We start from the raw sequence: 110,030 nt of genomic DNA, 5'->3' as shown, positions 1-110,030 counted from the left end.
GTGGACGGGATTCGGATTGCCGAGGCGGTGGCGCGGGATATCCTGGGGCTCGAGGGCTGACAGAGGTCTGCTTATGGAAGTGATGCTGTTCACTTAAAGTCCTGAGTAACAGCATTACCCTGTGGGAGCGGGCTTGCTCGCGAATGCGGTACATCCTTCACCGATAAGTTGACTGACCCACCGCCTTCGCGAGCAAGCCCGCTCCCACAAGACGTCAGTGTCTCGGGATCAGATATTCGCCCGCAACACACTCACCGGCAGTGCCTCGCCCCGCTCCACACTCGCCGCCACGATGTCCATCAGCCCATTCAACTCATAGCCCTGGGCCTTGAGCCACGCCGGGTCGTAATAGGTCGTGGCGTAGCGCTCGCCACCGTCACACAAGATCGCCACGATCGATCCCGATTCCCCGGCATCTGCCATCTGCCTGGCCGCCATGAGTGCGCCGATCAGGTTGGTGCCGCTGGACCCACCGACCCGTCGTCCCAAGCGCTCGGCCAGGTAGTGCATGGCCGCCAGTGACAAGGCATCCGGAACCTTGACCATCGCATCGATGACTTTCGGCAGGAACGACGCCTCGACCCGCGGCCGGCCGATGCCCTCGATGCGTGAACCGCAGTCCAGGCGCAGGCTCGCGTCGCCACTGCGGTAGTAGTCGAAGAACACGGAACGCTCGGCGTCGGCGCATAACACGCGGGTGCCGTGCTGGCGGTAACGGACATACCGTCCCAGGGTCGCCGTGGTGCCGCCGGTGCCAGGGCTGGAAATCAGCCAAGCGGGCTCCGGATGCCGCTCGAAGCGCATCTGCTGGAAGATCGATTCGGCAATGTTGTTATTGGCCCGCCAGTCCGTGGCGCGCTCGGCGTAGGTGAACTGGTCGATGAAGTGCCCATCATGCTCGCGGGCCAAGCGTTCGGATTCGGCGTAGATCTGCGTAGGGTCGTCCACCAGGTGGCTCTGGCCGCCATAGAACGCAATCTGTGCGATTTTTTCCTTGGAGGTGGTCGCCGGCATCACCGCAATGAACGGCAGGCCCAGCAACCTGGCGAAGTAAGCCTCGGAAATCGCCGTCGAGCCGCTGGAGGCCTCGATCACTGGCGCCCCGGGCTTGAGCCAGCCGTTACACAACGCATAGAGAAACAGCGAGCGCGCCAGCCGATGCTTGAGGCTGCCGGTGGGATGGCTGGACTCGTCCTTGAAATACAGTTCGATGCCCGGCAGGCCAGGCAGCGGCAGCGGAATCAGGTGGGTATCGGCGCTGCGCTGGAAGTCAGCCTCAATGATGCGGATCGCTTCGCGGGCCCACTGGCGATGGTCGTTCATGGTGTTTTCTCACTGATCGGTTCGACGCGGGGAAATCACGCGGTCGTGCAGGCAAGGGCTGGCGTTCGGAAAAACCAGACGCCAGCTTAGGAAAAAACCGACATCGCGCACAGGTACAGCTAAGGTCCAATATGGCCCGTAACTGCCGACTGCGTGGCGCAGGCCTTGTAACGACATATAACAAAAAAGAATATAACTTTTGTTTTAACAACTAACAGTACGGGTTAGGGTGTGCCATCTTTTTGATTCAATGAATGGAGAGCGATCGTGGCTCTACGCAATTCTCTGACACGTTTTTTTCAACTGGAGGCTGCCAGCGGCCTGCTGCTGATCGCTGCCGCCGTGCTGGCCCTGGTCATCAACAATTCGCCGCTGTCCTGGCTGTACAACGGCCTGCTCGACACACCGGTGGTCGCCCAAGTCGGCGCGCTGAAGATCGCCAAACCGTTGCTGCTGTGGATCAACGACGGCCTGATGGCGATGTTCTTCCTGCTCATCGGTCTCGAGGTCAAGCGTGAGGTCCTCGATGGGCAGTTGTCGAAACCTTCGCAAATCGTCCTGCCAGGGGCGGCGGCGATTGGCGGTATGGTGGTGCCCGCCCTGATCTATTGGTTTCTCAACCGCGACAATCCTCCCGCCCTCGCTGGCTGGGCGATTCCCACCGCCACCGACATCGCGTTCGCCCTCGGTGTACTGGCCTTGCTCGGCAAGCGGGTGCCGGTGTCGCTCAAGCTGTTCCTGATGACCCTGGCGATCATCGACGACCTGGGCGCCATTATCATCATCGCCATCTTCTACTCCGGCGCCCTGTCCACCTTGTCGCTCATGCTGGCGGCCGCCTGCATCGCCGCGCTGGTGGCGATGAACCGGATGGGGGTGGTCAAGCTCGGGCCCTACATGGTCGTGGGCCTGATCCTCTGGATCTGCGTACTCAAGAGCGGTGTCCATGCCACGCTGGCCGGGGTAACCCTGGCGTTCTGCATCCCGCTGCGCACGAAAAACGCCGAGACCTCGCCGCTGCTGACCCTGGAACATGCCCTGCATCCCTGGGTGGCCTACGGCATCCTGCCGCTGTTCGCTTTCGCCAATGCTGGCCTGTCCCTGAACGGCGTCACCGTCGAGAGCTTCACCCATCACGTACCGATGGGGATTGCCATCGGCCTGTTGCTGGGCAAGACCGTCGGCGTCTTCGGCCTGACCTGGCTGGCGGTTAAAATCGGCATCGCCAGCCTGCCCGCCGGGGCCAATTGGGGGCAGATCCTGGGGGTGGCGATCCTTTGCGGGATCGGCTTTACCATGAGCCTGTTCGTTGGCTCCCTCGCGTTCGAGCCGGGTGTGAGTGACTACGCCGGCATGGATCGGATGGGGATTCTTACGGGTTCGATTCTGGCGGCGTTGTTGGGGTATGCGGTGACGGCGGCGGCCAGTCGTAAGCAGACCGTATTGCCTGGCTGATTCCTGGCTGCCAGGTGGATCAGGAAGGTGTGTATATCCATTGCTGCGGTAACGGCTACTTATGGTTCCGCTCTTACAGCGGGTCACTTTTGAAGAGCGCAAAAGTAACCAAAACGCTCTTGCCCCACCACTCGGCACCTCGCCTAGGCTCGGTGTGCCCTCACTCCGGCATTGCTCCGTGGGCCCGCCGCGAAGGGCCATCCATGGCCCAGCGCGGCTATCCCGGCATCCATGCCGGGATGCCCACTCCACAATACCTGCGTTCGGCCAGCGTGGTTTAACGGGGCGCCCAGATCAAGATCAAGATCCAAAGCAAGAGCAAGAGCAAGCGGGGCATAGGCCGGCACTTATTTGGCTGAGCCACCGCTATCGCGAGCAAGCTCGCTCCCACACTGCGTCTCCGGTGAACACAAAATTTATGTCCGACACAGAACCACTGTGGGAGCGAGCTTGCTCGCGAAGAGGCCAGCCCATCCAACATCTTCATCGACTGTGACATCGTCTTCGCGAGCAGGCTCGCTCCCACAATAAGCCTGCAGCCAAACACGAGACTCATGGGCACCTGGATCACCTGTGGGAGCGAGCCTGCTCGCGATTACACCGGCACCTCCAACATCACTGCAAACTGACACACCGCCTTCGCGAGCAAGCCCGCTCCCACAGGAGGAACGCGGTCCCCAGCATGAGCCAGGTCGGCTATAAGGCCGCCTCGCTCGGCTTTTGATTTCGATCTGGGGCGCCCCGTTAACCACGCTGCCTTCGTGGCGCCTGAAAAAAGTGACCCGCCGTAAGGGCTGAACCATAAGCCGCCGTTACCGCAGCAACGGATATACACCCCGCAACCCGAAACAAAATCCATAAAAAAACGGCGCTTTCCCTCCCAGGAACAAGCGCCGTTTTTCTGACCTGATTCCAGCTTAGTGCGATACGCGACTCGTGCCACCCACAGTGGAAATACGAACCCGCTCACCCACACGGAACACCTCGTTCTCCTGAACCTGCTGCACATAGGCACGCATACTGCCGTCATCTTCACGCACAGTGATTTCCACACCCTGGGTACGGGTCAGGCCTTCTTCAGTGGCGGAACCGATCAGGCCACCGGCCACCGCACCGATCACAGCAGCGACGATGCTGCCACGGCCACCGCCGATGGCGCTGCCGCCTACACCACCGACCACTGCACCCGCCGCACCGCCGATCGGGGTCTTGGTGCCTTCGATCTTGACCGGACGCAGGGATTCGATGGTCCCCATGCGAATCGTCTGCACGCGACGCGCTTCGTCACGGGAGTAGGAGTCACCGGTCAGGCTCGACTGACAGCCAGTGAGCAACATCGCCATCGTGGAAAAGGAAGCAACCAGCAAAACAGACTTACGCATAGCATCAACTCCAAAAGACAGGGATTCATTAAACTCCCCAGCTTGACGCCTGTCACGGCCTTGCCGGGATAAAATTGTTTTCATTCAGGTGGGATACAGGCGCACCGGAAAAATTCACCAAACAGTAGCGCCAATTTACGAAACCTGCGTCATCAACCCAGGGATTTTTTCATGGACTATTTCATTATCGTCGTCACCACCGTGGCCGGCCTGTACTTCCACGGGTGGCTGTACGTGCGGATCAAACGCTGGATGGACCGCGACCTGGCACTGTCGTTGGCGGGGCAGGATGAGCTGAAAAAGACCTACATGCTGCAACAATTGACCCGCGCCCGAGAACAAGGCATCAAGCGCAGGGACCTGCCGCAATGGTTGCAAACCGCTGCGGCAGATTATCCGCCTAAGGCGCCAGGCGCTCGCGAGTCCAGTTCGCCCCTTGCAGGCGGTAGTTGAGGCGATCATGCAGGCGGCTTGGGCGGCCCTGCCAGAACTCGATGCGCTCGGGCAGCAAGCGGTAACCGCCCCAATGCTCCGGGCAATGGGGTTGGCTGTCACTGAAACGTTGCTCGGTGGCCTTGAGCAAATCGTCCAACTCCGCGCGCCCTGAAATCACCCGGCTCTGGGGTGAAGCCCAGGCGCCGAGACGGCTGCCCAGCGGGCGAACCTGGTAATAGGCGTCCGACTCTTGCGCCGTGACCTTGACCACTTTGCCTTCGATGCGCACCTGGCGTTCCAGGGCCGGCCAGAAAAACGTCATGGCCGCGAATGGATTCGCGGCCAGTTGTTGGCCCTTGGCGCTGTCGTAGTTGGTGAAGAACGTAAAGCCCAGGGCATCCAGGCCCTTGAGCAGCAGGATCCGGCAATGCGGGCGCCCCTCTGCATCCACCGTCGCCAGGGTCATGGCGTTGGCCTCCACCGGGGCCTGTTCGGTTTTCACCGCGTCGGCGAACCATTGGTGGAACAATGCAAACGGCTCGGCCGGGGCTTGTGCCTCGGTCAAGCCGTCGCGGGTGTAGTCGCGGCGCATATCAGCCAGCGGTTGGGTCATGGCGCATTCCTTATGGTTAGCCCATCACTGCTTCGGAGTCTCGGCGGCCGCGACTTTCTTGGTATCGGTGGCGGCTTTGGCCGGTTGGGGTTTCTTCGCCGGGGTGGCGGGCTTGGCCGGGGCTTTTTTTGCAGGCGCCTTGGTCGCGGCTTTTTTGGCCGGCGCTTTCTTGGCCGAGGCTTTCTTGGTCGAAGCCACCGCTTTTTTAGCCGCAGGCGCAGGGGCCGGGGCAGCAGGCTTCACATCCTGGGCGGCAACCATGGTCACCGGGGCCGGCGCCGGCATGTTGTACTTGCTCAGCAGCGCAACCATGGTGTTGGCGGGCGTGACCAGCAGTTCCACACGACGGTTCAAGGCGCGACCCTCGACGCTATCGTTGGCCGCACGTGGCGCCACTGCGCCCATGCCGCGCAGCATCAGGCGATCGCGTTGCAGGCCGCTGAGGCGGAAAATCGCCGCCACGGACTGGGCACGCTCCTGGCTGAGCTTGAGGTTGGCCGGGGCGGCGCCCGAGGTATCGGCATGGCCGAGAATCAGCACGGCGGTCTTCGGATCGGCCTCGAGGATCTTCGCCACGCGGGTGAACGGGCCGAGCGTCACAGGCAACAGCATGGCCGGGCGGTCCGGGTTGAACGAGCCGTCCACGGGCGCGGTGACCACCAGCACGTTGTCGCGGCGCTCGAGTTCGAGCTTGCTGTCCTTGATGGCGGTGCGCAGCTTCGGCTCGTAGTCGTCGAGCCAGGCCTGGGTAACTTTCGGATCGGGCATCGGCACCGCCTTGGCGGTTTCCTGATCCTTGCCGCCGAACGGCCACCACCACTTGCCGTTGCTTTCGGCTTCGGCCTTGGCAACTGCTGCCTGCGCCTTGGCCTCAGGCTTGGCTTCAGCTTTTGCTTCGGCTTTTCTGGCAGCGTCTGCGGCGGTTTCCTCGGAAGAGAACGGCCACCACCAATGGCTGGCGCCCTCGGTCTTGGCTTGCGGTGCGACGGCGGCTGGCTTCAGGGGCGCCACTGGCGCCGTATCCTTGGCCGCTACCTTGTCGGAAGAACCGAACGGCCACCAGCCACTGCCGCCCTCGGCATCATTTTGTGGGGTTTGTGCGCAACCGGTGATAGCGAAGCACAGCGCCAGAGCGAGGGTTTTATTCGATGACATTGGATATCCACAAAATGATCTAGATGAAAAAACAAGGCCATGTTTTGGCCGCATAAACAGACGATTGGAAACTGAAAAGGACACGAGGTTCCTGTGTCCATGGCCTTCAATGGCGTTTTATAGACAAGTGGCAAGCACCCGCGCAAGGTTCTGCGCGCGCGGGTCCATCAACACGTAAGGCCCAAGCGTGTTGGTCACGAAGCCGAACGCGACATCATGTTCGGGATCGGCAAACCCGATCGAGCCTCCTGCCCCCGGATGACCGAACGCCCGTGGGCCGAGGCCATAGGTCGCATTCGGCACATCCGGCTGGTCAAGCATGCAGCCCAGGCCAAAACGGGTCTGGGTCAACAACGTCTTATCCTCGCCGAGGCTGTGTTGGCGAGTCAGTTCGTCGAGCATTTCACCTTCCAGCAGGCTGCCATCGAGCAGTCCCGCGTAGAACCCAGCCAGGCTACGGGCATTGCCGTGGCCGTTGGCCGCCGGTTGCTGCATGCGTCGCCATTCCGGTTTGTTGGTGCTGGTCATGATCGACGGCGGATTGATAAAGGCCCGGGTGGTCATGGCCGTGGGCTCGCGCATCGTCACCTGCAACAGGCGCTGGGCCGCCGCATCGCCGACGTTGCCTTTGCCACGGGCGATGTGGGCCACGCGATAAAACTCCTCGTCGGCCAGGCCCACGTGAAAATCCAGGCCCAACGGCTTGGCGACGCGGGCCACGATGGACTCCCCCGGGCCTCGCCCGTCGGCCCGGCGCAACAACTCGCCCACCAGCCAGCCGTAAGTGATCGCGGCATAACCGTGACCCTCGCCCGGCGTCCACCAAGGCGTTTCGGCCGCCAGGGCGTCGACCATGGTTTGCCAGTCATACAGCGCTTCGGGCGGCAACAGCTCACGCAACGCCGGAAGTCCGGCCTGATGGCAGAGCAGATGGCGCAGGGTAATGCCAGCTTTGCCCGCCGCCGCAAACTCAGGCCAATAGCGGGCCACCGGGGCGTCCAGTTGCAACTTGCCTTCGGCCACCAGTTGCAAGGCGGTGACGGCGGTGAACGTCTTGGTGCAGGAGAACAGGTTAGCGATGGTGTCGCTGTGCCAGGCTTCATGGCCATCCTTGTCGGCGGTACCGGCCCACAGGTCGATGACCGTGCGCCCCCCCACCTGGATGCACAACGCCGCGCCGCGCTTCTGGGGGTCATCGAACAATGCCGCGAACGCTTCACGCACCGCTTCGAACTGAAGCTCGTAATGACCTTGAATTTGCACCCGTAACTCCCTTGAAACAAACACTTTTAAGGTGGCTGGCATTGTTTCAGCCATTCAGGCTTTTGGGAACCGCCGCAAGACGGCTGACCGGACTGGTTCTGGCCTTCGTGGCGAGGGAGCTTGCTCCCGCTGGGGTGCGCAGCAGCCCTGTTCAGACCGCACGCCATAGGCCTGGCACACCGCTGTGCCAGGTTTGGGGCTGCTTCGCAGCCCAGCGGGAGCAAGCTCCCTCGCCACAAAAGCTCCCACTTGCTACAAAAGCGCCCTTGCCACAGCAGGTCATTGCACGTATCAGGAAATCTCCCGCCGAAACGGCGGCAATGCATTGAGGATCGCCTTGCCATAGCGCTGGGTCACCAGCCTGCGGTCGAGCAAGGTGATGGTGCCGCGGTCTTCTTCGGTGCGCAGCAAGCGGCCACATGCCTGGACCAGCTTCAGCGAAGCGTCCGGCACGGAGATTTCCATGAACGGATTGCCTCCGCGGGCTTCAATCCACTCGGCCAGCGCCGCCTCTACCGGATCGTCGGGAACCGAGAAGGGGATCTTGGCGATCACCACGTGCTCGCAATAGGCACCGGGCAAGTCCACGCCTTCAGCGAAACTCGCCAGGCCGAACAACACGCTGGAATCACCACCGTCGACCCGTGCCTTGTGCTTGTTCAGGGTTTCCTGCTTCGACAGGTTGCCCTGGATGAACACCTGCTTGCGCCAATCACGGTCCAAGCCATCGAACACGTCCTGCATCTGCTTGCGCGAGGAAAACAGCACCAGCGTGCCCCGTGAGCCTTCCACCAGTTCCGGCAGGTCGCGGATGATCGCCGCCGTATGGCCGGCGGCGTCCCGGGGGTCGGCCTTGAGGTCCGGCACCCGCAGCACACCGGCGTCGGCGTGATGGAAGGGGCTTGGCACCACGGCGGTCACGGCCTTCTTCGGCAGGCCGGCGCGCATGCGGAAGCGGTCGAACGTGCCGAGGGCGGTCAGGGTGGCGGAGGTCACCAGCGCGCCGTAGGCCACGTTCCACAGGTTGCGCCGCAGCATTTCCGCCGCCAGGATCGGGCTGGCATTGACCTCGATGTCGAACAGCGAACCGCTTTCGGCCAGGGTCAGCCATCGCGCCATCGGCGGGTTGTCTTCCGGGTCTTCGGCGGTGAAGGCCGTCCACAGTTCCCAGTTGCCTTGGGAGCGGGACAGCAGGCTGCCGAACAGCGGATACCACTCCTCGGCCTGGTTGCTGGCGATACCAATGTTGACCTCGCCATCCATGCCCTCCTTGAGCAGGTCGGTCAGCCGCGTGAACAGATCCGTCAGGCGCGCGAAACCTTTCTTGAGCTCGATGCCCATTTCGCGCATGTGTTCAGGAATCACCCCGCCGACAAACCGGTGGCGTGGCCGCTCGCGGCCCTCGACGTCTTCGCCGGGCTTGAAATCGGCCACTTGCTCGCACGCGGTGAACATGAACTGCTGGTTCGTCTTGATTTCCCGCGCCAGCTCCGGCACTTGCTCGATGAACTTGCCCAGGTCGCCCGGCAACGGATGCTGGGCCAAGAGCTTGGTGAGGTTCTTGGCGGTGGTTTCCAGCCAATCGGCGGTGGAGCGCAGCCGGGTGTAATGGGCGAAATGGCCGATGGCCTTGTCCGGCAGGTGATGGCCTTCGTCGAACACGTAGATCGTGTCGCGCGGGTCCGGCAGCACCGCACCGCCGCCCAGGGCCAGGTCGGCCAGGACCATGTCGTGGTTGGTGACAATGACGTCGACCTTGCCCATGCCTTCCCGGGCCTTGTAGAAGGCGCACTGGCCGAAGTTAGGGCAATGGCGGTTGGTGCACTGGCTATGGTCGGTCGTCAGGCGAGACCAGTCGGCGTCTTCCAGGGCCGTGGACCAGCTGTCGCGGTCGCCGTCCCATTTATTGCCGGCCAGCTTTTCGATCATGCTGGTAAACAGCTTCTGGCTGGCTTCATCGACCTCGATCTTGAAGCCTTCTTCTTCGAACAACTGGGCCGTGGCGGTCTGGGCGTGGCCTTCCTGGAGCAACATGTCGAGCTTGGACAGGCACATGTAGCGCCCGCGGCCCTTGGCCAGGGCGAACGTGAAGTTCAGCCCGCTGTTGCGCATCAGGTCGGGCAGGTCCTTGTAGACAATCTGCTCCTGCAGGGCGACGGTGGCCGTGGCGATCACCAGGCGTTTGCCAGCGGCCTTGGCAGTCGGAATCGCTGCCAGGCTGTAGGCCACGGTCTTGCCGGTACCGGTGCCGGCCTCCACCGCCACGATGGCAGGCTCGCCGCTGCGCCGGCCTTCGTCGTCGGTGTCGATGTCACCCAGGACTTTTGCCACTTCGGCAATCATCAGGCGCTGGCCATATCGCGGCTTGAGGCTCTTGGCTTCGAGAAAACGCGAATAGGCGCCCTGGATCGTGGTTTTGAGTTCGGTGCTGATCATGAATGGTCGGGCGCTAAAAACGCTGGATAAATTTTCAGTGGTTCGGATCGGCGGCTATCATACCCCGCTAATGAATCCTGCGCAGAACGGAGTAACCCAATGACACCCTTTGCCCTCGTCTACACCCTGCATTTACTGGCGGCCCTGATCTGGGTCGGCGGCATGTTCTTCGCCTGGATGATCCTGCGACCCGCCGCAATGACGGCGCTAGAGGGCCCTGCCCGGCTCAAGTTATGGGTAGAAGTGTTTCAGCGTTTTTTCGTCTGGGTCTGGGTGGCCGTGGTGCTTTTACCGATCAGCGGCGTCGGCCTGATCCATCTGCGCTTCGCCGGCTTCGAAACCGCGCCGCGTTATGTGCAGATCATGATGGGGCTGTACATAGTGATGACAGCACTGTTTATCCGCATCCAGGGCTTGCAACTGCCCGTTTTGCGTAACGCCGTAACGGCGCAGGACTGGCCGGCGGGTGCGGCGGTGCTCGGGAAAATCCGGCGGTTGGTGGGGATCAATTTGTTGATCGGGTTGCTGGTGGTGGCGCTTGGCGCGGCGCGGCCGATGTTCTGAAAAAAATCGTCGATATCACACTGAACTTGTGGGAGCGGGCTTGCTCGCGAAGGCGTTGGGTCAATCAACATTGATTAACCTGACACGCCCTCTTCGCGAGCAAGCCCGCTCCCACATGAGGTTCGCCATACGTTTAGAACCGCTGCACCGTCACCGCCCCCGCCGCTCCGGCAGGCCCGGGCTGGCCGTCGGCGCCAGGGCGACCGCTCTTGCCGCCATCCGCGGTATAGACCACGCAGCCCTTGGCCTTGCCGCCCGCCCCAGGCTTGCCGCCGTGTCCCGCCGGGCCACCGGCACCGCCATCCACCGTGACCTTGATCTGCTCGGCAGGATAGGCCCGGGGCAGTTCGAGGCGCACCTGCGCGCCGGCGGCGCCCGGCTGGCCATCGCTGCCATTGCTGCCATCGGCACCGCGACCGGCCGAGCCCCAGGTGCAACCCGGCGCCTGGCCATTGGCACCGTCGAGCCCCACGTAACCCGGTGCACCGGTGCCGCCACGGGCATCCACCGACAACAACGGCCCATTCAACACCTTGAAACGCAGGTTGAGATCGCGCCCAGGCCGCGCGGCCTTGGTGTAGGTACCCGGTGCGCCGCGTGAAGTGATCTGGCTGCCCTCGGCCAATTCAGCCCGGGCCACTTTCATTTCCAATGCCTGCTGCGCCGGCACGATGGCGATCCGCGCTTCACGCCCCAGGTGCAATTGGTCGATGGACAGTTCAGCGACATTGGACGGCACCAGCAGCGTGCCGTAATCGGCCACCTCCAGACGTTCCAGGGTCAGTGTGCTGGTGGTGTTGGGCAGGCGCATCAACGAATGGCTTTCGACCTGGAGCACCTGAGCCGAAGCCCACGGGCATACGAGTGCGGCAAGCAGACACAATTTACGCATGGGAAGCCTCTGGCGCGGTCGGGAGGGTTTGCAGATGGAAGATGCCGAACAGCAGCACTCTGAGGCGGTCACGGCCAGGGGCGGCGCGGCCACGGAAACTGGCCCGGAACAACAGCAGTTCCAGCACGTGCAGCACCAGCAAAAAAGCACCGGCGAAATTGACCAGCAGATGCAGCGGATGGACGAACGGCACGACCAGGTTGACCAGCACCACCAGCCAGAACAGCAGGGTCAGCAAGCGCCCCAGCCCCCAAAACACCTTCATACGCCCCCCTGATGGAGAATTATTCTTTGCGCGCACAGTAACGGCTTGCGCGCCGGATAAGCCAGAGGGCCAGGCAAATTTAATCCAACCCGAGCCCCGGCCGACCGGATCGCCCTCCCGACGATCCGGCAGCTCTGGCTCGCTGCTCAGCGTTGGAGATGCAATTCGACCCGGCGATTCTGCGCGCGCCCTTCGTCGGTCTCATTGTCGGCCACCGGCTCGCTTTCACCCTTGCCTTCGCTGGTGAGTTTGTCGGGGGCGAGTCCCTGGGTCAGCAAATACTCCACGACGCTACTGGCGCGACGTTCGGACAGCCCTTGGTTATAGGCATCGCTGCCGACGCTGTCGGTGTGGCCCACTACCCGAATGCTGGCGACATTGACATGGCTGAGCTTGCCCATCAGCCCATCGAGCTGGCTTCGAGCCTCTGCGGTGAGATCGGATTTGTCGAAATCGAACAGCACCTTGCCCGCGTCGTTGAGGGTAATGACTTCGCTGGTCGGCGCTTGCGGTTCGACCGGTGGCGCGCTGGCGGGGTATTGCGGCACCGGGCAGCCATGATGCTCGACCGGTGTATTGGCTGGGGTATCGGGACAACGATCGCGGCGGTCGAACACGCCATCATCGTCTTCATCGCCATCCTGGGCGTAGCAGATCAAGCCACCGCCCAGCAGCCCCAAGGCGGCGCCACCAGCGGCCCAACCGCTGCTTTCAATGGCCCCCAACCCGCCGCCGACGAGGCCGCCGATCAGGCTACAGATTGGCCACGTGCGTTGATTGAGGGGTGCGCTGCCGTCGCTGTGAGTGGCGCAACCGGACAACAGACTGCTCGCCAGCAGCACCGGTAAGGCGGCCCTGATTAGAACGTTCATGTGAAGGCTCCTGTGTCACCGGCCCATACCGGTCACACAGGAGTAAAGACCCGCATCCGCAACTCTACAAGCCGCGGATGCCAAGGGTTTCAACGGTTTATCTTGATCTCCGTGCGGCGGTTCATCGCACGGCCGTCGGCGGTCTTGTTATCGGCCACCGGCTGGCTCTCACCGGCGCCGGACACCGAGACAAAACTGGACTGCGGCACGCCGTTTTCGACCAGGTATTTCACCACCGAATCGGCTCGCCGCTGCGACAGTTTCTGGTTGTACGCATCGCTGCCAACGCTGTCGGTGTGGCCGGTGACACTCAGTTGCGCGGTGGACGTTTCCTGCTTCAGGCGGGTGGCGACCGTGCTCAGTACATCCTTGTCGGCTGGGGTCAGCGTGGCTTTGTTGAATTCAAAGTGCACATCGCGGATCACGATGGTTTCTTCCTTGACCACGACCGCTTCTTCGACCACCGGCGCCGGTGCGGGCGGCGGGCAACCGTCGGCATCGACCTGCACGCCCTTCGGTGTGCCCGGGCATTTGTCACGGCTGTCCGGCACGCCATCGCCGTCTTCGTCGCCGTCGCCCTTGACCCAGCAATAAGCTGCCGCCATGCCGCCAACATACAACGCGCCGCCGCCAGCCCAGGAAGTGCTTTCTATGGCGCCCAATCCGGCGCCGATCGCTCCGCCGACGGCCGCACAGGTCGGCCAGTCGGTTTTCTGCAAACCTGCGCAACCAGTCAACACACTGGTTAGCAGAACCAGGGGTAACGCTGTCCGAACTATGCTCATCGGGTTTCTCCTTGAGGGATCGGCTTGGCGCCGATTCAGGGGAGTAAAGACCCGACTTCGAATCTACGCCAGCCTGAGCAATCGCGGGTTTTCGCCCCGTGTTTACGACGTTTGCGCACATTCCGGGACAAACCGCTCTAGGCCATGATGTCCGGGCAGGCTATCGTGGTGGTTCTGACTGAGGAACTTCGATGACCGTTGCCATTTCTTCGCGTACGCCCCAGCAAGCCCTGGCGGCCGTGCTTGACCGTTATGCCCCGCAAACCCTGCTGCTGATCGGTGCCAGCGGCTTCCCCGCACTCGAAGCCTTCCAGCAGGCCCACCCCGACACCGAAGTGGTCCACGCCGGCCCCGGCGCGCTGCCGGCGGACGTGGCGGCGCGCCGTTTTGACCTGGCCCTGGCACTCGATTGCCTGGAGCATTTGCCCAAGCGCGAGGGCCTGAACCTGCTGGGCGGCATCCGCAATCTCAACGCCAGCCGCATCGCCGTGCTGGCCGACCTCACTGCCTGCGGCTGGCAAGAGACGGACTTTTTCTCCCTGGCCCTGCAAGCCAGTGAGCGATTCCAGCGTGACGATCAGGTGCTGACCCTGTTCACCTACGATCTGCTTGAATACAAACAAGTCCCCGACTGGCTCAACTCACGTTTCTGGGCCAACCCGGAAAACTTCGGAAAATATTGGTGGTAACCGTGAACACAAGCTCCCAATCACCCATTTGCCCTTGCGGCAGTGGCAATTCACTGGACGCCTGCTGCGGCCACTATCACGACGGTCACCCGGCGCCCTGCGCCGAAGCCTTGATGCGTTCGCGCTATAGCGCCTATGTGCTGGGCCTGGTGGATTATCTGGTCGCCACCACCCTGCCCGCCCAGCAGCAAGGCCTCGATCGCCAGTCGATCAGCGAGTGGAGCGCCAACAGCACCTGGTTGGGGCTGGAGGTGGAAAGCAGCGAAGTGTTCGGCGGTAAACCGGAACACGCCTTCGTCACGTTCACGGCGCGCTGGCACGATGGCCAGGGCGAGCATAGCCACCGGGAGCAGTCCTCGTTTGTGCAGAACGACGGGCGCTGGTACTTCATCGACCCGACCGTGCCGGTGAAGACGGGACGCAACGACGATTGTCCGTGCGGCAGCGGGTACAAATTCAAGAAATGCTGCGCCGGTTACTTCAACCGCTGATTTTTCGGAAACGTCCGACGCTCGTCCATCGGCCCATAGGGCTAGACTGGGGATAAACCAGAGGCACGGACATGACCCTTCCATCCTTCTTGCTGCGCGTCACCTGCCTGCTGCTGTTCTTCGGGTTCGGCGGCTGTGCCTCCTGGCAAGGTGATGAAGCCCCTGAGCCCCAGGTGCACCTGGTCAAGGTCGAGGTGATCCGGGCCCGGCTGGTGGAACAGCGGTTCATGCTGCACTTTCGCGTCGACAACCCCGGCGACAGCGACCTGACCGTTCGTGGCCTGACCTACCGTGTCCACTTGGGCGAGCTGTTGCTGACCGAAGGTGAGCATGAACACTGGTTCACCGTGCGCCCCAGGCACAGCGCCTACTTCAAGGTGCCGGTGCGCACCAACCTGTGGCCCCAGGTGCGGGAAGTGGTGAAGCTGCTGGAGAAACCCCGGGAACAGATCCCCTATCGTCTGGAAGGTGAGCTGGAAACCGGATTATTCATCGCCCACTACGTGCACCTTGAGCGCAATGGCGTGATAATCGCCGCCGATTTAATTGCGGAGTAACCCCGATGACCCAGCAACCCCACGTTCACGGCCCTGATTGCAACCACGATCACGACCATCACCACAATCATGACCACGTCCACGGCCCGAACTGCGGCCACGCCCACCAGGAGCCAGTACGCAACGCCCTGAAGGATGTCGGTCGCAACGACCCTTGCCCGTGTGGCAATGGCAAGAAATTCAAGAAATGCCACGGGGCTTGAGGGGCTGGGCGGAGATAATCTTCGCCTGTTAAATCGCTATCGCGAGCAGGCTCGCTCCCACACTGGATTTACGGTGAGGCGATATCCAATGATCGCCGCAGAATCAATGTGGGAGCGGGCTTGCTCGCGAATGCGGTGGGTCAGTTGGCAGTGATTAACCTGACACGCCCTCTTCGCGAGCAAGCCCGCTCCCACAGGGGAATTGCGGGTGAAGCGATATCCAATGATTGCCGCAAAATCAATGTGGGAGCGAGCCTGCTCGCGATGAGGCCAGCACATTCACTGCATATGTATCAGCCCGCCTGCAGAATCCGCTCCACACCCACCACCGTCGCATACTCACCGTGCAAGTTGCCCAGGGACATCGCATGCACCTCGGCCGCCGAACGAGGATTGCCGAAGTAATCGGTCTTGTCGAAGGTATAGCAGGCGTCCTCGGCCACCCAAGTGTCGAACCCCAGGTTGCCGGCCGTGCGCGCCGTGGACTCCACCGAGTTGTGCGTCGCCACACCGACGATCACCAATTGCCCGATGCCGGCTTCGCGCAGGTCTTGCTCCAGGCCCGTGCCACTGAACGCATCCGGCACCTGTTTTTGCACCAACCGTTCCCCGGCCATCGGCTCGAACCGCGGCTGGACCTCCACCCCCGACTGCCCCGGCCAGAACACCGAGTCCGGCGAACGGGACAAGTGATGAACGTGAATCACCGGCCGCGCCGTGTGTCGCCAGAAGGCCAGTAGCTCCAGCATGCGCAGCTCGGCCTCGGGGTTGTTGCGAGGGCCGAGCCTGGGGTGAAGGATGCCTTTTTGTTGATCGATGAGGATCAGCGCCGCGTCGTGCTGTAGCTCCATGCCGGTTTTCTCTTGCTCGTTCATTGAATGTTCCACACTTGAGCATCCCCTTTTCCAACAGGCAAGCCTTCGAGCAAACACGCTGACTTGTGGCGAGGGAGCTTGCTCCCGCTCGGTTGCGCAGCAATCGTAAAAACCTGCCAGCCGTATTTTCCTGGCACACCGTGTCGAATGGTTTTGGGGCCGCTGCGCAGCCCAGCGGGAGCAAGCTCCCTCGCCACGGGTTCACAGTCGTCCTTGAGTGAACAGCAGGGCTTTCATCGCTAAATCAACAAATAACCCTCGCCCCCGCTTGCGCGGCCCCCGCCTGCTCACTAACGTAGCGCCTTTATCGGTGCCACCCCCTCCCGCAGGAGCTTTGCCATGGCCTCGCCAGCCTCTATTTCCCTTATCCCCCGGCTCGGCGTTGCCGCCGCAGTGGCCAGTGTGCTCGGTTTGAGCGGATGCCAGACCTGGAATGCCCAGGAAACTGTCCCGCCGACTTCCGGCGTGCAGCCGCTCAAGGGGCTGGCGCAGAACGTCTCGGTCCGGCGCAATGCCACGGGCATGCCGCTGATCGAAAGCAACAGCTTCCATGACGCCCTGTTCACCCTCGGCTACGTCCACGCCAGCGACCGCATTACCCAGATGGTCACCCTGCGCCTGCTGGCCCAGGGGCGGTTGGCAGAGATGTCCGGCGCCGAACGGCTGGACGTCGACCGCTACATGCGCGCCGTCAACCTGAAGAAAAACGCCGACGAGCTGTACAAGGCGTCTTCGCCACGGCTCAAGCGCTTCTTTGAAGTCTATGCCCGCGGCGTCAACGCCTACCTGTTCCGCTACCGCGACAAACTGCCGGCGGACCTGGCCGCCACTGGCTACAAGCCCGAATACTGGAAGCCGGAAGATTCAGCGTTGATGTTCTGCCTGCTGAATTTCAGCCAGTCAGCCAACCTGCCGGAAGAAGTCGCCAGCCTGGTGCTGGCCCAGACCGTCAACAACGACAAGCTCGCCTGGCTGAGCCCATCCTATCCGGACGAGCAACTGCCCGTGGCCGAGGCTGATAAGCTCCAAGGCCTGCGCCTCAACGGCCAGATCCCAGGCCTGAACGAAATCAGCAAGGCCACCGGCCAGTTGGCCGGGCTGAATCTGTTGGGCGCTGCGTCTGCAAGCAACTGGGCCATCGCGCCGCAACGCAGCCGCAGCCGCAGCGGCAAGAGCTTGTTGGCCAGCGACAGCCATGGGCCGCTGGGCATGCCGGGGCTGTGGAGTCCCGTACAGATCCGCGCGCCCAAGTACCAGGCGGCCGGGGTTTCCGTGGCGGGCATCCCAATGATCCTGGCTGGTTTCAACGGCAAGGTGGCCTGGAGCATGACCAGCGTGCTGGGAGACAACCAGGACCTGTTCCTGGAAAAAATCCGACGCCAGGGCAACAGCCTGTCCTACGAGGTCAACGGCAAATGGCAGCCAGTGATCGTGCGCAACGAAACCTACTTCATCAAAGGCCAGCGACCGATTCGTGAAGCCGTGTTCGAAACCCGCCACGGCCCGTTGCTCAACAGTGCCCAAGGGCCGGCCATGGCCAACGGCTTTGGCCTGGCCTTGCAGACCCCCAGCTTCGGCGACGACAAGACCCTGGATGCCTTCTTCGACCTGTCCCGGGCACAGAACGTCGAGAAAGCCTCAGATGCCAGCCGGGAAATCCGCGCCATGGCGGTGAACCTGGTCTTTGCCGACGCCAGCCATATCGGCTGGCAAGTCACCGGTCGCTACCCGAACCGCCGCGAAGGCGAAGGCCTGTTGCCATCGCCAGGCTGGGACGGTCGCTACGATTGGGACGGTTACGCCGACCCGATGTTGCACCCCTACGATCAAGACCCGGCCCAGGGCTGGCTCGGCACGGCCAACCAACGGGTCATTCCCCATGGTTATGGCATGCAATTGTCCAACTCCTGGGGCGCACCGGAGCGTGGCGAACGCATGGCCGAATTGGCCAGCGCGGGCAAGCACGACACCCGCAGCCTGACCGCCATGCAATACGACCAGAGCACGACGTTCGCGGCCAAGCTCAAGCGCGTCTTCGAAGCCCCGGGCATGACCCAGCCGCTCAAACAAGCGATCGACGCCCTGCCGGTGGCTGACCGGGCCAAGGCCCGCGAGGCCTATACCCGCTTGATGGCATTCGATGGCCGGCTCAGCCCGACCTCCGCCGACGCGGCGATCTATGGGCTGTTCCTGCAGGAAAGCATGAAGCAGATTTTCCTCGACGAGCTGGGCCCGGACAGCAGCGCGGCGTGGCAGGCGCTGGTCGCCAACGGCCAATTGTCCTACTCGGCCCAGGCCGATCATCTGCTGGGGCGCGAAGACAGCCCATTCTGGGACGATGTGCGCACACCGCAGAAAGAAGACAAGGCCGTCATCCTCGCCCGCAGCCTGGCCGCCACCATCAGTGCCGGTGACAGCCAGTTGGGCGGTGACCACAAGGCTTGGCAGTGGGGCCAGTTGCATCGTTATACGTGGAAAAACAGCAACGGCCAGATCGTACGTGGCCCGCTGCCGGCCGGCGGAGACAGCACCACGCTCAACACGGCGGCGTTTGCCTGGGGGCAGGATTTCGCCACCACCCTGGCGCCTTCCATGCGCTTTATCGTCGACTTCGGCCAGCCTGAACCGTTGATGATCCAGGACGGCACCGGCCAGTCCGGCAACCCGGTCAGCCCACACTATGCCAATGGCATCGATCCATGGATCAAGGGGCAGTACCAGAATTTGCCGCTGCAATCGCAGAACTTCGATCGAGCCTACGGCAAGACGCGGTTGACCCTGGTGCCAGGCAAGTAACTGCAACCCCGGGCCTGGAGACAGGATTTGTGGCGAGGGAGCTTGCTCCCGCTGGGCTGCGAAGCAGCCCCCTGCATGTCTACAAACAGACCGCATCAACCGGTTTACGACTGCTGCGCAGCCGAGCGGGAGCAAGCTCCCTCGCCACGGGTTCAGTGGATCCACCCCGAAAACCCGATAGAACTTCTCCCCTCGCCCTCGCCTCTACCTGACAAGCCCATCGCTCCGGTGACTGCATGGATCTTGTCATTGCCCGCCCCGAAGGCTTGTACTGCCCGCCCGGGGATTTCTACATCGACCCGTGGCGCGCGGTGGAACGCTCGGTCATCACCCACGCCCACGGCGACCATGCCCGCAGCGGCAACCAACACTACCTGGCGGCGGCACCCGGCGAAGGCATCCTCCGTTCCCGCCTGGGCCAGGACATCAACCTGCAAACCCTGCCCTACGGCGAACGCCTGCAACACCACGGCGTGACCTTGAGTTTTCACCCCGCCGGCCACGTCCTGGGCTCGGCCCAGGTGCGGCTGGAGTACCAAGGCGAGGTCTGGGTGGCGTCAGGGGACTACAAAGTCGAGCCTGACGGCACCTGCGCGCCGTTCGAACCGGTGAAGTGCCATACCTTCATCACCGAATCGACCTTCGGCCTGCCGATCTATCGTTGGCAACCCCAGGCGCAGATTTTCGAGGAGATCAACCAGTGGTGGCGCGCAAACATTGCCGCCGGCCGGGCCAGCGTGTTGTTCTGCTATTCCTTCGGCAAGGCCCAGCGGATTCTTCACGGCATCGATGAAAGCCTCGGACCGATCCTCGCCCACGGCGCGGTTGAACCGCTGAACCGGGTCTATCGCGAGGCAGGCGTTCACCTGCCACCGACGCTCTACGCCGGCGATTTCAAAAAGAACGATCCAATCATGGGCCAGGCGCTGGTCATCGCCCCGCCCTCTGCCGGCGGCAGCAGCTGGATGCGCCGCTTCGGCGACTACAGCGATGCCTTCGCCAGTGGTTGGATGCGCCTGCGCGGTACGCGTCGGCGACGCGGCGTGGACCGGGGTTTCGTGCTGTCCGATCACGCCGACTGGCCTGGCCTGCTCTGGGCCATTGAACAGACCGGCGCCGAGCGGGTGATGGTCACCCACGGGTCGGTCGCCGTGTTGGTGCGCCACCTCTGCGAGCAAGGCCTCGACGCCCAGGGGTTCACCACGGAGTACGGCGACGATGAAGAAGACCTCGCCACGGCGGTCGACAGCGGCGAGGCGGCGTCATGAAAGCCTTCGCCGAGCTGTACGCCGAACTGGACGCCACCACGTCCAGCAACGCCAAGCTTGCCGCCATGCAAGATTACTTCAGCAAGGCACCGCCGGAAGATGCCGCCTGGGCCGTGTATTTCCTCTCCGGTGGGCGTCCGCGGCAGTTGGTGCCGGTAAAAATCCTCCGGGATTTGGCGGTCCAGGTCTGCGGGTTGTCGCTCTGGCTGTTCGAGGAAAGTTATCAGGCCGTGGGCGACCTGGCCGAAACCATTTCGTTAGTCTTGCCTGAATCGCCCCGCAGCTCCGATGAAGGCCTGGCGCCGTGGGTCGAGGAGAAACTGCTGCCGTTGCGCGGTGAATCGCCTGAAGTCCTGGCTGAACGGCTTCCGGCGCTATGGGCGCAGCTCGACCGACCGAGCCTGATGCTCTGCATCAAACTCATCACCGGCAGTTTCCGCGTCGGCGTGTCCAAGCTCTTGGTGACCCGGGCCCTGGCGAGCATGGCCGGGCTGGACAGCAAACGGGTGGCCCAGCGACTGGTGGGCTACACCGATCTGTCCCATCGCCCCACGGCGGCCAGCTACCTCAAGCTGATCGCCGCCGAATCCGACGATGAACATGCCCAGCGCGGCGGCCAGCCTTATCCGTTTTTCCTGGCCCATGGGTTGTCCGCGCCCGTGGCGCAATTCGACGCGTTGCTGGGGCCCGCCAGTGACTGGCAGGTGGAGTGGAAATGGGATGGGATCCGCGCCCAGGTGATCAAGCGCGACGACCATTTGTGGGTCTGGTCCCGAGGCGAGGACTTGGTCACTGAACGTTTTCCGGAATTGCATTCATTGGCCCAGGCGCTGCCTGACGGCACGGTGATCGATGGTGAAATCGTGGTCTGGAAAGCCCCGCAGTCAGTCACCGAGGACGCCTTCGACCCCGACGCACCGCTGCAACCGGCAGTGCAGCCCTTCGCCCTGTTGCAGCAGCGCATCGGGCGCAAGACCCTGGGCAAGAAAATTCTCGACGACGCCCCCGTGGTGGTGATGGCCTACGACCTGCTGGAATGGCAAGGCGAGGACTGGCGCAGCCGCCCCCAAGCCGAGCGGCGCGAACAACTGGAGGCGCTGATCGCCCGTATCCACAGCCCGGTGTTGTTGCCCTCACCCATCGTCACCGGCCAGGACTGGCTCGACCTCGCCCGGCAGCGCGAAGCCTCTCGCAGCCTCGGTGTCGAAGGCATGATGCTCAAGGCCCGCAACGCGCTGTACGGCGTTGGCCGGACCAAGGACATGGGCGTGTGGTGGAAATGGAAAATCGACCCGTTCAGCGTCGACGCGGTGCTGATCTACGCCCAGCGCGGCCACGGTCGGCGCGCCAGCCTGTACAGCGACTACACCTTCGCCGTGTGGGACAACCCGCCGGGCAGTCGCGAACGCACCCTCGTGCCGTTCGCCAAGGCCTATTCAGGCCTGACCGATGCCGAGATGCGCCAGGTCGACAGCATCGTGCGCAAGACCACCGTGGAGAAGTTCGGCCCGGTGAGCAGCGTCACGCCCACCCTGGTGTTCGAACTGGGCTTCGAAGGCATCGCCCTGTCCAAGCGCCACAAGAGCGGGATCGCCGTGCGCTTTCCGCGGATGCTGCGCTGGCGCCAGGACAAGAGCGTCGACGAAGCCGACACATTGGCAACGCTCCAGGACCTGCTGAAATAACACCGCTCCCTCTGTGGCGAGGGAGCTTGCTCCCGCTGGGCCGGGCTGGCGCTCCAGCGCGAAGCGGCCCTCTGGTTCTGTATGTCACACCGCGTGGGAGGCTGCGCCTCCAGCGGGAGCAAGCTCCCTCGCCACAAAGATCGCAATCGAGACGACGCACGCTCCATCCCGGTGCGTTTTTTGATGTACGCTCAGCCTCGCGCACCATCGCGTTCCGTCTTCCGCCACCCGTGCTTTTAAAACACCTGTTCGGCACTATGGTGCGGAAATTGCTACCTTTATGCCGTCATACCGTTCAGACCTTCACCGGTAACAATCTTACGCGCCACAAGCGCTCAAATTGGTTTTAGGGACTCAATAATGAAAAAAGCACTGCTGACCCTTTCTGCACTGGCGTTGTGCATGGCCGCTGGCGTTGCCACGGCCAAGGAATACAAGGAACTGCGTTTTGGTGTCGACCCGTCCTACGCTCCGTTCGAGTCCAAGGCCGCCGACGGCAGCCTGGTGGGTTTCGACATCGACCTGGGCAATGCGATCTGCGAAGAACTGAAGGTCAAATGCAAATGGGTCGAAAGCGATTTCGACGGCATGATCCCGGGCCTGAAGGCCAATAAATTCGACGGCGTGATCTCCTCCATGACCGTGACCCCGGCCCGTGAAAAAGCCATCGACTTCTCCAGCGAGCTGTTCTCCGGCCCAACGGCCTATGTCTTCAAGAAGGGCTCGGGCCTGAGCGAAGACGTTGCCTCGCTCAAAGGCAAGACCGTTGGCTACGAGCAAGGCACCATCCAGGAAGCCTACGCCAAGGCCGTGCTGGACAAGGCCGGCGTCAAGACCCAGGCCTATCAGAACCAGGACCAGGTCTACGCCGACCTGACCTCGGGCCGCCTCGACGCCGCGATCCAGGACATGCTCCAGGCTGAGCTGGGTTTCCTGAAGTCGCCAAAAGGTGACGGCTACGAAGTCAGCAAGCCAGTGGACAGCGAACTGCTGCCATCCAAGACCGCCATCGGTATCAAGAAAGGTAACAAAGAGCTGAAGGCCCTTTTGGATAAAGGTATCAAAGCGTTACACGACGACGGCAAATACGCCGAGATCCAGAAAAAACACTTTGGCGACCTGAATCTGTACAGCGGCAAATAATGCGCGGCGCCCACCCGATCTAGGGTGGGCGTCTTTTTTCAGCCAAAGGCAACGTCCATGTTCGAACAATTCCTACAAAGTCTGGGGCTTTCGGCCTTCAGCCTGCAGGGCTTTGGCCCGCTGCTGATGCAAGGCACCTGGATGACCATCAAGCTGTCGGCCCTGTCCTTGTTGCTGAGCGTCCTGCTCGGCCTGCTGGGCGCCAGCGCCAAGCTGTCCCGCGTCAAACTGCTGCGAATCCCCGCCCAGCTCTACACCACGCTGATCCGCGGCGTGCCGGACCTGGTGCTGATGTTGCTGATCTTCTACAGCCTGCAAACCTGGCTGACCTCGTTTACCGACTTCATGGAATGGGAATACATCGAGATCAACCCATTCGGCGCCGGGGTGATTACCCTCGGCTTCATCTACGGCGCGTACTTCACCGAAACCTTTCGCGGCGCGATCCTCGCGGTCCCCCGCGGCCAGGTCGAAGCCGCCACGGCCTATGGCCTCAAGCGTGGCCAGCGCTTTCGCTACGTTGTCTTTCCACAAATGATGCGCTTTGCCTTGCCGGGTATCGGCAACAACTGGATGGTGATGCTCAAGGCCACCGCGCTGGTGTCGATCATCGGCCTGGCCGACCTGGTCAAGGCGGCCCAGGACGCGGGCAAGAGCACCTACCAGCTGTTTTACTTCCTGGTGCTGGCGGCATTGATCTACCTGCTGATCACCAGCGCGTCCAACTTCATCCTGCGCTGGCTTGAACGCCGCTACGCCGCCGGCGCCCGGGAGGCGGTGCGATGATCGAACTCCTGCAAGAATACTGGCGGCCGTTTCTCTACAGCGACGGCGTCAACATCACCGGCCTGGCGATGACCCTGTGGCTGCTCAGCGCCTCGCTGCTGATCGGCTTCGTGGTGTCGATCCCGCTGTCCATCGCCCGGGTTTCCCCCAAGTTCTACGTCCGCTGGCCCGTGCAGTTCTACACCTACCTGTTCCGGGGCACGCCGCTCTATATCCAACTGCTGATCTGCTACACCGGCATCTACAGCATCGAGGCGGTGCGCGCCCAGCCCATGCTCGACAGCTTCTTTCGCGATGCGATGAACTGCACGATCCTGGCCTTCGCCTTGAACACCTGCGCCTACACCACGGAAATTTTCGCCGGGGCGATTCGCAGCATGAACCATGGCGAAGTGGAAGCGGCCAAGGCCTACGGCCTGACCGGTTGGAAACTGTATGCCTACGTGATCATGCCGTCGGCCCTGCGCCGCTCTCTGCCGTACTACAGCAACGAAGTCATCTTGATGCTGCACTCGACGACCGTGGCATTCACCGCTACCGTTCCAGACGTGCTGAAAGTCGCCCGGGATGCCAACTCGGCGACGTTCCTGACGTTCCAGTCGTTCGGGATCGCCGCGTTGATCTACCTGACTGTCACCTTTGCGCTGGTAGGCCTCTTCCGCCTCGCCGAACGCCGATGGCTGGCCTTCCTCGGGCCGACCCACTAAGGCTTTTGCTCCAGGACACACACGCACATGCGCCATCAGATCCATGACCTGCTGGCCCCGGTACCGGGGACAGCGCGCAAGATCCACAGCTTCCACTTCGGCCCGGAAAATGCCGTCGGCAAAATCTACATCCAGGCGTCCCTGCACGCCGATGAACTGCCGGGCATGCTGGTCGCCTGGCACCTCAAGCAACGCCTGGCCGAGCTCGAGGCGTCGGGCCACCTGCGGCACGAGATCGTGCTGGTGCCCGTCGCCAACCCCATCGGCCTTGAACAAGTGCTGATGGACGTGCCCCTGGGCCGCTACGAAACCGAGAGCGGGCAGAACTTCAACCGCCGCTTCGTCGACCTGAGCGAGGAGATCGGCAACGAGATCCAGGACCTGCTCACCGACGATCCGCAGCACAACCTGATGCTGATCCGCACCAGCCTGCGCGATGCCCTCGCCCGGCAAACCCCTGGCACGCAATTGCAGTCCCTGCGCCTGGCCCTGCAGCGACTGGCTTGCGACGCCGACATGGTGCTGGACCTGCATTGCGACTTCGAAGCCGTGGCCCACCTCTACACCACGCCCGAAGCCTGGCCCCAGGTCGAGCCGCTGGCCCGCTACATCGGTGCCGAAGCCAGCCTGCTGGCAACCGATTCGGGTGGCCAGTCGTTCGATGAGTGCTTCACCCTGCTCTGGTGGCAGCTCAAGGAACGCTTCGGCGACCGCTTCGAGATTCCCTTGGGCAGTTTTTCGGTCACCGTGGAGTTGCGCGGCCAGGGCGACGTCAATCACGGCTTGGCGAGCCTCGACTGCCAGGCCTTGATCGAGTACTTGATCCGCTTCGGCGCCATCGACGGCGAACCGATGCCCATGCCCGAACTGCCCTACCCGGCCACGCCGCTGGCCGCGGTCGAGCCGGTGGCGACGCCCGTGGGCGGGTTGCTGGTCTACAGCGCCTTGCCCGGCGAATACCTGGAGGCGGGGCAACTGATCGCGGAAATCATCGACCCGGTCAACGATACCGTCACCCCCGTTCATTGCCGTAACGCCGGGCTGCTGTACGCCCGTTCGCTGCGCCGCATGGCCACGGCCGGCATGGTGATTGCCCATGTCGCCGGCACCGAGGCCTACCGCAGCGGCTACCTACTTTCGCCTTGAGGATGCATGCTCCATGTACAAACTGACCATCGAAGGCCTGCATAAAAGCTATGGCGAACATGAAGTGCTCAAGGGCGTTTCGCTCAAGGCCAAGACCGGCGACGTCATCAGTCTCATCGGTGCCAGCGGCTCGGGCAAGAGTACCTTCCTGCGCTGCATCAACTTCCTGGAACAACCCAACGATGGCGCCATGACCCTGGACGGTCAGTCAATCCAGATGATCAAGGACCGCCACGGCATGCACGTGGCCGACGCCGACGAACTGCAACGTATCCGCACGCGCCTGGCCATGGTGTTCCAGCACTTCAACCTGTGGAGCCACATGACCGTGCTGGAAAACATCACCATGGCGCCGCGCCGGGTGCTGGGGGTGAGCAAGCAGGAAGCCGACGACCGTGCCCGACGTTACCTCGACAAGGTCGGCCTGCCGGCGCGGGTCGCCGAGCAGTACCCGGCGTTCCTCTCCGGCGGCCAGCAACAGCGGGTGGCCATTGCCCGTGCGCTGGCAATGGAGCCGGAGGTGATGCTGTTCGACGAACCCACCTCGGCACTGGACCCGGAGTTGGTGGGCGAAGTGCTGAAAGTGATCCAGGGCCTGGCTGAAGAAGGCCGGACCATGATCATGGTGACCCACGAAATGAGCTTCGCCCGCAAGGTCTCGAACCAGGTGCTGTTCCTGCACCAGGGCCTGGTGGAAGAGGAAGGCGCACCGGAAGACGTGCTGGGCAATCCCACCAGCGAACGGCTCAAGCAATTTCTCAGTGGCAACCTGAAATAAACCTCGGCCTCCCCTTAAAAGGAGGCGCCAGGCGCTGCTTTTGTGGCGAGGGAGCTTGCTCCCGCTGGGCTGCGAAGCGGCCCCCTGCATCTGGAAGACGCACTGCAGGAGGCAGGCTGCGCCTCCAGCGGGAGCAAGCTCCCTCGCCACAGAAGCGCGCTCGCCACGATGTCCTGCATAAAACCTTTCATCTCCCGAGCAAGCTTTGCTCCCACAGGTTTGCTGCTTAACTGACTGGCATTCGGCGCCAGGCGCTGCTTTTGTGGCGAGGGAGCTTGCTCCCGCTGGGCTGCGAAGCGGCCCCCTGCATCTGGAAGACGTACTGCAGGAGGCAGGCTGCGCCTCCAGCGGGAGCAAGCTCCCTCGCCACAGAAGCACGCTTGCCCCGATGTCCTGGATAAAACCTTTCGCATCTCGCCGTGGTCACTGGAAGAGGACCTTCAGGGCGCACGCGGCAGGCATGGCGACATCCAACAATTTCGCGAAACAGTGGTTCGATGCCCGCGGCTGGAAGCCATTCGCCTTTCAAAAGCAAGTATGGGCCGCGGTCAAGCGTGGGGAGTCCGGGCTGTTGCATGCCAGCACCGGTGCCGGCAAGACCTACGCCGTGTGGTTTGCCGCCCTCAACCGCTTCGCCCGCTCGACACCGCCGCCGGACAAACCGCGCAAACGCAAGCCGCCAGCCGAACCGCTGACAGTCCTGTGGATCACACCGATGCGCGCTTTGGCGGCCGACACCGGCAAAGCCCTTGAAGCGCCCCTGGCAGACCTGCAACTGCCGTGGAGTGTCGGCCTGCGCACCGGCGACACGAGCCCCAGTGAACGCGCCCGCCAGGGCCGGCGCCTGCCCACCGCGCTGATCACCACGCCCGAAAGCCTGACCCTGATGCTCGCCCGAGCCGACGCGCACGCTGCCGTCTCGACCCTGCGCATGGTGGTCGTGGATGAATGGCACGAGTTGCTCGGCAACAAACGGGGCGTGCAACTGCAACTGGCCCTGGCCCGCTTGCGGCACTGGCACCCCGAACTCATCGTTTGGGGCGTGTCCGCAACCCTGGGCAACCAGGCCCACGCCGAGCAGGTGTTGATCCCGCAAGGCAACGGCGCCAGCGTTCAGGGCGCCAACGGCAAGGCGCTGCAGGTCAACACGCTGCTGCCTCCGGCCCTCGAACGTTTCCCATGGGCTGGGCACATCGGCCTGAAGATGCTGCCCAAGGTCGTCGCCGAAATCGACGCCAGTCGCAGTTGCCTGGTCTTCACCAATACCCGGGCGCAATCGGAAATCTGGTATCAGGCCATCCTCGAAGCAAGGCCCGACTGGGCCGGGCTGATCGCCCTGCACCATAGCTCGCTGTCCCGCGACACCCGGGATTGGGTGGAGCGTGCGTTGAAGGACGGCCAGCTCAAAGCGGTGGTCTGCACGTCGAGCCTGGACCTGGGGGTGGATTTCCTGCCGGTGGAACGGGTGCTGCAGATCGGCTCGGCCAAGGGTGTGGCGCGGCTGATGCAGCGGGCCGGGCGCTCCGGCCACGCACCGGGGCGGACTTCACGGGTGACGCTGGTGCCGACCCACAGCCTGGAATTGATCGAAGCCGCTGCCGCCCAGGACGCGGTGGCCCAACGGCGCATCGAACCTCGCCTGTCACCCCACAAACCGCTGGATGTCCTGGTGCAGCATTTGGTGAGCATGGCCCTGGGCGGCGGCTTCGTTCCCGACGAACTGTTCGCGGAGGTGCGGGGGGCCTGGGCCTATCGCGACCTCAACCCGGCCGAATGGGCCTGGGCCCTGGCCTTTGTACGCCATGGCGGTTTGTCACTGACCGCCTACCCCGATTACCGACGGGTCGAGCCGGACGAACACGGGATCTGGCGAGTCCCCGATGCGCGCCTGGCCCGGCGCCACCGCATGAGCATTGGCACCATCGTCAGCGATGCCAGCCTGCAATTGAAATTCTGGAGCAAGGGCGGCGGCGGCAAGACCCTGGGCAGCGTCGAGGAAGGTTTCATCGCTCGCCTGCGCCCCGGTGACGGTTTCCTGTTCGCCGGGCGGCTGCTGGAATTGGTCCGGGTCGAAGACATGACCGCCTACGTGCGGCGCAGCCAGGCCAAAAAGGCCGCCGTGCCGCGCTGGAACGGCGGGCGCATGCCACTCTCCAGCGAATTGGCGGCCGCTGTCGTGGCCCGTTTGAGCGAAGCCGCCGCCGGCCGCTTCGAGGGGCCGGAGATGCAGGCCGTGCAGCCCTTGCTGACGACGCAGGAACGCTGGTCCGGTTTGCCCACGCAACACACCCTGCTGGCCGAATCCCTCAAGTCCCGGGAAGGCTGGCACTTGTTTCTCTACCCGTTTGCCGGGCGCCAGGTTCATCTGGGCCTGGCCAGCCTGCTGGCCTGGCGCGTCAGTCGGCAACAGCCGGTGACGTTTTCCATTGCGGTCAACGACTACGGCCTGGAACTGCTCAGCGCCACGGCGGTGGATTGGTCGCACGTCCTGACCCCGGGCCTGCTGAGCGTCGATCACCTGCTGGCCGACGTGCTCGCCAGCTTGAACGCTGGGGAACTGGCCCTCAGGCGCTTTCGAGAAATCGCCCGGATCGCCGGGCTGGTCTTCGCCGGCTATCCCGGTGCGCCAAAAAGCACCCGGCAAGTCCAGGCCTCCAGTGGCTTGTTCTTCCAAGTGTTCAAGCAATACGACGCCGACAATCTCTTGCTGGCCCAGGCCGGGGAGGAAGTCTTGCGTGAGGAATTGGATATCAATCGTTTGGAGCAGACTTTGCAACGCCTCAATACCTTGAAGCTGGACCTGCACAGGATCAAGCGCCCCACCCCGCTCGGCTTCCCGCTGCTGGTGGAGCGGTTCCGGGAAAGCATGAGTTCGGAAAAACTCGCCGACCGCATCCGGCGGATGGTCAACGAGTTGGAAAAGACCGCCGATCGCGGTGACGCCTGATGCCTGCGCCTTATCCCGTCAACCTCGCTGGGGAAGAACTCTGGCTGCTCCCGGAAAAAGCCCTGTACTGGCCCGCCCAGGAAACCTTGATGGTGGCCGACGTTCATTTTGGCAAGGCCGCCGCCTATCGCAGCCTCGGGCAACCGGTGCCCCACGGCACCACCGCCAGCAACATCGCGGTGCTGGATGGGTTACTGGCCAGCCTGGCGTGTCGACAGCTGATTTTTCTCGGGGATTTTCTCCACGGCCCGGGTTCTCACGCGCCCGGCACCCTGAAGGCCCTTTCCGATTGGCGTGCGCGATATTCGCACCTGGCCATGACGCTGATTCGCGGCAACCATGACAAGCGCGCCGGCGACCCACCGCCGGAGCTGAATATTCGCGTCGTACCGGAGCCGCTGCTGCTGGGCCCGTTCGCCGTGCAACACGAGCCCACCCCGCACGCCAGCCGCCATGTGCTGGCCGGTCACGTACACCCGGTCTATCACCTGAGTGGCAAGGGCCGACAACGGCTGCGCCTGGCCTGTTTCCGCCTGGGTAGCGAGATCAGCCTGCTACCGGCCTTCGGTGCGTTCACGGGCGGCTATCGGGTCGATCAGGACAGCGATTGCAGGATTTTTGTCATTGGCGATAACGAAATATGGCCTGTGAGCTGAAAGCTTCAAGCTTCAAGCTTCAAGCTTCAAGCCAAGCTACATGCGCCAACTTGCAGCTTGCAGCTTGTAACTTGCAGCTGATTTCATGCCACCGGCGCAGGAGGCGGCTCGTCCGGCAGGGTGGGTTCGCCAGGTTCGGTAGGCTGTTCGTTAGGCGTGTCGGGATCGGGCTGGCCGGGGATGCCGCCCGCCGCTTCGGCAGGATGGGCCAGCAATGACCAAGCCATGACGCCGATCTGATTGGGCTCAAGCCTTGCCAGTTCGGCACTGATTCGCGGATCGATCTTCATAGAGCAACTCCTGAGCGAGGGCCCGCTGCGCTGACGCAAAAAAAAACGGGCAGTACACCCCATAGAGTGCCTGCCCGCCCAGGAATTCCAACAGCTCGTCAGATTCAGGTACGCGGCAGGGTCACGCCGCGCTGTCCCTGGTACTTGCCGCCACGGTCCTTGTAGGACACTTCGCATTCTTCGTCGGACTCAAGGAACAGCATTTGCGCCACGCCTTCGTTGGCGTAGATTTTTGCCGGCAGGGTCGTGGTGTTGGAGAACTCCAGGGTCACGTGGCCTTCCCACTCGGGTTCCAGCGGCGTGACGTTGACGATGATGCCGCAACGGGCGTAGGTGCTCTTGCCCAGGCAAATGGTCAGCACATTGCGCGGAATGCGGAAGTACTCGACGGTGCGGGCCAGGGCGAAGGAGTTCGGCGGGATGATGCACACGTCGCTCTTGACGTCGACGAAGCTCTTCTCGTCGAAGTTCTTCGGGTCGACCGTGGCCGAGTTGATGTTGGTGAACACCTTGAATTCATCGGCGCAGCGCACGTCGTAGCCGTAGCTGGAGACGCCGAAGGAGATCAGCCGGTCGGCGCCTTCGCCACGCATCTGGCGCTCGACGAAGGGCTCGATCATGCCGTGCTCTTGCGCCATGCGGCGAATCCACTTGTCCGATTTGATGCTCATGGCGGTTTCCTGAAATAGCGAGGTGGAAAAAATACGTCCGGCATCTTACCGGGGCGCGGGGCAGGGTTCAAAGCGCGTCACGCAAATCTCGCCGATCCACCTTGATTTCCGGGTCCTGCCGGCCATCGCCCGCGCCGTCAGTCACCAAATAAGAGAAACCTTCGCAAAGACCATTGGCACATTCTGGAAAAAGGGTTAAGGTGGCGCCACTGTGTTGCTTGTGTCACTGAGAATCTCTACACGATATGTTGAATTTCGATCCAACCATCTACAAGAATTTTTCCTGCTCTTTGCACTCAGTCTCGGCCAGGGTTCTTCCTGAGTCGCAGTTATCTTTGTTCAAGGAGTTACACCATGTCTAATCGCCAAACCGGTACCGTTAAGTGGTTCAACGATGAAAAAGGCTTCGGCTTCATCACCCCACAATCCGGTGACGACCTGTTCGTTCACTTCAAAGCTATCCAATCCGACGGCTTCAAAAGCCTGAAAGAAGGCCAACAGGTTTCTTTCATCGCTACCCGCGGTCAGAAAGGCATGCAAGCTGAAGAAGTTCAAGTTATCTAACTTGTCCTTGCTTTAGTAAAAGGCCCCGCCCTCAAAAGCGGGGCTTTTTTGTGTCCGTGTGTTTTACCAGCCCTCAGCCCCGCTTCTGCTCTATATGATTCGCACCCTGAAAATCACATGGAAGAAGCAGGATGCAGCTCATTTCCTGGAAGGCGCTCAACGCAGCACTACTCGTTTTTACCGCTCCTCTCAATGCAGAATCACGACCTGATCACCCTTCGGTCATAACAGCGATGAATCCTCGCGCCACGTACCTGGCAAAAGGTCAAGAGGTTAACGGCCACTCCGTAATGCAGTTAAGAGCCGCAGCACGCCTGACCCTCTCTACACCTCACTCCTGCGGGAGCAACGAGGTTTACCTCACCCCTGAATCCATAGGGGTGCCAGATGAATCGTTTCGGCGGGCACTTGGCGAAGTTCAGGATCTTATAGACCAGAAAACCCCTCTTCTCTTGACGCTTTCAAACTGCGAACGCAAACGCGCTTTTCTTGAAAAAGTCCGCCCCTGTACCCCCGAAGAATGCGGCGAGCTGACCGCTACGCTGGTCGACGGAAAGCTTTTTCTGGATGAGGACTATAAACCAACGGGAAAAAGTCTCGCGGCTTATTACCTGGAAATGCCTATGCCTTACGACAGCAAACGCCAGGCATGGCGGGCGGAAGTTTTTTACGTCAACTCCCGAGCTCTGCGCTACGACTACTTCGTAAATGCGGAAGATTTCGCTTCAAGCCGCCCCGTATTCGAAGCCAAAGCCTATTATCCAACCGGGCAGCTACACCATCGCTACCAAAATGATCGAGATGGCCTACGCCAGGGAGAATCGCTGACCTACTCCCGAGACGGCGTGATCATCCAACGAGAAAATCACCTAAACAATGAGCTGGACGGTTGGCAAACCACCTATCACGACAACGGCAAAATCGCCGAATCCTTCAAATGGCGTCAAGGTACGCTGGAGGATGGTGAGTATCTTGAATATGACGAAAATCAGAGAGTGATTGGCCGAACCAGCTATAAAGCTGGCGTATGGGATGGACCGGCCCTGACGTATTACCCGAACGGTCAGCTGAGGAGCCGCGTAGTCTTTGTTCGCGGCAAAGCTCAAGGCTTCAGCCCTATCTATTTTGAGAATGGCGCGCTCCAGCTGTCTCGGAACGTGCTCAACGGTAAGTCCGATGGCTGGGTAGTCGAATACCATCCCAATGGCAGGACCAAAAGAAAGGAGTCCCATCAGCGTGGGACTCAGCGCAGCTACGCGCTCTGGAACGAGCAGGGCATCAAAACAACCGAATGGCAATGGGACGAACGCAAACGCAAACACGGGGATTTCAAGCAGTGGCACGAAAACGGCCAGCTTAAAAGGCAAGAGACTTACAAAGACGGACAGTTACAGGGTCACGTTCGGACTTGGGCTGAAGATGGCAAGCCTCGTTCGTCCGTCCAATATCAAGACAACAAGCTCCACGGCATCAGCCAATACTGGAACAGCGATGGAAGGCTAGTAGAGGATTGCGAATACACTGAAGGCGTACGCCAGCAAGGATGCCTGCATATGTAAGACGCAACGCAACCCGCCTCTAACGGACTGCCTGCTGGTTATTGCGCTCCTGACGATCGTGTCAGCTTTTGCCAACGCACAAAACCTGTGGGAGCGGGCTTGCTCGCGAAAGCGGTGAATCAGCAACATTTTCGTTGACTGACACACCGCTTTCGCGAGCAAGCCCGCTCCCACATTGATTTGTTGGCTAGCCTGGGGTTACCAGGTCACGCCAAACCCCGCCGTGTAGCGCGTCTTGCTCAGGTCGCTGTCCTCGGTGCCCTCGATGACATCCTTCTCGGCCTTGAGATTGAGCGATGCCCAGTCGGTGACCTTGTAGCGCAGCCCCATCTCGGCGTCATAGGCGTACTCCGCCACGCCGGACAGCGGCTTGCCCACTTCGCCGTTGGTGAAGAACTCGACGCGCTTGCCGATCAGGTAGCGGTTGTAATCCCACTTCATCGCCACGGAATAGAAGTTGTCCTTGCCGCCGTCGCGGTACTCGTAATCGGTGCGGTTGAGCAGCGAACCCAGGGAGAACGCCCCCAGTTCGTCATCCCAGAACTGGTAGCCCGGACCGGTACCCACTACGCGCTGGCGAGCCAGGTCTTCGACTTTGTCGCGTTTGTAATTCAAGCGACCTTGCCAGAACCATTTGTCGGTAATGAACCGATCGAGGGAATACTCCAGGCGCCAGTTATCGGCGGACACGACGTCATCCTGGAATTCACGGTTGTATTCGCCTTCAGCAGTGTGCCGCCATCTGCCGTGGCGTGCCGAAGTCTTGAAATCGATGTCGTAATCATCGGTATCGGCTTCCGCACGCTGGTAATCCAGCGCGGCATCGACATTGCCTTTCCACACCAGGTCCTCGACCACCGGCTTGGGCTTGAGGATCTGCTGGATACTGGCCAGCTCGACGGTTTTGGGCCCATCACCGTTGGCCAGGGTGACCTTGCCATCCTCGGCCGCTTGCAGCGCCTTGGCTTTCTCGCCGGTGTAGGCATCCTGCTTGACCAGGAGTTGCTGATCACTCTCCAGGGTCTTGACCTGTTTCCAGTCAACGGGAATCGCGCCGGCATAATCGGTCTGGATCAGCAACTTGCCGCCATCGAAAACGGTAATCTTGCCACTGAGTTTGTCCCCATTCTTCAACCAGACAGTGTCGGCAAGTAGGGGCATGGAGGCGCTGGCAACAGCCAGGCATAGCAGGGTTCTAGACAACATAAGCGATAAAGGGCTCAAGTTTGCGGTGAAAAGGCGGCATTATCCCCCAGGATGACACCTCAGCAAGGACTGACCTGTGTAGGACTGATGAGTTCATTTCTCAACCAGTCCTGTAGGAATTAATCTACAGACGGACACCCACCTCAGGAACCCCTACGTGACTGACACCCCAGCGAGCACCGAGAACGCCGCCCAGATCCGCCGCACCACCCTTTATCTGACCCTGGCACAGGTCCCGACGGGCAAGGTCGTCACCTATGGCCAACTTGCCGAGATGGCCGGCCTGGGCCGCGCGGCGCGCTGGGTTGGAAGAACCCTCAGCCAATTGCCGAACGACACCAAGCTGCCTTGGCATCGGGTATTGGCGGCCGGTGGTCGGATCAGCCTGCCGGTGGGCAGCGCCTCGGGGGATGAACAGCGCGCACGCCTGCGCATGGAAGGAATCAGTATCCTGAACAATCGTGTTGATATTCAGCGCCATGGCTGGCGCCCGGTAGAGCACAGCGGTTAGAGTGCGCGCTTTGTTTTCGCAATTTTTGAGGCAGACTCCAGCCCATGCCCCGTAAAACCTGGCGCGCCGCCCTCGCCGCCTATGCCAGTCCCTCGACGCTCGTGCTGTTGCTGCTTGGCTTCGCCGCCGGCTTGCCATACATGCTGGTGTTTTCCACGCTTTCAGTCTGGTTGCGCGAAGCCGGCGTGGCCCGCGAAACCATTGGCTACGCGAGCCTGATCGGCCTGGCGTATGCCTTTAAATGGGTCTGGTCGCCGCTGCTCGACCAATGGCGCCTGCCGCTGCTCGGCAAACTGGGGCGCCGTCGTTCATGGCTGGTGCTCTCCCAGGCGCTGGTCATTCTCGGCCTGATCGGCATGGGCTTCTGCGACCCACAGAAACACCTATCCTGGTTGATCGCCATCGCCGTGATCGTGGCCTTCGCGTCTGCGACGCAGGACATCGCCGTCGACGCCTACCGCCTGGAGATCGCCGACGACACCCGCCAGGCCGCCCTCGCCGCCAGCTACATGTCCGGCTACCGCATCGCCGCGCTGCTGGCCACCGCCGGCGCCCTGTTCTTCGCCGAAGGCTTTGGCTCCACCGGTTTCAGCTACAAACACTCGGCCTGGGCCGGCACCTACCTGTTGTTCGGCGTGCTGATGGTCCCGGCGCTCCTCACGTCCCTGTTCATGCGCGAGCCACCGGTACCGCTGCGCACCCAGTTGCAGGCCGGGCGCTACACGTTTGTCCATCAGTTGGCGTCGGTATTCGTACTGATCGTGCTGCTGGTCTCCGTCCCGGCGATGTTCACCCAACTCTTCAACACCGACTTCGCCAGCGTGCTGTTCGAGGGCGTCAGCCTGCTCGACCTGCTGCTCGAAGACCGCGCCTTCCTGCGGGCCATCCTCTATACCCTCTTGACCGCCCTGTGCCTGTCGGCCATGGGCCGGCGCGGACTGGCGCCAGTGCTGACGCCGATCAACGATTTCATCCTGCGTTATCGCTGGCAGGCCCTGCTGCTGCTCGGATTGATCGCAACCTACCGGATGTCCGACACGGTCATGGGCGTCATGGCCAATGTGTTCTACATCGACCAGGGGTTCACCAAGGACCAGATCGCCAGCGTCAGCAAGATTTTCGGGCTGATCATGACTCTCGTCGGCGCCGGCATGGGCGGCCTGTTGATCGTGCGTTTTGGAATCCTGCCCATCCTGTTCATCGGCGGTGTCGCCTCGGCCGCCACCAACATCCTCTTCCTGATGCTCACCGACATGGGCGCCAACCTGCAGATGTTGATTGTCACCATTTCCCTGGACAACTTCAGCTCCGGCCTGGCCACTTCGGCGTTCGTCGCCTACCTGTCGAGCCTGACCAACCTGAAATTCTCCGCCACCCAATACGCCTTGCTCAGCTCGATCATGCTGTTGCTGCCGCGTTTGATCGGTGGCTATTCAGGGGTGATGGTGGAAAAGTTCGGCTACCACAATTTCTTCCTGATCACCGCCCTGCTGGGCGTGCCGACCCTGTTGCTGATCGCCTTGCACTGGTTCCAGGAGAACCGTCGCCAGGACTCGGCACCCGCCGAGGAACCGGCGCCCACCCGCCCCGCGGAAGAGTCGTAGGAAACTTCAGAAAACACCGGGAAAACCGGTGTCCGCACCTGGCGACCGGCCACGCGCCTGTACGCCAGGGCATCTCGCCCGTACAATGCTCCGTCACTTCTCGTCATCAGCAACCGACAACGGCCAACCATGCGCACCAGTCAATTTTTGCTCGCCACACAAAAAGAAACGCCTTCCGATGCCGTCGTGATCAGCCATCAATTGATGCTGCGTGCCGGCATGATCCGCAAACTCGCCTCGGGCCTGTACACCTGGCTGCCGATGGGCCTGCGGGTCATGCGCAAGGTGGAAGCGATCGTTCGCGAAGAGATGGACGCCGCCGGCTCCCTGGAAGTGTTGATGCCGAGCACCCAGCCGGCCGAGCTGTGGCAGGAATCGGGGCGTTGGGAAGAATACGGCCCTGAGCTGCTGCGCATCAAAGACCGCCACGGTCGCGACTTCTGTGCAGGCCCGACCCACGAAGAAGTGATCACCGACCTGATGCGCAACGAGTTGAGCAGCTACAAGCAGCTGCCGATCAACCTGTATCAGATCCAGACCAAGTTCCGTGACGAGATCCGTCCACGCTTCGGCCTGATGCGCGGTCGCGAATTCATCATGAAGGATTCCTATTCCTTCCACGCCGACCTGGCCTCGCTGCAGGTCACCTATGACCGCATGCACCAGGCGTACTGCAACATCTTCACCCGCCTGGGCCTGAAATTCCGCCCGGTTGAAGCCGACAACGGTTCCATCGGCGGTGCCGGTTCCCACGAATTCCACGTGCTGGCCGAGTCCGGCGAAGACGACATCGTCTTCAGCAACGGCTCCGACTACGCCGCCAACATCGAGAAAGCCGAAGCCGTGCCACGGGAAACCTCCCGCGCCGCGCCAACTGAAGCGTTGCGCCTGGTGGACACGCCGAACGCCAAGACCATTGCCCAGTTGGTGGAAGGCTACGACCTGCCGATCGAGCGCACCATCAAGACTCTGATCGTACGGGCGGAAGAAGCCGGCAAGTTGATTGCCCTGATCGTCCGTGGCGACCACGAGCTGAATGAAATCAAGGCCGCCAACCAGCCAGGCGTCGCCAGTCCGCTGGTCATGGCCACCGACGCCGATCTGCGCGACGCCATCGGCGCCGGTGCCGGCTCCCTCGGCCCGTTGAACCTGCCACTGCCGATCATCATCGACCGTTCGGTGGAGTTGATGAGCGACTTCGCCATCGGCGCGAACATTGATGACAAGCACTACTTCGGCGTGAACTGGGAACGCGACCTCCCGGTTCCAACCGTCGCGGACCTGCGCAACGTCGTGGCCGGCGATCCAAGCCCGGACGGCAAGGGCACCCTGGAAATCAAGCGCGGCATCGAAGTCGGCCACATCTTCCAGCTGGGCGACAAGTACAGCAAGGCGATGAAATGCGAAGTGCTGGGCGAGAACGGCAAGCCGGTCACCCTGCAAATGGGCTGCTACGGCATCGGCGTTTCCCGCGTGGTGGCCGCCGCCATCGAGCAGAACAACGACGAGAAAGGCATCATCTGGAGCGACACGTTGGCGCCATTCCAGGTGGCCCTGGTGCCACTGCGCTACGAAACCGACCTGGTGCGCGAAGCCACCGACAAGCTCTACGCCGAACTGACGGCCGCCGGCTTCGAAGTGCTGCTGGACGACCGCGACAAGAAAACCAGCCCCGGCATCAAGTTCGCGGACATGGAACTGATTGGCATCCCTCATCGGATCGTCGTCAGTGACCGTGGCCTGGCCGAAGGCAACCTGGAATACAAGAGCCGCACCGAGGCCGAGCCGCAAGCGCTGCCGGTCGCCGACGTGTTGTCGTTCCTCCAGGCCCGTATCCGCCGCTGACACCAGATAGAGACGTCATGTTCAAGCGAAACACCTTAGGCCTCGGTGGCGCCGCCCTGTGCGGCGCCCTGCTGGTCAGCGGCTGTGCCAACCAAATGTCGCAACGCAGCGAGCACGAAAAGCGGGTCGAGCGCAAATTGCTCGACCACAGCCTGCAGATCGACGTGGGCGAACCCAAGGTGCTCGACCTGCCGCAGCGTCGGGTGCGCATCAATGAGCAGAAGACCTTCGAAGTCACTGAGTTCGAGGTCACCCGCCATTATGATCGCTACACGCCGTACCAACCCTGGCGGGAAATCTACGAGATCCCCCTGGGCGCGGTGGCCGTCGTGGCCGGTGTCGGTGCGAACGTGGTCAATGTGTTCGCCCTCGGCAACCTGCCGGACACGGCGACCCGTGACTGGATCAGCTACGGTTTCGCCGGGCTCAACCCGTTCATGAACGTCCCTTCCCATGGCCGCGCCCAGCAGAACCTGGCGGGCATCGACGAAGTCCAGCGCGACAAGCGCACGGAACACTCGAGCCTGCCCTGGAGCGAACGCCCGGTGGAGGTCAAGGCCGCCCGGCAGACCTTCGAACTGAGCACCGACCGTAACGGCGTGCTGCGCTTGAACCTGCTGGAAAGCCCGTTCGCCGAACAGGACCTGAGCCAGTTCGGCAAATTGCAGATCAGCGTGACGGATGCCCAGGACGAGGTTCACACCGACTCATCCCTGAGCATCAGCAGCACCTTGCGTAGCAAGCTGGTGGAAGCCCACGCGCTGATCTACGACGACTTGGAAGACGACGAGGTGAGCCAGTGGGTCCATCGGGTCAGGCGCCTGTCGGAGCTGGGACTTGAAGAGGAAGCCAGTGAACTGGAACAGAGCCTGATCGAACTGACGCGCAACGATCCGGAGCTGCAGACCGAGTTCATGAAAGCCTTGACCAAGGATGGCGGACGATTGGTGGCGGATCCGGGCGCTCACTGAGCCCAGTCTGGATGGGGCAATCTCTCTTGTGGCGAGGGAGCTTGCTCCCGCTGGGCTGCGCAGCAGCCCTGAAACCTGCCACCTCGGTATGTCAGATACGTTGAGTAGCAGTTTTGGGTCCGCTACGCGGCCCAGCGGGAGCAAGCTCCCTCGCCACAAGAGCAAAAGGCATGGCCTTCATCAGCCAAGCGACAGCCTCACCGCTCAAACAACTCCAACTGCTCAAACCCACCCCGCAAGTCTTCCAGCCGCACCCCGATCCCCAATAACCGCACCGGCTTGCCGCCCCGGTTGAACGCCTGGGTCAACAACAACTGGTAACTGCCCAAGTCACGCCCTGCCCCGGCCTGCTCCAGCGTGGTCTGGGTGAAGTCGTGGAACTTCACTTTGACGAACGGCTTGCCCGGTCGATAACTGCTGTCGATCCGGGCCATGCGCCCCCTGAGGGTTTCCATCAGCTCCGGCAGTTTGTCGAGGCAGCTCACCAGGTCGGGCAAGTCGACATCGTAGGTATTCTCCACGCTGATGGACTGCCGCCGGCTGTCGTTGTGCACCAGACGCTCATCGATCCCACGGGCCAGGCTCCAGAGCCGCTCACCGAAACTGCCGAATTCGCGCACCAGTGCCAACTTGTCCCATTCACGCAACTGCAGGCAATCGTTGATGCCGAGCCGGTTCAGCTTATCGGCAGTGACCTTGCCAACGCCGTGGAGCTTGCTGACCGGCAGGGCCGAGACAAAATCCTCGACCTGATCCGGGGTGATGACAAACAACCCGTTGGGCTTTTTCCAGTCACTGGCGATCTTGGCCAGGAACTTGTTCGGCGCGACGCCGGCGGACACAGTGATGTGCAATTGATTGGATACACGCCGGCGAATGTCCTGGGCGATGCGGGTGGCGCTGCCGCCGAAATGGGCGCTGGCGGAGACGTCCAGGTAGGCCTCGTCCAGGGACAGCGGCTCGATCAGGTCAGTGTAATCGCTGAAAATCGTATGGATTTCCTTCGACGCTTCCCGATAGGCCTCCATCCGCGGCTTGACGATGGTGAGGTCCGGACAGAGCTTCAAGGCGTGGCCGGAAGACATGGCCGAGCGCACGCCGTAGGCCCGCGCTTCGTAGTTGCAGGTGGCAATCACACCCCGCCGATCCGCCGAGCCACCCACAGCCAAGGGCTTGCCGGCCAGCCGCGGATCATCGCGCATCTCGATAGCGGCATAAAAACAGTCACAGTCGACATGGATGATTTTACGTTGCGTCATAGCGGAACAGGGTGTGCGACGAATCGGGCCACCAGTATCGCACCGGCACCTGTATATAGCACCAGTAGTTTGAAAGATCCTTCGTTGAGGCCCGAAAACGCCTACACAAATTTACTTCTTCAATCGCAATGAACCGCCCAATAGAGCGCCAACCCTTGCCAGGCCTGCGTCACAGCGTTGTCACAATGCCTTTTACAAGGCTAAGCGCTTGAAGCGGAACAGTTTTTTTGAACACCAGGCTTGACAGCTGCTCGATCCTCTGTAGAATGCCGCCACACAGACGCGGGATGGAGCAGTCTGGTAGCTCGTCGGGCTCATAACCCGAAGGTCGTCGGTTCAAATCCGGCTCCCGCAACCAAACATCAAAAAAGGCTACTCGAAAGAGTGGCCTTTTTTGTGCCTGCTCGTTTTTTGACCACTCGATCAGAGAGACGCCGCCTACGACCCCCCACGCGCCCCAGGTTGTAGGACAATTTTCTTTAGATTCCGAGCATTTAGCCAGGCAAGGGACGGATCAGTGGTTTATTTCGCCCCTTCGCCTTTTAACGGTTGACACCCGGGCGTTCGCCTGTAGAATGCCGCCACACAGACGCGGGATGGAGCAGTCTGGTAGCTCGTCGGGCTCATAACCCGAAGGTCGTCGGTTCAAATCCGGCTCCCGCAACCAAATATCAAGAAAGGCTGCTCGAAAGAGTGGCCTTTTTTGTGCCTGATGAAAAAAGGCTTCATTACAAATATTTTGTAATTATTTTCTACCGCAGGGATTGGTAACTTCGCTGGTTACCCCCATCCTGTCGCGCATAGCTCAAGAGGTGATTGATGCGCGCCCACTCGTCTGACCCGCAAGACTCCGTTACTGCGACACAACCGATCAAGGCCGAGCGACTGCGCTGGCTGGATCGGATCAGTCAGTACCGCCAGCCCATCGGTCTCGCCGTCACGCTGCTGCTATTTGCGATTGCATTGATTGCCTGCCGCCACTTGCTGAGCGAGCTCGATCTCTACGCCCTGCACGACTCGATTCTGGAAGTGCCCCGGCCTGCCCTGCTCGGCGCGATCGCCGCCACGGTCGTCGGCTTCATCCTTCTCCTGGGCTACGAATGGTCCGCCAGCCGCTATGCCGGTGTGACGCTGCCACCGCAAACCATGATCCTCGGCGGGTTCACGGCGTTCGCCATTGGCAACGCCATTGGCCTGTCGCTGCTGTCGGGCGGCTCGGTTCGCTACCGCCTATATGCGCGTCATGGCCTCGGGGCATCGGATGTCGCCCACATGACGCTGTTCGCCAGCCTGTCCTTGGGCTGTGCGTTGCCGCCGTTGGCCGCCCTGGCAACACTCAGCAACCTGCCCGCCGCGTCTGCCGCGCTGCATTTACCTGCCGCGTTGCTTGGGGCGATTTCCGTGGCGGTGCTGCTGCTCACCAGCGCCTTGGCCATCGGTATTTACCGTCGGCGCCTGCCAGAGCAGCCCCATAGGGACAGCCTTCTGGTAAAGGCCGGGCGTCGCACCCTGCGCCTGCCGGGCCGGCGCCTGACCTTCCTGCAACTGGTGATTACCGCGCTGGATGTGGCCGCGGCCGCCACGGTGTTGTATCTGTTGCTGCCCGAGGCACCGCCGTTCGGCGCCTTCCTGCTGGTGTACTTGCTGGCGTTGGCCGCCGGGGTGCTCAGCCATGTGCCGGGCGGAGTCGGGGTATTCGAGGCGATCCTGCTGGCCGCGTTTGCCGACAAACTCGGCGCCGCCCCCTTAGCCGCGGCGCTGTTGCTGTACCGCTTGATCTACGTGCTGCTGCCAATGCTGGTGGCCTGCGTGTTACTGCTGATCAATGAGGCACAACGGCTGTTCCAGACGCGCCAGACCCTGCGGGCAGCCTCGGGGCTTGCCGCGCCGATCCTGGCGGTACTGGTGTTTCTCTCCGGTGTGGTGCTGCTGTTTTCCGGCGTGACACCGGAAATCGACACCCGCCTGGAGCACATCGGTTTCCTGATTCCCCATCGGCTGGTGGACGCTTCGCACTTCGGTGCCAGCCTGGTGGGCGTGTTGTGCCTGCTGCTCGCCCAAGGCCTGCGCCGTCGCCTGTCGGCCGCCTGGATGCTGACCACGGTTTTGCTGCTGGTGGGCGCCCTGCTCTCGCTGCTCAAGGGCTTCGATTGGGAAGAAGCCACGCTGCTGACGCTGACGGCGGCCTTGCTGGCTGTATTCCGGCGCTCCTTTTATCGTCCAAGCCGCCTGACCGAATTGCCCTTCTCCCCGCTGTTCCTGATCGCCAGCCTCTGCGTCCTCGGCGCGTCGATCTGGTTGTTGCTTTTTGCCTACCAGGACGTGCCCTACAGCCATCAACTTTGGTGGCAGTTTACCCTCGATGCCGACGCCCCTCGCGGCTTGCGCTCCCTCTTGGGGGCGGCCGTGCTGTTGGTGGTGGTGTCGCTCACCTGGCTGCTGCGCACGGCACGGCCGGTGATCCATTTGCCGACGGCAGGAGAACTGGAACGGGCCAAAACGGTCCTCATGGCATCGTCGCAACCCGACGGCGGCCTGGCCCTGACCGGTGACAAGGCGCTGCTGTTCCACCCCAACGACGAGGCATTCCTGATGTATGCCCGCCGTGGTCGCAGCCTGGTGGCGTTGTATGACCCGATCGGCCCTACCCAGCAGCGGGCCGAAATGATCTGGCAGTTCCGCGACCTGTGCGACATCCACCATGCCCGTCCCGTGTTCTATCAGGTGCGCGCCGAAAACCTGCCCTACTACATGGACATCGGCCTGACGGCCATCAAGCTGGGCGAGGAAGCACGGGTCGACCTCAAGCGTTTCGATCTCGAAGCCAAGGGCAAAGAGATGAAGGATTTGCGCTACACCTGGAACCGCGGCACCCGTGATGGCCTGTCGCTGGAGATCCACGAGCCAGGCCAGGCGCCGATGGACGAACTCAAGGTCATTTCCGACGCCTGGCTGACCGGCAAGAACGTGCGGGAAAAAGGTTTCTCCCTGGGGCGTTTCAGCGACGACTACCTCAAGCATTTCCGCATCGCAGTGATTCGTTTCGAGGGCCGGCCGGTGGCGTTCGCCAACCTGCTGGAAACCCACAGCCACGACCTGGCCAGCCTCGACCTGATGCGTGCCCACCCCGAGGCGCCGAAACTGACCATGGAATTCATGATGGTCGGCCTCATCCAGCATTATAAAAACCATGACTACGCCCGCTTCAGCCTCGGCATGGTCCCGCTGTCGGGCTTGCAACCGCGGCGCGGCGCACCCTTGACCCAGCGCCTGGGTTCAATGGTGTTCCGCCGTGGCGAGCAGCTCTATAACTTCCAGGGGCTGCGCCGCTTCAAAGACAAATTCCAGCCTGACTGGGAACCTCGTTACATGGCCGTGCCCGCCGGACTCGATCCGTTGGTAGCGCTGGCCGATACTGCCGCCCTGATTGCGGGCGGCCTGACTGGACTGGTGAAACGCTGATGATGCAACGCTCCTGGCGATACGTAGTGGCCGCCCTGCTGGTGCTGGCGGTGATTCTCGGTGGCGGTTACTGGTACTGGAACCGCCCGGCCCCACAACCCACCCTTGAACAACTGGCGCCCGCCGATGGCGCAGCACTGACCCGGGTCACCCCCGGCGCCAAGGCGCTCGCTCGGGTACTGGTGGCGGTCAATGAGGACCAGAAGCTCAGCGACTCGCAATTGACGACCCTCAGCCGTAGCGGCTCGGCGCAGATCGTCCAGGTGATCCTGCCCAAGGACTGCATGCTGCAAGGCCGTGCCCTGCAAGCCGGCCTGAGAGAACTGCAAGGCCCGGCCACATTGGTCAGCGGCATCGGCCCTGGCGCCGTGCTGGCCTGGCGTTGGCTGGCCGAGCAGAAGGACGACAAGGCCAAGGCCGTGTCGGTGGACCTGGCCCTGGAAAAACCCGGCTGCACCCACCTGTTGCCTAAAAGCGCAGCCCATGGTCATTGGCTGGTGGCCTGGAACGACAACCCCGACGACACCAGCGCCGGTTTCGTCAGGGATCAAAAAAACGCCGAAACCAGCATCAGCGACTACGACATCAACCTGCCGCAAGTGCTGAACAACGAGCTGCGCAAGATCCTGGTGGGCACCGACAAGGCCAAGGGCGGCCTGAGCATTCCGGTGGTGGAAGTGCCTGCCAGCCAGGCGCGGGATACCGTGACCCTGTTCCTCTCCGGAGACGGCGGCTGGCGTGACCTGGACCGCGATGTAGCCGATGAAATGGCCAAGATCGGCTACCCAGTGGTCGGCATCGACACCCTGCGCTACTACTGGCAGCACAAGAGCCCTGAGCAGAGCGCGGCGGACCTGACCGAGCTGATGCAACACTACCGGCAGATCTGGGGCACCAAGCGCTTCATCCTGACCGGCTACTCCTTCGGCGCCGACGTGTTGCCGGCGATCTACAACCGCCTGCCGGCCACCGAACAACAGCGGGTCGACGCGATCATCCTGCTGGCCTTCGCCCGCACCGGCAGCTTCGAGATTGAAGTCGAAGGCTGGCTCGGCAACGCCGGCACTGAAGCCGCCACCGGCCCGGAAATGGCCAAGCTGCCAGCCGACAAAGTGGTGTGCATCTACGGCGGCGAAGAAGCCGACGAAAGCGGCTGCACCGACAAGACCGCCGTAGGGGAAGCCATCAAGCTGCCTGGCGGCCACCACTTCGACGAAAACTACCCGGCCCTGGCCAAGCGCTTGATCGATGAGATCAACAAGCGCCAGAACAAGACAGCCGAACAGTAAACAGATACCAGCCTGACAAAAGCCCCGACAGCCTTACGGTTGCCGGGGCTTTTTTTGTACCGCCCGGCTTACACACAACCCTCTGTGGGAGCGGGCTTGCTCGCGAAGGCGGCGTGTCAGTCGACATCATCGCCAACTGGCACGCCGCCTTCGCGAGCAAGCCCGCTCCCACAAGGTTCGCCTGGCGCCGACATTGTGTAGCTCATAAAAAAGCCCCCGCTACCGCAAGGCAACGAGGGCTTTTTAAAGACGACGTTCTGCCGCGTCGTACACTTCCTTATCCCGCCGAGCGCCAACGGCCACGATCAATACCTGAATCACTTTCCCGTCGACCCTGTACACGATACGGGTATCACCTGTTCGAATTCTTCGACATCCCGCCAGGCTGGCTCTGAGCGGCTTACCGGTTTTGTCCGGTTCACCATTCATAATCCGCGCTTCGATGACATCGAGAATCCGGTTCGCGGCCGCCGCACCCAACTGATCCAAATCGTCTTGAACCTCCGGATGGTAAATAACACCCCAAGCCATTCACCGCTCCTTCAGTCGTTTTTGGCGTACCGTGCCCGCATATCCTCATGGCTGATAGCCTTGGCCTGGTCGAAACCGATCAGGCGCTCGCGAGCCGTCGCTTCGACGCGAAGGTTTTCCAGCTCATCGAGCATTTCCTGATAGGCATCGACGTTGATAATCACTGCTGCCGGCTCATTGTCCTTGAAGATGACCAGCTTTTCGGTTGCACGGCTCGATACTTCCTTGAGCTTCGCGCTGAACCCCCTGACCATTGCCGTAACGGATACTGCTTGATCAGCCCGCTCCAGTAACGCTGCCATGTCTTACCTCCTGCCGCATGAATACTGCATATCTTTATACATACCGTTATGCGCAAAGTGTTGCGCGACAACGTGTATAAATCAAGTTGAAAAAAATCACCCGACCAATTGCTGTATTGAAAAGACACCCCCATAAAAAAGCCCTCGCCGCCGCAAGGCAACGAGGGCTTTTTTGTTTTCCTGGTACTACTACATCTCGACCTGCGTCCCCAGTTCGATCACCCGGTTCAACGGTAGATTGAAGAAGCGCAGGTTGCCGTTGGCGTTTTTCAACATGAAGGCGAATAACGACTCACGCCAGCGGGCCATGCCTTCGAGCTTGGAGGCAATGACGGTTTCGCGGCTGAGGAAGTAGGTGGTGCGCATCGGGCTGAAATCCAAATCATCCAGATGGCAGAGCTTGAGCGCCTCGGGCACGTCCGGCTCGTCAGTGAAACCGAAGTGCAGGATCACCCGGAAAAACCCTTCGCCGTAGGCGTCGACCTCAAAGCGCCGTTGCGGCGGTACCCGGGGAATGTCCTCGTACACCACCGTCAGCAGCACCACCTGCTCATGCAGCACCTGGTTGTGCAATAGATTGTGCAACAGGGCGTGAGGCACGGCATCCGAACGCGCGGTCAGGAACACGGCGGTCCCTTGCACGCGGTGCGGGGGTTGCACGCGGATGCTGCTGATGAAGATCGGCAGTGGCAACGCCCCTTCGTCCAGGCGATCCACCAGCAGTTGCTTGCCGCGCTTCCAGGTGGTCATCAGCACGAACAAGGCAATACCGGCGATGACCGGAAACGCACCGCCCTGGATGATCTTCGGCACGTTGGCGGCGAAGTACAGACCGTCCACCAGCAGGAAACCGAACAACAACGGGACTGCCAGCAGCGGTGGCCATTTCCACAACAGCAGGATCACCGCGGACACCAGGATCGTGGTCATCAACATGGTACCGGTCACCGCCACGCCGTAAGCCGAAGCCAGCGCGCCGGACGATTCGAAGCCCAGCACCAGCAGCACCACGCCGACCATCAGCGACCAGTTCACCGCACCGATGTAGATCTGGCCCTGCTCGGCGCTAGAGGTGTGCTGGATGTACATGCGCGGAATGTAACCGAGTTGGATGGCCTGGCGCGTCAGGGAGAACGCGCCGGAAATCACCGCTTGCGAAGCGATGACCGTGGCCAGGGTCGACAGGCCGACCAACGGCAGCAACGCCCAGCTCGGCGCCAGCAGATAAAACGGGTTGCGTGCCGCTTCCGGGTCACCGAGCAGCAACGCACCTTGACCGAAATAGTTGAGCATCAGGCCTGGCAACACCAGGATGAACCAGGCACGGGCAATCGGTTTGCGACCGAAGTGGCCCATGTCGGCGTACAGCGCTTCGGCGCCGGTCAGCGCCAGCACTACCGCGCCGAGGATGGCCACGCCCATGCCCGGATGGACCACAAAGAAGCGCACGGCCCAGGCCGGGTTCACCGCCTGCAACACTTCCGGATGCTGCACGATGCCGTACACCCCCAGGGCGCCGAGCACCAGGAACCAGGTCACCATGATCGGGCCGAACAGAATGCCGATCCTTGCAGTGCCGTGGCGCTGGATCAAAAACAACGCCACCAGCACCACCAGCGACAGGGGCACCACCCAGTGGTCGATGCCTTCGAATGCGAGGCCCAGGCCCTCGATCGCCGAAAGCACCGAGATCGCCGGGGTGATCATGCTGTCACCGTAGAACAGCGCCGCGCCGATCAAGCCGCAGATCACCAGGAATGTACGCAGCCGCGCCCTCCCCGCCGCCGCTCGCCGCGCCAGGGCGGTGAGCGCCATGATCCCGCCCTCGCCCTGGTTGTCGGCGCGCAGGACGAACATCATGTACTTGATCGACACGACCCAGATCAGCGACCAGAAAATCAGCGACAGGATCCCCAGCACCCCATCGTGATTGACGGGTACGCCATAGGCCCCGGAAAACACTTCCTTGAGGGTGTACAACGGGCTCGTGCCGATGTCGCCATAAACCACTCCGACCGCCGCGACCAGCATGCTCAGCGGCTTCGCTGCCGAATGCTCGGCACCTGCCACCTGACTACTTGCATGAGCCATCCAACACTCCCGATTCCCTGACCTGTCTTCTTGAACGAAACACGATGCTTTGTTGAGGCAGCATGCGCAGCTTTACGCATTGTTACAGATGTTTTGTTGACTGTAGCAATCGCCAGAGCGCAAAGGCGCGAAGCATAGCGCAGCACTCGTCGTATTTCCCGGTATAAAGCTGGTCAAGCAGCCCGGCCACAGATAGAATTGCGCACTTTTTGATCAGAGGCGCGCCAGGCGCCCTGTCTCGACAAGAGACGATCCCCCTACACCGAGGTTAGACATGTCCACCACTCCCGCGCCCGCCAATCCGAAGGTTGGCTTCGTATCCCTGGGTTGCCCAAAAGCTCTGGTCGACTCCGAGCGCATCCTGACCCAGTTGCGCATGGAAGGTTATGACGTCGTGTCCACGTACCAAGACGCCGACGTGGTGGTGGTCAACACCTGCGGCTTCATCGATTCGGCCAAGGCCGAGTCCCTGGAAGTGATCGGCGAAGCCATCAAGGAAAACGGCAAGGTCATCGTCACCGGCTGCATGGGCGTGGAAGAAGGCAACATCCGCAACGTGCACCCAAGCGTACTGTCCGTGACCGGCCCGCAGCAGTACGAACAGGTGGTCAACGCCGTACACGAGGTGGTGCCGCCACGCCAGGACCACAACCCGCTGATCGACCTGGTGCCGCCACAAGGCATCAAGCTGACCCCGCGCCACTACGCTTACCTGAAGATTTCCGAAGGCTGCAACCACAGCTGCAGCTTCTGCATCATCCCGTCGATGCGCGGCAAGTTGGTAAGCCGTCCAGTGGGCGATGTCCTCGACGAGGCCCAGCGCCTGGTCAAGGCTGGCGTCAAGGAGCTGCTGGTGATCTCCCAGGACACCAGCGCCTACGGCGTCGACGTGAAATACCGCACCGGCTTCTGGAACGGCGCACCGGTGAAAACCCGCATGACCGAGCTGTGCGAGGCCCTCAGCACCCTCGGCGTCTGGGTCCGCCTGCATTACGTCTACCCGTATCCCCATGTCGACGAGCTGATCCCGCTGATGGCGGCCGGCAAGATCCTGCCGTACCTGGATATCCCGTTCCAACACGCCAGCCCGAAAGTCCTCAAGGCCATGAAGCGCCCGGCGTTCGAAGACAAGACCCTGGCCCGCATCAAGAACTGGCGTGAAATCTGCCCGGACCTGATCATCCGTTCAACCTTCATCGTCGGCTTCCCCGGTGAAACCGAAGAAGACTTCCAGTACCTGCTGGATTGGCTGACCGAAGCCCAGCTCGACCGCGTCGGCTGCTTCCAGTACTCCCCTGTTGAAGGCGCACCGGCCAACGACCTGGACCTGGACGTGGTGCCGGACGACGTCAAGCAGGACCGTTGGGAGCGTTTCATGGCGCACCAGCAGGCCATCAGCTCGGCGCGCCTGCAAATGCGCGTCGGCCGTGAAATCGAAGTGCTGGTGGATGAAGTGGACGAGCAAGGCGCCGTGGGCCGCTGCTTCTTCGACGCGCCGGAAATCGACGGCAACGTCTTCATCGACAACGGCAGCAACCTCAAGCCAGGCGACAAGGTCTGGTGCAAGGTGACCGACGCCGATGAGTACGATTTGTGGGCTGAGCAGATCGGTTGATCCATTGAGCTTTTCAGGCCGCTGCAAGACCTGTGGGAGCCGAGCTTGCTCGCGATAGCGGTGCATCAGCCAGCATGAATGTTGGCTGACACGACGCCATCGCGAGCAAGCTCGGCTCCCACAGGTTCTTTTACAAGCCGAAAAATTGAAAAGCCCCGCTCTTGTAACGAGATGCGGGGCTTTTTTACGGCTATCGTATGGAGAAACCCAGCACATCCAGCACAAGGAACTGATGGACATGCGCCAGCATTCGGTCATCCACACACCGAAACCGAGCGATTACCAGGAACTGACCCAGGTCTGGGAAGCGTCGGTGCGGGCCACCCATGACTTTCTACCGGACAGCTACATCGAATTGCTGAAAAACCTGGTACTCACTCGTTACCTGGATGCGGTGATGCTCATTTGCACCCGTGACGCACGCCAACGGATCACCGGTTTCGCCGGTGTCGCGGCGGGCAAGATCGAGATGCTCTTTATCGACCCGCAACACCGTGGCCAGGGCCTGGGCAAGCTGTTGCTGCGCTACGCCATGGAACACCTGAACGCCGATCAACTGGACGTCAACGAACAGAACCCGCAAGCCTTGGGCTTTTACCTCAAGCAAGGCTTCGAAGTGGTCGGGCGCTCGGCAAAAGACGGCATGAACCAGCCCTACCCGCTGCTGCACATGCGCTACAAGCAGCCTGACCTGAAGGCGGGACGCGGCTAAAAGTTGCATGAGGCAAATGGACCCGCGATTAACCGGCGCCAGGCAGGTACAATGCCCACCCTCTTTTTGTTACGGCCCCCGTCATGACTGACCCGATTCGTCTCTCCAAACGCCTCATCGAACTCGTCGGCTGTTCCCGTCGGGAGGCTGAGCTGTTCATCGAGGGCGGCTGGGTCACCGTGGACGGCGAAGTGATCGATGAGCCGCAGTTCAAGGTGACGACCCAGAAAGTCGAACTCGATCCCGAGGCCAAGGCCACCGCGCCGGAGCCGGTGACGCTCCTGCTGAACGTCCCGGCAGGCATGGATGTAGACACCGCAATGGCTTCCCTCGGACCGCAGACCCTGAGCGAAGAACATCGCTTCGGCAAGCGCCCGCTCAAGGGGCATTTCCTGCGCCTGACCGCCAGCGCCGGCCTGCAGGCCAACGCCAGCGGGCTGCTGGTGTTCACCCAGGACTGGAAGATCTTGCGCAAACTCACCGCCGACGCCGCCAAGATCGAGCAGGAATACGTGGTGGAAGTCGAAGGCGAAATGGTCGCCCATGGCCTCAATCGCCTGAACCATGGCTTGACCTACAAGGGCAAGGAACTGCCGGCGGTCAAGGCCAGTTGGCAGAACGAGAACCGCCTGCGCTTTGCCATGAAGAACCCGCAGCCCGGCGTGATCGCGCTGTTTTGCCAGGCGGTCGGCCTCAAGGTCGTCGCCATTCGCCGCATCCGCATCGGCGGCGTCTCCATCGGCAAAGTGCCGCTGGGCCAGTGGCGCTACTTGTCTACCAAAGAAAAATTCTAATTTCCCCGGCGCCGCACCGAACGCAGGCGCCCACTGCCGATTGATCAGGACCGCACACATGATTCACAACGACGTACTGCGCAGCGTGCGCTACATGCTCGACATCAGCGACAAGAAAGTCATCGAGATCATCAAGCTGGGCGGCCTCGACGTCTCCCTGGCGGACTTGGCGGGCTACCTCAAGAAAGACGAGGAAGAAGGCTTCGTGTTCTGCCCCGACGAGGTCATGGCGCATTTTCTCGATGGCCTGGTGATCTTCAAGCGCGGCAAGGACGAAAGCCGTCCGCCGCAGCCAATCGAAGTGCCGGTGACCAACAACATCATCCTCAAGAAACTACGGGTGGCCTTCGAACTGAAGGAAGACGACATGCACGCCATCCTCAAGGCCGCCGAGTTCCCGGTGTCCAAGCCGGAACTGAGCGCGCTGTTCCGCAAGTTCGGCCACACCAACTACCGACCGTGCGGTGACCAGCTGCTGCGCAACTTCCTCAAGGGCCTGACGCTGCGCGTTCGCGGCTGACTTCCCAGGCCTCCTGGGCCTTTGTGGCGAGGGAGCTTGCTCCCGCTGGACGCGCAGCGTCCCCTCGCAGTGTGTCAGACAAAACCAGGGGGGCCGCTTCGCGGCCCAGCGGGAGCAAGCTCCCTCGCCACAAAAGCGTCCTCGCCACAGAGAACAGTGCCAACCTGGTCCCTCGCGTTATGATGCCTTTTCAACCTCGCCCCGATCCCAACCCATGACCTACAGCGTCTCCCCCATCGGCTTCCTACGCTCCTGCTTCAAGGAGAAGTTCGCCATTCCCCGCCAACCGCAACTGGCGCCGGCCGCACGCGGTGTGCTGGAACTGGTGGCGCCGTTCGACCAGGGCGAGGCGGTGCAGGGCCTGGAGCAGGTCAGCCATGTCTGGCTGCTGTTTCTGTTCCACCAGGCCCTGGAAGACAAGCCACGCCTGAAAGTGCGGCCGCCACGCCTGGGTGGCAACAAGTCCATGGGTGTGTTCGCCACTCGCGCCACCCATCGCCCCAACGGCATCGGCCAGTCGGTGGTGAAGCTGGAACGGGTGGAAGCCGGACGCCTGTGGCTCTCGGGCATCGATTTGCTGGACGGCACCCCGGTGCTGGACATCAAGCCCTACGTGCCCTACGCCGACATCATCGGCTCGGCCACCAACAGCATCGCCAGCGCCGCGCCTGAGTTGATTCCGGTGCAATGGGCTGACACTGCGCTGCTTCAAGCCCATGAGCATGCCACGCGCCTGGAAGAACCCTTGGTGGAGTTGATTGAGCAATGCCTGGCCCAAGACCCACGCCCGGCGTACCAGATTCCTACGGCCGAACGGGAATATGGTGCGCAGTTCTGGGATCTGGATGTGCGTTGGCATTACCCGGAGCCGGGGTTGATCCGGGTGCTGGAAGTGATTCCGGCGAAACCGTAAACACCAGAAACGAAAAAGCCCGCGCGGCCTTCATCAGGCGGCGCGGGCTTTTTTGTGGGGGCGTGCCTGTTGGACCGAGTCGCCTTCTTCGCGAGCAAGCCCGCTCCCACAGTGGATCTGTGGTGAACACAAAATTCGCGCTCACCGCGATCTAATGTGGGAGCGGGCTTGCTCGCGAAAGCGGTCCGACATTCAACCACTATGTTGGCTGACACCCCATTTCACACTTATCGCAACAGTTTACTTCTCTACAAACGCCCGCTCGATCAGGTAATCACCCGGCTCGCGCATACGCGGCGAAACGGTCAGGCCGAAGCTGTTGAGCACTTCGCTGGTCTCGTCGAGCATGCTCGGGCTGCCGCACAACATGGCGCGGTCGTCCTGCGGGTTGATCGGTGGCAGGCCGATGTCGCGGAACAGCTTGCCGCTGCGCATCAGGTCGGTCAGGCGGCCTTCGTTCTCGAACGGCTCGCGCGTCACGGTCGGGTAGTAGATCAGCTTGTCACGCAGGGCTTCGCCGAAGAACTCGTTCTGCGGCAAGTGCTCGGTGATGAACTCGCGATAGGCGACTTCATTGACGTAGCGCACGCCGTGGCACAGGATCACTTTTTCGAAACGCTCATAGGTTTCCGGATCCTGGATGACGCTCATGAACGGCGCCAGGCCAGTACCGGTGCTGAGCAGGTACAGATGCTTGCCAGGCTTGAGATCGTCCAGCACCAGGGTGCCGGTGGGTTTCTTGCTGATGATGATCTCGTCGCCTTCCTTCAGGTGCTGCAGCTGGGAAGTCAGCGGACCATCGGGCACCTTGATGCTGAAGAATTCGAGATGCTCTTCCCAGTTCGGGCTGGCAATCGAGTAAGCGCGCATAAGCGGGCGGCCGTTGGGCTGTTGCAGGCCGATCATCACGAACTGACCGTTCTCGAAGCGCAGGCCCGGATCGCGGGTGCACTTGAAGCTGAACAGAGTGTCGTTCCAGTGATGAACACTGAGGACACGCTCGTGGTTCATGTTGCTCATGTACGGGGACTCCTGGGAATGATGCCTGCGCCGATAATCTGCGCAATTGCATCGCATTCTAATGGCGGCGACAATATCTGTTAAATGGATTATTAAGATAAGGGTTATCGGTTATATAGATATGCGATTTACTCTACGTCAACTTCAAGTCTTCGTCGCCGTCGCCCAGCAGGAAAGCGTGTCTCGCGCTGCGGGCCAGCTCAATCTGTCGCAGTCGGCGGCCAGCACCTCCATCACCGAACTGGAGCGGCAATCGAGCTGCCAGCTCTTCGACCGTGCCGGCAAACGCCTGAGCCTCAATGCCCTGGGCAAACAACTGCTGCCTCAGGCCGTGGCGCTGCTGGACCAGGCCAAGGAGATCGAAGACCTGCTCAACGGCAAATCCGGTTTCGGCTCACTGGCGGTCGGCGCGACACTGACCATTGGCAATTACCTGGCGACCTTGTTGATCGGCGGTTTCATGCAACGCCATCCGGAAAGCCAGGTGAAGCTGCATGTGCAGAACACTGCCAATATCGTGCACCAGGTTGCCCACTATGAAATTGATCTGGGTCTAATCGAAGGCGACTGCAGCCACCCGGACATCGAAGTGCAAAGCTGGGTCGAGGACGAACTGGTAGTGTTCTGTGCCCCTCAACACCCGTTGGCCAAGCGCGGCCAGGCAACCATGGAGGAATTGACCCATGAAGCCTGGATTCTGCGGGAGCAGGGTTCGGGCACGCGACTGACCTTCGACCAGGCCATGCGTCACCACCGTAGCGCGTTGAATATCCGCCTGGAGCTGGAACACACCGAAGCCATCAAGCGCGCCGTGGAGTCCGGCCTGGGCATTGGCTGCATCTCCCGCCTGGCCCTGCGCGACGCCTTCCGCCGCGGCAGCCTCGTCGCGGTGGAAACCCCGGACATGGACCTGGCGCGGCAGTTTTATTTCATTTGGCACAAACAGAAGTACCAGACCTCGGCCATGCGCGAATTCCTCGAACTGTGCCGGGCCTTCACCGCCGGGGCCCAACGCAGCGACGAAATCGTGCTGCCGGCCATTGCCTGACCCGTTACAGCAGGATCAGGCCCCACACCAATGCGATCATCGTCAGGGCGACGAACTGGGCGGCGCTGCCCATGTCCTTGGCGTTTTTCGACAACGGGTGCAACTCCAGGGAGATGCGGTCGATGGCCGCCTCCACCGCCGAGTTGAGCAACTCCACGATCAGTGCCAGCAGGCACACGGCAATCAGCAGCGCCTGTTCGACACGACTGACGTTCAGGAAGAACGACAACGGGATCAGGACGACGTTGAGCAGCACCAACTGCCGGAAAGCCGCTTCGCCGACAAAAGCCGCGCGCAGCCCGTCCAAGGAATAGCCGGAGGCGTTGAGGATGCGTTTCAGGCCGGTCTGGCCTTTAAAAGGTGACATAGAGTGGGCAACTGATCGAAAAGGAGTGGAGAAACTAATTCAAACCCGGTCAAAAAAGCGTGAAGCAGCGCATCAAGCCTGCGGCGAAATTGACTCAAGTTGTTGCAGCAACAGCGCCGCCTGGGTCCGGGTGCGTACGTTCAGTTTACGGAAGATCGCCGTGACGTGGGCCTTGATGGTGGCCTCCGACACGTTCAGTTCATAGGCAATCTGCTTGTTCAGCAAGCCTTCGCAGACCATGGTCAACACCCGGAACTGCTGCGGTGTAAGGCTGGCCAGGCCCGCGCTGGCGGCCTTGGCTTCTTCGGACACACTCACCGCTTCGAACGCCTGGGGAGGCCAGCAGACGTCGCCGTCCAGGACCGCCTTCACGGCCTTTTGAATCATTTCAAGGGAACTGGACTTGGGTATGAAGCCACTGGCGCCGAACTCCCGGGCCTTGACCATCACCGAGGCTTCTTCCTGGGCCGAGACCATGACCACGGGGATCTGCGGATATTGGCCGCGCAACAGCACCAGCCCTGAAAAACCATAGGCACCGGGCATGTTCAGGTCCAGCAGCACCAGGTCCCAGTCGGCCTTGTCCGTCAGCCGGGCCTCCAGTTCCGCGATGCTGGCCACCTCCGTCAACCGGACAGCCGGGCCAAGGCCCAGGGTCACTGCCTGATGCAACGCGCTGCGAAAAAGCGGGTGGTCATCGGCAATCAGGATTTCGTATGTGGCCATTTTTCAAATGATCCTGTTTTTAATGGCAGGCCCGATGCATTCGCGCCTCGCCAAGACAACTCGAGACACCGCCCGGCGACGGCATCCACAGGGGCACGTTCAACGCCAAACATAGCGTTTCAAACAGTGGGCGGCGCCCTGGTCGGCGCCAAGCATGCCCAGCGAAGCCAGGGTGGTCAAGCAGCACGGCCGCCCCTTTGTCCAGTATGGGCCACTATTGGGCCAATACTGCCTGCGGCGTACGGATGAAGGGTTGCAACTCGGCATGGGCCGGGGTCGACAGGTTCACCTCCCGCTGGCCCTTGGCGCCCAGGTAATGCTGGCTGAACACATCGAAATAGGCATCCAGGGCCGACGCGGCGTCGCTGTCCCCCGCCAACTCCAGGCACAACGCCGCCACCTCAGCGGTGCACAAGTGCTCGCTGCGGGTCGAACGGCGCAAGCGGTAGCGCGACAGTCTGTCGGGGAGCAGGCTCAGGATCGGCAGCCGGTCGAAATACGGGCTTTTACGGAAAATCTTCCGCGCCTCCGTCCAAGTCGCGTCCAGCAGAATGAACAACGGACGCTTGGCGTGATCGAGTTCCACCGTATGGGTGACTCGCGATGGCTCGACATATTCGCCGGGGAACACCAGGTAAGGTTGCCACTGCGGATCGTTCAGCAACGCCAACAATTGCTCATCGACCTCGGTGCGCGACCAGATGAACGCATGGTTGTCCCGCACCACATCGGCTATCAGCCAACCGGTATTGCTTGGCTTGAACACTTCCTTGTTGGTCATGATCAAACAAACCCCGGAACGGGTCTCGACACTCGGACGCCAGGCGCACAGGCAATGGCTCTCGATCACACGGCAGGCGCTGCAACGGGGCGCGCGCCAGCCCCGGGCCTGAATCGGCTTGATGCCTTCATCGATGCGCTGGTCGCGCAGGCGGGCTACGGCGTTAGGGGCGTGATTCATCGTGGGCAACGCCGACGGACAGGAGAACTCGACACGAACAACACTCGGCAGGGCAATAAAGGCCGGCATTCTACCAGAGCGCACGAACCTGTACCGTCCACACGGGCTCCCCTATAATCCCCGGCCACTGAACGCACAGTCATGTGATCGGTCGAACCACCAGTCACTGAACCAGGAGAGTTTCATGCTGCGCCTTATCGTCCCTACCGTTGCCGTTTTGCTGGCGACGTCCATCAGCGCTCAGGCCGCGTCGCTGAAAGAACTCGAACTGAACAAGATGCTGCAGAACGTTGCCAAGGAAAGTAGCGTCGGCACGCCACGGGCGATCAACGAAGACATTCTCGACCAAGGTTATACCGTCGAAGGCACCGAGCTGATCAACCACCTCAGCGTGCAAAGCAGCCATGCCCAGAAAATGCGCGCAGACCCCAAGGCCGTGTATTTCCAACTGGGTTCCACGGTGTGCACCAATCCGGGCTTTCGCAAGTTGATGGCCAAGGGCGCGACGATGCGCTATGAATTTACCGAGGTTAAGACCAACCGTCCGGTCGCGACCGAACGCTTCCAGGAATCGGATTGCCCGAAACCCGCCAAGACGAAGAAGTAATCAACCCGAGCTTGCGCGCCGCTGCTCATCGTCGGCGCGCAGTTCCGCCACCAGCGCCTGCAGATAGCGCGAGCGCCATGCTCGCCCGCCCAGCCGGCGACAGCATTCTTCCTCAAGACTCACCCGATTGGCCTGTGCCGATTCCAACAGCATCAAGTACAACTGCCTGTCGAGTTCCAGAGTCACCCTGGCCATCTCTCCCGCCTCCCTGCCCGATCCGCTTCAATCCATCACGTGGCACCCAGCCCTGGGCGTCAATTACGTAGGCACGCTTGTTATCAGTAAATCAGAGCGACACGCAGTCGGCCGGCAATCTGACGAGCGGCGCGATATTTCCGTGCGCTTATCCAGCGGTTGCCAACGGTCACTTTTGAGCGCCATGATCAGGACAGCAAAGATCGGCTAGATTCAAAAGTATTCTTAGCAGTTGCACCGGGCAGAAAGAGCCTGTCCGGCCAACACTTTGGCGTGCTTGTTTTTATCAAAGGGAAAAACAGAACCCGTTGGATGGCTTGGTCGCCCTGCCTCAGACCGCGTCAAGCCAGGTCAGCCGCCAGCCGATGCCTGGGCTGACAACGACACACGGAGTGTCGTGGCCCGAACGAATCTCTCGTTCGGGCCGGGGTCCTGTTAAGAAGGAGAAGCTGAATGCCTTATAAACCGAATGACCTGCTCAATCGTCATTTTGAGAATCACGGCCACGACCTCACCCGCAAGGTCGAAGAACAACTCAACCTGGTATCCCCCGACAGCCCCAACCTCCCCATTTACCGCGACATGATCCTGACTGTGCTGCGCATGGCCGAGGAGGATCACAACCGCTGGAATGCCAAGATTACGCTTCAAGCCCTAAGGGAATTGGAACAGGCCTTCCGTACGCTCGAACAATTCAAGGGCCGGCGCAAGGTTACAGTCTTCGGCTCGGCCCGAACGCCCATCGAACATCCTCTGTACGGCCTGGCCCGAGAGTTGGGCGCTGCGCTGGCCCGCTCGGACATGATGGTCATCACCGGTGCCGGCGGTGGCATCATGGCTGCGGCCCATGAAGGCGCAGGGCGTGACCATAGCCTGGGATTCAATATCACCCTGCCTTTCGAACAGCACGCAAACCCGACCGTTGAAGGCACGTCGAATCTGTTGCCATTCCACTTCTTCTTTACCCGCAAACTGTTTTTCGTCAAGGAGGCCGACGCACTGGTGCTCTGTCCCGGCGGTTTCGGCACGCTTGATGAGGCGCTGGAAGTCCTGACGCTGATCCAGACCGGTAAAAGCCCATTGGTACCGGTGGTCCTGCTGGATGTTCCCGGAGGCAAGTTCTGGCAAGGCGCCCTGGATTTTATCCGCGAGCAGTTGGAGGAGAATCGCTACATCCTGCCCACAGACATGAAGCTCATGCGCCTGGTATACAACGCCGAGGAGGCCGTGGAAGAGATCAACCAGTTCTACCGCAACTTCCATTCCAGTCGCTGGCTCAAGCACCAGTTCGTGATCCGCATGAATCACAAGCTAAGCGAACAGGCGGTGCAGCAGATGCAGGTGGATTTTGCCGACCTGTGCCTGAACGACTGTTTTCATCAACATGACTACAGCGGTGAAGAGCACGACGAGGCCCGATTCAGTCATCTGACACGGCTGACGTTCGCCTTCAACGCTCGCAACCACGGTCGCTTGAGGGAGCTGGTGGATTACATCAACCTGCCGGAAAACTGGGCCCAGCCCACCCAGAAGACCCACCCCCTCACATGGGAGCCGATCAAGGTAACCTGAGCTATAAAAAAACGGCCCGCTATCGAAATAGCGGGCCGTTTTTATTAATCATCCATACCGCGACCGCTGAACAAGCGGTTGATCATTTCCATGGAGTACCCTCGGTACGCCAGGAAACGCCCCTGCTTGGCTCGCTCCCGTGCATCGATGGGCAAATGCCCTGAGAACTTGCGACGCCAGGTGTCCGTCAGTTGCTCCTGCCAATCGATACCGCTTTCGCGCAAGGCAAGTTCGATGTCCGGGCGTTGCAAGCCGCGTTGGCCCAGTTCCTCACGAATGCGTAAAGGACCATAGCCGGAGCGAGCACGATAAGCGACGAAGCTTTCCAGGTAACGGGACTCCGACAGCAAGCCCTCTTCAGTCAAGCGGTCGAGGGCTGTGTCGATCAACTCATCGGCTGCGCCGCGCTGACGCAGTTTACGCGTCAGCTCGACCCGACCGTGCTCGCGTCTGGCGAGCAGGTCCATCGCGGTTCGCCGCACCGCGACGAGGGTATCGAGTACGACGGTCATCGGATCAATCAGATGTCGGCATCAGCCAGGTCGTCAACGGGCTCGCGATTAGCCACGGACTTGACGTCTGCCACCGGGCTCAACAGCTTGTCACGCAGCTGCTTCTCGAGGGCCGCGGCAACTTCCGGGTTATCCGCCAGGAACTTGGCCGAGTTGGCCTTGCCCTGACCGATCTTGGTGCCGTTGTAGGCGTACCAGGCGCCCGACTTCTCGACGAAACCGTGCAACACACCCAGGTCGATCATCTCGCCATTGAGGTAGATTCCCTTGCCGTAAAGAATCTGGAACTCGGCCTGACGGAACGGCGAAGCCACCTTGTTCTTCACGACCTTGACGCGGGTTTCGCTGCCGACCACTTCGTCACCTTCTTTCACCGCGCCGGTACGGCGGATGTCGAGGCGAACCGAGGCGTAGAACTTCAGTGCGTTACCACCGGTGGTGGTTTCCGGGCTGCCGAACATCACGCCGATCTTCATACGGATCTGGTTGATGAAGATCACCAGGCAGTTGGCATTCTTGATGTTACCGGTGATTTTACGCAGGGCCTGGGACATCAGGCGAGCCTGGAGGCCCACGTGCATGTCGCCCATTTCACCTTCGATTTCAGCCTTTGGCACCAGTGCAGCCACGGAGTCGACGATGATCACGTCAACCGCATTGGAACGCACCAGCATGTCGGTGATTTCCAGGGCTTGTTCGCCGGTGTCCGGCTGGGAAACCAGCAGGTCGTCGACGTTGACACCCAGTTTGCCGGCGTATTCCGGGTCCAGGGCGTGTTCGGCATCGACGAAGGCGCAGGTCGCACCGGCTTTTTGGGCCTGGGCGATCACAGACAAGGTCAGTGTGGTTTTACCGGACGATTCAGGACCGTAGATTTCAACGATTCGGCCTTTTGGCAGACCGCCAATGCCTAGCGCAATGTCCAGGCCCAGGGAGCCGGTGGAGATGGAAGGAATAGCCTGACGGTCCTGATCGCCCATACGCATTACGGCACCCTTGCCGAATTGACGTTCGATCTGACCCAAGGCCGCAGCCAAGGCTTTCTTCTTGTTGTCGTCCATTAAAGTCCTCACGTAATCAATAAGGCCTGGCGGCCAACACCTGTATAAGTAGCCAGTATTATTCCACAGCGATCCGGGATCGCCTACCCCTGATTTGAGATTTCTACGGCGGCATGTTGTAACAGCCCGTCTAGCGCGGCCTTCACCGTTTGTCGGCGGACCTCGTCGCGGTTGCCTGGGAAGAGTTTCCGCTCGCTGTACACCGCCTCGCCGACCCTCCAGGCGATCCACACGGTACCCACCGGTTTGCTCGGCGAGCCCCCGTCCGGCCCGGCCACGCCGCTGACCGCCACGGCAAACCGCGCCAGGCTTTTGCGCTGGGCACCTAGCGCCATGGCCTCGACCACCTCGCGGCTGACCGCCCCCACCTTTTCGAACAACTCGGCGGGCACATCCAACTGCTGGCTCTTCTGACGATTGGAATAGGTGACATAACCGGCCTCGAACCAGGCCGAACTCCCGGGGATCCGCGTGATGGCCTCGGCAATCCCCCCGCCCGTACAGGACTCGGCTGTGGTCACATGGGCATTGAGCCGCTGCAGGCGCCTGCCCAGTTCCGCGGCCAGTTCGGTAATGTCGTCCATGGTGCTCTCCTGATTCCACGCAATTGGGGCCTACCGTACACGAGCGATCGAAGCTTGCAAGGCTCGCCAGACTACTGACCCAGGGCCCTGATGTAGGCCTGGCAAGCCTGCAACGCGATCAATCCGCGATCACCGGCGTCGGTGATGGCGATAATTCGTTGAGCATGCGCCGGGTCAAGTCGGGCGCGTGGGGCGCCATGATCCACGCCGCTGGCGCGGGCGGCGGCAGGCACTGCACAACCGGCGGCAACCTCGTCGGCGTCGAGGAGGACTGACAGCCGGACATCGGCAGTAGCAAGGCGATCGCGCAGGCGATCCTGGTCACGTTGGGCATCGCTCAAGGCTCGGTAATGGGTTTGTTCGCTGGCAGCGAGTTGTTGTTCCAGGGTGAGGCGTTTGTCTTGCTCGGCCTTTTGCTGCATCGCAGCCGCCTGGGTGATTTGATTCAGCGTTTCGGCCTGGGCCTGTGCGAGCCGGGCCAACTGGTGACCGTAACGCCAATCCTGGACCCGCCACGCAAGCAGCGCCGAACCGCCGGCCAGCAGCGCGAGCAACACGACAACGCCCAGGGCACGGGATGAAAAGGGCATCAGGTCGAAGGTTGGCACAACACCTCCTTCGCCCGCGCCCACAATTGCAGGCGGTCCTCCAGGCCGTTCAAACCGCCGTTGATACGGCGGGTAATGGTGTTGAACTGATCGCGGTCGGCCAATTCGTTCAAGCCGTTCTGCTCCCAGAACCAGGCGGCGGATTCGGCGGCCCATTGCGGCCGTTCAAGAAGCTCAGGCAAGGCCAGCAGGCGTTCGTCGCCGAACAGGCCGAGGCTGCAACGCAGATAGTTGTCGTGGCCGGTAATCTGGATCAGTCCTCGACCACGGTATTTTTGACCGTCACCGTCAGCCTGGGGCGAGTTGCCCAGGCGAACGGCCAGGGTTCCGGTATCGTATTTGCTCAGGTATTGCTCACTGCCCAGCTCGCGTACATAACGCAATTGTCCCGACTCATGACCGACCTGGGCCAGGAACGCGGCCATTCGTTTGGGTGTGTCGATACGATGGCGCGACATGGCGGTGTTCAGCGCGGAAATGAAAACGCCCGCTTGGGCGCGGGCGTTGGGCATGATGTTGATGAGTTGCTGTTGCGTAAGGTCCATGTTCAGGTCATCGCCAGTGCATGATCAAAGATGTCCGGCCAGCCAGGATGGCGCAACCGGACGATACTCGGCGGCTGGAAAATGCTCATCCTGCGGCCAGTCCCTCAGCGCCCGACGGTAAGCCTGGAGCTGTGTGTACTGCGTCTGGTCCAGCGTCGTACCGCCGCCGTCATCCATTTCGTCGCGATCCCTCGCGATCAGGCGGTCGGTTGCTGCGAGCGATGCATCACGCCAACTCTTTTCACTGGCCATTCGTACCGAGAGCTCATTAACGGACAGTTCCAAGAGTACCGGACGACCTTTGCCGTCCGACTCGATACGTTGGTTCAGGAAGGGTGCAGCAAACAATGCCCGATATTCTTCATCGCTGATCCTGATCGCGTCTTCAGGAAGACTGTCAGCGTGATCGATAGAGTTGTAGAACCCGCCCGTGGATTGAGCATAAAAAATCAACATATTCACCTCCCCTTCAATAACCTATCGCTCGCCATAGTCCCGTCCAATTTGAATAGGCGCCATTGTAGTCCCGCCCATAAAGCCTGAACTGGCTCAGCGAGCCTGTGGACACACCAAACGACGCGCAGGTGGGACCTCCATCGGTCACTACTATGTTTCTAACGGCGTTAGGGAAGGACATAGGAAACGTTACGAGGACGCCGTTGGCATCCGCTCCGCTGGAAGAAACACCCCACTGCTCGATAACATATCCCGTCGGACTCGTTGTATCGGGTGTCCGCTTCCAGCCATTGGGTTGCAATGACGAAGTGGACATAGCCGAATACTTCAACGCCACCGTACCGCCAACAAGACGCCATTGGTTATTGAGTTTAATGAACTCCGCCGTTTCACCCAGACCGATAGTGATTGTTCCCTGCGCACCATTCGAAGCACATAGCACATCAACAGCGGATGCCGTCGAAACTGTAACGATGCCCGATCCCGCATTGACAATCGTTACGGTGGCGCCCTGTATGATTTCGGTTGTCGCCGGCAGCCTGGCGGTAACGGGTGTATTACTGGCGAAACTGGCAACTCCGCCAACATTCGATAGGGCCAATGTCGCCCCGGTGTTGTAAACATCGAATCCGCCATACTGCATCCCGCTGCGGAGTACATATTCAGTCGTTGCGACAGTCCTGCTGTTATCGAAGAGCGGCGCGGTAAGAAACAGCCCGCTACCGCGCAAGGCTGTGAGCAATTGGTTATAGAGGGTTTCCGACGGCGCTATCCCAGCAGCTTGAATGACACTCAGCAACTCCTGCGTCACACCATTGCCCCAACTGGCGGGAATCAAGGAGCCCGGCGTACCCGCCTGCGGATCCTCATCCACGAACCTGCCATTCGACAAACCCGCACTGGGTATACTTTTTGGATAATCCAACTTTTCTCTCCAGATTGGCCAGCGGCGAAACGAAGGCGATATGAAGTCTCGCCTGTTGATTCATTCAGCAGCGGCATGGGAAATTGAGATTTTAAGAATGGGCTTCTGTGGAGGAGCTTAAGCGCCAGGCTCGGGCATGACCGGCCAGTTGATATCACTTGGAAAACCGACCTGATGCTGGACTCGATTCAATTCAACGCTGTAGAGCTTCCATTCCATCAGCGCCAGTTGCTCCTGGTCGCTGGCGTCACCGATGTCTTCGGCGTATTGAAGCGGAGCTATACGCAGAACCGCATCGCGAAGAAGAGCATCACGCTGGGCCAGAACCTGGGCCTTGAGGTCGCTCAATTGTGACTCAGCGTCGAACTGCCAGGTGTTGTCTTTCCAGATGTGATAATTACCCGGCCAGGGTTCAATTGTGAATGCCGCTGGCAATTCTCCAAGTTCGCTCCATAGCTGTTGGCCGCCATCTTCCTTGCGATAAACCAAACCGCGCTGATCAACCACCTCTCGCGGAATATTATTGACCAGCGCCCACGTACGGCCACTTTCAGGCGACGGTAGCTCAAAGGAAATTTCAACGGCATTGCTGGGGATCTGAACGCCAATACCCGGCGTTACGGAAAACTCCACGGGCCCGGACAGTGCGCCGGCTTTATCGAATAGATAATAAAACACAGACACCTCAGATTAGTTTTATACGCGCGGGATAGGCGACGTTGCGCGGGCGGGACCTGAACGAGTAGAGCAGCGTATTGGCCGGATCCATCTGGTAAGTGGTCCCGGCCGGAAAAGTCGGACCACCATTAACCAAGTCCCCGATGATTTTGATTTCTTCGCGAGTGTTGGCACCAAATCCGGTAAGGCTATCGGACCACCTTGATCCAACCGCACCAGCCCCTTGTGCTCCTAGTGCATGAGAATGGACAGTGCCGGGTTGAAAGGTCCCCATCGCCCGTCCGGCGTCCACAGAACGCCCTTCATCCAGAATTCGCAGGAACTCACCTCGTCCCTCTGGCGCACGGAAAGTGACCGCGCCATCACCAGAACTCCATTTGCCTTCATTACCTTCCCGAGTGGCCTCTGTGCCGAGCATTCCAGACTGCTGGGCGTGATCCCAGAGCCAAGGCCATTCAGCACGCTTCATGACGGTGCCATTTAACGCACCGTAACCTCCCGGGCTCAATTGGATAGTCGTTTCAAAAAACGGGCGTCCCAAAGGCGTGTTGTCAAACCGGCCCATGGGCCACCAGCTCCCTGCCCCATCACTGCGCAAATGCCACCAGTCACCACTGCCCATCAATACCAGGAACGGATAACCGACAGCCGAAAGATGGGTATGGAACTTGATTCGATCAGTGCCGGCCGCCTGGACCACCAGACGATTGCCACTGTTGTCCAGGCGTCGAATGATGACGTCTCGAACACCCAGGGCAACGTTGGCCGGGGGCAACCCGATCGAGGTGGCGCCAGCGTTGGCATCAATCAATACGAGGCCAAGTTCATTTGCCGTCAGCGCTTTCGACAGGGTCAGCCGTGTAACCACCGAGCGTGTAGGGGTGGTAGTACCGATAATTTTCTGAACAGCTTTGAAAAGCTGGTTGGTGTCCGTTTCGGATGGCGCCATATCGGCGCCCGCAATCACCCCCAGGATTTCCTGTGTGACGCTGTTACCCCACATAGCGGGGATCAAGGATCCTGGCGAGCCCTCAACGGGGTTTTCATCCACAAACCGACCGTTCACCAGCCCGACGCTGGGAACACTTTTTGGATAATCCATGTTTTATTTTCTCTCTATGAGACCGGGCTCAAGCCTGAAGAGGTAGCGCTCGGAGGGTCGCAAGCACGTCATCAGCGACTTGGGCGGCGAGATCCGCCTTGCCTTTGGCGATGTGCCCACGAACCTGTGCCTTGGCCTTGAGGCGCAGCTCGCGAAGCGCCACCAGGTTCGCGTCGAATTCAGTAGCCTTGGCGAGAATCTGATCCGCTGCCTGCCTGGCCGTGCGGCCTTTGACGACCCAAGCGGAAACCGACAACGGCACCGCTTTTTTCGGGTAGCCCTGATCCTTGAAAGCCTGCGCCTCCAGGGCGGCTTGTTGGTATTCCAAGGCACGCAAGGGGTCACCGGCCAACGTGCGACGGGCGTTGTCGGCAGCGGCGTCGATCTTGGCGCACAGGCGTTCGGCTTCCTGGCGCAATTGCTCGGCAGCATTCTCTTCGGTAAGCACCCAGGTATCGTCCACCCAGATATGCGCCGCGGAAGGCGCAGGCGGGCGAAGCCCATCTTCGTACTGATGCAATTCTTGAATGACTTTCATCGGATGAGCTCCCAGGACAGGTGAACATTGACTGCGTTGATGAAGTTGACGCCGATGCCCACGCTGTAATCCGTCAGGGCCTGGTGCCCCTTGATCCCCATGCTTAAGAGCAACTCGTCGCTGTCCGCAGTGGTTGCACCCAATGTGTGCTCGGCCTGATAGCACTGCCAAAGCGAACGTAATTGGGAATGATCGAAACTGGCCGTGACCGTGGAAACCGTCACGTCATTGGCGACGTTATTGGAGAACAGCACACACATTGACGGGCTTGCCCATCCCACCGCATTGTTGCCGGGGGTAGTCGCGGCGGGCGACAGATAACTGTAGTTACCGCCAAGCCATCCGGACTGAACAAACGCCAGCGAGGTGATGACGTTCGACGCGGGGGTGGGATTACCCGCCACCAGCCGCGCTGCGCGGGCATGGGGATCCAGCGGCAGATAAACCACACCGCTGCCATTCACCGTTTGCGTCCAGCTCAATTGAGCACGGTTGTAGATCGTGCGAATCGTCGGCAACGAGCCCGGCGCCCCGGTCATCACCCAGGCCAGGCACAGGTCCAGGGGCGTGGATGGAAACCCGCCGCCGGACGCGCCGTCGACAGTCCCCTTGAAGGATTCCGGCGCAAGGTCATACAAGCTTCCACGCTGCATATAGAACCTCAGCGCACCGCCAATGACCTGTGCGCGTAGAAAATAACTGGCGCTGGGCAACAAATCGGCACTGCTCCACGCCGACGTCACGTAAGTGCGTGATCGAGCCAAGCGCCCACTTACCACCTCTTGTCCAATGCAGATGTACACACCCGCCGGAATCGAAACACGGCCGCCGCTGGTGGACAGTGCCATTGGCGTGACCGCCAGGCGGGCGTCCGCGGTCGCAATCGTTGGCAGCGGCAACGCGGTGATCGGAAGCGCGAGGTCCTGGTTCCAGCCCTTGGCCGTGACCGACTGAATCGCCTCGAGCAATTGATCGTTCTGGGTTTCATCCGGCGTCAGATCCCCCGCCTTGATGACATTCACGATCTCCTGCGTCACCCCATTTCCCCAAGCGGCCGGAATCAACGACCCCGGCGTCCCGGTCAATGGGTTTTCATCGACGAACTTCCCATTCACCAACCCGGCGCTGGGCACACTCTTCGGATAATCCATCCGTTACTCCCTAGTCATAATTGATGTGGACCTTGGTATGCGCCGGCGCACTGCGGTGGATCAGGCACTCCAAGGCCGAGCCTGGATTGACGCCAAAACGTTCGCCCCAATAGCTGGCGCCAAAGCGGCGTCCCAGTAGCAGGCGGCCGCCGGTGTTGAGGGTCCACATGAATTGCGCCTGCCAGGTCCCGAAATGCGCCTCGCCGAACCGTGCGCGGCCCATGCGCGGCGCCTTGAGTTCGGTGATGGTGGCGTTGGGGTAACCCTGGCTCTTGGCGATCTCCACGTAATAGGCGATGGCCTGGCTGCCCACCGCCAACAACCGCCGACGCACCGCCAAGCGACGATCGTCATACAGCGGCGTAGCCCCAAGGCACGGATCAGGCAGGGTCATCACCCGTTCCCAATCCGGCACCAGTTCACTCACCCCCGCCGGGTCCATCTCATTGAGCAAGTCGGCAGCACGGGCATCGAGGCGGGCCAGCTCCTGGGCAATGCCTTGCAGCACTTCCTCCAGTTCCGGCACACGCTCCGGATCCCACGCCGGCCCGCTGGGCAGCAGGCTGCGCAGTTGGGCCTGGTACTGTTCGGCGGTTCTTATTCCAGCCATGTGCAGCCTCCGAACGTCAGCAACTGATTGCTGGCGGCGACCACGTCGGCGACCGGCGCGCTGAGCTTATGGTCGGTTTCGCCGGTGGCGCTGCTGATGGCTTCGGCGATATGACTCAGCAACAGCGTTTCGCCGAGGCCGGCTTCGCGGTTATGCAAATCGCGCAGTTGCGCCTCGATGGCCGCCCGCACGGCGCTGGTGTCCGGGGTGATGCGCAGCTTGTAGCTCACCGGCACTTGCGTTGGCGCCAGCACATGCAGCTCGGCGGTCACCGGACGCAAGGGCTCGATATAGGCTCGTACTTCTTCCAATTGCTCGGCGTTGGGGATCGGCTGCGGATCGTCGTCGCGCATCACGAACAGGCCGACAGTGCCGGGTCCCAGGTAGCTGCCCCGACACCACGCGCGGGTGATGCCGGGAATTTCCAGGGCCCAGGTTTCATAGTCCTGGGCCGAACCGCCGTGAGGAATGACGCGATAGGAACGGATCACCCTGGCTCGCAGGGATTCAAGGCTTTCCCGGGCGACACCGCCGGTCAGCCCTGGCGCCAGCGCGGTGAAACGATTACCAATGCCCAGCAGCGGCTGCACCGGTGTCAGCACCAGGCCGGCCTCGGCATTGCCCAGGCTACCGGCCTCCAGAGCTGCGACGGTGGCGGTGTTCAAGCCATTGCTGGTGGTGCCGGCGGTGACCACTTTATAAGTACGGCCATCGGTCGATTGCAGCAGCGTGTCGACATCCAGCACAGCGCCAGCCGTGGCGGTGAAGCTGACACTGCCGCTCGCCACCTGGGCGGCCTTACGCGCCTGGTTCAGGCGCAGGGCGGCGATGCGTTCCAGGGTGGATTCATCGGCCTTGTCCGGCAGGATTTGCTCGGCGATCCAATCCAGGTAGCCATACAGGCCATAGGCGGCGCCGCCGAGGGTGCGGGCCAGCACTTGGGCATCGGACTGGCGCAGCGAATCGCTGGCCAGGTCGCTTTGGGCGCGTTTGATGAGCACCGGCAGCGAAGGGGTTTCAAACGGCATAGGTCACCTGCCAACTGTTATCGGGGTTGATGTCCAGGCGCTCGCCGTCAGCCAGGGTCAGGACCGTGCGCAGGTTCAGGCGCTGGGCGTCGAGGCGTTCGCTGATGATGTCGATGGCCTTGCAATGGCCGTCGTCGATCAGCCATTGCAAGGCTTCGCGGGCATAGAATTCGGCGTCGAGCTGGGTCTGGCGAGTCAACTTGACCCGGCGCAACAGCCACAGCCGCGAGCCTATGCGGTCGTCGGCCACAGTGGGAAAGGTATCGCCCCACCAGCCGAAACGTTCCTCGTCATCGACGGCATCGTCGGCGGCGGCACGACGCCAGGTGAAGAGACTGATCAGCACCGAGCGGGTCAGCGCGGCGTGCAGGTTCTGGCTGATGAACATCATTGGCCTCCCGCCGGGGCGCCGGTCTGGCCGTTGCCGGCCTGTACGCCGACGTGCACGTGTTTGATCTGGCTGACGCCGCCGGCGATCTGGTCGCCCTGGGAGACAATCTTGCCGGTGTGGTTGATGACCGGGCTATCGATGTTCACCGCGCTACTGGCGCGGATGTTCAGGGTGGCGGTCTGGATGTCGATGACACGGCCGCGCTTGAAGTGGAGCTTGTCGCCTTCGTCGGTGTAGAGCGCCACTTCGCCCGGGGCCAAGGCCTGGAGGCGGAAGCGGCGATCGGCGACCACCAGGACCACGGCATGTGAGCGGTCGCCCCCCAGGAACGTGGCGATGCCTTCGGCGCCGGCCAGCGGGTTGCTGGTGAAACCGTAGGGTTCGAAGTGCTCCATGTCGTCGTTCACTTCGCCGGCGGTGAGGCGCATTTGCAGCGATTGCAACTTGCTGGCCGAGTTGGCGAGCACGACAGTGCCGCGCGCCAGGAGGCGGGTCAGTAGGCTCATTGGGTTTTCCTTCAGAATCGGATTTGGCTGCAGAACACCTGTGGGAGCGAGCCTGCTCGCGAAGACGGCGGCACCTCCAACATTGATGCAAGCTGGCCCACCGCTTTCGCGAGCAGGCTCGCTCCCACAGGGGATTGCGGTGGGCAGAAATTTGGAGGCAGTCTCGAAACATTGTGGGAGCGAGCCTGCTCGCGAAGACGGCGGCACCTCCAACGTTGATGCAAGCTGACACGCCGCCATCGCGAGCTCCCACAGGGGAACTGTGGTGGCAGGCAGCAGCGTGGGGCTCAGGTTTTGGGCGGCACCGGGTTGGCGTCGAAGGTGTGCGGCGGCGCGACTTGCAGGGTGGTGACGGAGCCTTGTGCCGACAGCGAGTACGTTACTTTGGAAATCAGCATGTCACCGTCGAACCCCAGCACCGGATCGATCACCCGCACCAGCGTGTTATGCCGCCACAAGTCGCCATTGGCCTGGCGCCAGCCCTGCACGCGATAGGTGGTGGTCAGGGCCCTGCCGCTGCGAATGGCGCTTTCCCAATCGGCCCGTTGCTGGGCCAGCTCGAAGGTCAACTGCGCGCTCTCGCTGATCACCGTCACACGCCTGCGCTTGAAGCTCAAATCGGTGGCGGTGCCGGAGACTTCGCTCACCGCCGCCCCACTCTGCTGGTCATTGCCCTTGTGCTGACCGATGACCCGGTATTCGGAGAACACCTGGCTGTAGTCCATCGGTGCGTTGCCCGACAAAATGTTCTTGCCCAACTCCAACACATCGCTGGCCCGCCCACCGCTGCCGGGCTTGGCCAACAGCACGCGGCCTTGGGCATCGTCGGTGGAAAACACGCGGAACAACGTCAGCAAACGGTCGATGGATTGAAAGACCGTTTCCCCCGGTACGATGCTGTGCTCGCTCAACCGCGCCGTTTCGGGGATTTCACTGACCACCCCCACGCCATATTGCGCCGCCAGGGCCTGGACGATGCTCAGCAGCGTTTGCCCACGCCATTGGCTCGGGCGATTGATGGCCGCGCAGTCCACCAGGTCCTGGGTCTTGGAGCCGCCTTCGATGCTCAGGCTGATCTGCCGGCCGTCATAGCTGACAGGCGCCTTGAACACATAGCCGCTGAGGACCAGGTCGGTACCAATGCGCACCTGGCATTCATCCCCCGGGCGAATCGGCACCGCTTGGGTCTGCCCCGGCCATTGCCAGGTGATGTCGAGTTTGAAGGTGCGAAACTGGCGCTCCAGGTCCGCACTGATTTCCACGCTTTTCCAGCCACCGTAATCCAGCCCGCCGACGGTCAGCGAAACAGCATTGTCGAGTTCGGCCATGGCTTACTCCCCCGAGACTTTCAGGTCATTGGGCGGCAGGAAACCCGGATGGGCGACACCATTACGCTGGGTCACTTCGGTCACCCGGGTGGCATCGGCGAATTGCTGGTACGCGACCACCAGCGCCGGCAGGCTTTGCTTGAACGACAGGTTGATCAGCCTTACACCCGACGACGCCACCGCCGTCAAGTGCGCGGCCATTTGCTGGCGCAGGTTGTTCATCGCCTGGTAGTGCTCCGGATCTGCCTTGAGGGAGGCCTGCCAGATCGCATCGTTAAGGGCATCGCGCAGGGCCAGCACATCGTCGGCCACCGGCACGTCCCGGCGCTGGATCGGTTGCACGGCCTGTTGCGCCACCGACGGCGTGGCCCCCAACTTGACCGCAGGCGCCGCCACCGGCATCGCCGCAATCCATTGCGCGGCCTGCACCAGCAGCGTGTCCTGCACCAGGTCGGCCACGGCCTGGGCTGCCGCCGTGGTGTCCTTGCCGGTGGTGAGTTTGGGCGCGTCGGCCTTGCGAATGGCTTCCACCTGTTGCGACACGCTGGCAATCACGCCGCGATAGCCGTCACGGGCAAAGTCCTTCAGTTCGCGGATGTCGCCCAACAACCCCTTGAACTCGGCCACAACTTCCTTGGGCAATTCTTTCACCGCCTTGACCAGATCGCTGAGTTGCCGATAGGTCTCGATCAACGGCTTGAGCTCCTGCTCGATCACGCCGTAGATATCCTTGAGACTGTTGCGCAGGTCCGCGATGCCGATCCGCGCAGCCTTGATCAAGCTCATGGCGTCTTCGAAGCGTCGCACCGCCGATCCGAGGAAGCTATCGGCCGAGACCAGCAGCAGTTTCTGGCTGTTGATCGTGGCCGAGGGGAACTGCAGCGGCTGGTCGGGGTAGAACTTCAGGGCGAACGTCACCAGCCCGCCGTCCTGGCGAGTCTGGGTCATGTCGCATTCGCCGACCTTGACTTGCAGGCGTCCCAGCCACGGGTGCACCAGCTCACCACTGCCCTGCTCCAACGCCTTGAGCAACTTGTCGCGCCGCTCCAGGCAATCGGGGCCGACGATGAACGCGGTCAACTCATGAATCTTCGCCTGCTGGCCGAGCCCTTCGAAAAACGGCTGGTCGCGCTGCGGATATTCATGCAGTTGGCCCTTGTGGCCGACCGGGGTTTTCGCCTGATCGACCCAGAACCCGACGCCACGAAACGACGCCGGCAACAAACGATCACGCCAGCTCATTGGAACCTCCTGCGGAAAGTGAGCGATAGCCGATGCGCGAACTCACCGCCAGGGCCGGCTGATTGGTCTGGGGCGGATCGGCGCGCAGCCCGGCCGGCGCGTTTTCGAAGCGTACGGTCAGGCCGCCTTCGAGTTGCATGCGGTTGTTGGCGGCGCTTTGTTGCACCAGGGCGCTGGAGGTTTGCGGCAAAGCGCCCGGCGCCAGCGAGGTTTTCGCTGGCACGGTGGCGGACGATGGCGCCAGGCTGGATGACAGGCCCGCAGGCTGTTCGCCGGCCCCACCAAAAAACGCTGGCGCCAGCTCACCTTTGCCTTCGGCATTGGTGGCGCGCTGCGCCTCGGTCAGTCCTTCGACCTTACCGGTGAACGAGGTGATCATCTCGCCGAAGCCGCCGTTGAAAAACGCCTTGATCGGCGCGATCACCGCCTGCAACTCGCTCCACCACTGGCTGAACCACTCGCCCACCGGCCCCCATTGTCGGGTCAGGCCTTCGATGGGCGACCAGTCGAACAGGCCGCTGAACACCGCCAGCATGATCGACACCTGGTTGCGGATGCCTTCCCAGATCCCGGCGAAGACCTCGCCGATCGTGCTCCAGTTGGCCATGATCAGTCCCAGCGGCGTCCAATCGAACAGTCCTCTGAGGGCGTCCATCACCGGCACGGTCAAGGCCTTGAGCAGGTCCCAGATCGCCGCGAACAAGCCGGTAAGGGGCGCCCAATTGGCAACGATCAAACCCAAGGGTGACCAGGCGAACAGCGTCTGCATGAAACCGATGACGGGCGTTGCCGCCGCCACCAGCACATTCCAGAGCGCGCCGAAAAAACTGCTGATCGGCCCCCAGTTGCTGATCACCAACCCCATCGGGGTGAAGGCGAACATCGTCTTGAAGAACTCGACCATGGGCAGCACGATCGGCGCGAGTCGTTGCCAGAGCCCGGCAAAGAACGCCGAAATCGGCGTCCAGTGGGCGATGATCATCCCTGCCGCCAGGGCGATGCCCATGGCAATCAAGCCGATGGGGTTCATCTTCATGGCCAGGTTGACCACCTCCATGGCCTGGCTCGCGCCGCTGACCGCGGTCTGGATCGCGTTGAACGCCACGACGCCCGTTGCCAGGCCCTGCACCAGTTGCGGATTGTCCTGCAGCACCTGGGCCACGCTGCTGACCATGGGTTGCAAACTGACCGCCACCGCGTTGACCGCAGGCCCCAGCGCCGAACCGAATTGCACCGATACGTTGCTGATGGAAGTCTTCAATCCATCCAGGCTCTGTGCCGCCACACGAGGCGCTTCCGGCGCCTGCAGGGCGCTGGCCGCCGCGTTCACCGCGCCGACTTCCCCCTTGAAGGCCAGCGCCGACTTGAGCCCGTCCATGAACGGTTGGGTCAGGCCGCCGCTGGGCAGCAGGCCGGAAATATCCAGGCTGCCCAAACCCGTGGCATCGAGGTTCTGCTTGAAACTGGCGACCTTCGCACGAAGGCTCGCGAGCTTGGGTGACAGCTCGTCAATGCCCGTCAGCAGCACTGCTTTTTTCTCTACCTTTTCTGTGTCTGCCATCACTGCACCTGCTGCATCGCATTGATCCGTTGCGCGTGCTCCAAGGATTCACGGAGCACGTCCAGTGGCCTGGCCATCATCTGTTCGGGGTCAACCTTCCAGAACCAGGCCAGGTCATAGGCGGCGGCGATCAGGTCGCCGATGGCTGCGACGCCGCACTCATGAAAAAACTCGCGACGGCCCAGCTCAAGGCATTGAGGTCAGCCAGGTCCAACTGGTTGACCGAGGACGGTGGGATACCGGCGCACACCGCGATGTATTTGGCCGCGACGTCCATGTCCAGGCTCACCTCCTCGCTCTTGTCGATCTTGTAGGGCAGCGCCTTGATCGCCCGCACTTCCTGCACCGTCGGACGGCGCAGGGTCAGCTCGCTCAATGGCTCGCCGTGGGCCTCGATGGCCACGCGCAACGTCACGACGTCAGTCATTGCCAGGTCCCCTTGATGCCTTCGAATTTCAGCTCGATGGTGGCGTCGTCGCCCTTGGACACCGGCTCCTCCACCAAGTAGGCGCCGGCCAGCACGTAGACCTTGCCGTTGTTGAATTCGCAGGTGACCGTCATGTCGGTGCCGGCCACGAGCTGCTTGAGCGGGAAGTCCGCGGTGTGCAGCGCCGTCACCTTGAAGGACGGGGCGATGTCGGTTTCCTTGTAGAAACCCGGTACGACGGTTTCACGTTTGGTGAACATCAGTGGCGCTTCGCAGCCGCCATTGATGGTCAGTTGAGCGCCGTCCACTTTGACGTAGCAGGTGCCCGCAATCAGTTGACCCATGGTGTTTCTCCCTTCCAATAAAAAGCCCACGCAAGGTGGGCCAGTGCTGTTCACTTAAGGTTTGTTTACATCATTGTGGCGAGGGAGCTTGCTCCCGCTGAGCTTTGTAGGAGCTGGCGAAGCCTGCGATCTTTGATTTTGATCTTTCGCTCTCGACTCAATTGGCGTTGGAAAGATCGCAGCCTCGCTTCGCTCGGCAGCTCCTACACAGCTCCTACAACCCAGCGGGAGCAAGCGCCCTCGCCACGGTCAGGCGGCGTTGTCGTATTGCAGGCGGAACTGGTTGAGCAGCGCGAACACCCGCAGGCCGTTGATGTAGTCCGGCGGGAACAGCACGTTGACCCGGCTCGGATCCTGGCTGTCGCGTTCGACCACCAGATGCTCGGCGAACAGCTCGGCGTTTTCCACATGGCCTTCCAGTTCAAGCTTGGCGTATTGGGCGATCAGCTCGCCACGGATGGTGCTCGGGGTCACGATGGGCTGGCCGGCGCCGAAACGGGTGCCGTCGGCGGCCAGTTTGTGACGGCCGTACTTGCTGGTGATCACGCTTTGCAGGCGGCGGACGATGAATGCCGACTGGTGCAGGGTTTCGCTGTCCAGGTAGGAGTTGTCAGCCTGGCCGAAAGCGTTTTTCTGATACGTGGTAATGGAACGCTGGATGCGTACGTAGCCACCTTCGTAATACGCCGTGGCGATGCCGTAATTGAGCAGGGACTGACGCTCGGTCAGGGTAAAGCGCTCACTGGCCGGTGCCGGATCGAGGCCTGGCAGGCTCCCGCTTTGGGTCGGACGGCTGGCGTCGGCGGAGATGAACACCGCGGTACGAGCCGCCAAGGCAGCGGCCTGGACCCAGAACGGTTGCGGTACGCCCAGCTCCAGCGCCTGGATGGTCATGTGCTGGTCGTTGCGCGCCTGGCCGGCGGCAACCAGAGTGCCGAGGGTGCCGCGCTTGGCACTGTAGACATGGCCGAACAACTGCTTGGCCCAAGACCAGCGGCCGGTGCTGTCGTCCATGACCGCCTGCCAGGTATTGAGGCTCGCCACATCGGACCAAGGCATCGCGATGAACTCGAAGGGCTCGTCGCCCAGGGCCGCGACGGCAGCGGTCTGGTCCGGCACACCGGCGCCGCCGGTCATCGCGGTGATCGCGGTGGTCAGGCCCGCCGGGGTGTCTTCGCCATTGCTCTTGCCCAGGCGATTGAATTGCAAGCTGATGTCGTTGCCGCTGTCGCCGGTCCATTTGGCGCTGAGGGTCACGACGCCTTCGGCGGCCGCAGCGGTCACCGGCAGATCGGCGCTGGCGTTGATTTTCAATGCCAGCGCAGTCGCGGCCTGGGCTGCCGTGGCGCCGTTGACAATGGCGGCCTGGACGCGCACACCGCCGACGTACAGGTTGAGCACGCCGCTTTGCGTCGCGGCGCCGGTGAGGGTCAACACGCCTTTGGCGATGGCGCCTTCGACGTTGTGCAGCGGCAGGCACCAGATTTCACCGAGCGGGTCGGTCTTGCGCCAGGTTTCGTACATCGAGGCGAGCATCGAGCCCTGCCCGCCGATGCTCTTGGCCAGCGCGACGCTGGACACCAGCACCAGCTTGCCGACCTCGGCCGGAGCGACGTTGTCGTTGACCTGGGCGACGATCAACCGGCGCATGGCTGACGACGCGCTATTGGCGGCCGAGTTGTCCATTTCGGCGTAGAACAGCGGAACACGAATGTCCGCGGGAATGTTGCTGAATCCGATCGCCATTATTTGGCTCCCTGTGTTTTTGCCGCTTTCACGGCTTTGGTAGTGATATCGCCATCGGCCAGACGTCGACGCCACCAGGCGTTGTCCGGCACTTCACGGCCCTCGAGGGGCAACAGATCGCCCGCTTCCGGGTCCGGCACGGCCCGGCCCGGGGCCGGCAGCACGGTGATGCGTTTGCTCATGGGGTTACGTCTCCAGAGAAAGTCAGTTCCACGCGCCCGTCGGGGCCGGGGCGTTTCAGGTTGGGGTCCGCCGGATCGATGGCATCGACCCGCACGGTGGCCCCGGTAAAGGACGACAAGCCGTCCAGTTCACGCTCGTGCCAGCTTTCGGCAGGCTGGCTCGCCAGATTGCGGCCCAGCTGGAACTCGGCGAAAAAGCGCAGCCGGTACAACACACGGCTGCTGTTGATGGAAACCAGTTCGCTGCCGTCGTACTCGACGCCGGTGTACTCAGCGCCCGGCTTGAACCCCACCAGAGCGCGCCACAATTCGGCCCGCAGGTCGTGCAGCAGATCCAGCGCTTTTGTCGCGTCAGTGGCGTCGAGCACCAGCACGGCATCGAAGCGATCGCGCACCGCTTGCAGCGTGACGTTTTGCGCCGCGTTCTTGCTGGCGATGTCGGCGGTGGGCAGGACATAGGCGCAGGGGGTTTGCAGCGGGGCCTCGGCTTGCAGCGTGGCAAGGTCGAAGCCTGCGGCCACGCGCTGGCCGAGCGTGGGGCATTGCTCACGCAACTGCGTGAGGATCGGGGTGATCTTCATGGAGGGACTCCAGTTTTTGTGGGAGCGAGCCTGCTCGCGAAAGCGGTGTATCAGGCAACAGTGATGCTGGATGTGCGGGCGTCATCGCGAGCAGGCTCGCTCCCACAGTTGGACTCGGTTGGACGTGGGGTATGTGCAACGCTGAACAAGACCTGGGGATAAGATCAGGCCTTGGCGTCCAGGCAGGTTGCGTCGATGCTGCAGCGGTAGCTTTTTTCCCGGCTGCCGCTGGCCGTGACCTTGTCGATCGACCAGCGACCGCGCATGAAGTCCGGCCAGGACGGGTCCAACAGTACGATGCCCTCGGCGGACAGCCCCGGGTTGCCAGGGCATTCGATCTTGACCTTGAGGGCTTCGCGCAACATCCGGCGCACCTCGCCTTCACCGGCGGCGCGGGCTTCTTCTGCACTCTGGAAGCGCTGGCGCAAGGTCTTGAACGGCGCGATGCCGCTCTCCTCGACCCGCAGCTTGCCCGCCGCCGCATCCCACCAACTGGTCTTGCAGCCGTCGTACTTCGCCCGCGCGGTTTCATCCAGCTTGGCCGAAATGAAAGCGTGGTCGCCCGGGCGATTGTTGGTCGTCACCGACAATTTCATCTCGGGCAGGACCTTGCCCGACAACGACTTCGCCTGGCCGCGCCGGGCCAGCACATACAGCTCGTTGACTGGTTTGGCGACGGCGTCATAACGATGGGCCAGGCGCGTGAGGAACCCCATGTCGGTTTCGTTGGACTGATCGATGTGCTCGATTTTTATCAGCGACAGGTCCGGCGCCACACGGGGCGAAAACCCGTGCCTGGAAGTCAGCTGACGAAACAGCGCCCCCAGGGTCGTCGGACCATGGCTGACGGATCGGCGCTGCTTGAAGCCTGTCTGGTCCGCCGCGCTGAACGGCGCCGCCATGGCCACCAGCACCAGTTGCAGCGGAAACAGGAACGGTGTGCGTCGAGTGATGACGAACTCGCCTTTATCCACAAGCCCCGATTCCAGGTAACCGACCCGCAGGCCGATTTTCCCGCCCAGGCTGGGCAACCCTTCCAGACCGTCCAGGCTGATGGTGAGCGTCAGCTGATCGGACTCGATGCCCGCCGCGTCGACATGCTCCCACTTGAGTAGGCGTTCGTTGAGCAGCGCGGCGTTCGCGCCATAAATCTCCACCGCAGGCGTAAAACCCAATGCCATGTCGCCTCCTTAATCCCAGGCCGAAACCGGTGGGGTTGCCACGGGCTTGAGGTCCACTTCCGGCAAGACCACCCACACACCCGCCGGCAATACCGGGCCCCATTCAGCCAATCCGGGATTGAGACGCCAGAGCGCCTCCTCGACGAGGTCGTCGCAACGTTGCAGCTCCCGATAGAGCAAGAGATTCACCGAATCACCGGCGATACTTCGAACCCTACGCATTGGCGAACTCCTTCAAATCAACCACCCAGCCCACCACCATCGCCGTGCCGTCATCAATGATTGCGGTCTGGGTTTCCGTGACATTGTTGATCTGCCACAGGCCCCAGTTGCGGCCGATGCCATCGACCAACGGCAGTGGGACGCGCTGCGCCTGCAACGCGCGCAACTCATCGAGGCGATCCATGGCGGTGGCGTACATCGATTTGCCGGTGATCGTCAGCCCTTGCAGGCCTTGGCCGATCTGGCTGGACTTGGGCTTGCTGGTGAGGATGTCGATGTTTTTCCAGCCGCCATCCGAGGTGTGTACCAACTGGTGGTACGCAAAATTTCTCGACAGGCCAAAGATGAAACTGCCGAGGGCCATTTGTTGACGCATCACGTACCTCCGTCGGTCAGGGCCGCATCACTGCGCATGGCCAGTGAGTTGGGCATGGATGTCAGGCCAAATTGGCCGCTGATCTGTTGCACCACCAGGTTCGCCAACTGGCTCGCACTGGCCTGGTCCTGGCCGTTGATGTAGATGTTCGCGGTCATGGTGTTTTGCTGGGTGGTTGCCTGGGTGCTGGCCAGGTCTTTGCTGACCTGCTCTGGCGCGGCGAGCCTGTCGACCGGGGCGACGAGTTTTTCCCCCAGTGACGCGCCGGCATCGCTCCCCAGCCAGCCGCCCAGCAGTCCGCCAAGCACGCCACCAATGGCAGTGCCGAGCACCGGCACGACACTCCCCAACGCAGCACCGGCCGCAGCGCCCGCAGCAGCGCCGGCCCAGCCGCCACCTGCGGCGCCCAGGCCTGCGCCCATCATTCGTTTGTCGCCGGTCAGCACTCCCTCGGCCACATCAGCGACGGCACCAACGACTTTTAATGGGCCTGGCGCCCTGCGAGTCATCGAGCGTAACGAGGCGGTTGGCGCGAGTGAAAAACGCCCTGCGCCTCCCAGTGAGCCTCGTGTACTGACGCGTATTTTCGACCCTCTCGGGGATTCGGGACGCTGGTTGGCATTGCTTGTATCCAGCTTGCCCACCCGAGGATTTCTGAAATCTTCGGAGATCGCTTCACCCAATCGACCGGGAAGGTGCGGAGCGGCCCTACCCAACACCCGCTTGGCCACCTGACTGGAGATCTCATCCCCTACCGCCTTGAGCAACGCGCCCACCAGCGGTTTGATCGCCGCGCCGATCAACACGATGGCCGCGGCGGCTTTGGGTGAGGACTCTGCCAATTCACTCATGCCATCGGCGAGCGAACCCAGCCCCTGAAATGAGCTACCCGCCGAAGGCATCAGCGCGTTTCCCGTGGCCAACGACAAACGCTCGTTACGGGCGTTGAGGATATTCAGTTGGCCTTGATGGGTTTTCGAAAGCGCCAATGCATCCTGCCGCACCGAACCGTCGTTGCCCAATTGTGAAGTGGCGTATTGGCCTGGGTCTTTCACCTGCAAGAAAGCTGCGTTCACATCGGACAGCTTCTGCGCCATGCGCAGCACGGCTTCATCGCCATTGCTGAATAACGTCGTGGCAAGGGCCGAGCGCCTTTCGGCCGGTTGCGCGTTCAAGGCCGCCAGCACCGTCATCATCGTGCCAGGCGCCGTTTCCTTGTCACGCAAGCCGCTCGCCACCGCCGTGGGTTCCAGGCCCAACTGTTTCCAAGCCTTTTGCTCGGTGGCGGAGACTTGGCCACCCTTGCCCAGGGCCGTCGCGAAGCTATCCAGCGCCACGCCGGCTTCCGCTTGTTTGGTCCCGGTATTGAGCAATGCCGCCGTTACCGCTGCGGCTTGGGCAGGGGCCAGGCCTGCCGTCGTTGCAGCCGCACCGTCACGCTGCAAGACCGCGCCGATCTCGGCCGGTTTCGCACCATCGGGTAGCTTGCCCAACTGGTTGGTTGCATCCGCCAAGTCAAAGGCTTGAGCGCCGCTGAGCTTCATGGAGATGCGCCAGTCGGCCAGCATCTCGGCAACCTCCATGGCCGGCCTCCTGAACGCCGTCGCGATGACGGCAGCATCCGAGGCGAAACGCGACAGCTCCGACGGTCGGTCCGAGGCCTTGGCTAAATCGTTGCCGATGCCTTTGCTGGCCGCCAGGCTTTGCATTCTCACCACTTCAACCGCCGTGGTGCCCCCGGCCGCCACCAACTGAGCGGTGGCGACATGCCGGGTTGACTCAGTCGTCTGTTCGATCTGGCGAGGGCTAAATCCGGTGACCTGCTTCAGATCGGCCATGGCCGAGTCCATCGCTATCGCAGGTTTGAGCAGCGCCGGTGGTTCAATACCGCCACTGGACTTGCCCTTTGACTCACCAGCCGACTCGCCCTTGGCGCCGGCGCCCATTGTTTGGGAGAACAATCGTTGCGCCGAAAGCTTCACGGTCAGCGATTCGATCGCCGTGGTCAGCAGTCCGAGCTTGAGACCGAGTGTCTCCAATGCCAGATCGAGGCTCGCCAGTTGATCCCTGGCGAACGCGCCTTGTGCCGACACGCCACTGGTGAGGCTGGCATTACCGAACGCCAACCCAGGCTCATTGAAGGTTGCGTATTTGAGCGAATATCTATCGTCCGCCATCCCGCTCTACTCCTGTTTCACGCCAAGGCGAGTGATCGCGATGTCGTAGCGGCGCAAGGCCTTGCCGGCGTCCCACTCCAGGATTTCCGCCTCACTTACCGAGTAAATGAGCGGCACCACATCGAGGATCACTTCGATGTCGCGCTCCGAAAGAAGTCCGCCGGTTTGTTTAAAAAATCGTCGATGCGTACCTGAAGTTGTGTCCAGTCGGGCACAGTCAGGTGATCGAGGTCGGGGATCATCAGGCCAGTGCAATGGGCGGTGATGAACTCGGCGCGTTCCTTGGCCGTCTTCAGTTTTTTCATCGCCTTGGTGGCACGCAGCACCGGCATTTCCAGGGTCAACGAGGTCAGGCTGCGGCCCGCGATGTCGAGCGGTTGCAGCAGCTGCACCTGATCGGGATCGACCGCTGCGCTGTCCACCGACTCCAGGAAGTGCGACGCCGGGCGGGTGGACATTTCGTGCACGTACTGGGCAATGCTCACGTAGTCCGGGCGCTTGAGCTGGTCGAGTTCCTTGACCGACAGGCCGGTGGCCAGTTTGGCCAGTTCGAAGAACTGATCGTCTTCGTCATCGCCAGCGCGGGCCAGGGCCTCTTTTTGCGCGGCGTAGTACAGAGGCTTGAGTGGGAGCTGCTCGATCTGCGAGCCATCGTCACCGGTGATCGGCGACAGCAGCTCATGGGTAGGAGGCATCCAGGACATGAAATCAGTTCCTTGGTGAATCATGGTGGGCGAGCCACCTGTGGGAGCGGGCTTGCTCGCGAAAGCGGTGTGTCAGTCAACATTGCTGTTGAAGCTGATGGCCTCTTCGCGAGCGAGCCCGCTCCCACAGGGACTGTGTCTAACCGACGGGTTTGTTTAAGGCAGCAACACCGCACGGCGCGCATCGCCAAGAATGTCGACGCCGTTGAGCACGAACTTCTGGGTGCGCACGTCGATGTCGATCACCGGCACGCCATTTTCCAGACGGTTGTAAGTGCGGCAGGACAGCTCAAGATTGGTCTTGGGCTTCTCATTCATTTTCAGCGGGGTTTCCTCGAGGGATTTCAACTTGCCGCCCACCGTGTGATAGGTGAACCAGGTGTTGCCGTCCTGGTCCTGGCCGGCTTCACGCACGTTGAGCAGAATGTCCTCGCCCACCGTCACGCCCAACGCCAGCATGACTTCCGGACCGAGGCCTTGCAGGGTCAGCTTGGCCGTCAGCACCTTGCCGCCCTTGGCCATTTCCTCGCCAATGAAACGGCCGCCACGCATCTCTTCCATGTCGAATTCGATTTTCGGCGGGGTGAAATCTTCCACGGTCGCCGACAACGGCAGGCCTTGCAGGGTGGCCGCGATGGCCTGTCTTACGCGGTTGGTAAACATTAGAGAACGTCCTCCAGGAACTGCTCGATGATTTCATCGCGGGCATTGAGTTGATAAATCATGTGTTCGTTCGGTGCGTAGCGGCCGTAGTCGATGACCACGTACCAGGTGCCGTTCTTGTACTTCTCGACGCTGTTCAATTCCGGGTGCAGGTACACGCTGCCGCCCGGAATGGTTTCGTCGGCCACCAGGGTTTGCAGCCAGTCGTTGATGCGCTTGACCTCCTGGTCCATGAACGATTTGGTCAGGTTCTTGGCCATGGCTTTCTGGCCGGCCTTCACCAGCTTGCGGCTGATGGCATCTTCCAGGCCGACGTAGCTGATGAACTTGCCGGTGATGGAGCGGTTGCCCAGCAGCGAGAAGCCGCCGAGGATGGTCCGGGCGTAGTAGCTGACGCCGTAGCGGTTGAGCAGATCGCCTTCGGTGGAGGTGTCGAGGATGTTGTATTCGACGGTGCGCGAAACGTCCTCGGCGAAGGTCACCTGGTTGCCCGGGCTCTCCCACTGCTTGACCTTGGCAAGCGCGGCGATGGCCAGGCTCGACGGGGCCAGGAAGACGTTTTTCTTCGCGGCCTTGGAGTACACCGCCGGCATGTTGTGCACCACCAGGCAACGGTCGAAACCAAGGTCGGCGCCGCCCAGCTCCTGGCTGTAGGTCACTTGGTCGGCAACCGCGGCGTCCTTGCCATCGAGCACCACACGAGCCTTGATGCGCTTGCCAAACGAAGCGAATTCGCTGGCCACGGCCTTGGTGCCGGTGAAGCCCGGCGCGCCGATAATCGTCAGGTCTTCCGCGACGCCACTCAACGCGGCCAGGCCCAACTTGCGCCCGGTCTGCGCCTCGATGCCGCCGATCACGTTGTTCTGCGTATCGGCCAGGGTCGCGCCCTCTTCGACGATGACCACGTAGACCGGCACCTTGACCACCTTGAGGATCTGGTACACCGCCTGGAACAACGTGCCCGCCTCGGCACCGGTCGGGTCCAACTGGGCCTGGGTGGTGAAGCTGTTGATGCGGAACGGGGTGTTTTTCGGAATCAGCGGGTTGGCATTCGGCGCGGTGCCGACCAGACCGATGACGTTGTCACCCAGGCCACCCATGGCCTCGGGAGATTCGGTGGCATTGACGGTAATGCCGTTGTGCTCGAAGTTCAAAACCTCAGCCATGGTTATTCAGCCTTTTTGGTGGCGGCCTTCACGGCCTTGGTGATTGGGGTGGCTTGCGTGTCAGCAGCCAACTGCTGCGCATTCAGGACGCTGGTCAGTTCGAGGCGACCGGCACTGCGCAAAGCGCTGGCCTCGACATCCAACAAATCCAATGTCTGGCCGGCGCTAGACCAATGGCCGCCACTGGTAGGAAATGGCAGCAGCACGGTGTATTGCTTACGAATGGGCATCTACGGTCTCTCCAGATGCGAAAACACAAAAGCCCCATAAAAGGGGCTCGATGTGGGCGAAAAAAAACCGCTCTCGCGGTCGTGTTTACTTGATGAAATCTGGCAGCTCGGGCCAGAGCAGCCTGGAAGGTTCTTCATCCGTTTCCGGGATGTCTCGCAAGGCCTGGCGATAAGCCTTGATCTCGGCAAGCTGGGCTTCCGTTGCGGGGAAGTCCGGTAATTGAGTGAAATCCGTGTCTCGCAACCGTTGATTACGGCGCGTGCGAATGGCGGCCCATTCGATTTCAGGCGACGGTACGGCAAGTGGAATTTCGGGTAGGTCATTGTTGGACAGATCAGACATGTTCGTTCCTTAGCTGAAAACAACGGTTTCGGCCAGTGACAACCTGGTGACCAAATCCCCAAGGTTGAACAACCGACCATTGCCCACACGCATGGTGTCAATGCGCACGGTGGTGTAATAAATGTTTGGAATGAGAATGCGCATGACAATATTGCCGTTTGTATCGACATAGACAGAAGGGGTCATGTTTCCAAACGTCGAAGCGTTTTGCAGAACCCGAGTGGGCTGATAGCAATACCCCACCAACGTTTCGTCGATTATTTTGGCTGTGCCGTAGCTGTAACCCTTGATGTTGAACCAGAACATTTCCGAATGAACATTGATGTTAAGCGGCACTTTGAAATGCATGTACACATTTGCGCTGGCACCCAGGTTGGTGGAAACAAAATCACCCTGCGCCGTTGCGCCATAGACGCCGCCAGTTCCGTAGACGTGTCCCTGCAAAACGTTGCGACGAATCGTGCCCAGGGCACTTGGATCCCCTTCTACATCCTTCTGGCTTCGCCATTCGTTGAACTGCGTCAACGCCGTGGCCATGGTCGTATTGATACTGCCAATTTTTCCATTGACCGTCGTGGTCAAGTTGTTGGCCGCTGATACCAGCGACGCGATAGTGGTTTCCAGACTCACATTCAAGTTCCTTGTGCTATTTGATTATTTGGCTTCGAGCGCCATAACCCGAAACATCAGGCCAACGTGTCGCGCCATGTTGTCGATATTGGCGGTAGCCAACGTGGCGATTTCCTCACTCATGAGAATGTTCAGGTTGTCGGACCCGACCACCACCGTGACGCTTTGTGCTGGCAACGGGGAGATATCCAGCGTGAACTTTTGCAACACTCGCGCGGCGGCCGCTTTGTAGGTCAGCAGCTTTCCAGCCACCGAATACAATGCCAACAACGTGCCCGTGGAAAGATAGAAACCGAACTCGCCAATTTCATATTCATCTGGCCCTTCAAACAGCGCAGCCATCCTCAGTTGCCCTGGATCCAGATCTTCGTAATCCACGATCGGCACACGCTGTCGTTCATTGCGAAGCGCCGTTTCCGATCCATTGGGATCGTAGCGGGCGGTGCCGGCCCCGATGTGAGTGATCTCACCTTTCAAGCCTTGGTTTTTCGCCTGCAACACTTCGGCCAGGCCGGCGGAAGTGAAGCGAACCAAGCGCGTAATGTCTTCTGTCATGGCTGCGCCCTGAGGTCGTAATCGTTAATGGTGTAAGGTTGGAAAAAGCCGGTGCTGATAAGTCGTGCATCAAGATCAAGTGATGGCAGCGCCCCCCACAGAAACAGCTCTGCTTCGCTTAATGGTCCATGGAGAGCTGACGCGAGCGCCAGACTGCCCCTCGTTTGATGTACGAGCGTGATAGTGGCCTGGTCGCGTTCGCTCTTGGCGGCATTGATGCGCCGTATCAAGCGATTGTGGTCGCCGCTGGACCAGCTATGGCCGATGATCGCTTGCACATCAAAGGTGTAGGGATGTGCAGGAGGTTGCTGCTCATACCAGGCGACGACATGGGGGATAAACCCCATGGACTCGACGGCATGGCTCAGGGCTCGACGCGTACCCGCCTGACGCTGGATCTGCCAGGACAACGAAACGGTCAGGCGCTTTTCCAGGTCGTCGGCTGCTGCGTCCCATTCACTGACCCCACGATCCGCCGCCAGATAAGGCAAGAACGCCAAAGGCGTCGCCGCCGGATTCATCAGTTCGGGAAACGGCGGATCGATGCGATCCAGCAGCCGGGCGAACCCGAGATCCAGCGCCCGCTCCAGCGGTGAGCTGTTGACCGGCAGCAGGCTCGGTCGAGAAGTGTCGTCACTCATAACGTATCCACCTCGACCTCGACGCCCGTGCAGTACGGCGCCTGGAAAGCCGTCGTCACAATCGGCGCAAGCGGTTCGAGAATCTGCAGCTGAACCGCGCCAGCGCTGTGCAGGGTGTAGTCGATCCAGCTCGGGTCCACTCGGCCTTCCAGGCGATGACACGCCTCGGCGTATTCCTGCAATTGCTGCTGTGCGGCAACCTGGGTCAGGCCCGAGTCAGGCCCGGGATTGATCTTCGCCACGACGCGGATTTTGTAAGGTTTGATTTGCGCGGCCTGCACGATGACCAAGTCCGTCTCGGGCCGTACATCCGGTCGGGCGAAGTGCTCGCGGACGCCGTCGAGCAACGCTTCGGACGGCGTTCCATCGCCGTCTCGGGACAGCACCGTGACCGTGACTTCGCCGGGCGCGGTACGGCGTCCGTTACCGTCCTTGATCTGGGCTGCGTAGCTGTCCGGGTCGAAGGTGTAGATGACCGTCACCACACCCGCCGAGGCGTTCTCGACTTTTACGACGGGACGCTGCCCCAGGGTAAAAATCTCCCGCCGATACTGCATGCGCGAGCCAGCCGCCGGGGCGTGGGGTGCCAGGTAGTAGCGCAACCGTGCATCGTCATCGCTCTCGTAGACAGGGGGGACGGGCGGGAACGCCGCCGGGTCGCCCGGGTCGAGCAGTTGGCGTTCGAGCCCCATGTCCGCGAGGCGAGCGTCGAGGTTGGTGCCGGTGGCCCACCACGCCAACATCTGCTTGATGCGGGCGTTGTATTTGCGTTCGTGGGTTTGCAGCCGGACGCAGAACGCCTCGAGGGCCAGGGTCAGCAATTCGCTTTCGTTTTCGAGGCTGTCCACCAGTTTGGCGGCGCTTGCCGGAGAGCGTGCGGCGACGTACTCGACCACGAAGGTCTTGAACTCGGCGAGCAAGTCCTCGAACGCTTCGACGGTGACGATGGCCGGTTCGGCCAGTTGGTTCTGGCCGGGTATCAACATGCTCATGTCATCACCTCGAATGTCTGTTTGCGGTTTTTCCAGGTGCCGGCGAAACGCAGCAGCAATCCGGCACCGTGCCGGCTGGCGACGATGACCTGGGGCTCGAAATCGTCGATGCCGTTATGGGGGTTGTAGAACGCTTGGGCCGCATGGCTCTGGGCGAGGATCAACAGGTCGTCGCCGAGGTTCTGCCCCAGCAACTGGGTGAGTGCGCAGCCATACAACGGGCGCTTCTGGCGGGTGCCCAACGGCGTGGTCAAGGCACGGGTGGCGCGCTGCACGAACTGCAGCCAGTCGTCGACCGTGGCGCCGGTATTTCGATCGATTCCAATCATGAGGAAATCTCTTATGCGGTACTGATGACGCGTCCCTGGTGATCCACCACCGGGCCGCTCAGGTGCACACCGGAGGCGTCGATTCGAATGCCGACGGCGCCCAGTTTTAATTCGATGATTTGCGGCGTCATCACCAGGCTCGATGGGCCAATGCTCAACTGGAGCGATTCACGGGAACCGCTGAACGTCGCCGGGCCGTTCTTCCAATGCAGGACATGGCTGGCGTGGTCGTAGCCGTTTTCCGTGCCGTCTTGATAGAGGCGACGCGTCAGCGAGGCCTGGGTCGAGACGGGCGGGAACTGACCGCCGTTGAGGCCAAACAACGCCACCGCCTGCCCACTGCTCTCGCCGCCGCCATGGTTGAGTAACAGGCATTGCTCGCCCACGGAGGGAATCCGCGACTCGCTCTGGGCGCCGGCGCTCGGGTTGAAAAAGCGGATCGCCGGCGTGAGCAGTCCGCCATGGCTGACTTTGCAGGTGTTGCTGGCCGCATCGACTTCCTGGCAAACGCCAATTCGGCAGAAACTTTCCGCACGTCGATGCAAGTCTTCCAGCTCGGTTTCCATCTGCGCCAGACGCTCGATGATCGGCCCCAGATGCATCCGTAACAGCGCATCAAACATGGCTCAGCCCTCGAGTGCGGTGTATTGGTCCGGGTCGTCGATGTTCGACACTTCCCAGGTGCGGGCGAATTTCGGGATGCCCAGCGGGTCATCCAACAGCGTCGGGCCGAGGTACAAGGTTTGGCTGAAGGAAAGGGTCCAGGCGGTGTATGACCTTGTCGGGTTGATGAACGTGGATGGCAGGCCATCGATCTCCGTGGGCAAGTCGCATTGATCGCCCGACAGACCCCAGCGGTTATCCATGACCAAGTGCTTCAGCTCAGCGGCCAAATCGCAGGCCTCCCATCCCGGGACGGCCATGACCACTTGCAGGGAAACCGTCAGGACATGGGCGATACGCCCGTCGTTGGCGCGGTGGCCGGGTGCATCACGCTCGATGGCAATCAGTACCCAGGGTTGATCGTCGGTGCCATCGAACTCCTGAGGGCTGCCGACTTTCAAGGTGGGATAAGTGGCGCGCAGCGTCTGGGCAATGGCCGAGAACAACTGCGACGGTTTTTCGATAAGGGCAGGCATTGATCGCCTCCTTGTGTAGGGATCAGCGCTGTCGATTCACGGCTGGTCGGGAGGAACGTCTCGCGGAGGGACTTCGCACACGCCGATCCGCTTGGCGACCCAGCGCTCGTAAAGACCGATGGCCACATCGGCACCGGCCATGGCGGTCAGGCAACCCAGGGCGCAAGCGCTCCAGATCGACATCCCGAGGGCGTACAACAGCATGGTTGCCGATACGCCGCAGACCACGCAGGCACCGGAGCGCAGAACCACGCGGCGCAGCAACGGCCAGCCACGGGCGCCCTCCTTGTCGGCGCGCCACATCTCGCCGGACACCCCGCCCACCAGGGCGAGCACGATGACCAGCCAGATCGGCATGTCCAGCAACGCTTGTTGCTCGTTTGTCATGTCAGGCTTCCTGGGGGGTGAGTGATGAGCGTTTGGAGACAGGTGACGTTCTACAGTCGCTCAACGATGACGTTGTCGATGAAGGCGAAGTTGGTGTAAGGGTTCTGTTCGTTGGAGAAAGCCAGGGTTGTTCTGCTGGTGGTCGCGGTAAAGTCCAGGGTCATGGTGGCCCACTCGACCACGCTGCCTCGGGCCGCAGGTGTGTTGAATGTTGTGGTTTGCCCGGCGACTTTTACCTGGACAACACCTTCCCCGGAGCGGTTGGCGTAAACCGAATTACCTGCGCTGAACGTCAAGCGATATTTTGCGCCGACCACCGTGGCGAAGTTCTGTTGAACCCCTCCTCCGTTGCTGTAAACGCTGTTAGCCAGATCGACAATCACCACACCTTCAGGCGCTACGGAACCACGGATCGAAGCGGCGACATTGAAGTACTCCGCCCCAGACAGGAACGTTGTCCAACCGGTGATGAAGTCGGCCTCACCCGTCGTATCCAATATGCAACTGTTAGCGCAGCCCGGCTGTTCGAAGCTACCGTTGATCAGAAGATTGGCCGCCGTGGCGTTACCCGTTGCGCTGAAAAGAGCGAAGGCCAGCAGGAATGGAGCCATGGTTTTTTTTAATGAGTTCATGGTGATACCTATTGAGTCGAATGATTGTTCGCGGAAGATTCCGCTCTCATGTCGCTCAAAGGCGATGGCTCGAGGCTCGCGGCCTTCACATGATTCAACGTCCCGCATCGGGAACACTTGATCTGGAGTTCGGTGTTCTCGCCCATGCGGGCCAGAAGTTTTTTACAGTGACCGCATCTGAAATCCTTCAGCATCGAAAGCCCTCCCATTGGCGGCGGTTTGAAGTGCCTCGCGGCACAGGCATTCCAAAAAGCCCGGTTGCCCAGGCTTTTCAGTAATGCGCTTGATCTTTCGGCGCGACTGGCGCGGTACGGATCCATTCAAATTGTTCCTCCAGCCGCGGTCCCTGCCCGCCGGATAACTGCTTCTGGTGCTTTACGCTGCACACCCGGGCCAGTTGCCAACCCTCTGAACCGTTAAGGCCGGTTCATCGCTGCCTGTTGGTGGAACTAAAGAGCTTTGTTGCCAGCCGCTTTGTCGAGCGGCTTGGACACAGAATATGCATGGATGCATATACAGTCAATGCGTAAATGCATTTATTTATGCGTGCCGAATGCGCAAATGCATGAAGCCCTTGTAAATGCGGGGTCGCGGGTTTCAGGAGGCGAAAAAAAACCCGCGCGGCGGCGGGTTTTATCTGACAGCGGAGGGGTTAACGGGCGTACATGCCCCACCAAAAGACGTGACCGAGGATGACGATTTGCTCGTCCTGCATTTCCTGGAACGTGTAGTCCTCATCCGGGTGTTCATCGCGATTGAAGCTACGCAGGCGGATGCCGGTGGGCAGGCGGTAAAGCTGCTTCACCCGCAGTTGGCCGTTGTGATTGATGGCGTAGAGGTCACCATCGACAATATCGCCGATCCCGCATTTGCCCGCATTCACTCCTACCGTGGCGCCGTCGCGCAGCACCGGCAACATGCTGTTGCCGCGCACCGTCACGCATTTGGCCTGGTCGAACTGCACACCGTTGTGGCGCAGGCTGCGCTTGCCGAACCGCAGGCTGGAGCGCTCGCTCTCCTCGATGACGAATCTTCCTGATCCAGCAGCCAATTCAACCTCACGCAGAAAAGGGACCGACACTTCGTCTTCTTCGACGGGTGTTTCGTCGTCCCACAGGCTTATGTCCTTGAGTTCGGAATGCGGCTCGTCGCGGCGGGCATTGCCGACGGGCACAACGTCGGCGCGCCCGCGCAACTGGTCGGTGCTCACGGCAAAATATTCGGCGATCTTCGAGATGTGTTTATCCGAAGGGTCGACGATCTTGCCGCTGAGGATCCGCGAGAGGGTGGACTGAGGCACGCCGGTACGCCGGTGAAGCTCCGTGGGGGAGATCCCGTGCTGATCGAGCAATGCTCTTAATACGGTCGAAACGTTGCGTTTTTGCATAACGCGCATAGTGCTTGTTCTTTTCGCAGAAGACAAATGCTGTTTTGCATAAATATGCAATTCCAGCCAATTGCATTCATTGTGGCGAGGGAGCTTGCTCCCGCTTGACCGGGCTGGCGCTCCAGTGCGAAGCGCTCACAAAAGGGTCTGCTGCGCAGCCCAGCGGGAGCAAGCTCCCTCGCCACGGAATCGCCCTACACGCCGTTGGGAAAAGGCTCCAAAGCCGTCCTTCAAATATGCGACGCAAGGCTACGTTTTCTTGCGCCTCTGCCTACAACTACGCCAGAATCCGCCGGCTTGTGCGCCTTGGGGGCCACCGGTACTTTTGATCCTGTCACTGCCCATCAGTGATCGGGTTTAGTAGCCCGGTATTTCCAAGATGTACATCGCTCCATCCAAGTCAGGTATTCCTATTCCTGCATTCGATGGTAGCTGTGCGCAGGGCGCCCTCGGGTGCGCCGGTTTCTTGGATCCCCGGTCTACTAACCTGCGTACAGCTGCCACCCATTTCGTTTAGTAGCGAATCGGTGATGGCTCCCACTTCGAGGATCCAAGCATCATGAGCAAGAACACCCCAAATCCCCCAGACGATCACGTCTCCCGCAGCCAATCGGCCAACGCCAAAAAACTCGACGACGCGGCCACCCGCGCCCTGGACTATTACCTCAAGCCGAAAACCGACAAGGAAACCGCTGACACGCCCGACACCCTTTTCATCATCGCCCCCAACGTCGACGCCGAATGCCTGCTCGCCAACCTCAGCGAAACCCTGGCCTCGGCCAATGCCATGGTCAGCGACCTGGCATTCGACCTGAAGGGCTCGCGTCGGAATATCTTGCTGGGGGTTCAACAGATGATCGAGTTGAGCCAGTTGTTGGCGAACCGGGCGTTGGATGTGGTTGAGGTGAGGTAGCACTCATGATGCAAGCCAAGACCTAAGAAAAACCCGAGTCATCACTGTGGGAGCGAGCTTGCTCGCGATGGCGGTAGTCCAGTTACAACTAAGTTGTATTGGCAGCCGTCATCGCGAGCAGGCTCGCTCCCACAATTGGATCGGGGTACCGCCGGAGAGACAGGTCGGCTGTAAGGCCTCCTCGCGAGCAAGCTTTGCTCCTACAGATATGATGGGTGTACGACCGGGAGAGCCAGGTCGGCTACCAGGCCGCCTCGCGGTAGACGTTGATCTCGGCGCCCCATTAACCACGCTGGCTGAACGAAGGTATTGCGCAGTGGGCAACCCGGCATGGATGCCGGGTTAGCCGCGCTGGGCCATGGATGGCCCTTCGCGGCGGCCCACGGAGCAATGCCTTCGTTCAGGCATGCCGAGCCTAGGCGAGGCACCGAGTGGTGGGGCAGGAGCGTTTTGGTTACTTTTGACTGGGCCGGCTTCCGGGCTTCTCAAAAGTGACCCGCCGTCAGGGCGGAACCATAGGTGGCCATTACCGCAGCAACGGATATTCACCCAATTCCAAAAACAGTCATCCCCTGGGTCCCCCCCGACCACCCATGTTAACCTTGCGCCCATCGCGGAAAAGCCGGGCCAATGCCCCTCCTTTTGCCCCACACCTTTCAACGAGCTTCCCTGACACCCATGAATACCGCCGTGAACGACCTGTCCTCCCACACGCCGATGATGCAGCAATACTGGCGCCTGAAGAACCAGCACCCCGACCAGCTGATGTTCTACCGCATGGGCGACTTCTACGAGATCTTCTACGAGGACGCGAAGAAAGCCGCCAAGCTATTGGACATCACCCTGACGGCACGTGGGCAATCGGCGGGCATGGCGATACCGATGTGTGGGATTCCTTACCACGCGGCGGAAGGTTACCTGGCGAAGCTGGTCAAGCTCGGCGAGTCCGTGGTGATCTGCGAGCAAGTCGGCGACCCGGCCACCAGCAAAGGGCCTGTCGAACGCCAAGTCGTGCGGATCATCACACCGGGTACAGTCAGTGACGAAGCCTTGCTCGATGAACGCCGGGACAACCTGATCGCCGCGGTGCTGGGCGACGAACGCCTGTTCGGCCTGGCGGTCCTGGACATCACCAGTGGCAACTTCTCGGTGCTGGAAATCAAGGGCTGGGAAAACCTGCTGGCGGAGCTTGAGCGGGTCAATCCGGTAGAGCTGTTGATTCCCGATGACTGGCCCAAAGACTTGCCAGCAGAAAAACGCCGTGGCGTACGTCGTCGGGCGCCGTGGGATTTCGAGCGCGACTCGGCGCTGAAAAGTCTCTGCCAGCAGTTCTCCACCCAGGACCTCAAGGGCTTCGGTTGCGAGAACCTGACCCTGGCCATCGGCGCGGCCGGTTGCCTGCTGGCCTACGCCAAGGAAACCCAGCGCACCGCCCTGCCCCACTTGCGCAGCCTGCGTCACGAGCGCCTGGATGATACCGTGGTGCTGGACGGCGCGAGCCGACGCAACCTGGAGCTGGACACCAACCTGGCCGGTGGGCGCGACAACACCTTGCAATCGGTGGTCGATCGCTGCCAGACCGCCATGGGCAGCCGCCTGCTGACCCGCTGGTTGAACCGTCCGCTGCGGGACCTGACGGTGCTGACAGCGCGCCAGTCATCCATTACTTGCCTGCTGGACCGCTACCGCTTCGAGCAGCTGCAACCGCAGCTCAAGGAAATCGGCGACATCGAGCGGATCCTCGCCCGTATCGGCCTGCGCAACGCCCGTCCCCGTGACTTGGCGCGCTTGCGCGATGCCCTCGGCGCGTTGCCTGAACTGCAGGTGGCGATGACCGACCTCGAAGCACCGCACCTGCAACAACTGGCACGCACCACCAGCACGTACCCGGAGCTGGCCGCGCTGCTGGAAAAAGCCATTATCGACAACCCGCCGGCGGTGATCCGTGACGGTGGCGTGCTGAAAACCGGCTACGACGCCGAACTCGACGAGCTGCAAGCGCTGAGCGAGAACGCCGGCCAGTTCCTGATCGACCTCGAGGCCAGGGAAAAAGCCCGCACCGGACTGGCCAACCTCAAGGTCGGCTACAACCGAATTCACGGTTACTTCATCGAACTGCCAAGCAAACAGGCCGAGCAAGCCCCGGCCGACTACGTCCGCCGCCAGACCCTCAAGGGCGCCGAGCGTTTCATCACCCCGGAACTCAAGGCGTTCGAAGACAAGGCGCTGTCGGCCAAGAGTCGCGCCCTGGCCCGGGAAAAGATGCTCTACGAAGCGCTGCTCGAGGATCTGATCAGCCAATTGCCGCCCCTGCAGGACACCGCCGGTGCCCTGGCGGAACTGGATGTGCTGAGCAACCTGGCTGAACGGGCCTTGAACCTGGACCTCAACTGCCCGCGTTTCGTCAGCGAGCCGTGCATGCGTATCAGCCAGGGTCGTCATCCCGTGGTCGAGCAAGTCCTGACCACGCCGTTCGTGGCCAACGACCTGAGCCTGGACGACAACACCCGCATGCTGGTGATCACCGGTCCGAACATGGGTGGTAAATCCACCTACATGCGCCAGACGGCGTTGATCGTGCTGCTGGCCCACATTGGCAGCTTCGTCCCGGCGGCCAGTTGCGAATTGTCCTTGGTGGACCGCATCTTTACCCGGATCGGCTCCAGTGATGACCTGGCCGGTGGGCGCTCGACATTCATGGTGGAAATGAGCGAAACCGCGAATATCCTGCACAACGCCACCGAACGCAGCCTGGTGCTGATGGACGAAGTCGGCCGCGGCACCAGCACCTTCGACGGCTTGTCCCTGGCCTGGGCCGCGGCCGAACGCCTCGCGCACCTGCGGGCCTACACATTGTTCGCCACCCATTATTTCGAACTCACCGTGTTGCCGGAAAGCCAGCCGCTGGTGGCCAACGTCCACCTCAACGCCACCGAGCACAACGAGCGCATCGTCTTCCTGCACCATGTGCTGCCCGGCCCGGCCAGCCAGAGCTATGGCTTGGCGGTGGCGCAACTGGCCGGCGTGCCGAGCGAAGTGATCAGCCGTGCCCGCGAGCACCTGAGCCGCCTGGAAACCACCAGCCTGCCCCACGAAGCACCACGCCCGACCAAAGGCAAACCGGCCGCGCCACAGCAAAGCGACCTGTTCGCCAGCCTGCCGCATCCGGTGCTCGATGAACTGGCCAAGCTCGATGTGGACGACCTGACTCCGCGTCGGGCGCTCGAATTGCTCTATACATTGAAGACACGGATCTAACGCACAGGCTTTCAAGCTGTTAGAATCTCGCGCGGTTTGGGATGCTGCGGACTATTAGCCTGGTTCGCAGACTACCGCTCCCAAACCTCGCGACCCCGCCGTGAAGGGGCTTCGCGACAGCCGCCTGAGGAGAGAATTAGAAATGACCTTCGTCGTCACCGACAACTGCATCAAGTGCAAGTACACCGACTGCGTAGAAGTGTGTCCGGTGGACTGCTTTTACGAAGGGCCGAATTTCCTGGTCATTCACCCGGACGAGTGCATCGACTGCGCCCTGTGTGAACCGGAATGCCCGGCAAATGCCATTTTCTCGGAAGACGAAGTGCCGACCGGCATGGAGAATTTCATCGAGCTGAACGCTGAACTGGCGGACATCTGGCCGAACATCACCGAGAAGAAAGACGCCCTGCCGGACGCTGAAGAGTGGGATGGCAAACCAGGCAAGATCGCAGACCTCGAGCGCTGATCTTTCCGGCGTCACCAAAAGGCCCCTTGCGGGCCTTTTTTGCTTTTTCTGTCTCGCCCTGAAGAAAAATCGCGGCCCGAAAAAAGCCCCGGCGTTTTAGGCCAGGGCTTTCTTGCCCGGAACGGGGCTGATTACGACAGGTTGACTACTTCACACCAGTTGAAATGTACCGGACCCAGTGCCGGAGAACTCCCCACTAATGTTCGAGCCATATTGCGACGGATGAAGCATCACGGCCAACAGACGCGTCCCTTCAAAGAAGTACAGGGAGAGCGAACCTTGATTAATCGTTAATTGCAGCGACAACGGGACGTTGACGAGGTTCTCGGCATCAGGCACCGAGCCCAGCAGATAGAGATTGGAAATATCGACATTGGTACCCGTACCTGTCGCATAGCCGACAAACCGTACCTGGGTTCCTTGCTGAGGAGCGTCTGGTCCGATAATCGCGGGGGACGCAGTAATCTGGATGGTTTCGGAGTGAGGATAACAACTGCTACCGCAACCTTCGAAGCAGAAATAGCCGCAAATGTTCTGCGCGCATCCACAGCCACACAACGATTGTGGGTGCACCTTCTGATTGAGGACCTCTTGCAGCGCCGGCTTCTCACTCACAAGCGCTTGCATGCGCTTGATTTGTTCGTCAAAAGCAACTTGTGATTGCTTTTTGAGCGCATCGACTTGCTCAGGTTTTATGTCTTGAAGAGACAGTGTCATATCTAAATCCTTTTAGTTTTGCGGAAAGACCTGGAGACATCGTGTCTCACTGGGTTAGCTAACACGCCTTCCAGGAGTAGTTGCTGGATCACCCCACGAACCTTTCGACTCGCGGCCCGGTGTGCTCTAGAAAACCAAGAACGCTTACCCGGCAATCTTTGAATCAAAAAAAGGGGCGGTTTGACCCGCCCACATTTTTTCCCTAATCCCTTTAATCCTATTCATCGTCCTGATGAATCGCGTCCTGCGATGTCCTTCCGTTCCCATCGTCCTTGACGGGTGTGTCTGTCCGTCGACACAGGGCTGATATTAGTGTCTTCCCAGGCGAGTGCAACGCGGGTGATACAGGTGGCTTGCTCTGTCACACTATGTTCATCAACAAATTTTCCTTATAAATCAGTTAAATATAAAAAGATCACGGGATTTATAGCTGTCTGTCCTGGCGATGAGAAACCGATCGCTTACGCAACACTAGGCAAATGCTTACAAGCTGAACCTATAAATGGAGCTGGGTTGGGGAAACGATGCTTCAGATATGCAGAAGCATTCGAACCAGTCGTGATGTTCTATAGTTTTACGAGCGGGGGGGCAGGGGTGGTGTGTATATCCGTTGCTGCGGTAACGGCCACTTAGGGTTCCGCCCTTACGGCGGGTCACTTTTGGAAGAGCCGGGAGCCGGACCAGCCAAAAGTAACCAAAAGCGCTTTGCCCCACCACTCGGCACCTCGCCTAGGCTCGGTGTGCCCTCACTCCGGCATTGCTCCGTGGGCCGCCGTGAAGGGCCATCCATGGCCCAGCGCGGCTATCCCGGCATCCATGCCGGGATGCCCACTACGCAATGCCTGCGTTCGGCCAGCGTGGTTTAACGGGGCGTCCAGATCAAGATCAAGATCCAAAGCAAGAGCAAACGGGGCATAGGCCGGCACTTATGTGGCTGAGCCACCGCTATCGCGAGCAGGCTCGCTCCCACATTGGATCTACAGCGGACACAAAATTCATGTGCACCGCAAAACCTGTGGGAGCGGGCTTGCTCGCGAATAGGCCAGCCCGTCCAACATCTTCATCGACTGTGACATCGTCTTCGCGAGCAGGCTCGCTCCCACAATAGGCCTGCAGCCAGACACGAGACTCATGGGCACCTGGATCACCTGTGGGAGCGAGCCTGCTCGCGATGACACCGGCACCTCCACATCACTGCAAACTGACACACCGCCTTCGCGAGCAAGCCCGCTCCCACAGGGGAAACGCGGTCTCACCAAGAACCAGGTCGGCGACAAGGCCACATCGTTTCTGAAACGGATATACCCCCAAACCCAGGCCCAAAAAAACGGCACTTCCCGTTTCTGGGAAGCACCGCTTTTTCAAACCGCACAGCATCACCGCCAGTCAGGGCGCGTTTCTGCTGCACTTACCTGGGTGTTATTGAAACAACGACTCACTCGACAAGCCGTTCTTCTCCAGGATCTCCCGCAAACGCTTGAGACCTTCAACCTGGATCTGCCTGACCCGCTCACGCGTCAATCCAATTTCCAGCCCGACATCTTCAAGCGTGCTGCTTTCATGCCCCCGCAAGCCAAAGCGGCGAATCACCACTTCCCGTTGCTTGTCGGTCAACTCCGAGAGCCATTGGTCGATGCTCTGGGACAGGTCATCATCCTGAAGCAGTTCACACGGGTCAGTGGGCCGATCATCCGTGAGGGTATCCAGCAGGGTTTTATCCGAGTCCGGCCCCAGGGAAACGTCTACCGAGGAAACCCGCTCGTTAAGCCCAAGCATGCGCTTGACCTCACCCACCGGTTTTTCCAGCAGGTTGGCGATTTCCTCAGGTGAAGGTTCATGATCGAGTTTCTGGGTCAACTCACGGGCGGCCCGCAGGTAGACGTTCAGTTCCTTGACCACATGAATCGGCAACCGGATCGTCCGGGTCTGGTTCATGATCGCCCGTTCGATGGTCTGGCGGATCCACCAGGTGGCGTAGGTCGAGAAACGGAAGCCGCGCTCAGGGTCGAATTTCTCGACGGCGCGAATCAGGCCCAGGTTGCCCTCTTCTATCAGGTCCAGCAGCGAAAGCCCTCGATTGACGTAGCGTCGGGCGATTTTCACCACCAGGCGCAGGTTGCTTTCAATCATGCGTTTTCGACCGGCCGGGTCACCACTTTGCGACAGCCGCGCAAAATGAACTTCTTCCTCGGGGGAGAGCAGTGGCGAGAAACCGATTTCGTTGAGGTACAGCTGAGTGGCGTCCAGCGCCCGGGTGTAATCGATGTACTTATGTTGTTTAAGTGAAGCGGAGTGTTTGGATTTGGCACGAACGGAAGGTGGAGTCGCCCCTTCATCATTCGACATCGAATCCATAGCGATGCCGGTCTCCATAAGGAGAACCTCATCGTCGATGTCAAACTCCGGCACTTCTTTACTGAGAGCCATTGTTATAGTCCTTTGGTGAGTTCGACCTCAAGCTCGAGCGACGCCTTTATCCTTGGCAACGCTGGAGCCTGTTCCCTCTACGTGACGGAACAGGCTGACAATCAAATCAACGACGTGGCAGGAATTGCAGCGGATCGACTGGTTTACCTTGCCGGCGAATCTCAAAATGCAGTTTCACCCGGTCTGTTCCCGTTGATCCCATTTCGGCAATTGTCTGTCCGACCTTGACCTGCTGCCCCTCCCGAACCAACAGCCTGCGGTTGTGACCGTAGGCACTGACGTAGGTATCGCTGTGTTTGATGATGACGAGTTCGCCGTAGCCCCTCAAACCACTCCCGGCGTACACAACCGTGCCATCAGACGCAGCTAAAACAGGCTGTCCCAAATCCCCGGCGATATCAATTCCTTTATTCAAACTACCGTTTGAAGAGAATTTTCCAATGAGAACGCCATTAGAAGGCCATCCCCAGCCTGTCGGGGCGGGGCCTGCGGGAGGCATCGGAGCAGGGGTCGGTTTGCTCGCGACGGACGGTACTACAGCCGTTCCAGCCCCCGCTGGCCGGCGGATGACCGTGGTTTTGCTCGACGACGAAGGCGTCGAACCCGACTGCGTCACCACCGCGGTAGGCGTTGAACCGCTACGGCCATCGAAACGAATCGTCTGACCGGGGTGAATCGTATAAGGCGCAGGAATGTTGTTCCGTGCCGCGAGGGCCTTGTAGTCCCAGCCGTAGCGAAAAGCGATGGAAAACAGCGTATCGCCGCGACGGACTACATATTGGCCGGTCGTTACCGTAGGACGTTGAGGTGTTGCGCTGTTGCGATCGACAACCCGGACATTGCTCGACGGCGTACTGGAACAACCGACCAGCAAAGTGCTCAAGACAAGGCCAGTCACCAGGCGCTGAAAGCTCGTGATACCCATACGCTGCGCAATGACTGTGAGACTCACCCGCCGCTCCCTTTGTGGTGGCTGAAAAATTGGAGGCTGCCTGTCCAGGCAGCGTTCATACAAATATAGCTGGCGACGACTGCGCCTCTATTAATGAAGCGCAACTCACCACCGCACACGTTTGCTCGACGCCATTGGGCTCTGTTCAGCGAATCGATCCCGCTGTAAGACACAGGCGTGGCCACGGAATTCAGCGTCTGTATATAAATGCTCAGGCCAACGGCCCATTGAGTAACGGCACAAACCGAACCGCCCCCAGGACGTGTCGCGAAAAACCGTGTTCTTCGCGCACGATCAGCATCAGTTGCTGAACCTCGCCGGCGCCCACCGGGATGACCAGCCGTCCACCGGGGGCGAGCTGATCCAACAGGGCTTGAGGCACGTCGGTGGCCACGGCGGTGACGATGATGCCGTTGTAGGGCGCCAAGGCCGGCCAACCTTCCCAGCCATCGCCCCAACGAAACACCACGTTGCGCAGGTTCAGCTCCACCAGGCGTTCCTTGGCGCGATCCTGCAGGACCTTGATCCGCTCCACGGAAAACACCCGCTCGACCAGTTGCGACAACACCGCCGTCTGGTAACCCGAACCGGTGCCGATCTCCATCACCTTGTCCAGCGGTCCCGCCTCCAGCAGCAACTCGCTCATGCGGGCCACCATGTACGGCTGGGAAATGGTCTGGTTGTGGCCAATCGGCAACGCCGTGTCTTCATAGGCGCGATGGGCCAGGGCTTCATCGACGAACAGATGCCGCGGCGTGCGGCGGATCACCTCCAACACTTGGGCGTTGGACAAGCCTTCTTCGTAGAGACGCTGGATCAGTCGTTCACGGGTGCGCTGGGAGGTCATGCCGATTCCACGGCGCAGCATATCGTCTTGCTCACGAGCCATCAGCGCAGCCCCTCCAGCCAGCCATCGAGACTTCGGAAGGCATCGTTGAAGGTACGGTCGAGTTGCAACGGCGTGATCGAGACATAACCTTGCATCACCGCATGGAAATCAGTACCCGGCCCGCCATCCTCGGCATCACCGGCGGCGGCGATCCAGTAACCGGCCTTGCCGCGCGGGTCGACGACGTGCATCGGTTTGGCGGCGCGGGCACGATGGCCCAGGCGCGTGAGTTGGATGCCACGGATGTGATCGAGCGGCAGGTTGGGGATGTTCACGTTCAGTACCGTGCGTGGCGGCAAGTCCAACTCGCCATGGGCTTCGACCAGTTTACGGGCGAAGTAGGCCGCGGTCGGCAAGTTATCGACCTGCCGGGAAACGAACGAAAAGGCGAACGACGGCTTTTCCAGGAAGCGACCTTCCAGGGCAGCGGCAACCGTGCCGGAATACAACACGTCATCCCCCAGGTTGGCCCCCAGGTTGATGCCCGAGGCCACCATGTCCGGCTCACGCTCCAGCAAGCCATTGAGGCCCAGGTGCACGCAATCGGTTGGGGTGCCGTTGAGGCTGATGAAGCCGTTGTCCAGATAGCAGGGATGCAAAGGACGGTCGAGCGTCAGCGAGCTGCTGGCGCCGCTTTTGTCCTGGTCCGGGGCGATGACCACGCACTCGGCAAAATCCGCCAGCGCAGCATAAAGCGCGGCAAGACCGGGTGCTGTCACCCCGTCGTCGTTAGAAATCAGAATACGCATGGGCTGTCCGTCTGCCCCACCGGCACCAGATCGACGAGTTCGCGCACCAAGACAGTGGCGAAACATCCGGCCGGCAGGACGAATTCCAGTTGCAGAATGTCAGGCTCGGGATAATGCCACGACAGCCCGCCAATGGGCAGTCGCAGGATGCGACGTTCGTGACTCATTCCCGCGTTTATCAACCAGTCGCGCAAATCCGCTTCGCCTTCGGCGATAGCCTGCTCCAACTCGAAGACCACGCCAGCGGCGGGCGAAGGTCCTTCGCCCCACTGCGGCCCGGTCGGGTGCAGGTCGAGAATCGCCAGGCGCGGATCGCTGCACTCAGCCTCCCCGGCGGGGAAAAAACTGCGGCTGTCGGTGAAGGCGAGCAGGTCGCCTACCTGGGCACGCTGCCAGGTCCCGTCGGCGACCCGCGCCGCCAGCACCCGGTTGAACAGGAAACTGCGGGCGGTGGACAACAGCCGCGAGCGCACATTGCGCTGTTCCGGCAACGCCTTGCGCGCGGCCCAGGCACGGGCATCGACGACATTGCCGCCATCATGGCCGAAGCGCTGGGCGCCAAAATAATTGGGGATTCCCTGGCGGGCAATCTGTTGCAGCCGCGCGTCGATCGCCGCCACGTCGCCCTTGAGTTGAGTCAGGCGCAAGGTAAAGCCATTGGCCGAGTGCGCACCGCGTTGCAGCTTGCGCCGATGGCGTACGGTCTTGAGGATTTTCAGCGTGTCGTTCTCTGCCGCCGACAAGTCGGGATCGGCCTTGCCTGGCAATTGCACACTGAACCATTGGCGGGTCAGGGCCTGACGGTCCTTGAGCCCGGCATAGCTGACGGTGCGCAACGGCACGCCGGCGGCCTTGGCGATTCGACGGGCGGCCTCTTCGGTATTCAAGCCGCGTTTTTCAACCCAGATCCACAAGTGTTCGCCATCGCCGGTCAACGGGATATCGAGCACTTCATCGACCTGGAAATCTTCAGCGCTGGCCTTGAGTACCGCACTGCCCAACGACTCGCCGTAGGCCCGCGGCCCCAACAATTCCAGTTCGGTCATGGGCGCAGCAACAAGGCAACGGAGTGGACGGCAATGCCTTCTTCGCGACCGACGAAACCCAGCTTCTCGGTGGTGGTGGCTTTCACGTTCACTTGGTCCAACTCAACTTGAAGATCCTCGGCGATCAACTGGCGCATCGCCTCGATGTGCGGGGCCATTTTTGGGGACTGGGCCACGATGGTGTTATCGACATTGCCGACTTTCCAGCCCTTGGCGTGGATCAGCGCGACCACATGGCGCAACAGCACACGGCTGTCGGCACCCTTGAATTGCGGGTCGGTGTCGGGGAAGTGCTTGCCGATGTCACCCAGGGCTGCGGCACCGAGCAGTGCATCGCTCAAGGCGTGCAGCAGGACATCACCGTCAGAATGCGCGAGCAGCCCGAAGCCGTGTGCGATCCGCACGCCGCCCAGAGTAATGAAGTCGCCTTCAGCGAAACGGTGAACATCGTAGCCGTGGCCAATACGCATAAAAAAACGCCCCGATTTTTGTCAGGGCGTGATTCTACCTGCATTAGGCGTTTAGAGCGCGCGCATGATGCTGCAAGTGGTCGTCAATGAAGCTGGCGATGAAGAAGTAGCTGTGGTCGTAGCCTGGTTGCAGGCGCAGCTCCAACGGATGATCGGCGGATTTGGCCGCCTGTTGCAACGCTTCGGGCTTGAGTTGGTTGGCCAGGAAATCATCGCGATCACCCTGGTCCACCAGCAATGGCAGCTTCTCCTGCGCCTCGGCAATCAATGCACAGGCATCCCATTCCCGCCATTTCGAGCGGTCCTCTCCCAGATAACGGGAGAAAGCCTTCTGGCCCCAAGGGCAATCCATCGGGTTGTTGATCGGCGAAAAGGCCGACACCGAACGGTAACGCCCCGGGTTGCGCAAGGCGCAGACCAGCGCGCCGTGGCCGCCCATGGAGTGACCGCTGATGCCGCGTTTGTCCGAAGCCGGGAAATGCGCTTCGACCAGCGCCGGCAATTCCTGCACCACGTAGTCATGCATCCGATAGTGCCGCGCCCACGGATCCTGCGTGGCGTTCAGATAAAAACCTGCCCCCAGGCCGAAGTCCCAGGCATTGTCCGGGTCGCCGGGCACGTCGGCGCCGCGGGGGCTGGTGTCCGGCGCGACAATGATCAGGCCCAGCTCGGCGGCCATGCGCTGGGCGCCGGCCTTTTGCATGAAGTTCTCGTCGGTGCAGGTCAGCCCGGACAGCCAATACAGCACCGGCAACTTGCCGCCCTGCTCCGCTTGCGGCGGCAGGTACACGGCAAACACCATGTCACAACCGAGCACGTCGGAACGGTGCCGGTAACGCTTGTGCCAGCCGCCGAAGCTTTTCTGGCAAGAGATATTTTCGAGGTTCATTCTTCACCTCAGCTGCAAGCGGCAAGCTTTAAGCTGCAAGAGAGGAGCATGCCCACTTGCAGCTTGTAGCTTGTAGCTTGCCGCTGCTCCTTAAAAATGAATGACGGTACGGATGCTCTTGCCTTCATGCATCAGGTCGAATGCCTTGTTGATATCTTCCAGGCCCATGGTGTGGGTGATGAAGGTATCCAGCGGGATCTCGCCCTTCCCGGCCATTTCCACGTAGCTTGGCAACTCGCTGCGACCACGCACGCCGCCAAAGGCCGAACCGCGCCAGACGCGCCCGGTTACCAACTGGAATGGACGGGTGGCGATTTCCTGGCCGGCCCCGGCCACGCCGATGATCACCGACTCGCCCCAGCCTTTGTGGCAGCACTCCAGGGCGGCACGCATCAACTGGACATTGCCGATGCACTCGAAGGAAAAGTCCACGCCGCCGTCAGTCATATCGACGATGACTTCCTGGATCGGACGGTCGAAGTCTTTCGGGTTGACGCAATCGGTGGCACCCAGTTGCTTGGCGATTTCGAACTTGGCCGGGTTGATGTCGATGGCAATGATGCGCGCGGCCTTGGCCTTCACGGCACCGATCACCGCCGACAGGCCGATGCCGCCCAGGCCGAAGATCGCCACGGTGTCACCCGGCTTGACCTTGGCAGTGTTGAGCACCGCGCCGATGCCGGTGGTGACGCCACAACCCAGCAGGCAGACTTTTTCCAGCGGCGCTTCTTTTGGAATCTTGGCGACGGAGATTTCTGGCAGCACGGTGTATTCAGAAAAGGTCGAGGTGCCCATGTAGTGGAAAATCGTCTCGCCCTTGTAGGAAAAGCGCGAGGTGCCGTCCGGCATCAGGCCTTTGCCCTGGGTGGCGCGAATCGCCTGGCAGAGGTTGGTCTTGCCCGACTTGCAGAACTTGCACTGGCCGCACTCCGGCGTGTACAGCGGGATCACATGGTCACCCACCGCCACCGAGGTCACGCCTTCGCCGATGGCTTCGACAATGGCGCCGCCTTCATGGCCCAGGATCGACGGGAAGATCCCTTCCGGGTCAGCGCCCGACAAGGTGTAGGCGTCGGTGTGGCAAACACCGGAAGCCACCACGCGCAACAGCACTTCGCCCGCCTTGGGCATGGCCACGTCGACTTCAACGATTTCCAGGGGTTTCTTGGCCTCGAAGGCAACGGCAGCGCGCGACTTGATCATCCGGATTCTCCAGCAAATAAAAACAAGACCGGGAGTGTAATCCTCCGCCGGACAATGAATAATCCAGCCAAAAGCAAAACATTATTGCTGTATAGGGATAATCCTGCATGTCTGATAACCGCTGGGAAGGCATCGACGAGTTTGTCGCCGTGGCCGAATGCAGCCAATTCACTGCCGCCGCCGAACGCCTCGGGGTGTCGTCTTCCCATATCAGTCGACAAATCGTACGGCTTGAAGAGCGTCTACAGACGCGCTTGCTCTACCGCAGTACCCGCCGCGTGACACTGACCGAAGCCGGACAAACCTTTTTGCAGCATTGCCAGCGCCTGCAGGACGGACGCGAGGAAGCACTGCGAGCCGTCGGCGACCTGACCAGTGAGCCCAAGGGCATGCTGCGCATGACCTGTGCCGTGGCCTATGGCGAGCGGTTTATCGTGCCGCTGGTGACACGGTTCATGGGGCTTTATCCGCAGCTGCGGGTCGACATCGAGTTGAGTAATCGCCCTCTGGATCTGGTGCATGAGGGCCTGGACCTGGCGATTCGCCTTGGCCGCTTGCAGGACTCGCGCCTGGTCGCCACGCGCCTGGCACCGCGACGCATGTACCTGTGCGCCTCACCCTCCTACCTGGAACGCTACGGCCGCCCCCATAGCGTGTCGGAGCTGAGCCGCCACAATTGCCTGATCGGCAGCTCCGACATCTGGCAACTGGAGCAGAACGGGCGGGAGTTTTCCCAGCGAGTCCAGGGGAACTGGCGCTGCAACAGTGGGCAAGCGGTGCTCGACGCGGCGCTGCAAGGGGTGGGCTTGTGCCAATTGCCGGACTATTACGTGCTGGAACATCTGCACAGCGGTGCGTTGATCTCACTGCTGGAGGCGCATCAACCGCCGAATACGGCCGTCTGGGCACTGTATCCGCAGCAGCGGCACCTATCGCCGAAGGTGCGCAAGTTGGTGGATTATTTGAAGGGGGGGTTGGCTGAGCGGCCTGAATATCGGGGTTAGGCCAGTTTCTGCCCGGAGTTTATCCGGTGCCTGCATGATCGCCTTCGCGAGCAAGCCCGCTCCCACATTGACCCTGTGTCTGGCCACACTCTTATGATCAACATAGACCTATTGTGGGAGCGGGCTTGCTCGCGAAGGGCGCGACGCGGTGTTCGAACATAGATAGGAATTTACTAGCGACGATTCGCCCACCGCTGACGCAACCACTCCAGGTCTTCCGGCCGGGTGACCTTGATGTTGTCCGAGCGCCCTTCAATCAACCGAGGCGCCTGCCCCGCCCATTCCATGGCAGAGGCTTCGTCGGTAATCACCGCATCCGCCACCAGGCTGTCAGCCAGGGCCCGATGCAAGGCACCGAGGCGGAACATCTGCGGCGTGTAGGCTTGCCAGATCACGCTGCGATCAACGGTTTCCAGCACACGGCCATGCTTGTCGACGCGCTTGAGGGTGTCGCGCGCCGGGACGGCCAGCAGGCCGCCCACCGGGTCGTTCGCCAACTCGCTAAGCAATGTGTCCAAGTCGTCTCGGGACAGGTTGGGCCGGGCGGCGTCGTGCACCAGCACCCAATCGAAATCATCGGCGCCCTGCTCGTGAAGATGCAACAAGGCATTGAGTACCGAGTCCGAACGTTGCTCGCCACCGTCGACGCGCTGGATGCGTGTGTCGTTGGCACAGGCCAGGGTCGGCCAGTAAGGATCGTCGTGGGCAAGGCTGACCACCACGCCCTTGACGGTGGGGTGATCGAGGAAACAGCCGAGGCTGTGTTCAAGAATTGTGCGTCCGCCCAACTGCAGGTATTGCTTGGGACGGTCGGCGGCCATCCGGGCACCAACGCCCGCGGCGGGAATCACGGCCCAGAAGGCCGGTAGACGAATGCTCATTGGGCCAACTGGTAGAGGGTTTCGCCCTCCTTGACCATGCCCAATTCATGGCGAGCCCGTTCTTCAACGGTCTCCATGCCTTTTTTCAACTCGGTCACTTCGGCGTCCATCACTCGATTACGCTCCAGCAACGCCTCGTTCTCAGCGTGTTGATCGGCAATTTGCTGAGTCAGGTCGGCCACTTGCGCCAGGCTGCCATTACCCACCCACAGGCGGTACTGCAGGCCGGCCAGCAACAGGAGCAAGACAAGAAACAACCAATTGGGACTGCGCATCGAATATCAGGTATCCAGTGAAAAAAGACCGCCATGCCAAACTTTGAAGCGTCTGATAGCACGAAGCCTGGAGAACCCAGGCTTGTGCTTGATAAGGCATCAGGTTAGAGGCAAAACCGCCGTCATGGCGACCTTTACGACCTAACCCGCTGTCTTTTTACCATTTACCGCTTAACCGCGAAACTCGGCGCGACCGTTGTACTTGGCCTTGCCATTCAACTGCTCTTCGATACGCAGCAGTTGGTTGTACTTGGAAACGCGGTCGGAGCGGCACAGCGAACCGGTCTTGATCTGGCCTGCCGCGGTGCCCACGGCCAGGTCGGCAATGGTCGAATCTTCGGTTTCACCGGAGCGGTGGGAGATCACGGCGGTGTAGCCGGCAGCCTTGGCCATCTGGATGGCTTCCAGGGTTTCGGTCAGGGTGCCGATCTGGTTGAACTTGATCAGGATCGAGTTGGCGATCTTCTTGTCGATGCCTTCTTTCAGGATCTTGGTGTTGGTCACGAACAGGTCGTCACCCACCAGTTGGGTTTTCTCGCCGATCTTGTCGGTGAGGATTTTCCAGCCGGCCCAGTCGGACTCGTCCAGGCCGTCTTCGATGGAGATGATCGGGTAGCGTTCGGTCAGGCCCTTGAGGTAGTCGGCGAAACCTTCGGCGGTGAACACCTGGCCTTCGCCGGACAGGTTGTACTTGCCGTCTTCGTAGAACTCACTGGCGGCGCAGTCCAGGGCCAGGGTGACGTCGGTGCCCAGCTTGTAGCCAGCATTGGCCACGGCTTCGGAGATCACTTTCAGCGCGTCTTCGTTGGACGCCAGGTTCGGTGCGAAACCGCCTTCGTCGCCAACGGCGGTGCTCAGGCCACGGGCTTTCAGCACGGCCTTGAGGTGATGGAAAATCTCGGTGCCCATGCGCAGGCCTTCAGAGAAGGTCTTGGCGCCAACCGGCTGCACCATGAATTCCTGGATGTCGACGTTGTTATCGGCATGCTCGCCGCCGTTGATGATGTTCATCATCGGCACCGGCATCGAATAGACACCTGGAGTACCGTTGAGGTTGGCGATGTGCGCGTACAGCGGCAAGTCCTGGTCCTGGGCGGCGGCCTTGGCGGCGGCCAGGGACACGGCGAGGATTGCGTTGGCACCCAGGGTGGCTTTGTTCTCGGTACCGTCGAGCTTGATCATCGCGTGATCGAGGGCTTTCTGGTCGGCAGGATCCTTGCCCAGCAAGAGTTCGCGGATCGGACCGTTGATGTTGGCAACGGCTTTGAGCACGCCCTTGCCCAGGTAACGGCTCTTGTCGCCATCACGCAGCTCCAGCGCTTCGCGCGAGCCAGTGGAAGCACCGGACGGCGCGCACGCGCTGCCGATGATGCCGTTGTCGAGAAGCACGTCCGCTTCAACAGTGGGGTTGCCACGGGAGTCGAGAACTTCACGACCTTTGATGTCGACGATTTTTGCCATTGTTGTAAACACTCCAAAGTTGACTAGACGTTGCAGAAAACGTGCTCGCTCTCAGTTGCGATTCAGCCAAAAGAGACCGAATGGGAGCGCTTCGCGCTCCAGCGGGAGCAAGCTCCCTCGCCACAGCAAGCCATGCTCCCACAAGAGCAGTGCGGCCAGCGGGCCAGAGCGATAATCGAGCGGTACTTTACCGGAGAAAACCGCGTTACGCGGTTTCTATCGTCGGAAAACCCTTGACCAGCTCATCCAGCGACTTGAGCTGAGACAGGAAAGGTTCCAGCTTGTTCAAGCGCAAGGCACAAGGGCCGTCGCACTTTGCGTTGTCAGGGTCAGGGTGGGCTTCAAGGAACAGGCCAGCCAGGGACTGGCTGATACCGGCCTTGGCCAGGTCGGTGACCTGGGCACGACGACCACCCGCGGAATCGGAGCGACCGCCAGGCATTTGCAGCGCGTGGGTCACGTCGAAGAACACCGGGTACTCGAACTGCTTCATGATGCCGAAGCCGAGCATGTCCACCACCAGGTTGTTGTAGCCGAAGCTCGAACCCCGCTCGCAGAGGATCAACTGGTCGTTGCCAGCCTCTTCGCACTTGCTCAGGATGTGTTTCATTTCCTGGGGCGCGAGGAACTGGGCCTTCTTGATGTTGATCACCGCGCCAGTCTTGGCCATCGCGACCACCAGGTCGGTCTGGCGCGACAGGAAGGCCGGCAACTGGATGATGTCGCAGACCTCGGCGACGACCGCGGCCTGGGCAGGCTCGTGGACGTCGGTGATGATCGGCACGCCGAAGGCTTGCTTGATGTCCTGGAAGATGCGCATGCCTTCTTCCAGGCCCGGGCCACGGTAGGACGTCACGGACGAGCGGTTGGCCTTGTCGAAACTGGCCTTGAACACATAAGGGATCCCCAGTTTCTGGGTGACCTTCACGTACTCCTCGCAGACCTGCATCGCCATGTCGCGGCTTTCCAGTACGTTCATGCCGCCGAACAGCACCATGGGCTTGTCGTTGGCAATCTCGATATCGCCGACGCGGATGATTTTCTGGGCCATCGTCTTATGCCTTTTTCTGGTGTTGAGCCAAAGCGGCCTTCACGAAACCGCTGAACAACGGATGACCGTCCCGTGGCGTCGAGGTGAACTCGGGGTGGAACTGGCAGGCGACGAACCATGGATGGTCCGGGGACTCGACCACTTCCA

119 protein-coding genes and 2 tRNA genes (2 of these 121 only partly in view) are annotated in these 110,030 nt (G+C 61.1%); 41 read left to right on the top strand and 80 right to left on the bottom strand.

Going from position 1 to position 110,030, the window contains the following annotated elements:
• On the top strand, nt 1-60 hold the 3' end of the coding sequence (locus tag HU715_RS01360) for an NAD(P)/FAD-dependent oxidoreductase (protein WP_186708448.1). The gene continues 1,554 nt to the left of window position 1, outside the view; only the last 60 of its 1,614 coding nucleotides appear in the window; its start codon lies beyond the left edge, outside the window; the stop codon is at nt 58-60.
• A 168-nt stretch (nt 61-228) separates the two neighbouring features.
• On the opposite strand, the gene HU715_RS01355 is transcribed toward HU715_RS01360, so the two are convergent.
• The gene (locus HU715_RS01355; protein WP_186708446.1) at nt 229-1,323 is read right to left on the bottom strand and encodes a PLP-dependent cysteine synthase family protein; all 1,095 of its coding nucleotides are present in this window, start codon (nt 1,321-1,323) and stop codon (nt 229-231) included.
• A gap of 267 nt (nt 1,324-1,590) precedes the next feature.
• Between HU715_RS01355 and nhaA the strand changes: the two genes are divergently transcribed.
• Nucleotides 1,591-2,778 carry a Na+/H+ antiporter NhaA gene (gene nhaA / locus HU715_RS01350; RefSeq protein ID WP_186708444.1) on the top strand — a complete coding sequence of 396 codons (1,188 nt, stop codon included), beginning with the start codon at nt 1,591-1,593 and terminating at the stop codon, nt 2,776-2,778.
• 917 nt (nt 2,779-3,695) lie between these two features.
• Here the strand turns inward: nhaA and HU715_RS01345 are convergent.
• Entirely contained in the window at nt 3,696-4,160 is a 465-nt protein-coding gene (locus HU715_RS01345) for an outer membrane lipoprotein (protein WP_024776354.1), read from the bottom strand.
• A 171-nt stretch (nt 4,161-4,331) separates the two neighbouring features.
• Here HU715_RS01345 and HU715_RS01340 point away from each other — a divergent pair, with 171 nt between their 5' ends.
• Nucleotides 4,332-4,613 (top strand): hypothetical protein, encoded by a 282-nt coding sequence (locus HU715_RS01340; RefSeq protein WP_186708441.1) that lies wholly within the window; start codon nt 4,332-4,334, stop codon nt 4,611-4,613.
• Here HU715_RS01340 and pdxH read toward each other — a convergent pair.
• The 4 genes from pdxH to dinG form a co-directional block, all read right to left on the bottom strand.
• The gene (pdxH, locus tag HU715_RS01335) at nt 4,561-5,208 is read right to left on the bottom strand and encodes a pyridoxamine 5'-phosphate oxidase (RefSeq protein ID WP_003198446.1); all 648 of its coding nucleotides are present in this window, start codon (nt 5,206-5,208) and stop codon (nt 4,561-4,563) included. The genes HU715_RS01340 and pdxH overlap by 53 nt on opposite strands.
• A gap of 24 nt (nt 5,209-5,232) precedes the next feature.
• A complete protein-coding gene (locus HU715_RS01330; protein WP_186708439.1) occupies nt 5,233-6,363 on the bottom strand; it encodes an OmpA family protein in 1,131 nt (376 codons plus the stop codon).
• 117 nt (nt 6,364-6,480) lie between these two features.
• On the bottom strand, nt 6,481-7,626 hold the full coding sequence (locus tag HU715_RS01325) for a serine hydrolase domain-containing protein (protein WP_186708437.1): 1,146 nt from the start codon (nt 7,624-7,626) through the stop codon (nt 6,481-6,483).
• A 291-nt stretch (nt 7,627-7,917) separates the two neighbouring features.
• Complete coding sequence (gene dinG / locus HU715_RS01320; RefSeq protein WP_186708434.1) at nt 7,918-10,062, bottom strand: ATP-dependent DNA helicase DinG; 2,145 nt, start codon at nt 10,060-10,062, stop codon at nt 7,918-7,920.
• A 99-nt stretch (nt 10,063-10,161) separates the two neighbouring features.
• On the opposite strand from dinG, the gene HU715_RS01315 reads away from it, so the two are divergent.
• Nucleotides 10,162-10,626 carry a CopD family protein gene (locus HU715_RS01315; RefSeq protein ID WP_186708432.1) on the top strand — a complete coding sequence of 155 codons (465 nt, stop codon included), beginning with the start codon at nt 10,162-10,164 and terminating at the stop codon, nt 10,624-10,626.
• A gap of 133 nt (nt 10,627-10,759) precedes the next feature.
• On the opposite strand, the gene HU715_RS01310 is transcribed toward HU715_RS01315, so the two are convergent.
• The 4 genes from HU715_RS01310 to HU715_RS01295 all read right to left on the bottom strand — a co-directional run bounded on the left by HU715_RS01310 (nt 10,760) and on the right by HU715_RS01295 (nt 13,440).
• Entirely contained in the window at nt 10,760-11,518 is a 759-nt protein-coding gene (locus HU715_RS01310; protein WP_186708431.1) for a collagen-like protein, read from the bottom strand.
• The gene (locus tag HU715_RS01305) at nt 11,511-11,783 is read right to left on the bottom strand and encodes a DUF1145 domain-containing protein (protein ID WP_186708429.1); all 273 of its coding nucleotides are present in this window, start codon (nt 11,781-11,783) and stop codon (nt 11,511-11,513) included. The genes HU715_RS01310 and HU715_RS01305 overlap by 8 nt, the downstream gene beginning before the upstream one ends.
• 146 nt (nt 11,784-11,929) lie before the next feature.
• Complete coding sequence (locus tag HU715_RS01300) at nt 11,930-12,655, bottom strand: PA1041 family peptidoglycan-binding anchor lipoprotein (RefSeq protein ID WP_186708427.1); 726 nt, start codon at nt 12,653-12,655, stop codon at nt 11,930-11,932.
• 89 nt (nt 12,656-12,744) lie between these two features.
• Nucleotides 12,745-13,440 carry a PA1041 family peptidoglycan-binding anchor lipoprotein gene (locus HU715_RS01295; RefSeq protein WP_186708425.1) on the bottom strand — a complete coding sequence of 232 codons (696 nt, stop codon included), beginning with the start codon at nt 13,438-13,440 and terminating at the stop codon, nt 12,745-12,747.
• A 191-nt stretch (nt 13,441-13,631) separates the two neighbouring features.
• Here HU715_RS01295 and HU715_RS01290 point away from each other — a divergent pair, with 191 nt between their 5' ends.
• The 4 genes from HU715_RS01290 (at nt 13,632) to HU715_RS01275 (ending at nt 15,380) form a co-directional block, all read left to right on the top strand.
• Nucleotides 13,632-14,129 (top strand): DUF6231 family protein, encoded by a 498-nt coding sequence (locus HU715_RS01290; protein ID WP_186708423.1) that lies wholly within the window; start codon nt 13,632-13,634, stop codon nt 14,127-14,129.
• 2 nt (nt 14,130-14,131) lie between these two features.
• Nucleotides 14,132-14,620, top strand: a complete 489-nt coding sequence (locus HU715_RS01285) for a YchJ family protein (RefSeq protein ID WP_186708421.1) — start codon at nt 14,132-14,134, stop codon at nt 14,618-14,620.
• Between the two features lie 71 nt (nt 14,621-14,691).
• The gene (locus tag HU715_RS01280; protein WP_186708419.1) at nt 14,692-15,177 is read left to right on the top strand and encodes an LEA/WHy family protein; all 486 of its coding nucleotides are present in this window, start codon (nt 14,692-14,694) and stop codon (nt 15,175-15,177) included.
• 5 nt (nt 15,178-15,182) lie between these two features.
• The gene (locus HU715_RS01275) at nt 15,183-15,380 is read left to right on the top strand and encodes an SEC-C metal-binding domain-containing protein (RefSeq protein ID WP_186708417.1); all 198 of its coding nucleotides are present in this window, start codon (nt 15,183-15,185) and stop codon (nt 15,378-15,380) included.
• Nucleotides 15,381-15,673: 293 nt separating this feature from the next.
• On the opposite strand, the gene HU715_RS01270 is transcribed toward HU715_RS01275, so the two are convergent.
• A complete protein-coding gene (locus HU715_RS01270; protein WP_186708486.1) occupies nt 15,674-16,231 on the bottom strand; it encodes a cysteine hydrolase family protein in 558 nt (185 codons plus the stop codon).
• 363 nt (nt 16,232-16,594) lie between these two features.
• Here HU715_RS01270 and HU715_RS01265 point away from each other — a divergent pair, with 363 nt between their 5' ends.
• From HU715_RS01265 to pdeM, 10 genes are all read left to right on the top strand, one after another.
• Complete coding sequence (locus tag HU715_RS01265; protein ID WP_186708415.1) at nt 16,595-19,051, top strand: penicillin acylase family protein; 2,457 nt, start codon at nt 16,595-16,597, stop codon at nt 19,049-19,051.
• 236 nt (nt 19,052-19,287) lie between these two features.
• Nucleotides 19,288-20,319 (top strand): ligase-associated DNA damage response exonuclease, encoded by a 1,032-nt coding sequence (locus HU715_RS01260; RefSeq protein ID WP_186708413.1) that lies wholly within the window; start codon nt 19,288-19,290, stop codon nt 20,317-20,319.
• A complete protein-coding gene (locus HU715_RS01255) occupies nt 20,316-22,004 on the top strand; it encodes an ATP-dependent DNA ligase (RefSeq protein ID WP_186708411.1) in 1,689 nt (562 codons plus the stop codon). The genes HU715_RS01260 and HU715_RS01255 overlap by 4 nt, the downstream gene beginning before the upstream one ends.
• A gap of 360 nt (nt 22,005-22,364) precedes the next feature.
• Complete coding sequence (locus HU715_RS01250; protein WP_186708409.1) at nt 22,365-23,147, top strand: transporter substrate-binding domain-containing protein; 783 nt, start codon at nt 22,365-22,367, stop codon at nt 23,145-23,147.
• Nucleotides 23,148-23,204: 57 nt separating this feature from the next.
• Nucleotides 23,205-23,933, top strand: coding sequence for an ABC transporter permease (locus tag HU715_RS01245; RefSeq protein WP_053118993.1), 729 nt, complete (start codon nt 23,205-23,207; stop codon nt 23,931-23,933).
• Nucleotides 23,930-24,640: an ABC transporter permease gene (locus HU715_RS01240; RefSeq protein ID WP_053118991.1), complete on the top strand. Its 711-nt coding sequence runs from the start codon at nt 23,930-23,932 to the stop codon at nt 24,638-24,640. The genes HU715_RS01245 and HU715_RS01240 overlap by 4 nt, the downstream gene beginning before the upstream one ends.
• 27 nt (nt 24,641-24,667) lie before the next feature.
• Nucleotides 24,668-25,786, top strand: a complete 1,119-nt coding sequence (locus tag HU715_RS01235) for a succinylglutamate desuccinylase/aspartoacylase family protein (protein WP_186708407.1) — start codon at nt 24,668-24,670, stop codon at nt 25,784-25,786.
• A gap of 13 nt (nt 25,787-25,799) precedes the next feature.
• Nucleotides 25,800-26,564, top strand: a complete 765-nt coding sequence (locus HU715_RS01230) for an ABC transporter ATP-binding protein (RefSeq protein ID WP_186708405.1) — start codon at nt 25,800-25,802, stop codon at nt 26,562-26,564.
• Between the two features lie 460 nt (nt 26,565-27,024).
• Nucleotides 27,025-29,511, top strand: a complete 2,487-nt coding sequence (locus HU715_RS01225) for a ligase-associated DNA damage response DEXH box helicase (RefSeq protein WP_186708403.1) — start codon at nt 27,025-27,027, stop codon at nt 29,509-29,511.
• Nucleotides 29,511-30,167, top strand: coding sequence for a ligase-associated DNA damage response endonuclease PdeM (gene pdeM / locus HU715_RS01220; protein ID WP_186708401.1), 657 nt, complete (start codon nt 29,511-29,513; stop codon nt 30,165-30,167). Before HU715_RS01225 ends, pdeM begins: the two co-directional genes overlap by 1 nt.
• Nucleotides 30,168-30,250: 83 nt before the next feature.
• Here the strand turns inward: pdeM and HU715_RS01215 are convergent, their stop codons facing one another.
• Nucleotides 30,251-30,457, bottom strand: a complete 207-nt coding sequence (locus tag HU715_RS01215) for a hypothetical protein (protein WP_041022879.1) — start codon at nt 30,455-30,457, stop codon at nt 30,251-30,253.
• A 104-nt stretch (nt 30,458-30,561) separates the two neighbouring features.
• On the bottom strand, nt 30,562-31,128 hold the full coding sequence (dcd, locus tag HU715_RS01210) for a dCTP deaminase (protein WP_003184751.1): 567 nt from the start codon (nt 31,126-31,128) through the stop codon (nt 30,562-30,564).
• Between the two features lie 354 nt (nt 31,129-31,482).
• Between dcd and HU715_RS01205 the strand changes: the two genes are divergently transcribed.
• Together HU715_RS01205 and HU715_RS01200 are read left to right on the top strand one after the other, a co-directional pair.
• The gene (locus HU715_RS01205) at nt 31,483-31,692 is read left to right on the top strand and encodes a cold-shock protein (protein WP_002554837.1); all 210 of its coding nucleotides are present in this window, start codon (nt 31,483-31,485) and stop codon (nt 31,690-31,692) included.
• 131 nt (nt 31,693-31,823) lie between these two features.
• Nucleotides 31,824-33,251, top strand: coding sequence for a toxin-antitoxin system YwqK family antitoxin (locus HU715_RS01200; protein ID WP_225917539.1), 1,428 nt, complete (start codon nt 31,824-31,826; stop codon nt 33,249-33,251).
• A gap of 198 nt (nt 33,252-33,449) precedes the next feature.
• On the opposite strand, the gene HU715_RS01195 is transcribed toward HU715_RS01200, so the two are convergent.
• Complete coding sequence (locus HU715_RS01195) at nt 33,450-34,457, bottom strand: DUF481 domain-containing protein (RefSeq protein ID WP_186708399.1); 1,008 nt, start codon at nt 34,455-34,457, stop codon at nt 33,450-33,452.
• Nucleotides 34,458-34,614: 157 nt separating this feature from the next.
• On the opposite strand from HU715_RS01195, the gene HU715_RS01190 reads away from it, so the two are divergent.
• From HU715_RS01190 to HU715_RS01175, 4 genes are all read left to right on the top strand, one after another.
• Nucleotides 34,615-34,968 (top strand): MGMT family protein, encoded by a 354-nt coding sequence (locus HU715_RS01190; RefSeq protein ID WP_186708397.1) that lies wholly within the window; start codon nt 34,615-34,617, stop codon nt 34,966-34,968.
• Between the two features lie 44 nt (nt 34,969-35,012).
• On the top strand, nt 35,013-36,572 hold the full coding sequence (locus HU715_RS01185; RefSeq protein ID WP_186708395.1) for an AmpG family muropeptide MFS transporter: 1,560 nt from the start codon (nt 35,013-35,015) through the stop codon (nt 36,570-36,572).
• Nucleotides 36,573-36,701: 129 nt separating this feature from the next.
• Complete coding sequence (locus HU715_RS01180; RefSeq protein WP_186708393.1) at nt 36,702-38,417, top strand: proline--tRNA ligase; 1,716 nt, start codon at nt 36,702-36,704, stop codon at nt 38,415-38,417.
• Nucleotides 38,418-38,434: 17 nt separating this feature from the next.
• Nucleotides 38,435-39,388 carry a hypothetical protein gene (locus HU715_RS01175; protein ID WP_186708391.1) on the top strand — a complete coding sequence of 318 codons (954 nt, stop codon included), beginning with the start codon at nt 38,435-38,437 and terminating at the stop codon, nt 39,386-39,388.
• A gap of 197 nt (nt 39,389-39,585) precedes the next feature.
• On the opposite strand, the gene dinB is transcribed toward HU715_RS01175, so the two are convergent.
• A complete protein-coding gene (gene dinB / locus HU715_RS01170; protein WP_186708389.1) occupies nt 39,586-40,647 on the bottom strand; it encodes a DNA polymerase IV in 1,062 nt (353 codons plus the stop codon).
• Between the two features lie 281 nt (nt 40,648-40,928).
• Between dinB and HU715_RS01165 the strand changes: the two genes are divergently transcribed.
• The 4 genes from HU715_RS01165 to HU715_RS01150 all read left to right on the top strand — a co-directional run bounded on the left by HU715_RS01165 (nt 40,929) and on the right by HU715_RS01150 (nt 45,398).
• Nucleotides 40,929-41,005 (top strand) — tRNA-Met (locus HU715_RS01165).
• Between the two features lie 232 nt (nt 41,006-41,237).
• Nucleotides 41,238-41,314, top strand: a tRNA-Met gene (locus HU715_RS01160).
• 152 nt (nt 41,315-41,466) lie between these two features.
• Nucleotides 41,467-44,109, top strand: a complete 2,643-nt coding sequence (gene mprF, locus HU715_RS01155) for a bifunctional lysylphosphatidylglycerol flippase/synthetase MprF (RefSeq protein ID WP_186705566.1) — start codon at nt 41,467-41,469, stop codon at nt 44,107-44,109.
• Nucleotides 44,109-45,398, top strand: a complete 1,290-nt coding sequence (locus HU715_RS01150; RefSeq protein ID WP_186705565.1) for a virulence factor family protein — start codon at nt 44,109-44,111, stop codon at nt 45,396-45,398. The genes mprF and HU715_RS01150 overlap by 1 nt, the downstream gene beginning before the upstream one ends.
• Nucleotides 45,399-45,641: 243 nt before the next feature.
• Here HU715_RS01150 and HU715_RS01145 read toward each other — a convergent pair whose 3' ends face one another.
• The 3 genes from HU715_RS01145 to HU715_RS01135 all read right to left on the bottom strand — a co-directional run bounded on the left by HU715_RS01145 (nt 45,642) and on the right by HU715_RS01135 (nt 48,262).
• Entirely contained in the window at nt 45,642-45,929 is a 288-nt protein-coding gene (locus HU715_RS01145; RefSeq protein ID WP_186705564.1) for a type II toxin-antitoxin system RelE family toxin, read from the bottom strand.
• An 11-nt stretch (nt 45,930-45,940) separates the two neighbouring features.
• Nucleotides 45,941-46,231 (bottom strand): type II toxin-antitoxin system Phd/YefM family antitoxin, encoded by a 291-nt coding sequence (locus HU715_RS01140; protein WP_186705563.1) that lies wholly within the window; start codon nt 46,229-46,231, stop codon nt 45,941-45,943.
• A 189-nt stretch (nt 46,232-46,420) separates the two neighbouring features.
• Nucleotides 46,421-48,262: a potassium transporter Kup gene (locus HU715_RS01135; protein WP_434576609.1), complete on the bottom strand. Its 1,842-nt coding sequence runs from the start codon at nt 48,260-48,262 to the stop codon at nt 46,421-46,423.
• Between the two features lie 334 nt (nt 48,263-48,596).
• Here HU715_RS01135 and rimO point away from each other — a divergent pair, with 334 nt between their 5' ends.
• The 5 genes from rimO (at nt 48,597) to tsaA (ending at nt 52,876) form a co-directional block, all read left to right on the top strand.
• Complete coding sequence (gene rimO / locus HU715_RS01130) at nt 48,597-49,937, top strand: 30S ribosomal protein S12 methylthiotransferase RimO (RefSeq protein ID WP_186705561.1); 1,341 nt, start codon at nt 48,597-48,599, stop codon at nt 49,935-49,937.
• 238 nt (nt 49,938-50,175) lie between these two features.
• On the top strand, nt 50,176-50,649 hold the full coding sequence (locus HU715_RS01125) for a GNAT family N-acetyltransferase (RefSeq protein ID WP_186705560.1): 474 nt from the start codon (nt 50,176-50,178) through the stop codon (nt 50,647-50,649).
• 83 nt (nt 50,650-50,732) lie between these two features.
• Nucleotides 50,733-51,443: an rRNA pseudouridine synthase gene (locus tag HU715_RS01120; RefSeq protein ID WP_186705559.1), complete on the top strand. Its 711-nt coding sequence runs from the start codon at nt 50,733-50,735 to the stop codon at nt 51,441-51,443.
• A 58-nt stretch (nt 51,444-51,501) separates the two neighbouring features.
• Nucleotides 51,502-51,963: a YehS family protein gene (locus HU715_RS01115; RefSeq protein ID WP_053182473.1), complete on the top strand. Its 462-nt coding sequence runs from the start codon at nt 51,502-51,504 to the stop codon at nt 51,961-51,963.
• A 214-nt stretch (nt 51,964-52,177) separates the two neighbouring features.
• On the top strand, nt 52,178-52,876 hold the full coding sequence (gene tsaA, locus HU715_RS01110; protein WP_186705558.1) for a tRNA (N6-threonylcarbamoyladenosine(37)-N6)-methyltransferase TrmO: 699 nt from the start codon (nt 52,178-52,180) through the stop codon (nt 52,874-52,876).
• A gap of 240 nt (nt 52,877-53,116) precedes the next feature.
• On the opposite strand, the gene fpr is transcribed toward tsaA, so the two are convergent.
• A complete protein-coding gene (gene fpr, locus HU715_RS01105; protein WP_003184787.1) occupies nt 53,117-53,896 on the bottom strand; it encodes a ferredoxin-NADP reductase in 780 nt (259 codons plus the stop codon).
• 121 nt (nt 53,897-54,017) lie between these two features.
• On the opposite strand from fpr, the gene HU715_RS01100 reads away from it, so the two are divergent.
• Nucleotides 54,018-54,944: a LysR family transcriptional regulator gene (locus tag HU715_RS01100; protein WP_024617637.1), complete on the top strand. Its 927-nt coding sequence runs from the start codon at nt 54,018-54,020 to the stop codon at nt 54,942-54,944.
• A gap of 4 nt (nt 54,945-54,948) precedes the next feature.
• Here the strand turns inward: HU715_RS01100 and HU715_RS01095 are convergent, their stop codons facing one another.
• The 3 genes from HU715_RS01095 to HU715_RS01085 form a co-directional block, all read right to left on the bottom strand.
• Nucleotides 54,949-55,311 carry a diacylglycerol kinase gene (locus tag HU715_RS01095; protein ID WP_053118952.1) on the bottom strand — a complete coding sequence of 121 codons (363 nt, stop codon included), beginning with the start codon at nt 55,309-55,311 and terminating at the stop codon, nt 54,949-54,951.
• A 72-nt stretch (nt 55,312-55,383) separates the two neighbouring features.
• Entirely contained in the window at nt 55,384-56,037 is a 654-nt protein-coding gene (gene erdR, locus HU715_RS01090) for a response regulator transcription factor ErdR (RefSeq protein ID WP_186705557.1), read from the bottom strand.
• Between the two features lie 214 nt (nt 56,038-56,251).
• Nucleotides 56,252-56,998: a tRNA-uridine aminocarboxypropyltransferase gene (locus HU715_RS01085; protein ID WP_186705556.1), complete on the bottom strand. Its 747-nt coding sequence runs from the start codon at nt 56,996-56,998 to the stop codon at nt 56,252-56,254.
• A 184-nt stretch (nt 56,999-57,182) separates the two neighbouring features.
• Between HU715_RS01085 and HU715_RS01080 the strand changes: the two genes are divergently transcribed.
• Nucleotides 57,183-57,605, top strand: a complete 423-nt coding sequence (locus HU715_RS01080; protein ID WP_039594352.1) for a quorum-sensing-regulated virulence factor family protein — start codon at nt 57,183-57,185, stop codon at nt 57,603-57,605.
• On the opposite strand, the gene HU715_RS01075 is transcribed toward HU715_RS01080, so the two are convergent.
• A complete protein-coding gene (locus tag HU715_RS01075) occupies nt 57,606-57,800 on the bottom strand; it encodes a hypothetical protein (protein ID WP_186705555.1) in 195 nt (64 codons plus the stop codon). It lies immediately after the preceding gene.
• Nucleotides 57,801-58,253: 453 nt separating this feature from the next.
• On the opposite strand from HU715_RS01075, the gene HU715_RS01070 reads away from it, so the two are divergent.
• Complete coding sequence (locus HU715_RS01070; RefSeq protein ID WP_186705554.1) at nt 58,254-59,372, top strand: LOG family protein; 1,119 nt, start codon at nt 58,254-58,256, stop codon at nt 59,370-59,372.
• A 44-nt stretch (nt 59,373-59,416) separates the two neighbouring features.
• Here HU715_RS01070 and recX read toward each other — a convergent pair whose 3' ends face one another.
• The 42 genes from recX to HU715_RS00860 form a co-directional block, all read right to left on the bottom strand.
• A complete protein-coding gene (gene recX, locus HU715_RS01065; protein ID WP_186705553.1) occupies nt 59,417-59,884 on the bottom strand; it encodes a recombination regulator RecX in 468 nt (155 codons plus the stop codon).
• A gap of 8 nt (nt 59,885-59,892) precedes the next feature.
• On the bottom strand, nt 59,893-60,945 hold the full coding sequence (recA, locus tag HU715_RS01060) for a recombinase RecA (RefSeq protein WP_014336835.1): 1,053 nt from the start codon (nt 60,943-60,945) through the stop codon (nt 59,893-59,895).
• A gap of 83 nt (nt 60,946-61,028) precedes the next feature.
• A complete protein-coding gene (locus HU715_RS01055; protein WP_186705552.1) occupies nt 61,029-61,529 on the bottom strand; it encodes a CinA family protein in 501 nt (166 codons plus the stop codon).
• A 71-nt stretch (nt 61,530-61,600) separates the two neighbouring features.
• On the bottom strand, nt 61,601-62,137 hold the full coding sequence (locus HU715_RS01050; RefSeq protein WP_186705551.1) for a lysis system i-spanin subunit Rz: 537 nt from the start codon (nt 62,135-62,137) through the stop codon (nt 61,601-61,603).
• Entirely contained in the window at nt 62,119-62,682 is a 564-nt protein-coding gene (locus HU715_RS01045; protein ID WP_186705550.1) for a glycoside hydrolase family 19 protein, read from the bottom strand. The genes HU715_RS01050 and HU715_RS01045 overlap by 19 nt, the downstream gene beginning before the upstream one ends.
• A gap of 24 nt (nt 62,683-62,706) precedes the next feature.
• Nucleotides 62,707-63,138: a phage tail assembly chaperone gene (locus tag HU715_RS01040; RefSeq protein WP_186705549.1), complete on the bottom strand. Its 432-nt coding sequence runs from the start codon at nt 63,136-63,138 to the stop codon at nt 62,707-62,709.
• Nucleotides 63,139-63,151: 13 nt separating this feature from the next.
• Nucleotides 63,152-64,063, bottom strand: coding sequence for a gp53-like domain-containing protein (locus HU715_RS01035; protein WP_186705548.1), 912 nt, complete (start codon nt 64,061-64,063; stop codon nt 63,152-63,154).
• 117 nt (nt 64,064-64,180) lie between these two features.
• Complete coding sequence (locus tag HU715_RS01030; RefSeq protein WP_186705547.1) at nt 64,181-64,741, bottom strand: tail fiber assembly protein; 561 nt, start codon at nt 64,739-64,741, stop codon at nt 64,181-64,183.
• A gap of 7 nt (nt 64,742-64,748) precedes the next feature.
• Complete coding sequence (locus HU715_RS01025) at nt 64,749-65,843, bottom strand: phage tail protein (RefSeq protein WP_186705546.1); 1,095 nt, start codon at nt 65,841-65,843, stop codon at nt 64,749-64,751.
• A gap of 28 nt (nt 65,844-65,871) precedes the next feature.
• Nucleotides 65,872-66,381 carry a phage tail protein gene (locus tag HU715_RS01020; protein WP_186705545.1) on the bottom strand — a complete coding sequence of 170 codons (510 nt, stop codon included), beginning with the start codon at nt 66,379-66,381 and terminating at the stop codon, nt 65,872-65,874.
• The gene (locus HU715_RS01015) at nt 66,378-67,532 is read right to left on the bottom strand and encodes a phage tail protein (RefSeq protein WP_186705544.1); all 1,155 of its coding nucleotides are present in this window, start codon (nt 67,530-67,532) and stop codon (nt 66,378-66,380) included. The genes HU715_RS01020 and HU715_RS01015 overlap by 4 nt, the downstream gene beginning before the upstream one ends.
• A 10-nt stretch (nt 67,533-67,542) precedes the next feature.
• Nucleotides 67,543-68,142, bottom strand: coding sequence for a YmfQ family protein (locus HU715_RS01010; protein WP_186705543.1), 600 nt, complete (start codon nt 68,140-68,142; stop codon nt 67,543-67,545).
• Nucleotides 68,130-69,170: a baseplate J/gp47 family protein gene (locus HU715_RS01005; protein ID WP_186705542.1), complete on the bottom strand. Its 1,041-nt coding sequence runs from the start codon at nt 69,168-69,170 to the stop codon at nt 68,130-68,132. The genes HU715_RS01010 and HU715_RS01005 overlap by 13 nt, the downstream gene beginning before the upstream one ends.
• On the bottom strand, nt 69,160-69,558 hold the full coding sequence (locus HU715_RS01000; RefSeq protein WP_186705541.1) for a phage GP46 family protein: 399 nt from the start codon (nt 69,556-69,558) through the stop codon (nt 69,160-69,162). Before HU715_RS01000 ends, HU715_RS01005 begins: the two co-directional genes overlap by 11 nt.
• Entirely contained in the window at nt 69,558-70,067 is a 510-nt protein-coding gene (locus HU715_RS00995) for a phage baseplate assembly protein V (RefSeq protein ID WP_186705540.1), read from the bottom strand. Before HU715_RS00995 ends, HU715_RS01000 begins: the two co-directional genes overlap by 1 nt.
• A gap of 287 nt (nt 70,068-70,354) precedes the next feature.
• Complete coding sequence (locus HU715_RS00990; RefSeq protein WP_186705539.1) at nt 70,355-71,395, bottom strand: phage baseplate assembly protein; 1,041 nt, start codon at nt 71,393-71,395, stop codon at nt 70,355-70,357.
• 3 nt (nt 71,396-71,398) lie between these two features.
• Entirely contained in the window at nt 71,399-72,637 is a 1,239-nt protein-coding gene (locus HU715_RS00985) for a DNA circularization protein (protein ID WP_186705538.1), read from the bottom strand.
• Entirely contained in the window at nt 72,624-74,198 is a 1,575-nt protein-coding gene (locus HU715_RS00980) for a phage tail tape measure protein (protein WP_186705537.1), read from the bottom strand. Before HU715_RS00980 ends, HU715_RS00985 begins: the two co-directional genes overlap by 14 nt.
• Before the next feature lie 130 nt (nt 74,199-74,328).
• Nucleotides 74,329-74,625, bottom strand: a complete 297-nt coding sequence (locus HU715_RS00975) for a phage tail assembly protein (protein WP_045155211.1) — start codon at nt 74,623-74,625, stop codon at nt 74,329-74,331.
• Nucleotides 74,622-74,969 (bottom strand): phage tail tube protein, encoded by a 348-nt coding sequence (locus tag HU715_RS00970; protein WP_003198314.1) that lies wholly within the window; start codon nt 74,967-74,969, stop codon nt 74,622-74,624. Before HU715_RS00970 ends, HU715_RS00975 begins: the two co-directional genes overlap by 4 nt.
• Before the next feature lie 249 nt (nt 74,970-75,218).
• Nucleotides 75,219-76,715: a phage tail sheath subtilisin-like domain-containing protein gene (locus HU715_RS00965; RefSeq protein ID WP_186705536.1), complete on the bottom strand. Its 1,497-nt coding sequence runs from the start codon at nt 76,713-76,715 to the stop codon at nt 75,219-75,221.
• A complete protein-coding gene (locus HU715_RS00960) occupies nt 76,715-76,897 on the bottom strand; it encodes a DUF2635 domain-containing protein (RefSeq protein WP_186705535.1) in 183 nt (60 codons plus the stop codon). The genes HU715_RS00965 and HU715_RS00960 overlap by 1 nt, the downstream gene beginning before the upstream one ends.
• Nucleotides 76,894-77,478, bottom strand: coding sequence for a phage tail terminator protein (locus tag HU715_RS00955; protein WP_186705534.1), 585 nt, complete (start codon nt 77,476-77,478; stop codon nt 76,894-76,896). Before HU715_RS00955 ends, HU715_RS00960 begins: the two co-directional genes overlap by 4 nt.
• A gap of 164 nt (nt 77,479-77,642) precedes the next feature.
• The gene (locus HU715_RS00950; protein WP_186705533.1) at nt 77,643-78,659 is read right to left on the bottom strand and encodes a contractile injection system protein, VgrG/Pvc8 family; all 1,017 of its coding nucleotides are present in this window, start codon (nt 78,657-78,659) and stop codon (nt 77,643-77,645) included.
• 9 nt (nt 78,660-78,668) lie between these two features.
• On the bottom strand, nt 78,669-78,881 hold the full coding sequence (locus tag HU715_RS00945; RefSeq protein ID WP_186705532.1) for a tail protein X: 213 nt from the start codon (nt 78,879-78,881) through the stop codon (nt 78,669-78,671).
• Nucleotides 78,874-79,257: a phage tail protein gene (locus tag HU715_RS00940; RefSeq protein WP_186705531.1), complete on the bottom strand. Its 384-nt coding sequence runs from the start codon at nt 79,255-79,257 to the stop codon at nt 78,874-78,876. The genes HU715_RS00945 and HU715_RS00940 overlap by 8 nt, the downstream gene beginning before the upstream one ends.
• Nucleotides 79,257-81,434, bottom strand: a complete 2,178-nt coding sequence (locus HU715_RS00935) for a phage tail tape measure protein (RefSeq protein ID WP_186705530.1) — start codon at nt 81,432-81,434, stop codon at nt 79,257-79,259. Before HU715_RS00935 ends, HU715_RS00940 begins: the two co-directional genes overlap by 1 nt.
• Nucleotides 81,435-81,562: 128 nt before the next feature.
• Complete coding sequence (locus tag HU715_RS00930) at nt 81,563-82,138, bottom strand: phage tail assembly protein (protein ID WP_186705529.1); 576 nt, start codon at nt 82,136-82,138, stop codon at nt 81,563-81,565.
• Between the two features lie 156 nt (nt 82,139-82,294).
• On the bottom strand, nt 82,295-82,801 hold the full coding sequence (locus tag HU715_RS00925) for a phage major tail tube protein (RefSeq protein WP_186705528.1): 507 nt from the start codon (nt 82,799-82,801) through the stop codon (nt 82,295-82,297).
• On the bottom strand, nt 82,801-83,967 hold the full coding sequence (locus HU715_RS00920; RefSeq protein WP_018607964.1) for a phage tail sheath protein: 1,167 nt from the start codon (nt 83,965-83,967) through the stop codon (nt 82,801-82,803). Before HU715_RS00920 ends, HU715_RS00925 begins: the two co-directional genes overlap by 1 nt.
• Nucleotides 83,968-83,969: 2 nt before the next feature.
• On the bottom strand, nt 83,970-84,197 hold the full coding sequence (locus HU715_RS00915) for a hypothetical protein (protein WP_186705527.1): 228 nt from the start codon (nt 84,195-84,197) through the stop codon (nt 83,970-83,972).
• A gap of 85 nt (nt 84,198-84,282) precedes the next feature.
• The gene (locus HU715_RS00910) at nt 84,283-84,540 is read right to left on the bottom strand and encodes a tail fiber assembly protein (RefSeq protein WP_186705526.1); all 258 of its coding nucleotides are present in this window, start codon (nt 84,538-84,540) and stop codon (nt 84,283-84,285) included.
• Nucleotides 84,541-84,549: 9 nt separating this feature from the next.
• Complete coding sequence (locus tag HU715_RS00905; RefSeq protein ID WP_186705525.1) at nt 84,550-85,170, bottom strand: hypothetical protein; 621 nt, start codon at nt 85,168-85,170, stop codon at nt 84,550-84,552.
• Nucleotides 85,171-85,194: 24 nt separating this feature from the next.
• Complete coding sequence (locus HU715_RS00900) at nt 85,195-85,725, bottom strand: hypothetical protein (RefSeq protein ID WP_186705524.1); 531 nt, start codon at nt 85,723-85,725, stop codon at nt 85,195-85,197.
• A complete protein-coding gene (locus HU715_RS00895) occupies nt 85,722-86,366 on the bottom strand; it encodes a phage tail protein I (RefSeq protein ID WP_186705523.1) in 645 nt (214 codons plus the stop codon). Before HU715_RS00895 ends, HU715_RS00900 begins: the two co-directional genes overlap by 4 nt.
• Nucleotides 86,363-87,358: a baseplate J/gp47 family protein gene (locus HU715_RS00890; protein WP_186705522.1), complete on the bottom strand. Its 996-nt coding sequence runs from the start codon at nt 87,356-87,358 to the stop codon at nt 86,363-86,365. Before HU715_RS00890 ends, HU715_RS00895 begins: the two co-directional genes overlap by 4 nt.
• Complete coding sequence (locus HU715_RS00885; RefSeq protein ID WP_186705521.1) at nt 87,355-87,687, bottom strand: phage baseplate protein; 333 nt, start codon at nt 87,685-87,687, stop codon at nt 87,355-87,357. Before HU715_RS00885 ends, HU715_RS00890 begins: the two co-directional genes overlap by 4 nt.
• Before the next feature lie 11 nt (nt 87,688-87,698).
• Nucleotides 87,699-88,310 (bottom strand): phage baseplate assembly protein V, encoded by a 612-nt coding sequence (locus tag HU715_RS00880; protein WP_186705520.1) that lies wholly within the window; start codon nt 88,308-88,310, stop codon nt 87,699-87,701.
• A gap of 3 nt (nt 88,311-88,313) precedes the next feature.
• Nucleotides 88,314-88,826: a hypothetical protein gene (locus HU715_RS00875; protein ID WP_186705519.1), complete on the bottom strand. Its 513-nt coding sequence runs from the start codon at nt 88,824-88,826 to the stop codon at nt 88,314-88,316.
• A 36-nt stretch (nt 88,827-88,862) separates the two neighbouring features.
• Nucleotides 88,863-89,213 (bottom strand): phage holin family protein, encoded by a 351-nt coding sequence (locus HU715_RS00870; protein WP_123342521.1) that lies wholly within the window; start codon nt 89,211-89,213, stop codon nt 88,863-88,865.
• A gap of 50 nt (nt 89,214-89,263) precedes the next feature.
• On the bottom strand, nt 89,264-89,845 hold the full coding sequence (locus HU715_RS00865) for a DUF642 domain-containing protein (protein ID WP_186705518.1): 582 nt from the start codon (nt 89,843-89,845) through the stop codon (nt 89,264-89,266).
• A gap of 8 nt (nt 89,846-89,853) precedes the next feature.
• Complete coding sequence (locus HU715_RS00860) at nt 89,854-89,991, bottom strand: Com family DNA-binding transcriptional regulator (protein WP_264083862.1); 138 nt, start codon at nt 89,989-89,991, stop codon at nt 89,854-89,856.
• On the opposite strand from HU715_RS00860, the gene HU715_RS27215 reads away from it, so the two are divergent.
• Complete coding sequence (locus HU715_RS27215) at nt 89,935-90,123, top strand: hypothetical protein (RefSeq protein ID WP_225917648.1); 189 nt, start codon at nt 89,935-89,937, stop codon at nt 90,121-90,123. The two genes, HU715_RS00860 and HU715_RS27215, sit on opposite strands and share 57 nt — an antisense overlap.
• A gap of 374 nt (nt 90,124-90,497) precedes the next feature.
• Here the strand turns inward: HU715_RS27215 and HU715_RS00855 are convergent, their stop codons facing one another.
• On the bottom strand, nt 90,498-91,232 hold the full coding sequence (locus tag HU715_RS00855) for a LexA family transcriptional regulator (RefSeq protein WP_028237204.1): 735 nt from the start codon (nt 91,230-91,232) through the stop codon (nt 90,498-90,500).
• Nucleotides 91,233-91,791: 559 nt separating this feature from the next.
• On the opposite strand from HU715_RS00855, the gene HU715_RS00850 reads away from it, so the two are divergent.
• The 3 genes from HU715_RS00850 (at nt 91,792) to fdxA (ending at nt 95,869) form a co-directional block, all read left to right on the top strand.
• Nucleotides 91,792-92,145 (top strand): DUF6124 family protein, encoded by a 354-nt coding sequence (locus HU715_RS00850; protein ID WP_186705517.1) that lies wholly within the window; start codon nt 91,792-91,794, stop codon nt 92,143-92,145.
• Nucleotides 92,146-92,835: 690 nt separating this feature from the next.
• Nucleotides 92,836-95,403: a DNA mismatch repair protein MutS gene (gene mutS / locus HU715_RS00845; RefSeq protein ID WP_186705573.1), complete on the top strand. Its 2,568-nt coding sequence runs from the start codon at nt 92,836-92,838 to the stop codon at nt 95,401-95,403.
• Nucleotides 95,404-95,545: 142 nt separating this feature from the next.
• Nucleotides 95,546-95,869, top strand: coding sequence for a ferredoxin FdxA (gene fdxA / locus HU715_RS00840; RefSeq protein ID WP_181289193.1), 324 nt, complete (start codon nt 95,546-95,548; stop codon nt 95,867-95,869).
• 150 nt (nt 95,870-96,019) lie between these two features.
• Here fdxA and HU715_RS00835 read toward each other — a convergent pair whose 3' ends face one another.
• The 9 genes from HU715_RS00835 to HU715_RS00795 all read right to left on the bottom strand — a co-directional run bounded on the left by HU715_RS00835 (nt 96,020) and on the right by HU715_RS00795 (nt 105,211).
• The gene (locus HU715_RS00835; protein ID WP_186705516.1) at nt 96,020-96,586 is read right to left on the bottom strand and encodes a hypothetical protein; all 567 of its coding nucleotides are present in this window, start codon (nt 96,584-96,586) and stop codon (nt 96,020-96,022) included.
• A 1,419-nt stretch (nt 96,587-98,005) separates the two neighbouring features.
• Nucleotides 98,006-99,013: an RNA polymerase sigma factor RpoS gene (gene rpoS, locus HU715_RS00830; RefSeq protein WP_003198289.1), complete on the bottom strand. Its 1,008-nt coding sequence runs from the start codon at nt 99,011-99,013 to the stop codon at nt 98,006-98,008.
• Between the two features lie 106 nt (nt 99,014-99,119).
• Nucleotides 99,120-99,965, bottom strand: a complete 846-nt coding sequence (locus tag HU715_RS00825; protein WP_186705515.1) for a peptidoglycan DD-metalloendopeptidase family protein — start codon at nt 99,963-99,965, stop codon at nt 99,120-99,122.
• A gap of 211 nt (nt 99,966-100,176) precedes the next feature.
• Complete coding sequence (locus tag HU715_RS00820) at nt 100,177-100,812, bottom strand: protein-L-isoaspartate(D-aspartate) O-methyltransferase (protein ID WP_170862085.1); 636 nt, start codon at nt 100,810-100,812, stop codon at nt 100,177-100,179.
• 41 nt (nt 100,813-100,853) lie between these two features.
• Nucleotides 100,854-101,603, bottom strand: coding sequence for a 5'/3'-nucleotidase SurE (surE, locus tag HU715_RS00815; RefSeq protein ID WP_186705514.1), 750 nt, complete (start codon nt 101,601-101,603; stop codon nt 100,854-100,856).
• Nucleotides 101,591-102,649 (bottom strand): tRNA pseudouridine(13) synthase TruD, encoded by a 1,059-nt coding sequence (gene truD / locus HU715_RS00810; RefSeq protein WP_186705513.1) that lies wholly within the window; start codon nt 102,647-102,649, stop codon nt 101,591-101,593. Before truD ends, surE begins: the two co-directional genes overlap by 13 nt.
• Nucleotides 102,646-103,119 carry a 2-C-methyl-D-erythritol 2,4-cyclodiphosphate synthase gene (gene ispF / locus HU715_RS00805; protein ID WP_186705512.1) on the bottom strand — a complete coding sequence of 158 codons (474 nt, stop codon included), beginning with the start codon at nt 103,117-103,119 and terminating at the stop codon, nt 102,646-102,648. Before ispF ends, truD begins: the two co-directional genes overlap by 4 nt.
• A 43-nt stretch (nt 103,120-103,162) precedes the next feature.
• The gene (gene fghA, locus HU715_RS00800) at nt 103,163-104,008 is read right to left on the bottom strand and encodes an S-formylglutathione hydrolase (protein ID WP_186705511.1); all 846 of its coding nucleotides are present in this window, start codon (nt 104,006-104,008) and stop codon (nt 103,163-103,165) included.
• A gap of 90 nt (nt 104,009-104,098) precedes the next feature.
• Nucleotides 104,099-105,211: an S-(hydroxymethyl)glutathione dehydrogenase/class III alcohol dehydrogenase gene (locus HU715_RS00795; RefSeq protein WP_186705510.1), complete on the bottom strand. Its 1,113-nt coding sequence runs from the start codon at nt 105,209-105,211 to the stop codon at nt 104,099-104,101.
• 107 nt (nt 105,212-105,318) lie between these two features.
• On the opposite strand from HU715_RS00795, the gene HU715_RS00790 reads away from it, so the two are divergent.
• Nucleotides 105,319-106,215: a LysR substrate-binding domain-containing protein gene (locus tag HU715_RS00790; RefSeq protein ID WP_186705509.1), complete on the top strand. Its 897-nt coding sequence runs from the start codon at nt 105,319-105,321 to the stop codon at nt 106,213-106,215.
• A gap of 173 nt (nt 106,216-106,388) precedes the next feature.
• Here the strand turns inward: HU715_RS00790 and ispD are convergent, their stop codons facing one another.
• The 5 genes from ispD to pyrG form a co-directional block, all read right to left on the bottom strand.
• A complete protein-coding gene (ispD, locus tag HU715_RS00785; protein ID WP_186705508.1) occupies nt 106,389-107,096 on the bottom strand; it encodes a 2-C-methyl-D-erythritol 4-phosphate cytidylyltransferase in 708 nt (235 codons plus the stop codon).
• Complete coding sequence (gene ftsB, locus HU715_RS00780; protein WP_003184873.1) at nt 107,093-107,371, bottom strand: cell division protein FtsB; 279 nt, start codon at nt 107,369-107,371, stop codon at nt 107,093-107,095. The genes ispD and ftsB overlap by 4 nt, the downstream gene beginning before the upstream one ends.
• Nucleotides 107,372-107,542: 171 nt before the next feature.
• Complete coding sequence (eno, locus tag HU715_RS00775; protein ID WP_013692387.1) at nt 107,543-108,832, bottom strand: phosphopyruvate hydratase; 1,290 nt, start codon at nt 108,830-108,832, stop codon at nt 107,543-107,545.
• Between the two features lie 205 nt (nt 108,833-109,037).
• On the bottom strand, nt 109,038-109,883 hold the full coding sequence (kdsA, locus tag HU715_RS00770; RefSeq protein WP_053118876.1) for a 3-deoxy-8-phosphooctulonate synthase: 846 nt from the start codon (nt 109,881-109,883) through the stop codon (nt 109,038-109,040).
• 4 nt (nt 109,884-109,887) lie between these two features.
• A protein-coding gene (gene pyrG, locus HU715_RS00765; RefSeq protein WP_003184880.1) for a CTP synthase crosses the window boundary here: on the bottom strand, nt 109,888-110,030 show its 3' portion. 1,489 nt of this gene lie beyond the right edge of the window; the window shows 143 of its 1,632 coding nt (coding positions 1,490-1,632); the start codon falls outside the window, past its right edge; the stop codon is at nt 109,888-109,890.

It is taken from the genome of Pseudomonas zanjanensis (assembly GCF_014268745.2).
Taxonomy (GTDB): domain Bacteria; phylum Pseudomonadota; class Gammaproteobacteria; order Pseudomonadales; family Pseudomonadaceae; genus Aquipseudomonas; species Aquipseudomonas zanjanensis.
Note: the sequence above shows the minus strand (reverse complement) of the source record. Positions and strands in the feature narration are given on the sequence as shown.

What these genes read in the sequence shown, in the direction of transcription:
- HU715_RS01330 (WP_186708439.1), bottom strand. Translation starts at nt 6,363, where the DNA reads ATGTCATCGAATAAAACCCTCGCTCTGGCGCTGTGCTTCGCTATCACC.
- HU715_RS00875 (WP_186705519.1), bottom strand. Translation starts at nt 88,826, where the DNA reads ATGCCTGCCCTTATCGAAAAACCGTCGCAGTTGTTCTCGGCCATTGCC.
- HU715_RS00890 (WP_186705522.1), bottom strand. Translation starts at nt 87,358, where the DNA reads ATGAGCATGTTGATACCCGGCCAGAACCAACTGGCCGAACCGGCCATC.
- erdR (WP_186705557.1), bottom strand. Translation starts at nt 56,037, where the DNA reads ATGGCCACATACGAAATCCTGATTGCCGATGACCACCCGCTTTTTCGC.
- fghA (WP_186705511.1), bottom strand. Translation starts at nt 104,008, where the DNA reads ATGAACCTCGAAAATATCTCTTGCCAGAAAAGCTTCGGCGGCTGGCAC.
- HU715_RS01225 (WP_186708403.1), top strand. Translation starts at nt 27,025, where the DNA reads ATGGCGACATCCAACAATTTCGCGAAACAGTGGTTCGATGCCCGCGGC.
- HU715_RS01290 (WP_186708423.1), top strand. Translation starts at nt 13,632, where the DNA reads ATGACCGTTGCCATTTCTTCGCGTACGCCCCAGCAAGCCCTGGCGGCC.
- HU715_RS01200 (WP_225917539.1), top strand. Translation starts at nt 31,824, where the DNA reads ATGCAGCTCATTTCCTGGAAGGCGCTCAACGCAGCACTACTCGTTTTT.
- HU715_RS01140 (WP_186705563.1), bottom strand. Translation starts at nt 46,231, where the DNA reads ATGGCAGCGTTACTGGAGCGGGCTGATCAAGCAGTATCCGTTACGGCA.
- HU715_RS01080 (WP_039594352.1), top strand. Translation starts at nt 57,183, where the DNA reads ATGCTGCGCCTTATCGTCCCTACCGTTGCCGTTTTGCTGGCGACGTCC.
- HU715_RS00910 (WP_186705526.1), bottom strand. Translation starts at nt 84,540, where the DNA reads ATGTCTGATCTGTCCAACAATGACCTACCCGAAATTCCACTTGCCGTA.
- HU715_RS00970 (WP_003198314.1), bottom strand. Translation starts at nt 74,969, where the DNA reads ATGGGTCAACTGATTGCGGGCACCTGCTACGTCAAAGTGGACGGCGCT.
- HU715_RS00925 (WP_186705528.1), bottom strand. Translation starts at nt 82,801, where the DNA reads ATGTTTACCAACCGCGTAAGACAGGCCATCGCGGCCACCCTGCAAGGC.
- HU715_RS01025 (WP_186705546.1), bottom strand. Translation starts at nt 65,843, where the DNA reads ATGGATTATCCAAAAAGTGTTCCCAGCGTCGGGCTGGTGAACGGTCGG.
- HU715_RS00855 (WP_028237204.1), bottom strand. Translation starts at nt 91,232, where the DNA reads ATGCAAAAACGCAACGTTTCGACCGTATTAAGAGCATTGCTCGATCAG.
- HU715_RS00790 (WP_186705509.1), top strand. Translation starts at nt 105,319, where the DNA reads ATGTCTGATAACCGCTGGGAAGGCATCGACGAGTTTGTCGCCGTGGCC.
- HU715_RS00820 (WP_170862085.1), bottom strand. Translation starts at nt 100,812, where the DNA reads ATGACCTCCCAGCGCACCCGTGAACGACTGATCCAGCGTCTCTACGAA.
- surE (WP_186705514.1), bottom strand. Translation starts at nt 101,603, where the DNA reads ATGCGTATTCTGATTTCTAACGACGACGGGGTGACAGCACCCGGTCTT.
- HU715_RS01010 (WP_186705543.1), bottom strand. Translation starts at nt 68,142, where the DNA reads ATGGCTGGAATAAGAACCGCCGAACAGTACCAGGCCCAACTGCGCAGC.
- ispD (WP_186705508.1), bottom strand. Translation starts at nt 107,096, where the DNA reads ATGAGCATTCGTCTACCGGCCTTCTGGGCCGTGATTCCCGCCGCGGGC.
- HU715_RS01075 (WP_186705555.1), bottom strand. Translation starts at nt 57,800, where the DNA reads ATGGCCAGGGTGACTCTGGAACTCGACAGGCAGTTGTACTTGATGCTG.
- HU715_RS01215 (WP_041022879.1), bottom strand. Translation starts at nt 30,457, where the DNA reads ATGAAGATCGATCCGCGAATCAGTGCCGAACTGGCAAGGCTTGAGCCC.
- mprF (WP_186705566.1), top strand. Translation starts at nt 41,467, where the DNA reads ATGCGCGCCCACTCGTCTGACCCGCAAGACTCCGTTACTGCGACACAA.
- HU715_RS27215 (WP_225917648.1), top strand. Translation starts at nt 89,935, where the DNA reads ATGATTCAACGTCCCGCATCGGGAACACTTGATCTGGAGTTCGGTGTT.
- HU715_RS01145 (WP_186705564.1), bottom strand. Translation starts at nt 45,929, where the DNA reads ATGGCTTGGGGTGTTATTTACCATCCGGAGGTTCAAGACGATTTGGAT.
- HU715_RS00865 (WP_186705518.1), bottom strand. Translation starts at nt 89,845, where the DNA reads ATGAACTCATTAAAAAAAACCATGGCTCCATTCCTGCTGGCCTTCGCT.
- tsaA (WP_186705558.1), top strand. Translation starts at nt 52,178, where the DNA reads ATGACCTACAGCGTCTCCCCCATCGGCTTCCTACGCTCCTGCTTCAAG.
- HU715_RS00900 (WP_186705524.1), bottom strand. Translation starts at nt 85,725, where the DNA reads ATGACAGAAGACATTACGCGCTTGGTTCGCTTCACTTCCGCCGGCCTG.
- HU715_RS01175 (WP_186708391.1), top strand. Translation starts at nt 38,435, where the DNA reads ATGTTCAAGCGAAACACCTTAGGCCTCGGTGGCGCCGCCCTGTGCGGC.
- HU715_RS01300 (WP_186708427.1), bottom strand. Translation starts at nt 12,655, where the DNA reads ATGAACGTTCTAATCAGGGCCGCCTTACCGGTGCTGCTGGCGAGCAGT.
- HU715_RS01270 (WP_186708486.1), bottom strand. Translation starts at nt 16,231, where the DNA reads ATGGAGCTACAGCACGACGCGGCGCTGATCCTCATCGATCAACAAAAA.
- ftsB (WP_003184873.1), bottom strand. Translation starts at nt 107,371, where the DNA reads ATGCGCAGTCCCAATTGGTTGTTTCTTGTCTTGCTCCTGTTGCTGGCC.
- HU715_RS01195 (WP_186708399.1), bottom strand. Translation starts at nt 34,457, where the DNA reads ATGTTGTCTAGAACCCTGCTATGCCTGGCTGTTGCCAGCGCCTCCATG.
- HU715_RS01250 (WP_186708409.1), top strand. Translation starts at nt 22,365, where the DNA reads ATGAAAAAAGCACTGCTGACCCTTTCTGCACTGGCGTTGTGCATGGCC.
- HU715_RS00895 (WP_186705523.1), bottom strand. Translation starts at nt 86,366, where the DNA reads ATGAGTGACGACACTTCTCGACCGAGCCTGCTGCCGGTCAACAGCTCA.
- HU715_RS00990 (WP_186705539.1), bottom strand. Translation starts at nt 71,395, where the DNA reads ATGGCCGAACTCGACAATGCTGTTTCGCTGACCGTCGGCGGGCTGGAT.
- HU715_RS01340 (WP_186708441.1), top strand. Translation starts at nt 4,332, where the DNA reads ATGGACTATTTCATTATCGTCGTCACCACCGTGGCCGGCCTGTACTTC.
- pdeM (WP_186708401.1), top strand. Translation starts at nt 29,511, where the DNA reads ATGCCTGCGCCTTATCCCGTCAACCTCGCTGGGGAAGAACTCTGGCTG.
- HU715_RS01245 (WP_053118993.1), top strand. Translation starts at nt 23,205, where the DNA reads ATGTTCGAACAATTCCTACAAAGTCTGGGGCTTTCGGCCTTCAGCCTG.
- HU715_RS01180 (WP_186708393.1), top strand. Translation starts at nt 36,702, where the DNA reads ATGCGCACCAGTCAATTTTTGCTCGCCACACAAAAAGAAACGCCTTCC.
- HU715_RS00915 (WP_186705527.1), bottom strand. Translation starts at nt 84,197, where the DNA reads ATGCCCATTCGTAAGCAATACACCGTGCTGCTGCCATTTCCTACCAGT.
- HU715_RS00980 (WP_186705537.1), bottom strand. Translation starts at nt 74,198, where the DNA reads ATGGCAGACACAGAAAAGGTAGAGAAAAAAGCAGTGCTGCTGACGGGC.
- HU715_RS01135 (WP_434576609.1), bottom strand. Translation starts at nt 48,262, where the DNA reads ATGCTGGTCGCGGCGGTCGGAGTGGTTTATGGCGACATCGGCACGAGC.
- HU715_RS01095 (WP_053118952.1), bottom strand. Translation starts at nt 55,311, where the DNA reads ATGTCACCTTTTAAAGGCCAGACCGGCCTGAAACGCATCCTCAACGCC.
- HU715_RS01205 (WP_002554837.1), top strand. Translation starts at nt 31,483, where the DNA reads ATGTCTAATCGCCAAACCGGTACCGTTAAGTGGTTCAACGATGAAAAA.
- recX (WP_186705553.1), bottom strand. Translation starts at nt 59,884, where the DNA reads ATGACCGTCGTACTCGATACCCTCGTCGCGGTGCGGCGAACCGCGATG.
- HU715_RS01235 (WP_186708407.1), top strand. Translation starts at nt 24,668, where the DNA reads ATGCGCCATCAGATCCATGACCTGCTGGCCCCGGTACCGGGGACAGCG.
- HU715_RS00960 (WP_186705535.1), bottom strand. Translation starts at nt 76,897, where the DNA reads ATGAGCAAACGCATCACCGTGCTGCCGGCCCCGGGCCGGGCCGTGCCG.
- HU715_RS01005 (WP_186705542.1), bottom strand. Translation starts at nt 69,170, where the DNA reads ATGCCGTTTGAAACCCCTTCGCTGCCGGTGCTCATCAAACGCGCCCAA.
- HU715_RS00860 (WP_264083862.1), bottom strand. Translation starts at nt 89,991, where the DNA reads ATGGGCGAGAACACCGAACTCCAGATCAAGTGTTCCCGATGCGGGACG.
- HU715_RS01055 (WP_186705552.1), bottom strand. Translation starts at nt 61,529, where the DNA reads ATGGACGACATTACCGAACTGGCCGCGGAACTGGGCAGGCGCCTGCAG.
- HU715_RS00945 (WP_186705532.1), bottom strand. Translation starts at nt 78,881, where the DNA reads ATGCGTAGGGTTCGAAGTATCGCCGGTGATTCGGTGAATCTCTTGCTC.
- HU715_RS00985 (WP_186705538.1), bottom strand. Translation starts at nt 72,637, where the DNA reads ATGAGCTGGCGTGATCGTTTGTTGCCGGCGTCGTTTCGTGGCGTCGGG.
- HU715_RS00940 (WP_186705531.1), bottom strand. Translation starts at nt 79,257, where the DNA reads ATGCGTCAACAAATGGCCCTCGGCAGTTTCATCTTTGGCCTGTCGAGA.
- HU715_RS01070 (WP_186705554.1), top strand. Translation starts at nt 58,254, where the DNA reads ATGCCTTATAAACCGAATGACCTGCTCAATCGTCATTTTGAGAATCAC.
- HU715_RS01240 (WP_053118991.1), top strand. Translation starts at nt 23,930, where the DNA reads ATGATCGAACTCCTGCAAGAATACTGGCGGCCGTTTCTCTACAGCGAC.
- recA (WP_014336835.1), bottom strand. Translation starts at nt 60,945, where the DNA reads ATGGACGACAACAAGAAGAAAGCCTTGGCTGCGGCCTTGGGTCAGATC.
- HU715_RS01275 (WP_186708417.1), top strand. Translation starts at nt 15,183, where the DNA reads ATGACCCAGCAACCCCACGTTCACGGCCCTGATTGCAACCACGATCAC.
- HU715_RS00950 (WP_186705533.1), bottom strand. Translation starts at nt 78,659, where the DNA reads ATGGCATTGGGTTTTACGCCTGCGGTGGAGATTTATGGCGCGAACGCC.
- HU715_RS00955 (WP_186705534.1), bottom strand. Translation starts at nt 77,478, where the DNA reads ATGAAGATCACCCCGATCCTCACGCAGTTGCGTGAGCAATGCCCCACG.
- HU715_RS01355 (WP_186708446.1), bottom strand. Translation starts at nt 1,323, where the DNA reads ATGAACGACCATCGCCAGTGGGCCCGCGAAGCGATCCGCATCATTGAG.
- HU715_RS01310 (WP_186708431.1), bottom strand. Translation starts at nt 11,518, where the DNA reads ATGCGTAAATTGTGTCTGCTTGCCGCACTCGTATGCCCGTGGGCTTCG.
- HU715_RS01185 (WP_186708395.1), top strand. Translation starts at nt 35,013, where the DNA reads ATGCCCCGTAAAACCTGGCGCGCCGCCCTCGCCGCCTATGCCAGTCCC.
- pdxH (WP_003198446.1), bottom strand. Translation starts at nt 5,208, where the DNA reads ATGACCCAACCGCTGGCTGATATGCGCCGCGACTACACCCGCGACGGC.
- HU715_RS01345 (WP_024776354.1), bottom strand. Translation starts at nt 4,160, where the DNA reads ATGCGTAAGTCTGTTTTGCTGGTTGCTTCCTTTTCCACGATGGCGATG.
- HU715_RS01255 (WP_186708411.1), top strand. Translation starts at nt 20,316, where the DNA reads ATGAAAGCCTTCGCCGAGCTGTACGCCGAACTGGACGCCACCACGTCC.
- truD (WP_186705513.1), bottom strand. Translation starts at nt 102,649, where the DNA reads ATGACCGAACTGGAATTGTTGGGGCCGCGGGCCTACGGCGAGTCGTTG.
- HU715_RS00880 (WP_186705520.1), bottom strand. Translation starts at nt 88,310, where the DNA reads ATGTTTGATGCGCTGTTACGGATGCATCTGGGGCCGATCATCGAGCGT.
- HU715_RS01000 (WP_186705541.1), bottom strand. Translation starts at nt 69,558, where the DNA reads ATGTTCATCAGCCAGAACCTGCACGCCGCGCTGACCCGCTCGGTGCTG.
- HU715_RS00870 (WP_123342521.1), bottom strand. Translation starts at nt 89,213, where the DNA reads ATGACAAACGAGCAACAAGCGTTGCTGGACATGCCGATCTGGCTGGTC.
- HU715_RS00935 (WP_186705530.1), bottom strand. Translation starts at nt 81,434, where the DNA reads ATGGCGGACGATAGATATTCGCTCAAATACGCAACCTTCAATGAGCCT.
- kdsA (WP_053118876.1), bottom strand. Translation starts at nt 109,883, where the DNA reads ATGGCCCAGAAAATCATCCGCGTCGGCGATATCGAGATTGCCAACGAC.
- HU715_RS00975 (WP_045155211.1), bottom strand. Translation starts at nt 74,625, where the DNA reads ATGACTGACGTCGTGACGTTGCGCGTGGCCATCGAGGCCCACGGCGAG.
- HU715_RS00965 (WP_186705536.1), bottom strand. Translation starts at nt 76,715, where the DNA reads ATGGCGATCGGATTCAGCAACATTCCCGCGGACATTCGTGTTCCGCTG.
- rpoS (WP_003198289.1), bottom strand. Translation starts at nt 99,013, where the DNA reads ATGGCTCTCAGTAAAGAAGTGCCGGAGTTTGACATCGACGATGAGGTT.
- HU715_RS00930 (WP_186705529.1), bottom strand. Translation starts at nt 82,138, where the DNA reads ATGTCCTGGATGCCTCCTACCCATGAGCTGCTGTCGCCGATCACCGGT.
- HU715_RS01230 (WP_186708405.1), top strand. Translation starts at nt 25,800, where the DNA reads ATGTACAAACTGACCATCGAAGGCCTGCATAAAAGCTATGGCGAACAT.
- HU715_RS01125 (WP_186705560.1), top strand. Translation starts at nt 50,176, where the DNA reads ATGCGCCAGCATTCGGTCATCCACACACCGAAACCGAGCGATTACCAG.
- HU715_RS01020 (WP_186705545.1), bottom strand. Translation starts at nt 66,381, where the DNA reads ATGAAAGTCATTCAAGAATTGCATCAGTACGAAGATGGGCTTCGCCCG.
- HU715_RS01260 (WP_186708413.1), top strand. Translation starts at nt 19,288, where the DNA reads ATGGATCTTGTCATTGCCCGCCCCGAAGGCTTGTACTGCCCGCCCGGG.
- eno (WP_013692387.1), bottom strand. Translation starts at nt 108,832, where the DNA reads ATGGCAAAAATCGTCGACATCAAAGGTCGTGAAGTTCTCGACTCCCGT.
- dinG (WP_186708434.1), bottom strand. Translation starts at nt 10,062, where the DNA reads ATGATCAGCACCGAACTCAAAACCACGATCCAGGGCGCCTATTCGCGT.
- ispF (WP_186705512.1), bottom strand. Translation starts at nt 103,119, where the DNA reads ATGCGTATTGGCCACGGCTACGATGTTCACCGTTTCGCTGAAGGCGAC.
- HU715_RS00885 (WP_186705521.1), bottom strand. Translation starts at nt 87,687, where the DNA reads ATGATTGGAATCGATCGAAATACCGGCGCCACGGTCGACGACTGGCTG.
- HU715_RS00920 (WP_018607964.1), bottom strand. Translation starts at nt 83,967, where the DNA reads ATGGCTGAGGTTTTGAACTTCGAGCACAACGGCATTACCGTCAATGCC.
- fdxA (WP_181289193.1), top strand. Translation starts at nt 95,546, where the DNA reads ATGACCTTCGTCGTCACCGACAACTGCATCAAGTGCAAGTACACCGAC.
- dcd (WP_003184751.1), bottom strand. Translation starts at nt 31,128, where the DNA reads ATGAGCATCAAATCGGACAAGTGGATTCGCCGCATGGCGCAAGAGCAC.
- HU715_RS01040 (WP_186705549.1), bottom strand. Translation starts at nt 63,138, where the DNA reads ATGTTGATTTTTTATGCTCAATCCACGGGCGGGTTCTACAACTCTATC.
- HU715_RS01015 (WP_186705544.1), bottom strand. Translation starts at nt 67,532, where the DNA reads ATGGATTATCCGAAGAGTGTGCCCAGCGCCGGGTTGGTGAATGGGAAG.
- HU715_RS01085 (WP_186705556.1), bottom strand. Translation starts at nt 56,998, where the DNA reads ATGAATCACGCCCCTAACGCCGTAGCCCGCCTGCGCGACCAGCGCATC.
- HU715_RS01305 (WP_186708429.1), bottom strand. Translation starts at nt 11,783, where the DNA reads ATGAAGGTGTTTTGGGGGCTGGGGCGCTTGCTGACCCTGCTGTTCTGG.
- HU715_RS01280 (WP_186708419.1), top strand. Translation starts at nt 14,692, where the DNA reads ATGACCCTTCCATCCTTCTTGCTGCGCGTCACCTGCCTGCTGCTGTTC.
- HU715_RS01115 (WP_053182473.1), top strand. Translation starts at nt 51,502, where the DNA reads ATGATTCACAACGACGTACTGCGCAGCGTGCGCTACATGCTCGACATC.
- HU715_RS00795 (WP_186705510.1), bottom strand. Translation starts at nt 105,211, where the DNA reads ATGATCAAGTCGCGCGCTGCCGTTGCCTTCGAGGCCAAGAAACCCCTG.
- fpr (WP_003184787.1), bottom strand. Translation starts at nt 53,896, where the DNA reads ATGAGCAACATGAACCACGAGCGTGTCCTCAGTGTTCATCACTGGAAC.
- dinB (WP_186708389.1), bottom strand. Translation starts at nt 40,647, where the DNA reads ATGACGCAACGTAAAATCATCCATGTCGACTGTGACTGTTTTTATGCC.
- HU715_RS00850 (WP_186705517.1), top strand. Translation starts at nt 91,792, where the DNA reads ATGAGCAAGAACACCCCAAATCCCCCAGACGATCACGTCTCCCGCAGC.
- HU715_RS01315 (WP_186708432.1), top strand. Translation starts at nt 10,162, where the DNA reads ATGACACCCTTTGCCCTCGTCTACACCCTGCATTTACTGGCGGCCCTG.
- HU715_RS01295 (WP_186708425.1), bottom strand. Translation starts at nt 13,440, where the DNA reads ATGAGCATAGTTCGGACAGCGTTACCCCTGGTTCTGCTAACCAGTGTG.
- HU715_RS00835 (WP_186705516.1), bottom strand. Translation starts at nt 96,586, where the DNA reads ATGACACTGTCTCTTCAAGACATAAAACCTGAGCAAGTCGATGCGCTC.
- HU715_RS01045 (WP_186705550.1), bottom strand. Translation starts at nt 62,682, where the DNA reads ATGGACCTTACGCAACAGCAACTCATCAACATCATGCCCAACGCCCGC.
- HU715_RS00995 (WP_186705540.1), bottom strand. Translation starts at nt 70,067, where the DNA reads ATGAGCCTACTGACCCGCCTCCTGGCGCGCGGCACTGTCGTGCTCGCC.
- HU715_RS01120 (WP_186705559.1), top strand. Translation starts at nt 50,733, where the DNA reads ATGACTGACCCGATTCGTCTCTCCAAACGCCTCATCGAACTCGTCGGC.
- HU715_RS01100 (WP_024617637.1), top strand. Translation starts at nt 54,018, where the DNA reads ATGCGATTTACTCTACGTCAACTTCAAGTCTTCGTCGCCGTCGCCCAG.
- rimO (WP_186705561.1), top strand. Translation starts at nt 48,597, where the DNA reads ATGTCCACCACTCCCGCGCCCGCCAATCCGAAGGTTGGCTTCGTATCC.
- HU715_RS01265 (WP_186708415.1), top strand. Translation starts at nt 16,595, where the DNA reads ATGGCCTCGCCAGCCTCTATTTCCCTTATCCCCCGGCTCGGCGTTGCC.
- HU715_RS01150 (WP_186705565.1), top strand. Translation starts at nt 44,109, where the DNA reads ATGATGCAACGCTCCTGGCGATACGTAGTGGCCGCCCTGCTGGTGCTG.